Source organism: Alicyclobacillus fodiniaquatilis (assembly GCF_042678105.1).
GTDB classification, from domain to species: Bacteria; Bacillota; Bacilli; order Alicyclobacillales; family Alicyclobacillaceae; genus Alicyclobacillus; species Alicyclobacillus fodiniaquatilis.
In genome coordinates this window covers 139,108-254,450 of sequence record NZ_JBHUCX010000020.1, presented here as the reverse complement: position 1 = coordinate 254,450, position 115,343 = coordinate 139,108, and the positions used below count along the sequence as shown (strand labels likewise).

At 49.5% G+C, this 115,343-nt stretch carries 99 protein-coding genes, 2 pseudogenes and 2 riboswitches (1 of these 103 running past the window's edge); of the genes and pseudogenes, 39 read left to right on the top strand and 62 right to left on the bottom strand.

What is annotated here, in order from left to right:
• From ACFSB2_RS07555 to ACFSB2_RS07540, 4 genes are all read left to right on the top strand, one after another.
• Positions 1–293, top strand: the 3' end of a protein-coding gene (locus ACFSB2_RS07555) for an ABC transporter substrate-binding protein (protein WP_377942425.1). 1,141 nt of this gene lie to the left of the window's left edge; 293 of the gene's 1,434 nt are visible here — the last part of the coding sequence; the start codon falls outside the window, past its left edge; the stop codon is at positions 291–293.
• A gap of 122 nt (positions 294–415) precedes the next feature.
• Positions 416–1,384: a carbohydrate ABC transporter permease gene (locus tag ACFSB2_RS07550; RefSeq protein WP_377942424.1), complete on the top strand. Its 969-nt coding sequence runs from the start codon at positions 416–418 to the stop codon at positions 1,382–1,384.
• A 28-nt stretch (positions 1,385–1,412) separates the two neighbouring features.
• Positions 1,413–2,234, top strand: coding sequence for a carbohydrate ABC transporter permease (locus tag ACFSB2_RS07545; RefSeq protein ID WP_377942423.1), 822 nt, complete (start codon positions 1,413–1,415; stop codon positions 2,232–2,234).
• 393 nt (positions 2,235–2,627) lie between these two features.
• Positions 2,628–3,974, top strand: a complete 1,347-nt coding sequence (locus tag ACFSB2_RS07540) for an extracellular solute-binding protein (protein WP_377942608.1) — start codon at positions 2,628–2,630, stop codon at positions 3,972–3,974.
• Between the two features lie 64 nt (positions 3,975–4,038).
• Here the strand turns inward: ACFSB2_RS07540 and ACFSB2_RS07535 are convergent, their stop codons facing one another.
• Complete coding sequence (locus ACFSB2_RS07535) at positions 4,039–5,196, bottom strand: GntR family transcriptional regulator (RefSeq protein ID WP_377942422.1); 1,158 nt, start codon at positions 5,194–5,196, stop codon at positions 4,039–4,041.
• Positions 5,197–5,464: 268 nt separating this feature from the next.
• Between ACFSB2_RS07535 and ACFSB2_RS07530 the strand changes: the two genes are divergently transcribed.
• The 6 genes from ACFSB2_RS07530 (at position 5,465) to ACFSB2_RS07505 (ending at position 12,833) form a co-directional block, all read left to right on the top strand.
• Complete coding sequence (locus ACFSB2_RS07530) at positions 5,465–6,379, top strand: carbohydrate ABC transporter permease (RefSeq protein WP_377942421.1); 915 nt, start codon at positions 5,465–5,467, stop codon at positions 6,377–6,379.
• Positions 6,376–7,212, top strand: coding sequence for a carbohydrate ABC transporter permease (locus tag ACFSB2_RS07525; RefSeq protein WP_377942420.1), 837 nt, complete (start codon positions 6,376–6,378; stop codon positions 7,210–7,212). The genes ACFSB2_RS07530 and ACFSB2_RS07525 overlap by 4 nt, the downstream gene beginning before the upstream one ends.
• A gap of 165 nt (positions 7,213–7,377) precedes the next feature.
• Complete coding sequence (locus ACFSB2_RS07520; RefSeq protein WP_377942419.1) at positions 7,378–8,697, top strand: glycoside hydrolase family 125 protein; 1,320 nt, start codon at positions 7,378–7,380, stop codon at positions 8,695–8,697.
• Positions 8,698–9,020: 323 nt separating this feature from the next.
• The gene (locus tag ACFSB2_RS07515) at positions 9,021–9,590 is read left to right on the top strand and encodes a TlpA family protein disulfide reductase (protein WP_377942418.1); all 570 of its coding nucleotides are present in this window, start codon (positions 9,021–9,023) and stop codon (positions 9,588–9,590) included.
• Between the two features lie 365 nt (positions 9,591–9,955).
• The gene (locus ACFSB2_RS07510; RefSeq protein WP_377942417.1) at positions 9,956–11,578 is read left to right on the top strand and encodes a glutamate synthase-related protein; all 1,623 of its coding nucleotides are present in this window, start codon (positions 9,956–9,958) and stop codon (positions 11,576–11,578) included.
• A gap of 112 nt (positions 11,579–11,690) precedes the next feature.
• Positions 11,691–12,833 (top strand): glycerate kinase, encoded by a 1,143-nt coding sequence (locus ACFSB2_RS07505; RefSeq protein ID WP_377942416.1) that lies wholly within the window; start codon positions 11,691–11,693, stop codon positions 12,831–12,833.
• A 79-nt stretch (positions 12,834–12,912) separates the two neighbouring features.
• Here ACFSB2_RS07505 and ACFSB2_RS07500 read toward each other — a convergent pair whose 3' ends face one another.
• Positions 12,913–14,073, bottom strand: a complete 1,161-nt coding sequence (locus tag ACFSB2_RS07500; protein WP_377942415.1) for a hypothetical protein — start codon at positions 14,071–14,073, stop codon at positions 12,913–12,915.
• 313 nt (positions 14,074–14,386) lie between these two features.
• Here ACFSB2_RS07500 and ACFSB2_RS07495 point away from each other — a divergent pair, with 313 nt between their 5' ends.
• Together ACFSB2_RS07495 and ACFSB2_RS07490 are read left to right on the top strand one after the other, a co-directional pair.
• The gene (locus ACFSB2_RS07495) at positions 14,387–15,934 is read left to right on the top strand and encodes a cobyric acid synthase (RefSeq protein ID WP_377942414.1); all 1,548 of its coding nucleotides are present in this window, start codon (positions 14,387–14,389) and stop codon (positions 15,932–15,934) included.
• An 81-nt stretch (positions 15,935–16,015) separates the two neighbouring features.
• Complete coding sequence (locus ACFSB2_RS07490; RefSeq protein ID WP_377942413.1) at positions 16,016–16,858, top strand: uroporphyrinogen-III synthase; 843 nt, start codon at positions 16,016–16,018, stop codon at positions 16,856–16,858.
• 43 nt (positions 16,859–16,901) lie between these two features.
• Here ACFSB2_RS07490 and ACFSB2_RS07485 read toward each other — a convergent pair whose 3' ends face one another.
• Positions 16,902–18,386: a methyltransferase domain-containing protein gene (locus tag ACFSB2_RS07485; protein WP_377942412.1), complete on the bottom strand. Its 1,485-nt coding sequence runs from the start codon at positions 18,384–18,386 to the stop codon at positions 16,902–16,904.
• A gap of 189 nt (positions 18,387–18,575) precedes the next feature.
• Between ACFSB2_RS07485 and ACFSB2_RS07480 the strand changes: the two genes are divergently transcribed.
• From ACFSB2_RS07480 to ACFSB2_RS07455, 6 genes are all read left to right on the top strand, one after another.
• Positions 18,576–19,688: a phosphotransferase family protein gene (locus tag ACFSB2_RS07480; RefSeq protein ID WP_377942411.1), complete on the top strand. Its 1,113-nt coding sequence runs from the start codon at positions 18,576–18,578 to the stop codon at positions 19,686–19,688.
• Positions 19,689–19,757: 69 nt separating this feature from the next.
• Positions 19,758–20,141 (top strand): VOC family protein, encoded by a 384-nt coding sequence (locus ACFSB2_RS07475; RefSeq protein ID WP_377942410.1) that lies wholly within the window; start codon positions 19,758–19,760, stop codon positions 20,139–20,141.
• 329 nt (positions 20,142–20,470) lie between these two features.
• Positions 20,471–22,270 (top strand): S9 family peptidase, encoded by a 1,800-nt coding sequence (locus tag ACFSB2_RS07470; RefSeq protein WP_377942409.1) that lies wholly within the window; start codon positions 20,471–20,473, stop codon positions 22,268–22,270.
• Positions 22,271–22,406: 136 nt separating this feature from the next.
• Positions 22,407–24,368, top strand: coding sequence for an AMP-binding protein (locus ACFSB2_RS07465; RefSeq protein ID WP_377942408.1), 1,962 nt, complete (start codon positions 22,407–22,409; stop codon positions 24,366–24,368).
• Between the two features lie 93 nt (positions 24,369–24,461).
• On the top strand, positions 24,462–25,046 hold the full coding sequence (locus ACFSB2_RS07460) for a GNAT family N-acetyltransferase (protein WP_377942407.1): 585 nt from the start codon (positions 24,462–24,464) through the stop codon (positions 25,044–25,046).
• 228 nt (positions 25,047–25,274) lie between these two features.
• Positions 25,275–25,619: a cupin domain-containing protein gene (locus ACFSB2_RS07455; RefSeq protein WP_377942406.1), complete on the top strand. Its 345-nt coding sequence runs from the start codon at positions 25,275–25,277 to the stop codon at positions 25,617–25,619.
• A 227-nt stretch (positions 25,620–25,846) separates the two neighbouring features.
• Here the strand turns inward: ACFSB2_RS07455 and ACFSB2_RS07450 are convergent, their stop codons facing one another.
• The 5 genes from ACFSB2_RS07450 to ACFSB2_RS07430 form a co-directional block, all read right to left on the bottom strand.
• A complete protein-coding gene (locus ACFSB2_RS07450; RefSeq protein ID WP_377942405.1) occupies positions 25,847–26,197 on the bottom strand; it encodes a DUF3889 domain-containing protein in 351 nt (116 codons plus the stop codon).
• Between the two features lie 383 nt (positions 26,198–26,580).
• Positions 26,581–26,937, bottom strand: a complete 357-nt coding sequence (locus ACFSB2_RS07445; RefSeq protein WP_377942404.1) for an iron chaperone — start codon at positions 26,935–26,937, stop codon at positions 26,581–26,583.
• A gap of 71 nt (positions 26,938–27,008) precedes the next feature.
• Positions 27,009–29,276, bottom strand: coding sequence for an ATP-binding cassette domain-containing protein (locus ACFSB2_RS07440; protein WP_377942403.1), 2,268 nt, complete (start codon positions 29,274–29,276; stop codon positions 27,009–27,011).
• A 351-nt stretch (positions 29,277–29,627) separates the two neighbouring features.
• Positions 29,628–31,910, bottom strand: a complete 2,283-nt coding sequence (locus tag ACFSB2_RS07435) for a DUF4855 domain-containing protein (protein ID WP_377942402.1) — start codon at positions 31,908–31,910, stop codon at positions 29,628–29,630.
• Between the two features lie 63 nt (positions 31,911–31,973).
• Positions 31,974–32,804 carry a sugar phosphate isomerase/epimerase family protein gene (locus ACFSB2_RS07430; protein ID WP_377942401.1) on the bottom strand — a complete coding sequence of 277 codons (831 nt, stop codon included), beginning with the start codon at positions 32,802–32,804 and terminating at the stop codon, positions 31,974–31,976.
• Positions 32,805–33,006: 202 nt separating this feature from the next.
• Between ACFSB2_RS07430 and ACFSB2_RS07425 the strand changes: the two genes are divergently transcribed.
• Positions 33,007–33,822, top strand: coding sequence for a metallophosphoesterase family protein (locus ACFSB2_RS07425; protein WP_377942400.1), 816 nt, complete (start codon positions 33,007–33,009; stop codon positions 33,820–33,822).
• A 33-nt stretch (positions 33,823–33,855) separates the two neighbouring features.
• Here the strand turns inward: ACFSB2_RS07425 and ACFSB2_RS07420 are convergent, their stop codons facing one another.
• From ACFSB2_RS07420 to ACFSB2_RS07390, 7 genes are all read right to left on the bottom strand, one after another.
• Positions 33,856–34,710 (bottom strand): MurR/RpiR family transcriptional regulator, encoded by an 855-nt coding sequence (locus ACFSB2_RS07420; RefSeq protein WP_377942607.1) that lies wholly within the window; start codon positions 34,708–34,710, stop codon positions 33,856–33,858.
• A gap of 93 nt (positions 34,711–34,803) precedes the next feature.
• Positions 34,804–35,793: an ABC transporter ATP-binding protein gene (locus tag ACFSB2_RS07415; RefSeq protein ID WP_377942399.1), complete on the bottom strand. Its 990-nt coding sequence runs from the start codon at positions 35,791–35,793 to the stop codon at positions 34,804–34,806.
• Positions 35,793–36,767 (bottom strand): ABC transporter ATP-binding protein, encoded by a 975-nt coding sequence (locus ACFSB2_RS07410; RefSeq protein ID WP_377942398.1) that lies wholly within the window; start codon positions 36,765–36,767, stop codon positions 35,793–35,795. The genes ACFSB2_RS07415 and ACFSB2_RS07410 overlap by 1 nt, the downstream gene beginning before the upstream one ends.
• A gap of 24 nt (positions 36,768–36,791) precedes the next feature.
• Positions 36,792–37,691, bottom strand: coding sequence for an ABC transporter permease (locus ACFSB2_RS07405; protein WP_377942397.1), 900 nt, complete (start codon positions 37,689–37,691; stop codon positions 36,792–36,794).
• 5 nt (positions 37,692–37,696) lie between these two features.
• On the bottom strand, positions 37,697–38,671 hold the full coding sequence (locus tag ACFSB2_RS07400) for an ABC transporter permease (protein WP_377942396.1): 975 nt from the start codon (positions 38,669–38,671) through the stop codon (positions 37,697–37,699).
• Between the two features lie 94 nt (positions 38,672–38,765).
• Entirely contained in the window at positions 38,766–40,553 is a 1,788-nt protein-coding gene (locus ACFSB2_RS07395) for a peptide ABC transporter substrate-binding protein (protein ID WP_377942395.1), read from the bottom strand.
• A 255-nt stretch (positions 40,554–40,808) separates the two neighbouring features.
• Positions 40,809–42,041: an MFS transporter gene (locus ACFSB2_RS07390; protein WP_377942394.1), complete on the bottom strand. Its 1,233-nt coding sequence runs from the start codon at positions 42,039–42,041 to the stop codon at positions 40,809–40,811.
• A 527-nt stretch (positions 42,042–42,568) separates the two neighbouring features.
• Between ACFSB2_RS07390 and ACFSB2_RS07385 the strand changes: the two genes are divergently transcribed.
• The 3 genes from ACFSB2_RS07385 to ACFSB2_RS07375 are packed head-to-tail and all read left to right on the top strand — an operon-like array spanning position 42,569 to position 44,476.
• Entirely contained in the window at positions 42,569–42,763 is a 195-nt protein-coding gene (locus tag ACFSB2_RS07385) for a DUF5808 domain-containing protein (protein WP_377942393.1), read from the top strand.
• Between the two features lie 13 nt (positions 42,764–42,776).
• Positions 42,777–43,673: a heme ABC exporter ATP-binding protein CcmA gene (gene ccmA / locus ACFSB2_RS07380; RefSeq protein ID WP_377942392.1), complete on the top strand. Its 897-nt coding sequence runs from the start codon at positions 42,777–42,779 to the stop codon at positions 43,671–43,673.
• A complete protein-coding gene (locus ACFSB2_RS07375; RefSeq protein ID WP_377942391.1) occupies positions 43,670–44,476 on the top strand; it encodes an ABC transporter permease family protein in 807 nt (268 codons plus the stop codon). The genes ccmA and ACFSB2_RS07375 overlap by 4 nt, the downstream gene beginning before the upstream one ends.
• Positions 44,477–44,574: 98 nt before the next feature.
• Here the strand turns inward: ACFSB2_RS07375 and ACFSB2_RS07370 are convergent, their stop codons facing one another.
• From ACFSB2_RS07370 to ACFSB2_RS07335, 8 genes are all read right to left on the bottom strand, one after another.
• Positions 44,575–44,793 (bottom strand): hypothetical protein, encoded by a 219-nt coding sequence (locus ACFSB2_RS07370; protein WP_377942390.1) that lies wholly within the window; start codon positions 44,791–44,793, stop codon positions 44,575–44,577.
• 165 nt (positions 44,794–44,958) lie between these two features.
• Positions 44,959–46,245, bottom strand: coding sequence for a cytochrome P450 (locus ACFSB2_RS07365; RefSeq protein ID WP_377942389.1), 1,287 nt, complete (start codon positions 46,243–46,245; stop codon positions 44,959–44,961).
• A 67-nt stretch (positions 46,246–46,312) separates the two neighbouring features.
• A complete protein-coding gene (locus ACFSB2_RS07360) occupies positions 46,313–46,915 on the bottom strand; it encodes a TetR/AcrR family transcriptional regulator (protein ID WP_377942388.1) in 603 nt (200 codons plus the stop codon).
• An 84-nt stretch (positions 46,916–46,999) separates the two neighbouring features.
• Entirely contained in the window at positions 47,000–47,464 is a 465-nt protein-coding gene (locus ACFSB2_RS07355) for a GNAT family N-acetyltransferase (RefSeq protein WP_377942387.1), read from the bottom strand.
• A gap of 106 nt (positions 47,465–47,570) precedes the next feature.
• Positions 47,571–51,098, bottom strand: a complete 3,528-nt coding sequence (locus tag ACFSB2_RS07350; protein ID WP_377942386.1) for a hypothetical protein — start codon at positions 51,096–51,098, stop codon at positions 47,571–47,573.
• A 17-nt stretch (positions 51,099–51,115) separates the two neighbouring features.
• Positions 51,116–52,447 (bottom strand): hypothetical protein, encoded by a 1,332-nt coding sequence (locus ACFSB2_RS07345; RefSeq protein WP_377942385.1) that lies wholly within the window; start codon positions 52,445–52,447, stop codon positions 51,116–51,118.
• A 301-nt stretch (positions 52,448–52,748) separates the two neighbouring features.
• Positions 52,749–54,056, bottom strand: coding sequence for a sensor histidine kinase (locus tag ACFSB2_RS07340; RefSeq protein WP_377942384.1), 1,308 nt, complete (start codon positions 54,054–54,056; stop codon positions 52,749–52,751).
• On the bottom strand, positions 54,053–54,745 hold the full coding sequence (locus ACFSB2_RS07335; RefSeq protein ID WP_377942383.1) for a response regulator transcription factor: 693 nt from the start codon (positions 54,743–54,745) through the stop codon (positions 54,053–54,055). Before ACFSB2_RS07335 ends, ACFSB2_RS07340 begins: the two co-directional genes overlap by 4 nt.
• 259 nt (positions 54,746–55,004) lie before the next feature.
• On the opposite strand from ACFSB2_RS07335, the gene ACFSB2_RS07330 reads away from it, so the two are divergent.
• Together ACFSB2_RS07330 and ACFSB2_RS07325 are read left to right on the top strand one after the other, a co-directional pair.
• Positions 55,005–55,235: an SHOCT domain-containing protein gene (locus ACFSB2_RS07330; RefSeq protein ID WP_377942382.1), complete on the top strand. Its 231-nt coding sequence runs from the start codon at positions 55,005–55,007 to the stop codon at positions 55,233–55,235.
• A 21-nt stretch (positions 55,236–55,256) separates the two neighbouring features.
• Positions 55,257–55,619, top strand: coding sequence for a DUF6220 domain-containing protein (locus tag ACFSB2_RS07325; protein ID WP_377942381.1), 363 nt, complete (start codon positions 55,257–55,259; stop codon positions 55,617–55,619).
• A 114-nt stretch (positions 55,620–55,733) separates the two neighbouring features.
• On the opposite strand, the gene serS is transcribed toward ACFSB2_RS07325, so the two are convergent.
• From serS to ACFSB2_RS07300, 5 genes are read right to left on the bottom strand one after another with little or no spacing between them, the layout of a single operon-like run.
• Positions 55,734–57,029, bottom strand: a complete 1,296-nt coding sequence (gene serS / locus ACFSB2_RS07320; protein ID WP_377942380.1) for a serine--tRNA ligase — start codon at positions 57,027–57,029, stop codon at positions 55,734–55,736.
• A 14-nt stretch (positions 57,030–57,043) separates the two neighbouring features.
• Positions 57,044–57,235, bottom strand: coding sequence for a hypothetical protein (locus tag ACFSB2_RS07315; protein ID WP_377942379.1), 192 nt, complete (start codon positions 57,233–57,235; stop codon positions 57,044–57,046).
• Between the two features lie 57 nt (positions 57,236–57,292).
• Positions 57,293–59,110, bottom strand: coding sequence for an ABC transporter ATP-binding protein (locus ACFSB2_RS07310; RefSeq protein WP_377942378.1), 1,818 nt, complete (start codon positions 59,108–59,110; stop codon positions 57,293–57,295).
• A complete protein-coding gene (locus tag ACFSB2_RS07305) occupies positions 59,098–60,945 on the bottom strand; it encodes an ABC transporter ATP-binding protein (protein WP_377942377.1) in 1,848 nt (615 codons plus the stop codon). Before ACFSB2_RS07305 ends, ACFSB2_RS07310 begins: the two co-directional genes overlap by 13 nt.
• Before the next feature lie 44 nt (positions 60,946–60,989).
• Positions 60,990–62,402, bottom strand: a complete 1,413-nt coding sequence (locus ACFSB2_RS07300; RefSeq protein WP_377942376.1) for a glycoside hydrolase family 32 protein — start codon at positions 62,400–62,402, stop codon at positions 60,990–60,992.
• A 213-nt stretch (positions 62,403–62,615) separates the two neighbouring features.
• Between ACFSB2_RS07300 and ACFSB2_RS07295 the strand changes: the two genes are divergently transcribed.
• The gene (locus tag ACFSB2_RS07295; RefSeq protein WP_377942375.1) at positions 62,616–63,518 is read left to right on the top strand and encodes a GNAT family N-acetyltransferase; all 903 of its coding nucleotides are present in this window, start codon (positions 62,616–62,618) and stop codon (positions 63,516–63,518) included.
• Positions 63,519–63,667: 149 nt separating this feature from the next.
• Here ACFSB2_RS07295 and galE read toward each other — a convergent pair whose 3' ends face one another.
• Positions 63,668–64,681 (bottom strand): UDP-glucose 4-epimerase GalE, encoded by a 1,014-nt coding sequence (galE, locus tag ACFSB2_RS07290; RefSeq protein WP_377942374.1) that lies wholly within the window; start codon positions 64,679–64,681, stop codon positions 63,668–63,670.
• Between the two features lie 270 nt (positions 64,682–64,951).
• Positions 64,952–65,058, top strand: a riboswitch (SAM riboswitch).
• Between the two features lie 113 nt (positions 65,059–65,171).
• Between galE and ACFSB2_RS07285 the strand changes: the two genes are divergently transcribed.
• Complete coding sequence (locus ACFSB2_RS07285; protein ID WP_377942373.1) at positions 65,172–66,161, top strand: homoserine dehydrogenase; 990 nt, start codon at positions 65,172–65,174, stop codon at positions 66,159–66,161.
• Between the two features lie 65 nt (positions 66,162–66,226).
• Positions 66,227–66,610: a hypothetical protein gene (locus tag ACFSB2_RS07280; protein ID WP_377942372.1), complete on the top strand. Its 384-nt coding sequence runs from the start codon at positions 66,227–66,229 to the stop codon at positions 66,608–66,610.
• Positions 66,611–66,716: 106 nt separating this feature from the next.
• On the opposite strand, the gene ACFSB2_RS07275 is transcribed toward ACFSB2_RS07280, so the two are convergent.
• The gene (locus ACFSB2_RS07275; RefSeq protein ID WP_377942371.1) at positions 66,717–68,093 is read right to left on the bottom strand and encodes an MFS transporter; all 1,377 of its coding nucleotides are present in this window, start codon (positions 68,091–68,093) and stop codon (positions 66,717–66,719) included.
• Positions 68,094–68,189: 96 nt separating this feature from the next.
• Positions 68,190–68,936, bottom strand: coding sequence for an MBL fold metallo-hydrolase (locus ACFSB2_RS07270; RefSeq protein ID WP_377942370.1), 747 nt, complete (start codon positions 68,934–68,936; stop codon positions 68,190–68,192).
• A gap of 186 nt (positions 68,937–69,122) precedes the next feature.
• Between ACFSB2_RS07270 and ACFSB2_RS07265 the strand changes: the two genes are divergently transcribed.
• The 4 genes from ACFSB2_RS07265 (at position 69,123) to ACFSB2_RS07250 (ending at position 73,378) form a co-directional block, all read left to right on the top strand.
• Entirely contained in the window at positions 69,123–69,995 is an 873-nt protein-coding gene (locus ACFSB2_RS07265; protein ID WP_377942369.1) for a TetR/AcrR family transcriptional regulator, read from the top strand.
• A 195-nt stretch (positions 69,996–70,190) separates the two neighbouring features.
• Positions 70,191–71,600 (top strand): 3-isopropylmalate dehydratase large subunit, encoded by a 1,410-nt coding sequence (gene leuC / locus ACFSB2_RS07260; protein WP_377942368.1) that lies wholly within the window; start codon positions 70,191–70,193, stop codon positions 71,598–71,600.
• Between the two features lie 118 nt (positions 71,601–71,718).
• Entirely contained in the window at positions 71,719–72,324 is a 606-nt protein-coding gene (gene leuD / locus ACFSB2_RS07255) for a 3-isopropylmalate dehydratase small subunit (RefSeq protein ID WP_377942367.1), read from the top strand.
• Between the two features lie 259 nt (positions 72,325–72,583).
• A complete protein-coding gene (locus tag ACFSB2_RS07250) occupies positions 72,584–73,378 on the top strand; it encodes a TrmB family transcriptional regulator (RefSeq protein WP_377942366.1) in 795 nt (264 codons plus the stop codon).
• 112 nt (positions 73,379–73,490) lie between these two features.
• Here ACFSB2_RS07250 and ACFSB2_RS07245 read toward each other — a convergent pair whose 3' ends face one another.
• From ACFSB2_RS07245 to ACFSB2_RS07215, 7 genes are all read right to left on the bottom strand, one after another.
• Positions 73,491–74,447 carry an L-threonine 3-dehydrogenase gene (locus ACFSB2_RS07245; protein WP_377942365.1) on the bottom strand — a complete coding sequence of 319 codons (957 nt, stop codon included), beginning with the start codon at positions 74,445–74,447 and terminating at the stop codon, positions 73,491–73,493.
• An 89-nt stretch (positions 74,448–74,536) separates the two neighbouring features.
• Positions 74,537–75,727, bottom strand: a complete 1,191-nt coding sequence (locus ACFSB2_RS07240; RefSeq protein ID WP_377942364.1) for a glycine C-acetyltransferase — start codon at positions 75,725–75,727, stop codon at positions 74,537–74,539.
• A 402-nt stretch (positions 75,728–76,129) separates the two neighbouring features.
• Positions 76,130–77,632 (bottom strand): MDR family MFS transporter, encoded by a 1,503-nt coding sequence (locus ACFSB2_RS07235; protein ID WP_377942363.1) that lies wholly within the window; start codon positions 77,630–77,632, stop codon positions 76,130–76,132.
• A 153-nt stretch (positions 77,633–77,785) separates the two neighbouring features.
• Positions 77,786–79,426, bottom strand: coding sequence for an MFS transporter (locus tag ACFSB2_RS07230; protein ID WP_377942362.1), 1,641 nt, complete (start codon positions 79,424–79,426; stop codon positions 77,786–77,788).
• On the bottom strand, positions 79,423–79,995 hold the full coding sequence (locus tag ACFSB2_RS07225; protein ID WP_377942361.1) for a PadR family transcriptional regulator: 573 nt from the start codon (positions 79,993–79,995) through the stop codon (positions 79,423–79,425). The genes ACFSB2_RS07230 and ACFSB2_RS07225 overlap by 4 nt, the downstream gene beginning before the upstream one ends.
• 324 nt (positions 79,996–80,319) lie before the next feature.
• The gene (locus ACFSB2_RS07220; protein WP_377942360.1) at positions 80,320–80,928 is read right to left on the bottom strand and encodes a DUF3995 domain-containing protein; all 609 of its coding nucleotides are present in this window, start codon (positions 80,926–80,928) and stop codon (positions 80,320–80,322) included.
• A gap of 113 nt (positions 80,929–81,041) precedes the next feature.
• A complete protein-coding gene (locus tag ACFSB2_RS07215) occupies positions 81,042–81,512 on the bottom strand; it encodes a DinB family protein (protein ID WP_377942359.1) in 471 nt (156 codons plus the stop codon).
• Positions 81,513–81,567: 55 nt separating this feature from the next.
• Between ACFSB2_RS07215 and ACFSB2_RS07210 the strand changes: the two are divergent.
• Positions 81,568–81,853: pseudogene (locus ACFSB2_RS07210) on the top strand (Tn3 family transposase); the annotation flags it as partial.
• A gap of 119 nt (positions 81,854–81,972) precedes the next feature.
• Here the strand turns inward: ACFSB2_RS07210 and ACFSB2_RS07205 are convergent.
• A complete protein-coding gene (locus tag ACFSB2_RS07205; RefSeq protein WP_377942358.1) occupies positions 81,973–82,734 on the bottom strand; it encodes an SDR family oxidoreductase in 762 nt (253 codons plus the stop codon).
• 227 nt (positions 82,735–82,961) lie between these two features.
• Here ACFSB2_RS07205 and ACFSB2_RS07200 point away from each other — a divergent pair, with 227 nt between their 5' ends.
• Positions 82,962–83,525: a TetR family transcriptional regulator gene (locus ACFSB2_RS07200; RefSeq protein WP_377942357.1), complete on the top strand. Its 564-nt coding sequence runs from the start codon at positions 82,962–82,964 to the stop codon at positions 83,523–83,525.
• 117 nt (positions 83,526–83,642) lie between these two features.
• Here the strand turns inward: ACFSB2_RS07200 and ACFSB2_RS07195 are convergent, their stop codons facing one another.
• The 3 genes from ACFSB2_RS07195 to ACFSB2_RS07185 form a co-directional block, all read right to left on the bottom strand.
• On the bottom strand, positions 83,643–84,305 hold the full coding sequence (locus tag ACFSB2_RS07195; RefSeq protein WP_377942606.1) for a phosphatase PAP2 family protein: 663 nt from the start codon (positions 84,303–84,305) through the stop codon (positions 83,643–83,645).
• 408 nt (positions 84,306–84,713) lie between these two features.
• A complete protein-coding gene (locus ACFSB2_RS07190; RefSeq protein WP_377942356.1) occupies positions 84,714–85,865 on the bottom strand; it encodes an enolase C-terminal domain-like protein in 1,152 nt (383 codons plus the stop codon).
• A gap of 259 nt (positions 85,866–86,124) precedes the next feature.
• Entirely contained in the window at positions 86,125–87,759 is a 1,635-nt protein-coding gene (locus ACFSB2_RS07185; protein WP_377942355.1) for a S8 family serine peptidase, read from the bottom strand.
• Positions 87,760–88,125: 366 nt separating this feature from the next.
• Between ACFSB2_RS07185 and ACFSB2_RS07180 the strand changes: the two genes are divergently transcribed.
• Together ACFSB2_RS07180 and ACFSB2_RS07175 are read left to right on the top strand one after the other, a co-directional pair.
• Positions 88,126–89,100 carry an alpha/beta hydrolase gene (locus tag ACFSB2_RS07180; RefSeq protein ID WP_377942354.1) on the top strand — a complete coding sequence of 325 codons (975 nt, stop codon included), beginning with the start codon at positions 88,126–88,128 and terminating at the stop codon, positions 89,098–89,100.
• A gap of 91 nt (positions 89,101–89,191) precedes the next feature.
• Positions 89,192–90,079, top strand: coding sequence for a P-loop NTPase family protein (locus ACFSB2_RS07175; protein ID WP_377942353.1), 888 nt, complete (start codon positions 89,192–89,194; stop codon positions 90,077–90,079).
• Between the two features lie 61 nt (positions 90,080–90,140).
• Here ACFSB2_RS07175 and ACFSB2_RS07170 read toward each other — a convergent pair whose 3' ends face one another.
• The gene (locus tag ACFSB2_RS07170) at positions 90,141–90,971 is read right to left on the bottom strand and encodes a phytanoyl-CoA dioxygenase family protein (RefSeq protein WP_377942352.1); all 831 of its coding nucleotides are present in this window, start codon (positions 90,969–90,971) and stop codon (positions 90,141–90,143) included.
• Positions 90,972–91,199: 228 nt separating this feature from the next.
• On the opposite strand from ACFSB2_RS07170, the gene ACFSB2_RS07165 reads away from it, so the two are divergent.
• Entirely contained in the window at positions 91,200–92,123 is a 924-nt protein-coding gene (locus ACFSB2_RS07165) for a helix-turn-helix domain-containing protein (protein WP_377942351.1), read from the top strand.
• Positions 92,124–92,169: 46 nt separating this feature from the next.
• Here the strand turns inward: ACFSB2_RS07165 and ACFSB2_RS07160 are convergent, their stop codons facing one another.
• The 5 genes from ACFSB2_RS07160 to ACFSB2_RS07140 all read right to left on the bottom strand — a co-directional run bounded on the left by ACFSB2_RS07160 (position 92,170) and on the right by ACFSB2_RS07140 (position 98,630).
• A complete protein-coding gene (locus ACFSB2_RS07160; RefSeq protein ID WP_377942350.1) occupies positions 92,170–92,997 on the bottom strand; it encodes a carbohydrate ABC transporter permease in 828 nt (275 codons plus the stop codon).
• Complete coding sequence (locus ACFSB2_RS07155; RefSeq protein ID WP_377942349.1) at positions 92,987–93,940, bottom strand: carbohydrate ABC transporter permease; 954 nt, start codon at positions 93,938–93,940, stop codon at positions 92,987–92,989. Before ACFSB2_RS07155 ends, ACFSB2_RS07160 begins: the two co-directional genes overlap by 11 nt.
• Positions 93,941–94,006: 66 nt before the next feature.
• Positions 94,007–95,602 (bottom strand): ABC transporter substrate-binding protein, encoded by a 1,596-nt coding sequence (locus ACFSB2_RS07150; RefSeq protein WP_377942348.1) that lies wholly within the window; start codon positions 95,600–95,602, stop codon positions 94,007–94,009.
• A 202-nt stretch (positions 95,603–95,804) separates the two neighbouring features.
• On the bottom strand, positions 95,805–96,365 hold the full coding sequence (gene cysC / locus ACFSB2_RS07145; RefSeq protein ID WP_377942347.1) for an adenylyl-sulfate kinase: 561 nt from the start codon (positions 96,363–96,365) through the stop codon (positions 95,805–95,807).
• Positions 96,366–96,674: 309 nt separating this feature from the next.
• Positions 96,675–98,630 carry a glycoside hydrolase family 127 protein gene (locus tag ACFSB2_RS07140; RefSeq protein WP_377942346.1) on the bottom strand — a complete coding sequence of 652 codons (1,956 nt, stop codon included), beginning with the start codon at positions 98,628–98,630 and terminating at the stop codon, positions 96,675–96,677.
• Positions 98,631–98,958: 328 nt separating this feature from the next.
• Between ACFSB2_RS07140 and ACFSB2_RS07135 the strand changes: the two genes are divergently transcribed.
• Complete coding sequence (locus ACFSB2_RS07135) at positions 98,959–99,123, top strand: hypothetical protein (RefSeq protein ID WP_377942345.1); 165 nt, start codon at positions 98,959–98,961, stop codon at positions 99,121–99,123.
• 80 nt (positions 99,124–99,203) lie between these two features.
• Here the strand turns inward: ACFSB2_RS07135 and ribH are convergent, their stop codons facing one another.
• From ribH to liaF, 7 genes are all read right to left on the bottom strand, one after another.
• Positions 99,204–99,674: a 6,7-dimethyl-8-ribityllumazine synthase gene (gene ribH, locus ACFSB2_RS07130; protein ID WP_377942344.1), complete on the bottom strand. Its 471-nt coding sequence runs from the start codon at positions 99,672–99,674 to the stop codon at positions 99,204–99,206.
• Between the two features lie 78 nt (positions 99,675–99,752).
• The gene (locus tag ACFSB2_RS07125; protein WP_377942343.1) at positions 99,753–100,943 is read right to left on the bottom strand and encodes a bifunctional 3,4-dihydroxy-2-butanone-4-phosphate synthase/GTP cyclohydrolase II; all 1,191 of its coding nucleotides are present in this window, start codon (positions 100,941–100,943) and stop codon (positions 99,753–99,755) included.
• Between the two features lie 19 nt (positions 100,944–100,962).
• Positions 100,963–101,640 (bottom strand): riboflavin synthase, encoded by a 678-nt coding sequence (locus ACFSB2_RS07120; protein ID WP_377942342.1) that lies wholly within the window; start codon positions 101,638–101,640, stop codon positions 100,963–100,965.
• A gap of 29 nt (positions 101,641–101,669) precedes the next feature.
• Positions 101,670–102,776 carry a bifunctional diaminohydroxyphosphoribosylaminopyrimidine deaminase/5-amino-6-(5-phosphoribosylamino)uracil reductase RibD gene (gene ribD / locus ACFSB2_RS07115; RefSeq protein WP_377942341.1) on the bottom strand — a complete coding sequence of 369 codons (1,107 nt, stop codon included), beginning with the start codon at positions 102,774–102,776 and terminating at the stop codon, positions 101,670–101,672.
• Positions 102,777–102,948: 172 nt separating this feature from the next.
• Positions 102,949–103,084: riboswitch (FMN riboswitch) on the bottom strand.
• Between the two features lie 56 nt (positions 103,085–103,140).
• On the bottom strand, positions 103,141–103,770 hold the full coding sequence (locus ACFSB2_RS07110; protein ID WP_377942340.1) for a response regulator: 630 nt from the start codon (positions 103,768–103,770) through the stop codon (positions 103,141–103,143).
• A 105-nt stretch (positions 103,771–103,875) separates the two neighbouring features.
• The gene (locus ACFSB2_RS07105; RefSeq protein WP_377942339.1) at positions 103,876–104,910 is read right to left on the bottom strand and encodes a sensor histidine kinase; all 1,035 of its coding nucleotides are present in this window, start codon (positions 104,908–104,910) and stop codon (positions 103,876–103,878) included.
• 2 nt (positions 104,911–104,912) lie between these two features.
• Entirely contained in the window at positions 104,913–105,773 is an 861-nt protein-coding gene (liaF, locus tag ACFSB2_RS07100) for a cell wall-active antibiotics response protein LiaF (protein ID WP_377942338.1), read from the bottom strand.
• Positions 105,774–105,963: 190 nt separating this feature from the next.
• On the opposite strand from liaF, the gene ACFSB2_RS07095 reads away from it, so the two are divergent.
• Positions 105,964–107,199 carry an MFS transporter gene (locus ACFSB2_RS07095; RefSeq protein WP_377942337.1) on the top strand — a complete coding sequence of 412 codons (1,236 nt, stop codon included), beginning with the start codon at positions 105,964–105,966 and terminating at the stop codon, positions 107,197–107,199.
• 1,157 nt (positions 107,200–108,356) lie between these two features.
• A complete protein-coding gene (locus ACFSB2_RS07090; RefSeq protein ID WP_377942336.1) occupies positions 108,357–108,605 on the top strand; it encodes a hypothetical protein in 249 nt (82 codons plus the stop codon).
• 99 nt (positions 108,606–108,704) lie between these two features.
• Here ACFSB2_RS07090 and ACFSB2_RS07085 read toward each other — a convergent pair whose 3' ends face one another.
• The 7 genes and pseudogenes from ACFSB2_RS07085 to ACFSB2_RS07055 form a co-directional block, all read right to left on the bottom strand.
• Entirely contained in the window at positions 108,705–109,076 is a 372-nt protein-coding gene (locus tag ACFSB2_RS07085) for an RNA-guided endonuclease InsQ/TnpB family protein (RefSeq protein ID WP_377942335.1), read from the bottom strand.
• 566 nt (positions 109,077–109,642) lie between these two features.
• Positions 109,643–110,962 (bottom strand): helix-turn-helix domain-containing protein, encoded by a 1,320-nt coding sequence (locus ACFSB2_RS07080; protein ID WP_377942334.1) that lies wholly within the window; start codon positions 110,960–110,962, stop codon positions 109,643–109,645.
• Positions 110,963–111,233: 271 nt separating this feature from the next.
• Positions 111,234–111,467, bottom strand: a pseudogene (locus ACFSB2_RS07075) (GNAT family N-acetyltransferase); the annotation flags it as partial.
• Between the two features lie 323 nt (positions 111,468–111,790).
• On the bottom strand, positions 111,791–112,669 hold the full coding sequence (locus tag ACFSB2_RS07070) for a GNAT family N-acetyltransferase (protein ID WP_377942333.1): 879 nt from the start codon (positions 112,667–112,669) through the stop codon (positions 111,791–111,793).
• A gap of 156 nt (positions 112,670–112,825) precedes the next feature.
• Positions 112,826–113,323: a GNAT family N-acetyltransferase gene (locus tag ACFSB2_RS07065; protein ID WP_377942332.1), complete on the bottom strand. Its 498-nt coding sequence runs from the start codon at positions 113,321–113,323 to the stop codon at positions 112,826–112,828.
• A 203-nt stretch (positions 113,324–113,526) separates the two neighbouring features.
• The gene (locus tag ACFSB2_RS07060; RefSeq protein WP_377942331.1) at positions 113,527–114,351 is read right to left on the bottom strand and encodes a carbohydrate ABC transporter permease; all 825 of its coding nucleotides are present in this window, start codon (positions 114,349–114,351) and stop codon (positions 113,527–113,529) included.
• Between the two features lie 11 nt (positions 114,352–114,362).
• Positions 114,363–115,325: a carbohydrate ABC transporter permease gene (locus ACFSB2_RS07055; protein ID WP_377942330.1), complete on the bottom strand. Its 963-nt coding sequence runs from the start codon at positions 115,323–115,325 to the stop codon at positions 114,363–114,365.
• Positions 115,326–115,343 lie beyond the last annotated feature (18 nt).

Below are 115,343 nucleotides of genomic sequence, written 5' to 3'. Positions count from 1 at the left end.
CGGTTGCGCTTCCGAACGTATATCAGCGGAACAGCGCAACCATCAATGTGATGGAGCAATTTGATAGCAGCGAGCCAACGCAAAACATTGGCACGATATTGCAAGGGTATCTGACTGGACAAGTCAAGGATGTCACAAGTTCTTTGCAAAAATTGACTTCGCAGTACAACCAATTGCTCGCCAAGTCGATTCAACAGTCAAATGGAAAAGTCACGGAGAAGGATTTCCAGTTTCCAAATTGGGTTCCTTTCAAATCGTACACAAACTCGGATTACACGAAGCTGGGTAGCTGACTACCTGGTTTGATGACGATGAAGCTGGTATGGAGAGTGATTGGCTCATAGGAGGGAACCACATATCTGTACACTCCTTTGGGCCAGTTCTCTGCCTACGGTAAAGCAGAGGAGTGCATTCAATGCAACAATTAGAAACTGCTGTGGGAAAGTCGAGGACTGCTCAAGGAACCTGGCTGACGAAGATGAAATATAAGCGCTATTTTTGGGCATATGCGTTTATTTTACCGCAAGCTATTCTTTTTTTCGTATTGACACTGTACCCAATTGTAATGAGTTATGTTTATTCTCTATTCGACTGGACCGGAATTGGACCGATCAACGAATTTATAGGAGTCGCCAACTATACGAAATTATTTCAGGACCCTCTGTTTTGGAAGAGTTTTCGTCATACGATTGAATATATCGTTGGAGAAACAATCATTGTGATTCCAATTGGTTTCATCCTTGCAGTTCTGCTGAATAACCCCAAATTCAAAGGCAGAGGATTTTATCGTGTTTTGTACTTTATACCGGTGGTAACGACGACTGCAATCGTCGGTGTCGTCATGCAATTGATATTTAGTAATACGAATCAGGGATTGGTCAACACAATTTTGCTTTCCACCCATTTGTCGAGACAGGCAATACAATGGTTGAATTCACCTGTAATTGCCATGGTTCTGGCCATTGTCATTGGTTCCTGGAAATACATTGGTGTCGTGATGGTTTATTGGTTGGCTGGTTTGCAGACGATTTCAGAAGAAACTTATGAGGCGGCTGAGCTTGATGGTGCAAACAGATGGCAGCGGATGCTATTCATCACACTACCGATGTTAAAGCCGATTTCAGCTGTTGTTTTGTTGTTTACCATCGTCAATGGCATGAGCGCTTTTGATCTCATTATGACGTTCACCGGTGGAGGTCCGTCCTTTGCGACCCAAACCTTAGACGTATACGTATATAACTATGCGTTTAACTCGTCGGCTGTGGGGGGAGGACTGCCGCAGATGGGTTACGCTTCGGCGGGTGGCGTTTGCTTAGGGATATTTGTATCGATGATCTGTTTGTTCATTGGCGGGCTGGTGAAGTTGACCAATCGGGATCGATAAAATGTGATATTGGACGGTGTGTATGTTGATGAAAGGTAGAAATTTGTATATCTTACAGCATATTATCTTGGCGCTAATTGGAATCATATGGATTTATCCATTCATCTGGACCATTTCTTCGTCATTTAAAAGCGAGATCGGCTTCTTTTCTGCCAATCCGTGGCCGGGGATTTTCCATTTCGCGAACTTTGCGCGGGCTTGGAACGGCGCGCACTTCTCTGCGTATTTCATGAATACGGTCATCACGACAGTCGCCACGGTAGCTTTGGTTATCGCTGTATCGTCGTTAACCGGTTATGCCTTGGGGCGTGTCGCGTTTCCAGGGAGAAAGATCATCATTGGCATCATTGCAGCACTATTGTTTGTTCCTCAAGGCTTTACCATCATTCCATTTTATCAATTGATGAAAGGGCTTGGACTGAACAATAATCTGTTGGGTATCATTTTGGGGCAAGCGTCTGGCGTTCACATTATGTTCATCTTGATGTTTTCTGCGTATTTTCGAGCGATTCCACAGGAGCTTGAGGATGCAGCTTCAATGGACGGGTGCGGCTTTTTGCGAACATTTTTGAGCGTGATGTTGCCGACTGCCAAGCCCGTCATTGCGACAGTCGCCATCATGCAATTTATTAGCAGTTGGAATTCTTTTTTGATCCCGCTGGTGCTCACCTTAAATAGTCCTAATTTGCGCACGTTGGCTGTCGGGATGTTTTCCTTTGTCGGAACCTACAACACAGATTACACGGCCATGGCCGCTGCCGCCACGATCTCGGTCGTTCCCGTCATCATCATATTTATCTTTGCACAAAGGTACTTCATGGAGGGGATTGCTGGGGCGGTGAAGTCATAGGAGACGATGCGTTTTGGGAGCATGAACAAATCAGTATACATACCACCTCCAGCTCTATTTTACGCGCTCAGTTGATAAAGGGATGAACCAATGCGTTCATCCCTTTAGTTTGTATACTTAGGAAAGTTAATGTAATTACATATATGATGCTTGATCAACAATAATCACACTAAAACGCTTAGCATCACGCTAGATCTAACAGTAAAAAACGCAGTTTTCGTCGAAATTTAAAATATCATGTTGAAAGCGATTGCTTTATTGTATCTAAGAATATATTATTACAATATGTTTGGATGACATGACTTTTGCAAAGGCAGCACACACGGATGGAGTTGAAATCGAAGCTCATCGAAAATTCAAGGATAAAAAAGAGGGGGATTTAGCTTGAAAAAAATGAAAAAGAGGCTGGCTGCTGCCGCGTCTGTGGCATTGAGTATGGCTATGATCGTCGGCTGTGGCACATCTGGCGGAAATAGTGGGGGCAATAGTTCAAAGACCATCACGCTTACGATGTGGACTTATCAATTGGAGAAATTCAAACCCTATATCGATGGTGTGATCTCGCAGTTCGAAAAGGCGCATCCCGGTGTGAAGGTAAACTGGGTGGATGTCCCCGCGACGGGATTTGATCAGAAAATGATTGCGGCTTATCAGGGGAATAGTTCTCCGGATTTGATCAATGATGCAACAGCAGTCCAGCAGGTTTATAAATACTATGCCCCGTTGAATCAGTATCTGACGAAGGCGCAAATTGCTTCTTTCTTCCCTGCTGCAGTGCAAACGATGACGGTGAACAAGAAGTTATATGCTTTCCCGTTTTACGGAACGACGCCGCTGCCCAGCTTGCCGATGTATAACATGTCGCTGCTGAAAAAAGCTGGCATCACACAACTGCCGACGACCGTTGCGCAGAGCTTGCAGGACGCGGTTAAACTGCATAAGGCAGATCCGCATGCGTATTGGGCGTTAAGTCCAGTTCAAACGCAATCTGAGGCAACCACTTTCAGTAACACGAATGCTTGTCTGGAATTGTACGATTACGGTGTGCCGTTGTTGACGTCAAACTTCAAAAAAGCGGCATTCGATACACCAGAGGGCGTGAAGGTGTTGACGATGTACGCGAATGCCTACAAACAAGGTGCGTATGACCCGGACACCGGTTCATCCGCCGACCCGACGAATTTATTTGTGCAAGGCGCCATAGCCAGCTACGGTTCAGGTCTGATTAGTGATTTGCAGAACAGCTGGGGTCCGATTGAAAACGAAATTAAAGTAGGACCGCCGGTAACTGGTCCTTATTCTGCGACACATGAGCAGGCGGGGAGTGGTTGGTATTGGGCGGTCAGTGCACAATCGAAACATCCGCAGTTGGCAGTTGATTTGGGGATGGAGTTTTTAACAGTCAAGAATCAGTTAGCATTCTATAAAGCGACAAGTGGCGATGTGGGTGCAAACACTGTGCAAGCTTTGAACAATCCTGGTTTTAACCAAGGCATCACAAATGCTGTCGCCAAATCATACACGAAATTGCAGCATAAGTATTATGATCCGAACAAGAAGGTTGTCACTTCACCGAGTTTGCAAGGCCAAGTCTCTGATTTCCCGCATCAGACAGAAGTTGTGCAAGCCTTGACTCAGTATTGGAATCAGGCGATAGAGGGTGGGATGTCACCGTCGACAGCCTTGGCAGACGCTGCAAAAGCGGTCAATAAAATTCTAGCTGAACCAGCAAATCAATAAGCAGAATGAAGAGATGCAAAACTGCGACGTGTCAGACGCGTCGCAGTTTTTTGCGGTCAAGGTTCTAGGGGCGTTTGGCGGTCGATTCTCCCATCTGAAAAGAAGCGGTCAACTCGATGTGAACCGGTTTGTACGCCTGCTGACGGGTAGTGTCGTTCATTAAGCGGATGAGAATTTCGAAAGTCTTTCTGGCCATGCCGACTTCGTCCTGTTCCATGTGCGTGAAATTCCAGCTGTGTAAGCGCGGACGCGGTCCGTCGAAACAGGCGATGGACAGGTCTTCGGGGACTTTTTTGCCGATGGAAATGGCGATTTCCAGTACATTTTGCGCGATGGCATCATCCGTCGCAACCACTGCCGTGATTTCTGGATGTTGGTAAAAGAAAAGCTTAAGCGTCTCGAGATATCGGCCGTCCACTTCGTTGTTGTTGATGTTGACCGTGTCAACCCCGGATAAAATGAATTCCTCACGTACTGGTAAATTGGCATCTGTCAAGGCGGATCGATATCCATCCAGTCGTTCAATTAAGGTCGAGGTGGAGTTGGCGAGGGGCATAATAAAGCCGATATGCTGGTGATTGAGTTTTATCAGATGGGATGTCAAATCATATGCGGCTTTTTCGTTATTGGTCGAAACACAGGAAAAGGGTACTCCCTGCAAGTTTTTGTCGATCAACACCAATGGGAACTTCTCCACATTCAGTTTCAATAGTGCCTCATTGTAATAGTCGCCGTTGACTGGGAATACGACCAATCCTTCGACGCCTGACGCGACAAGACGATTGATGGCCTCCTTTTCTTGTTCCTGTTCGGCATAAGAGCAGGCGACGGAGAGAACGATGTTTTGTTTGGTGCATAAGCCTTCCAGTTCACTGAGGATTCTATTTCCGTAAATGCTGCTGATATAGGGCACGACAAGACCGATTTTGCGAATCTGCTTTGTCGTGTTGGATTCGATGGTCGATGGAGCGGTGGGTATAGCAGGGATTTTCGTTTCGTCGAGATTGTTGGAAACAAACGAACCAATGCCTGCTTTGCGCTCGATGATGCCTTCATTCACCAGCAGTTGCAGCGCTCGATTCGTTGTCACACGACTGACGTTAAACTGTTCCATTAACTCTTTTTCGGTCGGGATCATCTGTCCAGGCTGATAAGTGCCATTGTTGATGTCGTTATATAGATATTGATAGACTTCTTTGTATTTTGATTTTTGTCGGTCCATATACACGCTTCCTTACATTCGTTGTTATGAAGAAGATTTTAGTCTACAAAATATCTCATCTTCTTCGTTCAAAATGACATTTCATTCATTGTTATGAATTAATGTATTTTTTGTATCGTTATTTGTATTGAATATATCATAATAATAATGTAACATATAGTCCGTTGAGTAGCGATATGCCCTCAGTTAACGTGTAAGCGTCATCTTCGCAAAGTATATCATCCAAATGTACGCAAAGTGAGATGAAATCATTTGAGGGGGATTGCAGGTGGGGACTCCTTCTACAATCGTTCAGTTGAGTAAACCGAGTAAAGGCATCAAAAACCATAAGGCTTGGCTGGCTTGGTTGCTATTGGCTCCGGGGATCATTTTGTTGATGATGTGGAGCTATTATCCATCCATCTACGCATTATGGTTAGGGTTCACAAACGCGTCGCCAGGCAATCCTGGCAAGTTCATTGGCTTACAAAATTACATTCAGCTGTTGAATGGCCCTGGATTTTGGGATTCGGTTTACCGTTCCCTCGAATATCTGATTGTCGTGCCAGTTATGATGATTGTCCCGCTGCTCGCGGCCGTATTGATGAATCAGAAGTTGCCGTTGACCACGCTGTTTCGCGGTATTTTCTTTGTGCCAGTTGTCATCAGTATGGTTGTTGTAGGTATCGTCTTTAATGAATTGTTCTCGACCACGGGTTTTTTGAATGACGTCATGTTCTCGTTGAAGCTGATTAATAGTCCGGTTCCGTTTTTATCCAATAAAAACATCGCGATATTTTCCGTGATGTTCGTTACGGCCTGGAAGGGCATTGGCTATTACATGATCATCTTTCTCGCTGGTCTACAAAGCATTCCAGAGGAATTGTACGATGCCGCTTCCATGGACGGCGCAACGTTTATGCAACGCGTTCGCTATATCATCATTCCTAGTATTTGGCCGTTTATGATTTATGTGATGATTGCTGCTACGCTGAGTGCAATGTCTGTATTTACCGAAATTTACACACTCACCGGTGGAGGACCTTTGCAGAGCACCACGACGATGCTCGTCTATGTTTACCAACAGGCATTTTCGCAGTACAAGTTTGGCTATAGCGCCGCAGCTGGGAACTTCATTTGGTTGATCTTGATTCTGATGTCCCTAGCAGAATTTTGGCTTTCGTCAAGGAGGTACAGCAAATGAGGATAGGCTTGGCGGCGAACAGCAGCAGAATTTTTGTGTCGTACTTGTTTATGGCATTAGGCACCATCGTCTTTCTCTTCCCATTGGTTTGGCTGCTGGCGACATCATTTATGTCACCTAATGAAAATCCGTTTTCTGTACCGCCGCATTTGATTCCAAAGCCAGTGACGCTTTCAAATTATGTGGAAACGTTCAAGAATTATAGTTTTGGTCGATATTTATGGAACAGTTTTTACATTGCGGTGGTTTCTGTGGTGTTGAACATCGTAATCACTTTGATGACCGCTTATCCGTTGGCGCGTATGAAGTTTCGGGGGCGTCGAGTGGTCATGGGTTTAATCATCGCCACTTTGGTATTGCCTGGGGAAGGCACGCTTGTCCCGCGGTATTTACTCACACAGCATCTGCATCTGATCAATACGTATTGGGGGATTATTATCCCAGGTATGTTTAGCGCGTTCTCTGTGTTTTTGCTCTATCAATCATTTGACACCATCTCGAAGGAACTTGATGAATCAGCGCGGATTGACGGAGCGGGAGATATGCGTATTTTTATCCAAATTTTGACCCCTTTGGTTGGACCGACATTGGCGGCGTTGGCGATTATGGGTTTTCTGGGGTCTTGGGACAGTTTCTTGTGGCCGCTCATTGTGTTGAACAATTCCAATCTGTACACAGCTCCGCTTGGCCTGGATTATTTCTTCGGAACTTTTGGCGCAAGTTGGTCTGTCGCAGCAGCTGCGTCAGTGCTGGTGGCCGCTCCGGTTGTGATCGTCTTTCTCGCGATGCAAAGATGGTTTGTCAATGGCGTGGCAGGTGCATTTAAAGGTTAGGGTCATCTGCCAATATCGCGCAGAAAATACATGAAATGATGCATCGGTCGAGCCAGTGCAGACGTGTGTTGCTAGAATATCTCTAATTTTCAAGAGTGGAGATATATGCTATGATTTTCAAAATTAATTTGTGATTTAATGCATCACTCAAGGGAGGCAACATGCGTGTCCACAGTTTCAACCACGACCAATTCAGCGATGGATCGCGTAACTATGCAGGTTCAGGATTTTTTCGGCGATGACGCCGACATTACACGTTTGTTTGCCAACTGCTTTAGCAACACGATGCATACGACAATTTTACCTAAAGGGGACAAGGACACCTTTGTGATCACAGGCGACATCCCCGCGATGTGGCTGCGGGATTCAACAGCGCAGGTGCGTCCCTATTTATTGCTCGCAAAAGAAAATCAAGAAATTTCGAATCTGTTGGAGGGTGTCATCTACCGACAATTGCGCTCCATCTTGTTAGATCCTTACGCAAATGCGTTTAATGAAACGGATAATGGTCAAGGGCATCAGACGGATAGAACGGATATGCTCCCTGGCATCTGGGAGCGAAAATACGAAATCGACTCTTTGTGCTATCCAATTCAATTAGCTTATCTATATTGGAAAGCGACGGGGGTCATCAGCCACTTGCAGTCCGATGAGTTTCAGTCGGCTGTACAAGCCATTCTCGCTCTCTGGCGCACGGAGCAAAATCATGAAAAAGATTCCCCCTATGTTTTCGAACGGCTGGGTGAGCGTGAACTTGACACGTTGTCCCGTGGCGGAAAAGGCCCCCTGGCTGAGGTCACTGGAATGACTTGGTGTGGTTTTCGACCGAGTGACGATGCATGTACGTACAGCTATCTGATTCCTGCCAATATGTTTGCAGTGGTTGTCCTCCGCTATCTGGAAGAGATTTATCAAGATGTGCTGGGGGATGCCGTCACAGCCCAATCAGTGGCGGCGTTGGCTGCCGAAATCGATGCGGGGATTCGCCAATATGGTATTGTCGAACACGAGGAGTTTGGCAAAATATTCGCATATGAGGTGGATGGATTCGGTCACCATGTTCTGATGGATGATGCGAATATACCAAGTTTACTCGCGCTGCCATACCTCGGTTATTGTGATAAAGCGGATCCGATTTATTTGAATACAAGGAAGTTCATTTTGAGTGCGGGCAATCCTTTCTATTTTTCCGGAAAGGTGCGTGGAATAGGCAGTTCTCATACACCGGATGCGTATATTTGGTCGATGGCGGTTTCTATGCAGGGATTGACGTCCACAGATGCGGCTGAACGGAAGGAACTGTTGGCGATGCTCTGTAAAATGGATGCGGGAACTGGCATGATGCATGAGGGCATCGATGTGAACAACCTTACTCAATTTACACGCGAATGGTTTTCGTGGTCGAATATGCTCTTTTGTGAGTTTGTCTTATCGGAGATGGGGCAGTGGGTAGCCGCTAGTCCTTTGGCAGAGCAACATGCATGAGTGGTAAATCATCGGACATTTAGATAGTGAGCCATACGAATTGTGCCCAGCACCTGCGCGTTTTATTCGCAGGTGCTTTGGCGGTATGAATAGATGCCATATATGCTGTGATTGCGTTCGCGTAAAATGAGTATTGCCATGCAGCTGTCTGTCAACTGCAGTCATATCTGAATTTAGCATGAACTTTTTTCAATTGATTTTGTTTTTCTGTTATATGCAATTGCCCATGAATCGAGATTCGTCTAACTTTATATGTAGATGCGCGATAGCTAGGGACGTTGTCTTTAGCTATTTTCATTCTTCGTCAAAAAGGCGTGATTTGATTGAAAATAAAATCGATTTTTCCACTTGCATCTATTTTGTTGATTGCGTTGACTGGTTGTGGCATCGAAACGCATTCCACGAAAACTGCGAGTACCAAGGCGACATTTCAAAACCTCATCAGTGATGACGTGATAAAACCTGATACGAAATTGGATCCCCATAAACCGTTTGGTGTGGATTATACACATGTTGAAGTTGTTGACGCAAAAGGCCACCATGTGACTTTGAATGCAAGTAAAACCCCGATTTTGTTTACAGCGTATTGGTGCCCTCATTGCCAGCGCACGTTGCGGTTGCTATCGTCCCAGCAAAATACATTACAACGGATGCCAGTTGTCGTGAGTTTTGGATTCGCCAAGAATACCACACTCAAAACAGCAGTTGGTATTCAGCATGCAGAGATTTCACAATTGAAACTGCATGGATTTAAAGTATATTACGATTTGTCACCAAGCGCGGGAGACGAATACGCCCCGCTCGGTTACCCAACCTTAGCATATGACAGTGGCGGCAGCATCGTCACGCTATATGGTGAACATACATTGGACATATGGAAACAAGTGTTATAACGGTATGGTTAGCGTTGCAACTCGCGGATCGCACAGCGCACAGCGCTGATTTTTTCAAAATAGAGTTGGCAAAATGGTTGAGTATTCAACCCCCCCAGTCCGCGGCCGGAACATATATTGTTCCGTAAATTGAAGTGTGCAATTGATAAAAGCCTGGTAAACTTTGTTTCTTTCCGATGTGTAATATGATTTATGTTAGTATGGAACTAAGGTTTGTTGACTAGGCATGCAACGGGTTACTGAAATGTATTCGGTGGCGTGCGTTATATGTCTAGTACGCGTGATCTCTGTGTCGCGCCTTGCAGATTGAAAGCGGTTATTTTGCTCAATGGTTTTCAAGCTCACATGATTTTGGGGGGATGGAAATGCAATCGGTTATTTTAATTCTCATCGCGTTGGTGGTTTTTGTACTATTTTGTGGGCCGCTTGCATTCATCTTGTACCTGTATTTTTTGTCCAAACGTCCGCAGCATTCCGTCATACGGGCGCATCCGTATCTCGGCTGGATGCGTTATTTGCTTGAAAAGCTAGGACCAGAGTTTCGCCAATACTGGTTTGATGGCGATAGTCAAGGCAAGCCATTTTCGCGTTCGGATTTTACCGCAGTCGTATTCGCGTCGAAATATCGAACAGATCTGATTTCCTTTGGCGCAAAACGCGACTATGAAAAACCAGGGCTCTATCTTTCCAACGACCTATTTCCCAAGCTGGTCGAAGAACTGCGCGTGGACAATCGGGAGACTGCGGAGAGTAAGAAGTATAAAATCGTTCATGAAGGGTTGTTTACCCGGCGGGAGCATTTGGTCATTGAACAGGCGAAGCGCTGGCTTTATCCAGATAAAGACGCCATTGTCGTCGGTTCAAACCGCGCACATCCATGGATCCTCAAAGGGATGTTTGGTGCTTCAGCCACTTCTTACGGCGCTGTAGGCGAGCATTACATCGCTTCGACTGGCAGCGGTGCCCGCATGGCAGGTGGCGCGTGGATAAATACGGGCGAGGGCGGAATCGCGCCGGATCATGTAGAAACAGGTGCAGATGTCGTGGCGCAAATCGGGCCGGGATTGTTTGGCTACCGGGATGATCAAGGTCGGTTTTCGGATGACAGGTTTGTGGAACAGGCGAATAGACCACAGGTTAAAGCGTTTGAATTGAAATTTCATCAAGGCGCCAAAATTCGTGGTGGACATCTGGAAGGGGACAAGGTGAATCGCAAGATTGCCGAGATTCGTCGAGTGCCCATCGGTCAAACCGTGAATTCGCCAAATCGGTTTCCCTTCTTAAAGAACGCGGAGGATTCCCTGCGGTTTGTGGATCATCTACAGCGCTTGGGCGGTAAACCGGTAGGTATAAAAATCGTTGTAGGCGATGGAACAAAGTTGGATGCCTGGTTTGAGGCGATGAATCAGATGGACATCTATCCGGATTTTATTACGGTAGATGGCAGTGAAGGTGGTTCTGGCGCGACGTTCAAAGCCATGGCTGACGGAATGGGGCTGCCCTTGTTTTCGGCATTGATCCTGCTAGATGACGCGGCGCGGAAACACGGGCTGCGCGATAAAATTCGCATTTTTGCCTCAGGCAAGCTGATCACACCGGATAAAGTGGCGATTGCACTGGCGTTGGGCGCGGATTGTGTGAACTCTGCGCGCGGCTTCATGATGGCGAACGGCTGCATCATGGCGCAGCAGTGTCATACGGGGAAATGTCCAACTGGGATAACCACTACTAATCCGAAATATCAGGCAGCACTGGTTCCGTCAGAGAAACAGTGGCGTGTGATGAATTACATCCTTCAAATGCGCGAGGGCGTCTTTGCCTTGGCGGCGGCTTGTGGACTGGAGAGTCCGCGGGATTTCACGCGTGAACACGTAGCGTACAAAAACGAGCATGGTCGAGTGGTGCGGGTATCCGAGCTGTTCCCATATCCGACATCTGACGCCGTGGAGCAGAGAGAACGCCAGCGTTCCGCTGACAATCTGGCCTGATTGACGATTGGTGATCAATCGACGTGCTGGCTAGATTTAATAGATTTTATGAGAGTCAGTTCCTGCTGGCTCTCTTTCGTTACATATACATATGGACAAAGGAGGGCACAGTATGCGAATTGTGATTGCACCGGATTCATTTAAGGGGAGTTTGTCTGCCATAGAGGTCGCAGAGGTGACTGCAACTGCAGTTGGCGTGGTGTTTCCAGAAGCAGTCTGTCAGCTGGTGCCGATGGCAGATGGAGGCGAAGGGACGCTAGAGGCCATGATATCTGCGACGAATGGTGAAGTGTTCGAACAGTCTGTGTGTGGGCCGTTGTGTAGGCCACTGCGCGCAAAATACGGTGTGCTCGGAGATGGTCAGACCGCAGTCATTGAACTGGCTGAGGCTGCTGGACTCACCCTTGTGGATGAACGGGCGCGCAATCCGCTTAAAACATCGACTTTTGGGGTGGGGGAGTTGATGTTGGCGGCGCTTGACAAAGGGTATCGGTCGATGGTGATAAGTTTGGGCGGCAGCGCGACCAATGACGGTGGTCTCGGTCTTCTTGCCGCACTCGGCGCGCTCTTTTTCGATGCAGAACATCAATTGGTCGATCCGACTGGAGCAGGCATGACAAAGGTGAGACAGATGGACTTGACGCGACTGGATGCTCGCCTAGGGGAATGTACCATTCGCATCGCTTCAGATGTAGATAACCCGCTGACCGGCGAGAACGGCGCAAGCTACGTGTTTGGGCCGCAAAAAGGGGCGTCAGAGTCTGTTGTTCGGTTGCTGGATGACGGCTTGAAAAACTTCGCGTCCCATGTGGAAGAGGCTATCAAACAACCGAATCTCGCGAATTCACCAGGTGCAGGTGCGGCTGGCGGTGCAGGTTTTGCGCTGATGGCCATTGGGGCGCAGATGATGTCTGGCGCACAACTGGTGGCTGAGGCCTGTGAGCTTGAAGCGGAGATTCAACAGGCGGACTTGGTGATTACTGGCGAGGGACGAAGCGATGCGCAGACCGCGCATGGCAAAGTGCCATTCCATGTAGCGGCCATTGCACGCAAATATCAAGTGCCCGCCATTTTGCTCTCCGGTAGCTACGATGCGTCGTGCACAGTATTGGCAGACCATTTTGTCAGTTTGCATGCCGCAGTGACAGGGCCGACCACACTGGAACAGGCAATGAACAACGCCAGGCAGAATCTGTTCGCGGCCGCCTTGAATGTCGCAAAAACTGTTCGTCTATGCATAGCAAACCAATCATGACAGGCAGAATGAGGGGCAATGTCCCCTCATTCTGCCATTCGGCGCCACAAAAGCGGATTGTACGTCTTCAAGATATCAATTAATAGCGGTTGGATTGGGATTCAAAACTCGCGTCGATGGTGCGTTCCGAGCCTCTTCCTCGCCGTTTGGCGATTTGCATGGCCTGAATCATGGTGTCCATGTCCTCGTTCATTTCTTCAAACTGCTTCTCCCAAAACGCCCGCTGTTTTTCAATTTGGTGTATTTCTTGTTCCTTCAATGAAATCTGTTCAAGCAGGTGGGTTCTTTCTGTCTGCAGCCGAGTCACTTCACCGTTCTCATCAACAATTTCTACATCGCGCAGATAACGAATCAACTCATCTTTTGTAATGCGATCCCGCTTGCTGATATCAACGGCGGCCGTTTCTGCAATGTCTTCTTCAATTTCTTCAACCACGGCCGGTGTATCAACTTTAGGCGGTGTATACTGTATCGTCTGCTGTCCATCATCCTGTACAGCAGTATAGGCGCTTACCTGGTCTGTTTCGTCTATCTCTCCGTATGGCGTTTCTTCTTTTTCTTCGTCCATTTCCTTCATCAGGATGGGTTTTAGTACAGACTGCCATCTCGATTTCGTTTCCGAGACGGTCTTGGACAACAAGCCAATACCCGGCCGTATGAGTTTGGACAGTTTGTGCTGATCATGCTGAATTTGGCGAACCTCTGTGATTTCATCATACGTAAATCGCTCACTTGTCAAAAACTCAATGATGTTGGCCAAACAAGTTTCGTGAAACGGACCGCCAACGTCGAGGTGTGCGCATTCCTCGCAAACGAGACCAGCCATCGCATCGAGAAATGCATCTTGAAAGTACACAGTGGCTGGTAAGCGATACAGAACCCCTTCTTTGCTCGTCTCGACAATTTGTAACTTGTTCTGTTGCGCCAGTCGTTGTGCGGCCAATTGTGCCGCGTAAAGATGGATGGGCAAGCGCTGGTCTTGTTTAGTAAAATCTACAATACGCGCAGACGAGCGATGCTGCTCTTTCAGTAAGTTACGAAATCGATTAAGGATGATTTGCTCCGCTTCTTCTTCTGTATCAGGCCAGTTTTCAATCACGAACGACTGTGGTTCACGTTTGCTTTCAATAAATTGTTTTGCTTGTTCCACCGTCACTTCATTTTTATAGTAGAGATCATAAAGTGCGACATTAAATCGCTGGGCGATTTCGATGGCTTCATACCCTTTTAGTGTCCTCATTTTATATCCTCTCATTCTCGGTATAGATCTTCCCTAGTTCTATTATATTCGAAATCGCATCGCTGGTTTTGTCTATGATTCAGATGAACGTAACATATTTATGTGAAATTGCAAGGAGAAGCCCGTCAGACGCCATACGCGATCCACCGTTGTACACGCCCTAGACGAAAGAATCGTTACAACGTAAAATGAACTCCATTGCAACGATTTTAGTCGTACTCACGTTGGATGCTTGCTGTCAAGCGTTCATTATATCCTTTCAGCGCTACGCACTTTTTCATCATGCTGGTTCTTGCGAATTGGAGTGGGTTGTATGGCAAAAAACTTAATGGTGGTTGGCACCTCATCCAATGTCGGCAAGAGTGTGTTATGTACGGCACTGTGTCGAATTCTCCATCAGGATGGTGTTCGCGTATCGCCATTCAAAGCGCAAAACATGTCTTTGAATTCTGCCGTCACCCCGTCGGGCCGTGAAATTGGCCGCTCGCAAGCGGTACAAGCCGAGGCCTGTGGTCTGTCGGCAAATGAACATATGAACCCCGTGTTGCTCAAACCGATGCGAAGGTATCGTTCGCAAGTGATTTTACAAGGTCGCGTGTACGAGACGCAAAGCGCGTTCGGTGAAAATCTGGATGGAGCCGATGTGATCTGGGACGCCGTGGTGGAGAGCTACAATTACCTGGCGGCGCGTCACGATGTACTGGTGATTGAAGGGGCCGGAAGTCCTGTCGAGATGAACCTGAAGCCGCGTGACATCGCCAATATGCGCACAGCGCAACTGGCAGAAGCGTCAGTCCTGTTGGTAGCAGATATTGATAGAGGCGGCGTTTTTGCGTCCTTGGTGGGAACGATGCAACTGTTGACAGAAAGCGAGCGTGCGCGGGTCAAAGGCATCGTGGTGAACAAGTTCCGCGGGGACCCCAGCCTGTTCGAAGATGGTGTGCAGATGTTGGAGGCATACACGGGCGTGCCGGTGCTGGGCGTGATTCCGTACATCTCTGATCTCGGCATTGATGAAGAAGATGCCGTCGGGTTAGAAGGGGAGCGGTACGCTTCGCATTCAACCACTGCCAAAGGCGAGTCAGCTGTGCGCATTGCGATTGTGCAGTTGCCGCATATGTCCAACTTCACAGATTTCGATCCGCTCTTTCTGGAACCAGACGTCGTGGTTTCTTTCTGTCCAACACCGACCGACATAGAGCGGGTCCACGCCGTCATTCTGCCGGGATCGAAAAACACGATGGAGGACTTGTTGTGGCTTGAGCAAACTGGGTGGACTGCGACACTAGGACGTCTCCATGCGCAGGGGACCCTGATTTTTGGCGTCTGCGGCGGGTATCAGATGCTTGGGCAGACGGTGTCTGATCCAACGCATCAAGAATCTCTGTCTGCGTCGTTGGCTGGGATGGGACTGCTTCCGGTTGCGACGACGTTGGCTGCCGAAAAAACGACGGTGCTTGTCCAAGGTAAATTGGCTGGTGACATCGGTTCACTCGAGATTTCTGGATATGAGATTCACATGGGTGTCAGCACAGCTTTGGCGGGCTATCGACCGTTTGCGTATGTGCAAGGGGCGAATGATGACCAAGCGCGGTCAGATGGGGCCATTTCTGAAGATGGTCTCGTCATGGGGACATATGTGCATGGCATCTTTGAAAATGACGCGTTCCGCAGTCGCTGGCTGCAACAAGTGAGGGCGCGTTTTGGCCTGCCCGCACCTGCGAGTGGCGCGATCACGTCTGTTGCCGATGTCCGTTTGCAGGCTTATGATCGTCTTGCAGACGTTGTTCGCGCGCATCTGGACATGGATACGCTGTATCGACTGCTCGACGGCGTGGAAGCGACAACCGCACAGTGCTGACGCTGTTTGTGCGGTGTGATCGAATGTATGACCTTTGCGAACGTGAGATGTTGGGGAATTTGCATAAATTGGAGGGATAGTATGCAAACGTTGCTGGGGAAACGGGTCGTTCTCACTGGGACGAGGAAAACGGAAGAATTGGCGACCATCGTCAAAAAGCTGGGCGGCACGCCACTGCCGCGACCTGCGCAGGGGACGGTGACGGTACCGCCGCACGAAGTGGAACGCGCCGTTGGGCAACTTGTCGAACAGCCGCTTGATTGGTTGATCCTGACGACGGGTATTGGTGCAGAGCATTTATATCAAGCGGCTGCGCGCATTCATGCCGAGGATGCGTTTCTTGCGAAATTACAACAATGTAAAATTGCAGCGCGTGGCTATAAAACCGTGCGTTACTTGAAGACGCTGGGGCTGGCGCCGACCGTGCGCGATGATGATGGAACCACAAGCGGATTGATTCGTGCGCTGGAGCCAGTTGATCTAGAAGGGTGTCAGGTTGCGTTGCAATTGTATGGAGATCCTGCGCCGCGCCTGGTGGAGTGGCTCACAGCCCGAAAGGCGCAGGTCACCGAAATTTTGCCGTATCAACATATACCACCTGACAAGACGGTAACGCAGACGCTGCTTGACGAAATTTTGCAAGACAAAGTGGACGCGGTCACGTTCACAAGTACACCACAGGTGCGTTATCTAATGGCGTTTGCGCGTGAACGCCAACTGCAAGACGAAGTGATTGCACGGCTGAACCAAGACATTGTCGCTGTGGCTGTCGGCAAAGTTACTGCGGAGGCGCTGCGCGACGAAGGGGTGACACGGATCATTTTTCCCAAAGAAGAGCGTATGGGGAGCATGATGGTCACACTGGCAAAATATTATGGGCAAATGCTTGGGCAAAGTGTTGACGAACCAACCGAGGAAGCGTAAGTCAAATCGGAGGTGTTGGTGAGGTTCCCCGGTGTGTCCGCAATTAACCTTTATGAACCACTGCTTTGATCCATTGGCTGGGCTGTTGGTATATGAGCTCGTCTCTACCATATCGGTCAGCGATGACTTGGCCTCGTTCGATCAACGAGTCAATCAAATCGTGCTGGGCCTGCCACGGAAGGGTAAGCAGGACATTCTCAAATACGTTGCCGACTTGTATGAAGAATTTGACGACTTTTTTGACGTCTCCATAGTATGAGGGATGAAGTCGTGTGGTCACCTCAGCTTGCTGAAAAAGTCCTTCGAGCAAGGGGGGAACCGTGGTTTCATCCGGCAAGAGTTGCGACGATTCGTTATTTTTGAATGCTGGGTGTGTCAACAGCGGTTTGAACCACTCCACAAAGAATCCTTGTTGTGTTGAGAAGCGAAGCGGATAAAGTGTGGCAAATATGGCACCTGGTTTAGCGACACGGTGAATTTCACGCAGGGCTTCCTGTATGTGTGTGTAATGCAAGAATACGCTGCCGATCACGGCGTCAAACGTATTGTCGGCAAATGGCAGGTGTTCAGCGCTGGCCTGGATGAATTCCACATTCGTGGCTTGGAAGATTCGTCCCTTGGAGGCAGCTCTGCTCAACATGCCAGGGGAGGGGTCTGTCGCAATGACTTGTCCATGTTCGCCCACGGCTTTGTACAAACCATCCTCCAGTGTTAACGCACCTGTGCCGCAGCCCAATTCCAGCACTTTCATGTCTGGCTGAATCTGACTCAACGCAATCAAATCGCGACGTATTTCGTGTGCCGTGGGCGCCAGCGCGTTAAAAATGGTGTCATAGTCATCAAGGTAGGTAAATTGGGAGATGCGAATGAGTTGTGAGCGTTTGCGCAAGTAGTCAGTTGCATGAAGAATAGATTGTACTTGTTCAAAAACTACATACCCAGCCGAGGTCAATTCCACATAGGTATCCGTCTCGTCTGATACACAGCGAAAAAGACCGACTGCGCAGCAGTGTTCCAATTCGTATTCCAGTGAGTATTCAATCCAAGGGCGGTGCCATTTGCCTGAAATAAAGATATCCAACGGAATTCGCTGATAGTGGGCAAGTGCCTGACAATTTTCAAAAGAGATGATGATTGCGTAAACGCGGATGAGTGAATTTAGGCCGTGTGTCTGAAGAAAATCACGCACCAAGCGTTGGGCGACTAAAATCATTTCCGAGGTGACGACCAGCGCGCCCAAGCGCATATGACTCAAGTAAATCGCCGTCGAGAGCAAAATCTCTTCATACGCCCTGCGCGCAAAACCTCGCGTGATGAAAAATTGAAATGGAGGCACCTGCAGATCATCATCTGTTCCCATCCGTGACATTTCATTTGCAGCATCTTGTAGTATTTTTCTTTGCTCAGCGGTCATTCTTTGAATGTCTTCGCCGACAGACAACCAAGGTGCGATGACGATGTCCTGCGCCAACATTTGTTCTAGTAGTTCCTTAGCGTCTAATTCCTTTACATCTGCAAAACTGTCCAATTGACCATCACTCTTTTTCTACGCTAAATTTAGTTAAACTAAATGAGAATTCGGTAACAAAGATGTAACCCCTCCAAGAACTTTTGAAAAATGATATAAAAACTTTTTAGTGTAACATTTTATTTCTTTCCAGTGCACAGATGGAATAGAGGGACTGTTTATCCAGTTGGATTTGATGGGGGAATGCGCATGCTTGAAAATCGGTTGGGTGTCTACTTGCAAAAGCAATTTGGTGAACAGGCTCCGTGTGTTGTCTCCAATTTGGTGCAGCATAATTCTGGTTGGGAAAACGATGTCTATTCGTTTCAATATGCTCAAGCGGGCGTGGATCACAATGGAATTCTTCGGATGTATCAAGGCGCGCGCGCTGCTGAAAAAGCGCGGCATGAATATGCGGGGATGCAGCGTTTGCGTGCGGCAGGTTATCCTGTGCCACAAATGCGGCTGTTGGAACCGGATTCATCGGTATTGGGAAAACCATTCGTCATTATGGAAAAAATCTCCGGCGCGACACTTGCGCAGATCTTGCGGGAGGCATTTGACGCGGAGCATGGGGGCTTTGATGGTGCGCAAATGATGGCCAAACCAGCTGAGGCTGATGTTCAGTCGGGGTGGGGTCATCTTACGAGTTTTTGCGAATTGTTGGTCAAGTTGCACAGTCTGGACTGGCGCGATTTTACGGATACACCAGATGTTTTTCTCTGCAACCCGTATGCGAGTGTGGAGCGATTTTGCTCCCAAATGAACATGATCGCATCCTGGTGTGGTGTGCTGGAGGCAGAACCCGTACTGCAATGGCTGCAAGAACATCAGCAAGAAGTCCCCTGCGCTCGTCTTTCTGTCATGCATTGGGATTACCATCCGGATAATGTGCTGTTCAGTGACGAAGGCACATACGCTGTGATCGACTGGACGCAAATTGAAGTTGGCGATTGCCGCTTTGATGTCGCTTGGACATTGATGATTTGTTCTGTCTATAGCAAGCCAATGGCAGATTTCATCTTAGAGACGTATGAGCGGTTGGCTGGCCAGAAGCTTGAAAATCTAGCTTACTTTGAAGTGGCCGTGTTGACGAAACGGTTGTTAACCATGTTGATTTCTTTTCTGCACGGGCCAGCACATTTGGGGATGCGTCCTGATAGTATTGAGGTAATGGCCACTGCCATTCCGTATCTGTTTGTGATTGTACAGCGACTTTCTGAAATCACTGGACGAGATTTGTCGCAGTTGAGGTCGCGTATCGCAGGAATCGAACAAAAGCAGTATGGCGGTGAACCTGGACAACCGCTGACAACAGAGTGATGTGTCTTGTGGCACCATACATGTATCCATCGACGATGTCTATCGATGAATGAGAAAGAAGGTATATACATGATTCAAGCAGAGTTTGTTCAGCACGTCAGTATACCGGTGACCGACTTGGAGAAAGCGAAGGCATTTTACCGTGACGTGTTGGGATTGGCGGAAATCGAACGTCCAGCTTTTGATTTTCCTGGCGCTTGGTTTGCAATCGGTTCACAACAATTGCATCTGATTGTCCATACACCCGCCAAGACGTTGCGCGGCACAACGGCGTTGGATACTCGGGATGGGCATTTTGCGATACGTATTAAAGATTACGATGCAGCTGTGAAGCATTTTGAAGCGAGTCAGGTCACCTTTGTGGCCAATCCCAACAATAAGACCGACTGGGGGCAAATTTTTTTGACTGATCCGGATGGTAATGTCATCGAGTTGAATGCATTTCTTCGATAGCGGGTGTAGTGATATGGGACTGCCGGGCGGGCATCTTGTTTTTACGTGCATCTCTGTTTTTGATACACATAACTATGGGATGGGCATTGAAATTGAGCCGGACACGTTTGAAAAGCACAAAGGTAAACCACTTCATTTTTTGATGAGTGTGAAGTACAACGTATTTTATCTGCGAATTATCAAATTTTGGAGCAAAAGTTACATGCTCAAACAGAGTTGGATCCAAGTGGGGCGTCGGAAGACTTGCAACTATGGTTTGTTGTAGCTGAAAAGCGTTAATGCTGGTGTTTAATTCCGGGTATTTGGAAACGAATGGGGGACGAGTGGACATGAAAAGAGCAGAGATTGGTGTGGAGCGGTATCTGGAGATTCGTTCCGCCTATCATCCTACCTTCGGTTATGATCAGGCGTTATTCTTTCTCTACAATGTTACGGGAACACCGCAAGTTTGGCGCCAGGACGCAGACACACCTTGGCCCAAGCAAATATCGTTCTTCCCAGAAAGAGTATTGGGCCTATCGGCGAATCCCAAGAGAGACCTGTTGCGCGTTAGCTTGGACGCGGGAGGAAATGAACGGTCGCAGATTTATCTCATGGACGGTGAAGGCCTGAACGTAAAAGACATCACGGGGGATCCCGCCCATATCTATCAAGCTGGAAGCTGGTCTCATGATGGCAGTTTACTCAGCTATGCCACAAACAAGCGGAACGGCGTCTATTTTGATGTATATGTGTATGATGTTGAGACGGCGGAACATCGATTGGTACACGAGAGTGATGCAACAAATTACGCATTGGGTTTTACCCCAGACGACAGGCATGTCATCGTATCGCGACATCACGAGTCATTGCACAACGATCTATATCTAGTCGATATTGCCACAGGAGAACTAACCCATTTGACGCCACACGAGGGTGTAGCTCGATTTAGCGCGCGATTCACCCGAGACGGTAAACAGTTATTCCTCATCACTGATTTGGACAATCAGTTTATGCGATTATCCGTGGTCCATCAGGAGACTGGTGAGCGGAATTGGCTTACGGATGATGATTGGGATGTCACAGGTGTAAGTATGGACATTCACAATCGTTATGTTGCTTATACCAGAAACGTCGATGGAAATACCGAGCTGACGGTTCTTGAGCGGAACGAGTCTGGCGTTCTCCGAGAATTGGACGATTTACCCGATCTTCCTGCTGGTGTGTTCGGTGTGCACTGGGACAGGGATGGCCGCCGTCTCGCCATCTCACACAGTGGTCCACGCAGTGGTAACGAAATTTGGCTACTCGACATCGTGACGCGCGATTTGCGACGAACCACTTACGCCTCAATTTCTGGCGTGCCACAGCACACGTTTGTTGAAGCGGAACTGATTCATTATCCGACTTTTGACGGTCGACAGATTCCCGCCCTATATTATAAACCTAGCCACAAAGAAGGGCCGTACCCTACGGTCATCGACGTGCATGGTGGCCCGGAGTCTCAGAGTGTGAATTCATTCGCTGGGCTGACTCAGTATTTTGTGGAGCGGGGATTTGCTGTTTTGAAAACAAATGTGCGGGGAAGCGCCGGATACGGCCGGGATTACCTCCATTTGGACGATGTGCGTAAGCGGATGGATTCCGTTGCTGATCTTGCGCATGCTGTCGATTGGTTGGTGGAGAGTGGACAAGCACGCCGTGACGCCGTTGCAGTTATGGGCGGCAGTTACGGAGGATTTATGGTACTCGCGGCTGTGACACATTATCCAACGCTGTTTGCAGCTGGAGTAGACATTGTCGGGATTGCCAATCTAAGGACCTTTATGGAGAATACGAGCGCGTATCGCCGTCACTTGCGTGAATCGGAGTATGGCACGATAGCGGATGATGGCGAGTTTTTTGACGAAATCTCTCCGATCCATCACGTAGACAAAATTCAAGCGCCCATGTTCATCGTGCATGGCGCAAATGATCCACGCGTGCCGGTGGATGAGGCAGAACAGATGGTTAGTGCGTTGCGCACGCGCAACCATCCCGTGGAGTACTTGCGCTTTGAGGATGAGGGTCACGGTCTTGCGAAGCTGGCCAATCGAATCGAGGCATACACAAAAATCGTTCAGTTCTTAGAGGAAAAGCTACCATTATAACTCTGTAACTCGTCTGTGGAGAGATCGACCGGTCATCATTTCTGGTTGATCTCTCCAAATCCGGGACGTTATGACCAGAATTTTCGATCGTGCTGAGCAGCCTATTTTTCGTGGTATGCTTAAGCGAGATTTATGGTTGCGATTGGAGATGGCTGCGCTGTCGAAAATGACATTCCGAGTGGAACGCAAGGCGATTTACATATTAAATATCACGATTTACACGAATTTTGAGCGATTTCTTTCGAAGATACCTCAAGATGTGTTGATATGTGTCAATGAAACCATTACACGTCGCTATGACAAAATGTTCAAGCAGAGAGCATACCAACAAATCTCTGCGGAGAATCCATGGGCATGTCGCAGGTTTATGCGCGAGTTGAAGCGGGGGAATCCTGTCGTTGTCGCATTGGACACGGATCAAGCCACATTTCAAGCGATTGCCCGCTACGCATATTTGCGAAAAATTGACTTGATCCCGGTGTTTGCGCACGAACGAACAGTGTATATGATGGATCCGCTTCCAAAGGCTGACCCACAAACGAGTTTGGAACAACTGCAAAAATTCCTGTTTATGAGTTATGTTGGGCGACCGGACACGGGGCCTGTCCATCTGTTTAACGAACTGCTGGCGGCGGCGCAATATTACGGAACGGATCGCATCATTTGTAAAGATATTTCCGCTCAAGTCAGCTACAAGGATCTCCTGCTCAACACGTATGTGCTAAGTCGGCGGTTAAAACGAGTCATTCCGGATTCAAGCAATGGGGTTGGTGTGTTCTTGCCAAACTCGATTGGCAATGTGGTGACGCTGTTTGCATTGTTTTATAACAACCAGTCTCCAGTGATGCTGAACTATTCTGCAGGTGTACAAACCATACTTGATGCATGTGATACGGCCAACTTGAAGATGGTCTTGACCTCGCGGGAGTTTATCGCCAAAGGAAAATTGGAAGCTGTCGACGAGGCGCTTCGCAGACAATATGAGGTCATTTACCTTGAAGACCTACGTTCTAGTATTTCGCTGTTGCACAAGTTCAGTGGGCTGTTATCGTATGTCCGACGGAAGCGGGCGACAGGCAGACAGAACCGTATGATTCTGTTCACTTCGGGGAGTGAGTACAAACCGCGCGGCATTGTTCTTTCGCATGCCAACATTTTTGCCAATGTCCAGCAAACGCGCGCTGTGATCGACTTCGAGCCAACACATCGAATTCTCAATGCGATGCCGATGTTTCACTCGTTTGGACTGACCGCTGGCACATTCTTGCCGCTGCTTACGGGGATACAGACCTATTTGTATCCAACACCGCTGCACTATAAGCGCATCCCAGAATTGGTGGGTGAAGAAGAGTCTACTGTTCTGTTTGGGACGTCGTCGTTTCTCGAAAGATATGGACAGAATGCCACTCGGGAGAATTTTGCGTCCCTGCGCTATGCCATCGCTGGCGCCGAGGGCTTGAAACCGGAAGTGGAAAAGTTCTGGCTCGACAAGTTTCATCTGCAAATTATGCAGGGATATGGCGCAACAGAAACTGCGCCCATCATGTGTCTTGACACACCATTGAACCACCGTCTCAACAGCGTTGGTCGCCTGCTGCCAGAAATCTCTTATCGTTTGATGCCGGTGGAAGGGATTTCTGTTGGCGGCATCCTCCAAATGCAAGGCCCAAATTTAATGGAGGGCTACTTGCTTCATGGACAAGGTTATATCAAACAGGAAGGCTGGTATGACACAGGTGATGTCGTCACCATCGACGAAAATAGGTTTGTCATCATCGTCGGTCGGCTAAAGCGGTTCGCCAAAATTGCCGGAGAGATGGTGTCCTTGAATCTCGTTGAGCAACTTGCTGCGCAAGTATACGGCAGCAGCGATTTTGCCGCCATCAATGTTCCAGATGCCAAGCGCGGTGAGCGAATTATTCTCACCACAACCGCCGCAGGTTTATCTCTGGCACCATTGCGCGCGCTGGTCGAGCAACTTGGCTACTCGCGCATGCACGTGCCGAGTGAACTGAGCCACATCAGTCAATTTCCGTTGCTTGGAAGCGGGAAGACAGACTATGTTGCGCTGAAGGCGCTGTTTGAAACGAAGTTGTAGTGCTTTGGGGTACTTTTTTATATACCATACCCAAGAATAAGCGCAACTTGATGTTTATGAATAAAAATCAGAGAGTGAAGGTGGGATGACAGTATGGGGATTGAGCCTGTAGAACTGATTGGGAAACGTGCGAAGTTGATCCCGATGGACGAATCACACACAGCGGATTTGTTTGAAGCCGGGTGGGATCGAAGTATATGGACTTATATGCCTGATATCGCGGAGACGATGGACGATATGAGACATCTGGTCTCACTAGCGTTGTCTGCGAGGGATAAGGGCACCGAGCTTCCATTTGTCATTGTGGATCAACATTCGAACAAAATTGTGGGGAGTACCAGGTTTCTGGATATTTCTATTCCCAACAGGCATTTAGAAGTCGGTTGGACGTGGCTGTCGCCGAGTGTGTGGCGCACGCGTATCAATACGGAGTGCAAGTATCTACTGTTGAGGCATGGGTTCGAACAGTTGGATATGATCCGTGTTCAAATCAAGACCGACGGGCGCAATGTGCGATCCCAACAGGCCATCGAGCGGATCGGCGGGGTGAAGGAGGGGGTATTGCGGAAGCACCGTATCCTGCATGATGGGTATGTTCGGGATTCCGTGTACTATAGCGTGATTGCTGAAGAATGGCCAGGTGTGAAGAGCAGGTTGGAGAAGATGTTGTCGAGATGAGTGCGCCCGACGTTTTTTTTCGTTGGAAGGCCGTAGTAGTCCTTTAATGGTGATGAATGAAAAACTGGACCCGGAACTTGCAACAACGCTTCGGGATTTTTTGAAAAGGAATCACATAGATTGAAAAGGAATCACATAGATTTCGGAAGCGTATTGTGATCGACGTCGAGTTAGGATTGTCGGGGTATTTGCTGGATTCCAACATTGGAATTTAAGGGGGCATTTGCATTGATTATCAGCAAAAAGAACGCAGAACACTACATATGGGGTGGAATTTGTGATGGTTGGCATTTAGTAAAGCAAAACGATTTGAGTGTAATCCAAGAGAGAATGCCGTCAGGCACATCTGAAGTGCGGCATTATCATCATAAGTCACGACAATTCTTTTTTGTTTTGTCTGGCATGGCGACATTGGAAATGGATGGAGAACAGCATAGTATTGGTGCATTTCACGGCGTTGAAGTACAGCCTGGCGTTCCGCATCAAATGAGTAACCAATCACAAGAAGATGTAGAATTCATCGTCGTTTCCCAACCTATGAGTCACGGGGACCGCATTACAGCTGAAGGTTAAAAGGATTCACTTTTCTTAACCGTGTGGCGACCTTGTATCGAAGACTCGCGTCGAATGTACCGGTACAGCAGAAAGGTCTGATAACCAATGTACAAGTGGAGACCATTGGAAGACAAGGATTATAGTTTTATATGTACGTTCCTTCAAACAGAAGAGGAATTGTTGTTCTGCAATGGATTTTCTGAATTATACGAGTATATAGCTCTTGGGAATCCCATGACGGCTGCTTAGCGACTTGTTTCCTTGAAACTAATTCGGCTTAATTTCTGATTTGCTTTGTTGTATACGACATATACGTACAATCCAAATTCGTGTTTGCTATTTCTCATCCACAGCTTAAATGTCTCTTGAGATTCCGTTGAGGAGATTTCTTTTAGCCCAACATGTTTATAGTCGATAACTGTGGAATCGGGGTATCTTTTTTTTGCCTCTTGAACTGCAAGTGACCCCCACTTGGCATACGACGGCGTAGGCTTAGCAGTGTTTGAAACACCGTTTGTGAAGGCTAAGGCTGTGGTTTTGTTGAAAATACATACTGTTGAGATACAAACAACGAGTAGTGAAAGCCATATTTTCATTTCGAAGTTCTCCTTGTGGTTGACATAATGGGGTATTATCCCGTTCAGGACAGAGACTATACTGATTTCTCCATATGAAATAAATCGCAAGGTAGCCACTAAAGTCTTTCAGCTGAGTGCATACGTGACATTCAATCGAATATCGGGGAGAAAGATTTTATCAAAGAAATAAATTCATTGAGCTCTTCAATTGCATCACATTTAACGTCCGATAATATATATTATGTTAACTAAAAGTGATGATGTTTGATATTTAGACGACCGTTAAGTGATGATGTTTCTGAGTGTGTCTATGAGACTCTGCGGCCCCTTCCTTGTCGCAACATAGGACAGTTTGCAAACCTGTCCTATGTGTTATTCGAAAACGATTTTTACTGCCCTAGTTATTTTCTTATTTTCTCGGCTCTGAAAGCTGCAATTTCCGCAATCAAATCCTTTGGTATTGGTTTGCCAAACGGAAATTGGATGGTTCCTCTTCCAGTTGTTTTGTACGACAAGAATTCTTTTTCAAATGTGCCATCTGTAGGTACCGGATATAATCCAATATGTTTTTTGTGCGCAGCGAAATGTATTAGCGTTTTCCCATCAAGGATATAAGTTGGCATTCCATAGCTAATGGATTCTTCCGCTTCAGGAATGGTGTCCGTAATTATCGAGCGAATCTCTTCCAAAACGGTTTGTACATCAACTGGGAACCCTGATATATACTCGTCAATGTTGCTTGGCTTATTGACCGACATGGGGATTCCACCTTCTTTCATTCCTTTAAACGTTTGAGCCGTTCTGGCTGCATTGCTTTTGAGCTATGCTTTTACTCATGTTGATTTACTGCATTCATCAAATATCTTCCCGTGATTGACTGCTTGGCATGGATAATTTGTGCAGGTGTGCCCTCGAATACCACCTGGCCGCCATTGCTGCCTCCGTCCGGTCCCATATCGATGATCCAATCCGCAAGGCTTATGACATCGAGGTTGTGCTCGATGACGATCACCGTATTACCTGCATCCACGAGGCGATTCATCATTTCCAGAAGATGATCGACATCTGACATATGTAGGCCAGTTGTCGGCTCGTCCATCACGTAGATGCTGCCCTTCTTATGCAGTTCGCTCGCCAGTTTGATGCGCTGGCATTCCCCGCCAGAGAGCGTACTGAGCGGCTGGCCGAGTGTAATATAGTTCAGTCCCACATCACACAGCGCCTGGAGCTTGCGAACAACTTCTTTTAGCTGAAAAAACGCCAATGCCTGCTCTACAGTCATCTCCAGCACTTCTGCAATTGATTTCCCATTCAGTTTGTACGTGAGTACCTCTTCTTTGAAGCGTTTACCACCGCATACTTCGCATGGCAGCTTGACACTGTCGAGGAAAGCAAGGTCTGTATACACAACACCCAGCCCTTGGCAGTTCTCACAAGCTCCCTTGGAGTTGAAACTGAACAACCCTTGGTTGACCTTGTTTGCGGAAGCAAACGCCTTGCGCACATCATCCATCATGCCCGTGTAAGTCGCGGGATTTGATCTTGTTGACACGCCTATCGCCGATTGGTCGATGATGATGGCGTCCGGATGCTGACGAAGGAATACATCGTTAATCAGCGTGCTTTTGCCTGAGCCAGCGACACCCGTCACGACGGACAGCACACCGGTTGGAATATCTACGCTCACGTTTTGCAGGTTGTGCAGTGTGGCATTCTTGATAGACAACTTGCCGGACGGCTGCCTGCAATCGCTTTTCAATTGGAGCAGACGTTTCATATAACTGCCTGTCAGCGTGCCTGCTTCCAGCAGGCCATCGAAGCTTCCTTCATACACGATGGTCCCACCGTGGCTGCCCGCGTGAGGTCCGACGTCGACGATATGATCCGCCACCTTGATCACATCGGGATCGTGCTCGACGACAATCACGGTATTGCCCTTGTCGCGCAGTTTCTGAAGCAATTCATTTAACCGGTGTACATCACGGGGGTGCAAGCCAACGCTAGGCTCATCGAAGATGTAAGTCACATCCACCAGGCTGCCGCTCAAGTGCTTTACCATCTTGACCCGCTGCGATTCGCCGCCGGACAATGTATCAGTCTCGCGGTCGAGTGTCAGGTAGTCAAGCCCGATATCCACCAGATGCTGCAGTCGCTCTGTCAGTGACTTGACGACAGGTGCTGCCACCGGATCGTCAATCTCCCGCATGACGCGGATGAGTTGCCCGATCTCCATGGAGGACAGCTCCGCAATGTTGAGTTCGTTGATTTTGCAATTGAGTGCGGCCTGACTGAGTCTCGCGCCGTGGCAACTGGCGCAGATCCCCTCGGAGATATATGGCGCAACAGTCTGTTGTGTTCGCTCTGAATACGTCTTTAAATCCTTTTTGATGTACTTGTTGCTGAACTTCTCGATACACCCTTCCACCGTAATGTTCACTGTCTTTCCGCCGAACTGCGTCGCCACTTTCTTCGCCTTGCCGTACAGCAGTTCTTCCAGTTCCGCCTCGGAATAATCACTCAGTTTCTTGTCGGGATCGAACGGACCTGACTGCACGAGCATTGTCAAATCCATGCTGTCCTTTGTATAGCCGGGCAGCATGATTGCCCCTTCATTCAACGACTTTGACTTGTCTATCGCCTTGCTCATGTCGACGCGCAGCCTGCGACCGGTCCCATTACACTCCGGACACATGCCTTGCGGGTCGTTAAACGAAAACATAGACGCATGTCCGACATAAGGTCGGCCTACTCGGGAGAAAAGCAGGCGAAGCAGAGGTGAGATATCTGTAATCGTGCCCAGCGTTGAGTGGGAACCGCCACCCAAGCGCTTCTGGTCGACGATCACTGCCATACTGAGATTTTCGATCCCGTCTGCATCCGGTTGCGGAATACGCGGCAGAAAGTTGCGGACGAACATGCTGAAGTTTTCGTTCAGGAGACGTTGGGATTCGGCGGCGATGGTGTCGAAAACGATCGACGATTTGCCGGAGCCGGATACACCGGTAAAAATCGTGATTTTGCGCTTGGGAATGCGCAAAGATACATCTTTCAGGTTATTTTCCCGGGCGCCGCGGATTTCTATGTATTCTTGGGTCATCAGATATCCTCCCTTACCGTATTCAGATCCGAATCGGTTTCATTACATAAGAGTCATTTTAACAGATGACCGTTCAGATATGGTTTCATCAGTTGATTCGAAAGTTTGAGTGCTTCTGCACGAGATTTAGCAGGCGGGGAAATGGTCAGACCGTGCCCACTGTTCCACCCAGCGTTTGCTTGATACTCTAATATCGTAAACTCGTTGAAACGATGATTTGTGAACATGGAGCCGTATTCGTAGAACTTTTTTGGCGTGAAAAAAATCAAGTGCCGGTAACGACGTTTTAACAAGGTGGCATGGCGCTCAAAGCACATGCCACCTTGTCATTTTTTACAGACCACAACCGTATCAGTAAAATGTCGTCTCTTTCCACTCGTTGTTTACAAATGCAAGCGTGTTGTCATACTCCTGATGGTAAAATGGGTCACTGCTTTGATAGGCAGGCAGCAGCCCTTTTGAGTTGAGATACCATGTTTTCATGGTATCGCCTTCGTATCCATATAGGTATCCACCAGTAAAGTAATCATAGAATTTGTTTTGTGCTGCCTGTGCAACCGATTGATTGGTGGATGTAGTGTTATAGGGTTGCTCCATCTCTAATCCCAAATTGTAATACTGCGCCATATCGGACACGGATTTCAACCGAGTCGCCGCATCTATGTTGTCGTTAAAGGCAACGCCTGCCTGACTCGTGACATCATCGAACCCAAGTTGTTTCCAATATGAGACGCCGGGTGCGCCGTATGTTGGGATCCAGTAGAATTTCAGGTGATTTTGATGGACCATCGCTGCAGTTGCTTGAATCAATTCCGCATCCAATGGTGCTGTAGGTTGCATGGATTCCGGTTCCCAATAGAATCCCGCCAGTTGCAGATTGGACAAACCAGCGCTACGCCACTGACTTTGTACCTGATTGATGTACCAACGAATCGCTTTGGCCTTGTTCACCGTTGCCTGGACTTGGCCGACGTCGTTTGGATTCAAGTCAAGACTTTGGCCTGATCCGCCCACAGCTCCGAAACTACTGGTGTTATTGTTCAGTCCGGGTATGGTAATCACTACTTTTTCTTTGAACCCTGGGTCATTCAATTGTTGTTTAACCTCGCCGACAGCTTCGTTCAATGCCGCTAGCTCAATGTTTGGCGAAAACAAATCGCTCAGCCACGACGTCCAGCCGGCTTCGGTCTGCGGGGTTTGAGCAGAATATTCTCCAAACAACGTCCCGTCAAACAACCATCCCGTCGGTACGCCACTCGCATTTTCCTGCGCAATCATCGGTAAAAAGTCGCTTTCGCTCCATTCCCCGGCCGATCCGTTTGCACCGGTGTAGACCAACTGCATATTTTGGATGCCGTCCGTTTCTGGATCGCTCGCTTTCAGATAACCAGACAGGTTTGCGGCGCCTGTCAAGTACGGATTCAGCTGAGCTGCGCCTTGCGCAAGACCCAGAGCTGCGAGGCTAAGCAACGATTGCGCAGTGGATGGTCCCTGTGGCCCGGATGGCCCGGATGGGGAGGCGATGGTCGATACTGCCTGCAGTAAATTGGGTAACCCAGGCGCATTTTCGTCGACCAGGTAATCATCGCCCATCGTCTTGGTGATGGCTGGGCCAGGGAGTGGTTGTGTTCGGGCCGGATTATTGTTTCCATTAGTGCCACCACCATCAGTGTCGCTGCTGCCGACGGTGGATTGCCCGACCGCCCCCGTTCCTTGGCCCCCGCTTTGGTTTGACTGCGGTGTGCCAAATACAGAAAACTCATCCATGAAGGAAAAGACTTTGTCGTCAAACTGTGCACGAACGTACTGTGCATTCACATGTGTATCCAATGAATAGGGTTGGGACTGTGGCGTGTAGTCACCGCCACCTTGACCAGACCAGACGGTGCCAATTTTATGCCATGTGTCCCCATCGTTGGACACATAGTAAGTTACGCTGTCCGGAAAATCGATACCGGCGCCGAGGTTCTGCAAGAAATCGAGTGACACTCGCCGGATCGGTTGGACGCTGCCCAGATTGACGACGACGCTGCGCCCACCTTGGCGAAGCAAGCCAACCCAGCCTTTGTCAGCATAATCGAGCGACGCAAACTGCCCATCGGTCAGTTGGCCCGTATTCGCGTAGGCCACTTCACTCTGCTCAAACGTCGGATCTGGCCACTGTGTGCCGATGGTGTAAGGTTTTCCGATGGCCATGTCGGGCAGCGTTGTCGTATCTGTATTTTTCGGTGGTGTTTTCGCGATGTCACTCGGTGACATGATGGTACTGGACGCCGTCTCACCGCTCGTGGAGCCCGCTGAATTGGTGGATGTGGAAGTCGTCGTGGAAGAAGTAGCAGAACTAGCGCTTCCACCAGAACTGGTCGAAGTTGTCGATGGCGCCAGCGGATATTCCGTTCTGGGCCCTGGCACGGGAATGGACATATTGGGCGGCAAATAAGGATAATCGTTCGGATTGTTCGGGTCAGCGCCTGGTCGGGCTACTTCGGTTTGATCCCCCATCGGCGCCTGCGCCGAACCCGTGGATGAACTGGAAGTGGTCGACGATCCGGTGTCTGCATAGGCGGTTCCGGCGAAACAGGGTCCCCCGAGCAAAATCAAGGCAGTCACTGCTGCCACCGCAGATGTACGCACATCAACGCGCCCCCTATCATTTTGTAAGGTCGATCACGGCATCAAACTGCGCCTGCTAAACGCTCAAACGGGCACTGATTCGTTCAGCAAATTGCGCAAAAACGCTAAACTTTGGCGGACTCCATCCAATTCGTCTCCGTCGCCCTCATATTCGATGGACAGGGTTCCAGAATAGTCAATCACTTTGAGCATCGATAGGATATCCGGGAAAGGAACGATGCCTTCACCACACGTGACGCCGGAGAAATACTCACCAGTCGTGGCGCGCAACCCTGCTTCGCTCTTCACGAAATCTTTCACGTGAATATGGGAGAGCACCCCCGACAACTCAGCCAACGCCTCCATCGGCTGCTGTCCGACTAAATAAAAATTTCCTACGTCAAATGTCGATCTCAACCGGCTTGAACCAACCTCCCGAATGACCCGCTTGATCTGTTCGCCGCGACCAGCCAACAGGCCATGATTCTCAAGGGCGAGCGTAATTTCAGGTTCAATGCCTTCGACCGCCGCTTTCAGTCCCTCGACAATGTACAAAAATGCCGACTCAAAGTCATATCCCTCTTTTAGATTGCCGGCAAAGACGCGAACGACCGGGGCGTGGAACTGGCGTGCGAAGTCGAGTCCACGACGTACGGATGCCAACGCATCCGCTCGCTTGGCGGCATCCGCTTGAACGAAGTCGTTGGCGACCGCATAAGCGGCCACCTCCATGTCATTTTCGCGAATAAACCGCAGCACGTCCGGTACTTCCTCTGCTGCATCTCGCCAAAACAAATCAAGGAGTTCCACGCGTCGAACGTCGATGTCTCGACAGAATCTTAAAAAATCGATCGTGGTCCAATTCTCGTGGTAAAATTTTCGATGGACACTCCACATGCTCACACATAATTCCATGGATGACGCCTCCTCCACTTTTCGTCGATACAGGCCTTACACGCACAGCGACAGTGTTCATCTAAACCCATTTTCTAGCAAGGTTATCATCACTATGAAGACATATTCCACTCCTGAATGGAATATACCTTCGTTTTAGATGTAGAGAGTGGATGGTTTCTTCTGAAAATACGACATTTGAGATGAATTGGGGGATAATTGCATGCGTATCGCCGTTGCTTCTGATCTTCATTTCATGGCGTGGAAAGAAACATTGGAGCCTGTCGATTCCGTTCCCGGACTTTACCACGCTTTGCATGATATTTCTCTGCAAAAGCCGGACATCTTGATCATCAATGGGGATTTGACCAATGGTAAAGTTCGCGACTATGAGTTAGCCATGCGAGCCATCCGGCAATTTGTCGATGTTCCGGTGTATTACACGATGGGTAACCATGAGTATTACGGCTATTATGAGGACAATCCGTATTCGTGGTCACTGGCGCAAACTCGATTTTTGACGTACACCAAACAAGCGCACATCTATTTCGCCAAAGATTTTGCAGATACGCGCTTCATCTTCTTATCACCAGAAGGCTATCATCCAGATTGGCACGACTCAGCGTGGTTGTCGCCGACTCAAGTCAAATGGTTTGCCGCGCAGGTTCAAGACTGGAGCGGTCGGCTTTTCGTTTTCCTCCATCAACCGCTCAACAATACAGTCGTAAACTCGGGCAACACTTGTTTTCAGAGTGAAGAGCTTCAAGCAATTCTCTGCGGCCGGTCGAACACGTTCTTCATGAGTGGCCACACCCATCAACGAATGGATCAACCCGCTCAATTTATCCAAAAGGATAAGGTCCATTACGTTGGTGGAGGATGTGTGCTCAAACAATTTCCGCAGAGCCGATTTGTCGACCTCACAGCGACAGCCGTGACATTTCGGATTCGTGATCATAAATCAATGCGCTGGTTGGACGACGATGTCATCACGGTTCCCAATGATGCGGACCAGTTTGTCGACACCGGTTCGCAATGATGTGACTGGATGGCAATTGGGTTCACTGAATCGTCAATACATCTTGTTCAAAACTGATTTGGCACGCTTATTTAACGCTTCGAAAGACGATGACCGTTGTTTTTGTGAAACAATGGTCGAAAGAATGTCCAATACGTGTATTTGGGCAAGTTTCGATACAAATGCGCCTCCTTGCAAGGGCGTTTCTTTCGAGGCTGCCAAGAGGACGGCATTGGCGTACGCAGTGATGGGAGAGCGGGCGTGGCTGGTCAAACAGATGACGAATGCGCCGTTCTCCTTTGCAATTCGCAGCGCGTCAACCAAATCCTTCGTACTGCCGGATGTGGAAATGCCGAATACGACATCCGATGCAGTCATCATGGCGCAGTTCATTGCAATGATGTGCCCATCTGACGCACAATGGGCGTCAAAACCAAGTCGCATGAATCGGTATTGCGCACCGGCTGCCGTGATCCCAGACGAGCCGACTCCAAAGAAGAAAAGTCGCTTTCCCGTAATGAAAGCATCCATAGCCTTTGTCAACTCGGCTTCGTTCAAAAGGCTCAATGTATCATTCAGTGCCTCGGTATTGAACAACGTCATTTTTTGGCATATGACACCGATGGCATCTTTTTCATCGATCTTGCCGTACACTTGTTGACTTGGGCTCACCAAATCCTGTGCAATCGCTAGCTTAAATTCTTGAAATCCTCCGTATCCCAATTTACGGCAGAAACGAATGACGGTGGTCTCTCCCACCTCGGCTGCTTCTGCTAAATCGGTGACCGATGAATATACGGTGTCGCTCGGAGCCGTGAGCACGGCCCGAGCTACTTTTTGTTCCGCGTTCGATAAAGAAGGTAAGAGGCTGTGAATCATGGCTAGGGAATTTGCCACGGTTTGCTTCATTTCGGGATCTCGCTTCACACTATTGCCCCTCCCCTCTTCGTCTGTCACGTTGATATTTGCCATCTCGCCGCCATTGCTTGACAACATAGACGGTTATTTCAGACGATCCGCATGGTGGCACGCCACGCGGTGGCCTGGAAGCGGTTCGGTCCACTTCGGTTCCTCTACTTTGCAGACGTCCGTTGCGAATGGGCAGCGTGTATGATAAGCACACCCAGAAGGCCTATGTGTTGGCGACGGTCGTTCCACCTTCGTCAGTGAACCCGTTGGCAGCGACTTCACTTTATCTCCAACGAACGCTGGAATGGCGTCGATCAGGGATTTTGTATATGGATGAATGGGCTGCTTGAATAATACTTCAGACGGGGCTGATTCGACAATTCTGCCCAAGTACATGACCACAGTATCTTCACAAAGCAGGCGAACGGCCGCCAAGTTGTGCGAGATAAATGCATACGTAAGACCCATCCGCGCTTTCATCTCCTGTAGAAGGTTGAGAATCTGGGCTTGGATGGAAACATCCAGACTCGACACCGCTTCGTCCAGAACAAGTAATTCTGGAGACAACGCCAACGCGCGCGCAATGGCCACGCGTTGCTGTTGACCGCCACTCAGCTCATGTGGAAACTTGTAATACAGGTCTTGGGACAGACCAACGGAAGCCATCAGTTCCAATGCGCGAGCCGATTGTTCACTTTTTGTTCCAGTTTGGTGAATCCGCAGCGGTTCGGCAATATTCCCTCCCACCGTATAGTGCGGAAATAATGAACCGAACGGATCTTGCGCCACGAATTGAACGTTTCGTCGATATCGCTTTAACCGTCGCTGCGGCAAACGCGAAACGTTTACACCGTTCATCCAGACTTCTCCCGAGGTGGCTGGCAGCAGCAGTTGGAGTACCCGCATCACCGTCGATTTACCGCTGCCGCTTTCGCCGACCAGTCCCACACTTCTGCCTTTTTCAATGACCAAGTTGATGTCTTGGCAAGCGATGAGCGCTCCTTTGGGAATCGGAAACGATTTGGTGATGCCTTTCAGTTCGACCAAGACTTTTGATGACACGGACAACATGGTTTCCGGCATCAGGCAATCCCCCCTGTCTGCGCCAGCCAACAAGCAACCTCATGGTGAGCCGCGTATGAAAATAGCGGTGGTCGCTTACTGCAAATGTCCATTTTTGCGGTGCAGCGATCAGCAAAAATACAGCCGTCCGGCAAAGCGCGCGTTGTATTGATCGGGTTTCCCGGAATGAAGGGAAGCCGCCCGACAGGCTCATTCAATCGCGGAATCGAATTCAACAAACCCTGCAAGTAGGGATGGCTACATTGATTGACCAAAGAAGGGACCGGAATGTGTTCCATCACCATGCCGCCGTACATGACGTACACTTCATCACAAAGTTGTGCGGCGACAGCCAAGTCATGTGTGATAAAGACCAGCGACATGCCTCGATCACGCTGTAGTTGTTTCAAAAGCATCAAAATCTCCGCCTGAACAGTGACGTCCAGCGCGGTGGTCGGTTCATCTGCAATCAACAATTTCGGTGAAGCAATCAGCGCGATGGCAATCATCACGCGCTGGAGCATGCCCCCGCTGAATTCAAATGGATACATATTGAACCGTGCGTCAGGGTCCGCGATACCAACCTGATCTAATAAGGATATTGCCGTTTTTTTCGCCGCCGCTGCTGACGCCATGTGGTGATAGAGCAACGGCTCAATCAGTTGCTGACCGACCGTCTTCGTCGGGTTGAGATAGGCGGATGGATTTTGAAAAATCATGCCAATGTCTTTTCCCCGTCGGGCCCGCAATGCTTTCTCAGACAATTTCAACATATCGCATCCGTCGAAGAGGATTTCTCCACGAACACAGGCGTTTCCCGGAAGTAAACGAGGAACGGACATCATCACTGTGCTCTTGCCGCTGCCGCTTTCACCGACAATCGCCACTGCTTTGCCGGCGGGAACCACTAAACTCACACCGTTGATGGCGTTGACATGTCCTTCATCGGAGCGAAATTGAACAGACAAGTTGTTCACCTGTAAATCAGGAACCATATTTCCTCCCCCATCCTCCGCGATTTAGCGTCCACGTCGAGAACTCTTTGAATCGAATACATCGCGCAACCCGTCCCCCACTAGGGCAAAACTGATCAGCGTAATGGCAAATACGATGACAGGCCCAAGCAATAAAAAGGGATAGGAGAACATTGCCGACTGACCTTCAATGATCAGTGTGCCAAGGTCGGGTGTGGGTGGTTCAATGCCAAGTCCGACGACGCTCAACCCCGCCTCAGCCATCATGTTGGCGGGAATGCCAAACGTGATCGACACGAGAATGGGTCCCATGGAATTGGGGATGATGTAGCGCGTGATGATGCGCCACCATGATGCGCCCATGCCTTGACTGGCTTCCACAAAGCCGGATTGACGGACTTTCATCACTTGACTGCGCACCACGCGGGCCATTCCGACCCAACTCGTCGCCGCAACCGCAATCAGAATCGCGCCCAAATTGTGGCCTAAGAGCACAACCAAGATGATACTGAACAGGAAACTAGGGAACGCATAGACGATGTCCACCGCGCGCATGAGCAGATTGTCCATCGTACCTCCCAGGTAACCGGCCATCGCACCTACAAGTATGCCAACCGTCAATTCGACGATCTCAGCGCCAAAACCAATGGCGCAAGCATTGCGCAATCCCCCAAGAATTCTGCTCAGCATGTCTCGACCGAGGGAATCCGTTCCCAACCAATGCTGCCAAGTCGGCGGGCTGTAGACGTGCGAGAAATCGCTCGTCGTCGGATTGTAAGGAGAGATCACGTTCGACAGTGCCGCGCAGGCCACGACCAATACGAGTACACACAAACTGACGACAGCGAGATGATTTTTCGAGAACCTGCGCCAAAACCGCTTCCACGCCGTTGCCTGCGGTCGCGTCAGATGTACATTTTCCGTTTTTGCCGCTGTTGTCGACATGTCGCTCACCTCCTTGTTTGGTGCGCTTTGCGGATGCGCGGATCCAAGAGGCTGTAACAGATATCGACGAGCAAATTCATCACCATGATGAACACCGCGTACATCATGGTCGAATCCATAATGAGCGGATAATCGCGTGTCGAAGAAGCGTCTGTAAAAATCTTTCCAAGCCCGAGAATGCCGAACATCTGTTCAATGTACACGGTCCCCATCATGAGGGCTGCCAATTGCGGACCGACCACCGTGATAAATGGGAGCAGTGAGTTGCGTAGTCCATGACCAAACAACACGGCTCGCAAGCCCCCGCCTTTCGCAAACACGGTCACCATGTATTCGGAGTTGAGCGTTTCAACGAGACTGTTGCGCATATATCGAGACATGGAACCACACATTGGCAAGGCCATCGCAAGCACGGGAAGAACGAAGTATTTTGGCCCTGCCTGACCGACCACGGGCAGCAAGTGCACCCAAACGCCGAACACAAGCATGAGCAGTACCGCCACGACGTAGTGCGGAATGGACGCGGCCATGGTCGCGACGAGGACGGTGCTTCGGTCAACCCACGAATTTGCCTTTATGGCGGACACGGTGCCCAACACCACAGATAATAGGACGGCGATCACAATCGCCAAGATGGCGATCATCAGCGTGAGCGGAAACGTCTGGGCAATCAGTCGTGTCGTCGGCGTTGTTTCGTATTCAAACGAGGCGCCCATGTGCAGCGTGACAAATCCCCAAATATAGCCCCAATATTGAACGTACCAAGGCTTATCCAAATGAAACGTATGAATGAATTCCTGCACCGCTTGCGGATTGTTGACGCCAAGACTGCCAAGACCGAGATTGACACCGTTTAAACCGGAACTGCCCATTTGCAGAAAGCTGCCGGGCGCAGCGCGCATCAATAAAAAAGTGACAAAGCTGACAACGATGAGCGCAAGGATCATGTAAAGTACCCGCCGCGCAATATACGCAAACAAGTTTGCACCCCCCATATTGCAGGAATGGAGGCAGCAGGTTTTTGCTGCCTCTCTTCAATTGCACCGTTCACGTTGAAATGTGTCGCAGAGCTGATTACACGGTAATGTTGTTCAGCCAATACGGCGGATCGATGAGCAGCATTTGATCCGGTTGATATCCCTTTACCTTTGAGCTGATGAGCACGGGCTGAAGCGGTGTGTAGACGCTGATGGAGAAATTCTGCTGAATCTGTTGCCCATAGTACTGTTCAAGCAGACTTTGATCATTGGTCTGGAAGGCCTGAATACCCAGTTTCACGTTATTGAGGATGCTTGTGGGCAGTCCTTTCTGATAGATTGCGAATTCCTCGGCCAATTTCTTTGACGAAGATAATGACGCGTTGCTGTCAATTTGGTACCAATCTTTGTAGTCAGTCGGTGAGAGGAAACCGTTAATCAGGATTGTGTTGCCAGGGAAAATCCAGCTTTTCAGCGTCTGTGGCAATGCGAGATTGGCATAATTGGCGTTCGTCGATTCGTTGACGAATCCCACCTGATTGGCAGGCAGTTGTGCCTTCAGCGCAGTCACGTATTGTCCCCACTCAAGACCTTCGAAGTGGACTTTCACGCCTAGCGTCTGTTCCCACATCTGCTGAATGGCGGAAGCGACGGGGTCTGTGGTGCTGCCGACGATGATGTCGACAGTGGGGAACCCTTTGCCATCTGGATAGCCAGCTTGAGCTAACAATTTCTTCGCTTGGGTGGGGTTATAGGCTGGCGCGTATTTCTTCACCCACGGATTTAACCATGTCGGCAGATAGTAGTTGTAAGCTGGTTGACCAGCGCCTTGCAGGACGGAATTGGTGATGACCGAGCGATTGAGGGCGAGCGAGAACGCCTCACGCACTTTCGGATTTTGCAAAGCGGTGTTTTGCGACGGCAAAACGGCGAGCGTATACTGTGCTGACGCCGGATACATGTGCAGTTCTTGGCTCAACGTTGGGTTTGCTTTGACGGCGGCGAGATCTTGGGGTTGCAACATGGTTTCTTGCATTTGTCCACTTTTGAAAGAAGATAAGCTGGTGTCGTTACCCGCCGTGCTATTGTAATAGACTGTGATTTGTTTTAATGAAGTCTTTCCGTAATAGTGCGGATTTTGCACCAACTTGGCCGAAGTTTTTAACTTGTAGGATTGCAACATATAGGGTCCATCAGATACGACTTTTGCAGGATTTGACCAATCGGAAGGTTTCATCCCCTTTACGGCTTTTGGATCCAAAGGCACCACCCAACTCGATGTGGGCAGCGTCAGATCTCGCAAAAACGTCTGATCTTTGCGCGACAACGTAATTTGCAGCGTATGGCTGTTCAGCGCTTTGACACCCAAGCTGCTGGGCGTCATCCCCGATTCGCCTTGCAGAATGGATTCTGCGTTGAGGATCGGCAGATTGTTTGCGCTGACCGGACCTTGACCTGCAGCGACGGCGGTTTGCGGATTGACGGCCCGTTGCATGCTGTAGACGAAATCCTGTGCGGTAACCGGATCTCCATTTGAAAATTTCGCGTCACTCCGCAATTTGAAGGTGTATACCTTCCCATTCGAACTGACCTTCCACGAGGTGGCGATGCCTGGAATCGGTTTTGTGGCGTTCGGTCCTGGAATGACCAATCCTTCGAAAATACCTTCATCGTCGAGATACGCTTCCCACGACGACAAATCGGGATCAAATCCATGACCATCGCCAAGATTGAAGAACATCGAAAATGCGGAGCCGTTGTCGTTACCGGTGGCTCCCTTAGCAGGATTGGTCTGCGGGGTTCCCCCTGTTGCCGTACTGCATCCTGCCGTCAACGCCAGTACACTTGCCAAACCAGTCGCCATTGCCACTTTGTACTTGTTCAACACTGACGCCTCCTCGAACGCTTGTTCATTTAAATCAGGGCGTGCACGTCATCGCGCCTACAAAGGAATTGTGATTGGTATGAGTGCCCTGTTAAAACGCAAGGCCACGGTAAATAAAGTCTTTTAGCTCACGCGTGTGAAAAACGTAGAACGAGAAATGAACATCCAGTTTGAAAATTCATGGTGGTTTTCTCCTTCAAAATTGTCAGTAAGGAATATGCCGTCGGAAAGTAGAATATGCCCACAGGGTGGATTTCATTTGAACTGTCTTATCGTAGGGAAGCACAAAGTGGCCATCGCGACCAAGCACATCGTGGCTGCTTCAGCCATCATGGTATGGATGCCGCCAAATCTGCGAAATAGCGTGCCGGTCAATAAATAGCCGATGGGCTGTGCTATGGAAGCAGAAAATACTTCGAGGCTAATCACCCGCCCAAAAAACGCCTCGGGGACGAGTTCCTGCAAGATGCCCTCGTGTATGATGCCAAATAACATGTTGCCTGCCGAACTGATCGCCATCATCAACATGAGGCCAGGCAACCAGTGGATAAAAGCCATCGCCAGTAATGCGAACCCTTGGATGGCAACGGCTCCATACGAAATCACACCCCTGTGTTTCCACTTGCGGATGGACCCTACAATCATCCCGGCAAGCATTGCGCCAATGCCCGACATGGAGACGACGATGCCATAGGTGTAATCAGGGAATTTGAAGTGGACTTTGAGCAACCACGGCAGGAGGATGGGGATGAGGCCGCTATATGAAATGATGATGAATGTCCAAGCCAAGATGCCGATCCAAACCCAAGGGTGTCTCGTCGTTTCGCGGTATCCGGCCATCAAGTCCTGGATGAAAGTCTGTTCTTTATCCTTGCGCGGCGTGGTTTTTAGGTGCACGTCTGTGTTGCGGATCCACAAAAGACTGATAATGGAAAACAAAAATGTAGCCGCATCAAACACAAAACCGACGACAGAAGACGTCAAAGTCATGATCACCCCGCCGAGCGCTGGTCCGACTAAGCTGGTCATTTGTGTGCCGATTTGCGTCAAGGAAATCGCGGCATTTCTGATCTCAGGAGTGAAAATCTGTCTTCTCAGCGCCATATAAGCCGGGCGGAATAGGACTGACATTGCACCGTAGACAAATACCATCACTTCTAACATAGGGATCGTAAGATGATGACTTATTCCGAGGATGCCGAGTGTTAGAAGCAGCGCAAATCGCATCAGGTCTGATGTCAGCATCATGGAGACTCTTGGAAATCTATCCGCCATCACGCCGGTAAATGGCTGAAGTAATATTTGTGGAATCACGCGTAATGTTGCGATCACGCCCATTGTCAGCGCAGATCCTGTCAAAGTATAGACGACCATCGGCAAAATGACGCCAAACGCCTGATTGCCAAACCCAGACAAGAGTTGGCCGCCCCATAGTGCAGTGAATGAACGGGAAGTTCTCAATGGTTGTAATAGCGCAAATTTATCCATGTATTTGTATGCACTCCTTCATGTTTTCCCGCGCGCGTTCACTTATCATAAATTGATTTAAATATCAAGTATAGACTTATATTTTTGCTGGATTTAAACTCATAATATGAAAATCGAAATTAGGCGATTTTGTTTTGATTGCATCACAAAACGAACATACGTTTGCGATATAAAAGCTGCTCTCTAAGATAGAAAGCAGCTTTTTTCCTTTTTTGAGTAGTTAACTGTGCGCCTACGCCGGTCTCAGTTGTCAATCGGTCGTGCTCATGAGCAGGATTTTTTCATCAAAACCCCCTCTCTCGTCACGTTTCGCCGTTGCTGCGGATGATTTCAGGAATTCTATCTCGGACAAGCTTGTGATAGACCATCATTGCGCGCCTCCTCCCCTCTGGGATGTTACTTTCTATCTCCATGTTTTACATACCGACATGTAAACGCCTCTTCCCTTTGACACATTTCATTTTGTCATTTATTATACATCACATATAACAAATATATCTGACAAACAATGCGAGGTGATTCACACCATGTCAAATAAAGACCCAAATAAAGGATGGTTTTTTCGGTGGATATATTTCAACCCCGCCGACAAACGAATCATCGTCCCGCGCAGAAGCGGGATCGGCATCACTGTCAATTTTGGCTCCATTGTGGGGATGTTCATCGCCCTTGTCGTCCTTGTCCTCATCGTGATGATCATCATCGACAAACATTCGTCTTGAGGTGAATCCATTGTTGCAAATTCAGTCCGTTACTGCTGGTTATGGTTCTGCTGTGGTCTTAACACAAATTGATCTCGAATTCTCCGCGGGTTTTCATGTGATTCTTGGGCCAAATGGTTCAGGCAAGACCACGTTATTTCGCGTAGCGGCTGGGATACTGCCACCCAAAGCGGGCCAAATTAAAATTTTAGGTCAAGATCCCCTTCACGCGCCGCTGGTGAAACAGCAAGTCGGCTATCTATCCCATAACCTGGGGTTATCGCCAAATTTGACGGTTGAGGAGAACCTGTTGTTTTGGGGTAAAATTCAAGGGATTCGTGGCGTCCGCTTGCGCCAAAGCATAGAAAATTCTATAGATAGGCTCCATCTGTCAGACATTCTTGGCAAACGAGTGCGCACATTGAGCCGGGGGCAATTACAGAGATCAGCGTTGGCCCAAGTGCTCTTGACCGACCCGAAACTGCTTTTCCTGGACGAGCCGACGACTGGGCTTGATCCTGCAGCGGCGCGCACTTTACGCCAGCTCTTGCGGGACATCACCAAAGATAGAACCATTATCTACTCCACACACAACCTATATGAAGCGACTGAGCTCGCGCAGGATATCACCTTTTTAACCAAAGGGCGCGTTGTCGCGCAGGGTTCCATCGAAGAATTGCGACGGCAGAAACAATTAGCGCACCGTGTAGGACTGCGTGTGAAGGGTGATCCCACTCCCATTTTTGCTTCATTGCAAGTCAACGCGCAGTTTGACGGATCCCACTGGGTTTTTGAAACGAGCAACGAAGAGGAAACTGGGCGAATTGTCGAGTCTCTCGTATCGGCTAAAATCACCGTCCTAGAATTGCGCGAGATGGACAATCCGTTGGAGGAACTCCTCCTTCAACTTGAGGAGGAAGCGAAAAAATGAATGTGAAAAGTGCATGGCGCTTAGGAACCGGTTTGTTTTGGCGAAATGTGCGTGGACAACGCAAACGGTTGTTGATCACGCCGCTTCTCATCATCGGGATCTTGCTCATGATTCCTTTGAGTGTGCTTTACGCCCCTGGCCTCGTCACGCCACAGACCATTCCTCGGTTAGAACAGATGGCGAATTTGTCTTTAGGCGTGCATGGCGGGCGGGAAGCGTTGTTTGCGGCGTCACTGTTTGGGATGGGGCCATACCTGATTGCGCTCTTGATGTCCAACATGGCATCGTCCAATGCGCAAGGCAGCTTTGCGACAGAAGCGGCGCAAGGAAGTCTGGAATTGCTCTTTAGCGCACCCTATCGCGCTTCAGAGATTTTTGCTGGCATTTTGCTGTCGTCTCTCTTTTTGACCTTTTCCATGTGTCTCATCATCGCCATCTGCACCTATGGCATCGCTGTGGGGTTTATGCTCGGCGCTGGCATTGCGGTTCCTTGGTCGCCCAATGATATCGTGTTCATTTTGCTGATGCCGTTCGCTCTGTCTATGTGTTCAGCCCTAATTTCGTTATTCATATCCCTTTTGTTCCCGCGTGCAGTAAAGGTTCGCACCGGGGGCACAAACAATTTGGCGCAATTGTTGTCCATGATTCCATCGTTTGCGTTTTTCATCCTGATTCCACTTCGCCCCGGTCTCAATTTGACAGACATGTCGATGATTGCACTCCTAGTGGGATTGATTGGATCACTGGTCATTGTTTGGTTTTTTGGACGGTGGTTTCGTCCAGAATTGGTCTTGGAAAAATAAGCGGTTGTCTGCGAATCACGCCACATCACGGACACGACGCAGTTAAGCCACCCTCCCTTTCGGGGAAGGTGGCTTACGATGCAATCGACAAACGGGTTTTATTGAAGCCATCCGCCGCCAAACGGACCTCCACCCGGTGTTCGACGACTTCTTTCTCTTTCAATGGCAATTTCAGTCTCGCTTTCTTTCTCGCGATCCGTTTTTTCATGATAAACGGGGAGATTCATCTTTTTCTGCTTATGCTGTTTGTACGCTCGATAGACCGTGAACGCGATGACGGCGATAGCGACCACTGCCCATAAAATGTCTTTTAGCACGAGCAGCACCTCCTTATGAAATGGATTTAAGTAAGTGACGGTGCCAACCAATCATCGGTATGATCTATAAGTATATGCTGTTGATTCCGTAAAAGCCACGGATTGCCTCGTGGTTTTTACGGAATCGTTGGCGAACGTTGCTCAATGCGGCGATTTTATGGGAGATCAATGCGCAACCCAAGCGACTTCTATTGGAAACGATTTAACTCCGTAGACAAAACCACTCACGATTGGCGCAAGCACTGTCTCCACAGCAGAAATGTCCTCCATGCGTGAAAGCATCGCCAAAATGGCGGCCCTTGCTTCCAGTTTCGCCAGCGGTGCGCCGAGACAGAAGTGTATGCCATGTCCAAACGCCATGTGATGGTTCGGTGAGCGGGTCGGGATGAATTGGTCGGGATCTTCAAAAACGCGCGCATCGCGGTTGGCGGCGCCAAGCCACACAACAACGCGGTCCCCTTTGGCAAACTGCTGTCCCCCTACTTCGATATCCTGTGTCACGATGCGGCTCGTCGCTTGTACAGGTGAGTAGTAGCGCAGTGTTTCTTCAATGACCCCATCCACCAACGCCGGATTCTCGCGCAGCATGGCCATCGTTTCCGGATGTTCGAGCAGACATCTCCACGCGCCCACGATAAGGTTGGTTGTCGTCTCATTTCCGGCCGCGAGCAATAGCACGCAGAAACTGATCAACTCTTCCAGCGAAAGCGACTCATTTTCAATTTGCGCCGCAATCAAGGCGCCAATCAGCGTATTGTCGTCTTTTTGGCGATGGACATCGACAATGTCGCGAAAGTAATCATCGAGTTCCTTGCGGCCAGCGGCCCTGCGCGCCACCAGATCTGCGAGCGTTTCCGCGCGCAAGTCGGCTGGTCCTTCCACGAGCAAATCGGACCACCGCTTGAATTTTTCCCGATCCGCCGCAGGGACGCCAAGCATCTCGGCGATGACGATGACTGGAAGCGGGTATGCGAGGGCGTCGACGAGATCGATCTCGCCCGCTTTGCCCCCAGTCTCTTTCACGATGTCGTCCAGTAAACTGGCAGTGATGGCTTCAATGTGTGGCTGAAAAGCGGCGATGGCTTTTGGTGTAAACGCGAGATTGATGAGGCGCCGCAATTGGGTGTGGCGCGGCGGGTCCAGATTGAGAATACTTGGCGCATAGTTTCCTGGCCCGCCTTGCCCGCGCGCTGTTCGTTCGGAGGAAAAATGCGCGTGATTGCGCAGGATGAACTGTGCTTCTTCGTAGCCAAACACATCCCACGACTGACTGGTTTCGTCCCGCAGCACAGTCCCCTGTGACAGACAGGTCCTGTACCAGGGAAACGGGTTCAACCGTTGCTCGCGGGTGCGAAGCGCGGTGCGGACAAAGCCAGCCATGAAATGCTGGGCATTTGACGTATTTGCTAATGCCCCATCGACATCACCATGCTCATTGTTCTTTGAATTCATGTGAACTTTCCTCCTTGTGTGCGAAAGGTCATTGGAACGGTGGCTTTTGACTGTTGCCGACGATACATCAGGGATTTGCAGGCGGCTGCAAAATGCGCAACACGATGTCGGCATCTGGAAAATGCTGTTTGGCCTTGTCACTGCCTTGGATGCCCATGATGCAGAGCCCATCGAGAAAAGCGAGCAGTGCCATCAGGAGTTGATCCGGATCTCCCGCCACGATAACTCCAGTTTGTTGCCCTTCTGCAATCAGTGATTGAAGCAACGAACGGAACGCTTCCGTCTGTTCTTCGAGTTGGGCGCGAAGCGCCGATGGCAATGCGTCGTCGTGCAGCGTCAGCACAGATAAGCGGAAAAATTCGATATGGGTATCGTCGAGATCGAGCAAATGGTCAATGAGAAAGCGCAGCCGCTCCATCGCCGTCCCGCTCATTGTCCGCACTTGTTCAAACGCTTTGAGGCGGCTTGCGTGGGTCAGCAATTCCGCGTAAATCGCCTCTTTCGAAGGAAAATAGCGATATGCAAGCCCCTGACTGACATTTGCCGCCGCGGCGATGTCCGCCATCGTGGCGGACCACCCTTTGCGCGCAAACACGCTGCGCGCGCCAGAGAGAATGTTGAGGCGTTGCGTTTCTCGCCCGTCTCCATGCGTGATTTCAGAAGTTGCCATTGCCTTGTCACTCCGTGAATGAATGGTTTATTCATTTTCGATCACGCTGAGCATCTCATACCTTATTTTCATTGTCAATGGTTGTCAGTGTTTGTTCGTCGTTGGTATCGAGTAATTTATCCAGTCGGCCGCTTGACCACCCATTTTTGCGTAAAACCGCTGTGCTCGTCGATTGTCGTCCGCAGTCACCCAAGACATATGCGCATACCCATTTTCCGTAGCGTAGGTATGACATGCCTCAAATAGGGATGCGGCAACGCCTGTACCTCTCACTTCTTCCGCCACATACAAGTCATTCATCACGGCAATTTTGTCGGGGCGAAGTGTGCTGAATGTGAAGTACAGTGTCGCAAACCCGACAAGTTTACCATTTTGCCAGGCGACAAACTGGATACCCTGTTGTTTGAAAAGCAACATGCCAATCAAGGCGTGCAGTTTTTCTACAGGCGGTTTTGGCCGTTGATAGAAATCTACGATGTACGCGTACATCAGCTCCGTCAACTCGTCTATGTCGCCATGTTGCGCTGGTCTAACCACTAAATCATCCATGGAGATCCCCCTCGTTCGGAATACGCATTCAGGATAGCTTACTTCAAACTAGACGTACACGGTTGTACGTCTAGTTTGAAGATCTTATAGGAACAGAAAGATATGATCAGCCGTTTGCAAGCTCAGGGATCTTGGAAGCGGAACTGACTGCAATTTTGATCAGCGTAACAAAAGCATCAACTCCACAAAGCGCCAAATCTCCGTCACCCTCTGCTAACTTTAACGGTTTCGCCAAATCAGGAATAGGGTCCAAGAAATTTTCTACGTATTCCCAGGCATTCCCTTCTGACTCAATTCCTCCTGTCACAGCTAGTGTGACAGCAACCATTTCACCAAAAACGCCAAAAGCTACGTGCCCAAATATGCCTGCTCGATTATATCGGGCTAGTTTCCCTTCGGCTGCAAGCCAAATTGTTTCATAGAATTGTTCTATAATATCTGCTCCCCACCTAATATAACCCGTTATCACATAGCCTTTTGGATCATAGAAATCTTTAGTTTTCATACTAAAGAATGGACAACCTACCGAGACGCTTGTCCATTTGATCCCCATCAGTATCCACGATTTAACTTTTGTGAATCTTGCAGTTACTTTTTCTGCGTCCATAGGAATCAGATCAAGCAGGGCATCAGCAAAATATTCAATCCCCTCGACAACGATTGAGGAAATATAAGCCACTCTCCAAACAACATCTCCTAACAGACGTTGTTCGTCGTCGCCTTCTGTGCTGGACTGTACTGCTACTCTAGGCTGTTGTTGATGGTTTCCTGCTAATGCTTGGCGTGTGGTTTCGAGCAGCTTCGCTTTACTCGTTTTGTCCCCGAATGCTGTGACAGCATCAGAATCTCTGAAGGGATTTTCGTTGAAAATAACTTTGTACAAAATTGTTGTCGGAATCGCTACGACTAACGAAATCGTGTCCAATAAGGTAAGGGGACTACCGTTTGTCGCCCAATGATACAAATCTGTAATCAGCGGAATTTGTATCTCCTGGTTTAAGATGTTTTTGAATTCCTGAATGATAGATTGCACCACACCAAACATGGCGTTTGTAACCAACTGGAATCCTTCTGCGGTCAATAGCGCCAATCCTTTCGTGATATTCAGAAATCCAGCAAATGTGGATTGAAGAAATTGATCAGGACTGGCCAATGCGGCTTTAAATTGTTCAATGGCATCTTCAAAAGCGGACTTCGACTTTAGATTATTTACATAATTTTGTAAGGTGGTGATGAATGAACTGTATTGAGATGTCAAACCGGGTGAAATTGAATTTGAGCCGTTCTCCTTATCTGCAGACATAAATGACATTAACTGCGACTGAACCTGCATGGGGGGAAGGTGGTCTTTCATAAAATTCGATCCTTGGGCTTGATTCACATCACCTTGCATGACCTTGAGTGATTTCGTGCCCACCACTTGTTGAATCGCACGGTCGAATGTGTCTTCGATGTTGTCTGTCAATCGATCCAAAGCATCGTTTACTTTAGTTTGAACCAAGTGGACTGCCTCAATTTGGTAGTCCAGCCCACTGTTGACCAAGTTTTTGATTACTTCATGTGTGCGTAAAATATCGTCCCATTTAAACAGGAAGCCTAGATAATCGAACAAGTCTTTAAAAAAGATCTTGACTGTATTGAATATTCCTTCCGCAATATCGAAAACTTGATCAACAAAATTCACAGCTCCGTCCCATAGAACTTTCCCGGCAATATCCTTTATTTTCACAAGGACACTTTTTACGAATTTTGTCGCCGGATCGACAATGGTGCTGACAAATAGGTTTCCTAGCTCGATGAATCCGTTTTTCACAGATTCCCACAAATCCCCCCAGGAAAACCCGAATGATGAAGACGACATGATGTTTGCTGTGCTCGTTGTCAAGGGGGTGGACGCCATCGCCTTTGCTGATGTCACGAATGGGGAAATCGACTTTGCAGTGTGACTTTCAAATTGAGGTTTTCCGCTTGTGAAGTCAATTGACCAATGTTGTTCTTCAATGTCAGAAAAATTCAACTGATGACTCATATCGGCTTGTCGAATTAACGCATTCGAGGTATTCAATCGAACCGCACGCTCTGGATGCTCATTATTTGTGGTAGGTTGGGTTCTACCGAGTGACATTGTCTTGTTAAGTGTCTGTGCAATTGCATCAGCCACTTGTGAATCACGATAATCCCCTGTCAGAAGAGGCGTGCCATCCTGTCGTTTCGCATTCAACAGCTGATCAGCCGTGATATTCTCTAAAGCGCTTTGAATATCTTCATTTGGTTGGATTTCATATCTTTGATTTTTACCAATCACATCTCCGGTCAAATAAAAATGCACTGCAGCAAGTTGACTCGTAGAATAAGCGATATAAATTTCGCCTTGTGCATTTGTTGCACAAGTTAACGGAGATGAATTAACGCGATATAATTGCCCATTTACCTCTGCTATGACATCAACGGAACTGGTCAGTTGAACCGATGCATCAATGCACACTTCGCCAGACTCATCTTTGAGTGTGACGCTGGTTGAATACGATTTTACAGATTCCAACTGTCCTGTATCCTGCAACATCACTTCATTGGTAATCCATCCACCTGTTCTCGGATTTTCAATCAGCTCAAACAACTTGCTATTCATATCAACGCAATATAAAGTCTCCTGGCTATCCACTGAAACATAGGAGATATCTTTGAGTAACGGTTTAGGATCATATAACCCTGCCACGCCGTGGTACACTACACCAGTTTTGGTTTTGGCATAATAGTGGGGATGGCTGCTATCGCTTTCGTTCATAATCGCAAAAAATTGTTCAAGATTTGAATCAAATTCCCCAATCTTCGTCAATCCTAAATTTTCATCTAGCAAGAAGAGGTCTTTATCCGTTGTCGTAAACAATTTAGATGAACCAGATGAGGTTGTCAGCGCATAAAGATCCGAGTACGTATTCTTTCCTGACTCGATGACTCGATGAAATGCGCTTAATCCGTTAAATTCTAAGTAAGATACTCCGGATTGGTTGATATAGGATACAAAAACGCCCTCACCTAATGCTTCAATTCTCCCAAAACCAACATCTAAAATTTTACTTGGAGTCGTTGTGAAATCAAAAGTGTTCCATGGATAAGGGCGCTTATTACTGCTCATATCGACCATCTGTAAAGCGTCAATTTCTTCTCCTGCAGGACTCGTTTTGGTCGTGATCATCATTACAAAAGGCTTATTGTTCGTATCAAATCCCAGATTCACCTTAGATATCTGGGTATTTTCCGCTCGACCACAATATATCCAACGTTCCAGTTCAGGCTCGGCTTCAAAGTTATTCACATAATAAAGTTCATTGGCCACACCAGTTTCGCCAGTGACCACGGCTACCAGATGTGTCTTCCCAGAAAAATCATTCGCCACAGCGATTTCGTGAATTTGTTTATTGAATGTCAATTGCGATCCATTGTAGTTGAGATCCAACTGACTCCATCCATTTGCTTTCTCTAACATGAACAGGTGACCGTTACTCGCAATCGAAAATACCTTTGATTGGTTCTGATCATCAACAAATGCAAAGATTTTAGTATCGCGTGATACGGGCGTCGTATAACTATAGTGCTCGATTAATTTGGATCGATATGAAACATTTGTATTCATATAAGTATCCCTCACTGTCAATTTGTGATTTTTACATCAAGGCGCATGTTTTGCTCTTTTGGCATTTCCAAGTGATCGTAGACAAACAGTGTCTTAGCCGGAAGTTCAATACAATGAACTGCATTGTTGAGCGTTGTGGCTAGATTATTGTCTTTCGCCAAATCAGAAATTGCGCCAGTTACAGCATCAGTCACCACTTTATAACCAATTTCTAAAAATCCAAGGGTGAGAATATCCAAAATAATTCTTGTCGCGAGGTCACCTTGGTCTGAGGAAACTTGTACATCGGTTTGTCTGGAACTGTATTCTAGTTCCCCATTGTTCACCTTAATGCTAATAAATCCCGATAGGTTTCCGATGCCTGTAATGGTGATCGCCGGTCCAATGTCTTTTGATTTACGGTATTCGAGGTCCATCCGTACTTCGTTGTTGTCAAAATAAATGTCCCATTTCGTAAAACGACAACCTTGAAAATCGAATTGATCTTTCAACTTAACTATACAAGGGTTATGAGCGTAGTCGAAATTCTCTTCTTTGAGGTTTGTGCCGCTATCTTTTACCTTCATAGATGCAACGATAGTGGGCACAATGAACGAACTAATGATTTTATAGTCAGAAACGATAAATGCTGCCTCTCCGTTAGAAACCAACGGGTATTGGAATAATCCTGAAGCTGGATCCGCATTTGGCGAGTCGTGATGATCCGTCAACAGCAAGAAATTTAAACAATTGTTATCCGGATTTGAGGCGTCAATTGTGATGGAAAAATCAGCACCTGTGGGGGCTAGTGGACCTAGTGTGTCTGGCAAATGAGGAACTTTCACACTTCCGAATAGGAATGTTTCGTATTGCTGTTGGTGCAAGTTATCAAGGTATTGCTGAAGCAACGTACTTAATGCGACTAATGCTTGGCCCTCTAATTCGACGTCCAGATTTGTAATCATGTGTGGATCAGACAAATCCAAAAATATCTGCTGAATCGTAAAATCAGAGGAATGGAAGTCTGATTTATGTAACATTTTGAGCGAACTAACTAGTCGTACGGACTTGCCGCTCAAGTCTTGTTTTGCTGGTACGGCAACAGGCTGGCCGTTTTGAAACTGAATTTTATAATAAGTGTAGCTTCCTGAAACGATGGGAATCACAATTGCTGCCCCTCGTGTAACTGGTACATTTAAATCAATGCTTGGAACGCCAAGCTCAGCTGTGATCTTTGAACCATCATCTGCCAAATTAAGATCCCACGTTGGCAATTGATTCATAGAAAACATTAGCTGAAATTGATTATTCAAAGTTTTTTGATTGATCGCCATCACCATATCGTACCCTTTGATGTCACGAAGACTCATTGTAAAATTCCTCCTCTTAATAGTGTGGCTAAGTCCTGATTGTTAATAATAACCAGGACAGGCGCACGATCGGACTATAGTTTAAGTCATACGTATATGTCAATAGGGGAATCGGATAGGAAGATATGAAAAATATTTTATGATGTCCGGTGTATTCCAATAGCTCGCAAGGCTGTCGTTTATGGGTGCCCAGGGTCATCCCAACGCCGTAGACATCTCATGCTCAGCTGAAGGAGAAGTCATTCCGTGCCATCTCCCTTGTTTGGTGGAATCTTCAACCAAGAAGCGCCGGATCGACCGGTTACTCGTTGGCAATCCAACAGGTCAATACAGCGCCGCCGTCAGCGTGGTTGGCCGCCAGCAATTCCCCTTGGTGTGACTTGAAAATGCGCTTGGCGATTGTGAGGCCGAGTCCGGCTCCACCGGTTGCGAGATTTCTCGATGCGTCTCCGCGATACATCGGTTCAAATACATGCGCCAACTCTTCATCAGAAAAACCAGGTCCTGTATCCCGCACCGTGAGCATGGTTTTGTCTGGATCTTGGCGCAACTGGACAAAAATATCCCCGCCTTGAGGCGTGTGGCGCAAGGCGTTGTCCAACAGGTTCGTCAAGGCGCGCTCCAGCAGGTGGGCGTCTCCCGTAACCAAAAAGTCCTTGTCGGGCACGGTCAGATGCAGTTGAATGTCCTTCGCGTCCGCCAATGGCTGCAGGCTTTCTGCAACGCGTTTCACGACCTTTGCCATATGGAGTCGATCCCGATGGACTGTCTGCTCCATATATTCGAGCTTGGTAAACGCGAAGAGATCAGATACGAGCCTATCCAAGTGATTGGCTTTCTCCTTACATACAGCCACGTATTTGGCAATTTTGGCGGGCGTCGCAGCGATGCCTTGGGCCAGCCCATCCAAATAACCTCGCAATGAAAATAACGGGGTTCGCAAGTCATGCGCGATGGCGCCGATGAAAAATCGTCGCTCCTCCTCCAGTTTTGCCTGTTGATCAAAGGCTGCCCGCAGACCTTTGACCATGACTTGGAAAGCGGTGCGCACTTGCGTAATTTCCGTCACGCGCGACACTGGGAGGGCAAAGTCGAGGTCTCCTTCGGCGATTTGCCGCGCGGCGCGACTCATCGCTTCAAGCGGCCGAATCACATTGCGGCGGATTTGGAATCCGACTAACGTGATCCCCAGAACGAGGGCAACCACCGCAGCGATGGCCGCAATGGTGTCCCCATGCCCTGCTGCATACCATTGAATGGTCCCTGCGATTTGCCCATTTTGCACAACCAGCATCTGCTGACTGGGCATCCAACCATGATGATGGTTGTCGCCAAAGATCACTTGGTTGGATGGAGATAAGATCACTGCGTTGATTCCTTTGGCTGCCAATTCAGTTTGAAGCTGATGTTGCCAGGACGGGTCTGTCCACTTCTGTTCATGCTGAATCATCAGGTGCGTCATTTGGGTCATCGCCGTTTGTTGCTGGCTTTGGGTTGGAGCCATTGACCGGAACAGGTGGGTGTCGAGCATGTGGACGAAGAAGTAGACAAACCAAGGGAAAATCACGATGAACAGCACGCCGATCACCATAAATTTTCGGATTCTCATCTTGGTATCCCCTCAAAGCGGTATCCAACGCCCCACACATTGACAATGAACTCCGGATGATTTAAATCCCGTTCAATTTTTTCGCGGATGCGGGCGATATGCACACGTATGGTGTGCTTGTCGCCAATCCCGTCCCAGAAGTTTTCCAACAGATAATCGTACGTAAACACCTGGCGTGGGTGCTCAGCAAACAAACAGAGTAAATCGTACTCTTTGGGTGTCAGCGGCACAGATTGACCGTCCACCTTTACATCGTGCGCTGTGAAATCGAATGTCAGTCTGCCGTAGTCCAGCAACGTCTGTCGCGGTCGCTCCTCTCTCCCATAACGGCGCAGGACAGCCTTCACTCGTGCGATCACTTCGGCGGGAGAGGCGGTTTTGACGATATAGTCGTCTCCACCCAGTCCCAACCCGCGAATCTTGTTGACATCGTCATCGCGCGCGCTCAAGAAGAGAATCGGGATCTCCGACTCCGCACGGATTTCTCGGCACAATTCAAATCCGCTTTGTCCTGGCATCATGACGTCAAGCAGCATGCAGTCGATGGATGTACGGCGCAGCACCGCCAATGCCGTAGTCGCGTTTGTGGCGGACTCCACGCAAAATCCTTCATTTTCGAGAAAATCTCGCATCAGTTCCACGATGGATTCATCATCGTCGACCACCAGAACTGTTCTGATGATATTCACTAGGAATCCCCCGTTTTCATGGCCTTCTTGTGCAGGCCCTACTCCAAATCAACGTCAGTTTACCACGATAGCGTGACAAATTGGCCGCGATCCCAATTGTTGTACACATCTGTGATGTGTTGTTGATCATTTCGTGATGTTTTTATCCACGGGGTTGAGACATCTTGCCTCTAAGCTGGTCACATGTCATTCGACGGATGGCCTCAACAACCGGCGAATCGCTTGGTTTCAAATTTGATTGTTCATGGAGGAATGTTTTATGTGGTGTGGTCATGGATTCTGGTTTTTTCCATTCGGTCTGTTCTTTTTCGTGCCGTTTCTGGTATTCATCGTGATTCGTTTTTGCATTTTCCGCAATTTCAATCGCAGTTGCGCGGGGCCAATCTGGCGTGATGGGGCCGAAGCAGAAGCCATTTTAAAACGCCGGTTGGCCAGCGGCGACATTGGTGAAGCGGAATACAACAAATTAAAAGATCTTTTGAAGCACTGAGATTTGGAGGTATCTATTTTTATGAAGAAAGTTGTATCCACCATTCACTTTGTCCTATGTATCGCCACATTAGTCGCAGTCATCTCTGAATTTCTCTTTGCCGGCATGGGTGTATTCCACGCCACGAGCTTTGCTGCGCACAAGACCATCGGCGAATTCATTACGTACGCTTCCCTGGCCGTGTTGCTGTTGTCTCTGATTGGTGTTCTGGGGAAAAAGCGGATTGGCTTTTCTGTACTCCTGTTTGTTCTGATGATACTGCAAAACATGCTTGTGCACCTGCACCAACCATTCATTGCCGCGTTGCATCCGCTAAACGGAATCGCGATTATGGCAGTTACAGCGTACCTGGTGCGCATCAGTGGAAAAAAGGCGCAGGGATAACTGTGACAAGGGGCCTATGGGTCGCAAAAAGCCGAACATATATCGTGTTTGAGTCATTGTCAAACACGATATATGTGTCTGGTTTACCGTCTTGCATGAGCTGAGATTGGGCGATTACAGGTTGTGGACAAGCGGCATCTTCAGTTCCTCAAGTCCGTTCATGTACTTGCGCAACGCCTTGGGCATGTAGATTGACCCGTCGGGACGTTGGTGATTTTCCAACAGCGGGATCAAAATCCGCGGCGTCGCCACGGCGGTGTTGTTCAAGCTGTGGCAAAATTGGAGTGCGCCGTCTTTGTCCCGGTATCTGATGTTTGTCCGGCGTGTCTGAAAATCGAGCAAAATCGACGAAGAATGTGTTTCCCCGTAGCTGTTTCGGCTTGGCATCCAAGTCTCGATGTCGTACTGTTTGTAATTTTTTTGCGACAAATCCCCTGTGCAAACGGCGACCATCCGATACGGCAACTCCAGCATGGCCAGGATATCCTGGGCGTTTTTGGTGATCTCCTCAAACAATTGCAACGATGTATCGAGATCATTTTTACACAGGACCACTTGTTCCACTTTGGCAAACTGGTGCACGCGATATAAGCCGTGGACATCCCTGCCCGCAGATCCTGCCTCTCGGCGGAAACAGTTAGAGATGGCCGCCAAGCGAATCGGTTCTTCTATATCGACAATCTCATTTGCATGGTAAGACACAAGCGGCACTTCCGACGTGCCGACCAGCCACTTCTGGTCCATAGGCAGGTGGTATGTTTGATCCCGTCCCGTCGGGAAGCCGCCGGTGTTTTCCATGGCTGTTTCCCGTACGAGCAACGGGACGTCCATCGCGGTAAACCCACGCGCGTACAGAACGTCGAGCGCAAGTTGCTGGACAGCTCTGTGGAGATACAAGCCCGCATTTTTCAAGAAGTAGCCCCGTGTCCCAGCGACTTTGACACCGCGCGGAAAATCGAGCATGCCGAGGTTTTCCGCCAATGTGACGTGGTCCTTTGCTGGAAACGCAAAGACAGTGGGCTCCCCCACGCGCATGATTTCAACATTGTCCGCATCCGATGCGCCAAACGGCGTGTCTGGCGATATGATGTTGGGGATGAGCAGCATCAATTCCGTATAGCGTTGAACCGTTTTGGCAAACTGCGCTTCCAAGCGCGCGAGTTCCTCGTTGATTTGACGAACCTGCGCTTTGTGTCGGTTTGCCTCCGCTTGTTGTTTCGCCTGCAGCAATTGCTCAATTTGCGCCGAATGGGTCTTGCGTCGGTGGCGAAGGGTCTCTATCTGGCGAAGCAGTGTCAGACGTGTTGCGTCCACCTCCAGCAATTCAGTGACAGAGACGTTCAGGCCTTTTGCCAGCGCGACCTGTTGAATGGCGTCGGCGTTTTCGCGAATGAATTTGATATCCAGCATGGTGTAAGCCCCTTTCAAGACAAAAAGCGCTCCATCGTCTGATTGGGACGAGGAGCGCTTTGCTCGCGGTGCCACCCAACTTGACCGAACACAATGTCATTCGATCCGCTTGGTTCCGCGATATCGGGCGGGCCCGGTTGACTTAGGAGCACACCATAAGTCTGGTGTGTCTTGACGAAAACGCCTCCGAGTTGGATGCTCTTCAACGGCACGTTACATCTGAAAATGTTAAATCTTTATATATCATATCTGCAGGGATGCGGTCAATCCCCAGATGGCTGTGACGGCGTTCTATACCGCTGCGCCTGCAAGTTCCACATGCGAGCATATTCTCCGCCAAGCTGCAGTAGATCTTCGTGTGTCCCCTCCTCCACCAACCGGCCATTGGACATGACCAAGATGCGGTCACACAATCGGGCAATCCCCAACCGATGCGAGACAATGATGGCGGTCCGCTCGCCGCTGATCGACAAAAAACGCTCCAGCACTTCTGTTTCCATTTGCGGATCCAGCGCAGATGTCGGCTCGTCCAAGGCCACTATCATTGGATTGCGCATGAATGCCCGTGAAATGGCGACTTTTTGCCACTGCCCGCCCGAGAGATCCGTTCCGTCTGCAAACCGCGTGGTGAGCAATGTCTCATAGCCTGCAGAAAGCGCACTGGCAACCTCATCAGCCCCACCCGCTTTGGCGGCGGCCACAATCGCCTGTTCATCGTCCATCTTGTCATAGTTGCCCAGGCCGATGTTTTCGCGCAAGGTGAAGGCATACTTGATGAAGTCCTGAAACACCACGGACGAGATGCTCGCTCGACGGTCAGCGCGCAGGGTTTGGATGTCCTTGCCGCCAAGCTGGATGGCGCCTGTGGTCGGTTCATACAACCCCAGCAACAAGCGTACCAGGGTGCTTTTGCCCGCCCCATTCTCGCCCACTACCGCAACGCGTTGACCAAATGGCACCGTCAAAGAGATGTCTGACAGCGCTTTTTCTTTTGCGCGTGGGTAGCAAAAGGAGACGCTGCGCACTTCAAGGGGTCCAGGTTGAATGTCTGTATCCGTTTTGTCCCGAATTTCAGGTTCCAGTGTCAAATAGGTGAAGAGATCGCCAATGCGCAACAGATATTGCCGCAGGTAGCCTACGCGGCCTATCGCTTCGTTGACGCCAGTGTGAAATTGCTGCAAGCCATATAGAATGGCCGCGAACTCCGCCGCGGACAATGCGCCTGAGATGGTCTGGAAACAAACGATGGCGATGCCGAGGACGACGCCCAGCACACCGCCGATGGCCAACGCGCTGCGCACGAGTTCATGTCGCCGCTGGACTCGCCACTCTCTGGCCATATCTTCACAATGCAAACTGGCCCAACGCGTCAACAGCCGCTCTCCCGCTGCAAATGTGCGAACCTCTTTGGCTGATGCGGGTGTCGTCAATACGTCTTGGATATAGCGTCGCAATCGTTGATTGGGTGCCAGTGCGTGTTTGAGCGCATGCGCCTCGCGCGCTTGGCCAAGTTGGGCCAACACATCTAAGGCCGCAACGACGATGACAGCCGTGAGCATCCACGCATTCCAAGTGGCAATGACCCCTGCAATGGCAATGGTCGTCACGACAGATTGACCAATGAACCAGGATTCAGCCAACAGATTCATCAATTCACCTGGTTTGGTCATCTCTCTCGCGCGTTCGAGCATGTCGTGAAAGTCGCCGCGCTCAAACGTTTCGAGCGCAAGACGGGCGGTCTTTTGCTGTAGACTCCGCTCCATTTCCGCTTCAAGCGTCAGCTTTAACGCTTCCTCTACGACTTGGTAGACAGACCAGATGAGGCTCGAAACGAGGGCGATGCCCGCCCAGGCGGCAATCCAGCGCAACAAAACGCGGATGTGCACAGCATGGATGTGCAGCGCCGCTGTGAACACGTGCATGGCCACCCACACGCCAGCCGCTGGGAAGAGGCCAGAGATCACCATCAGTGCGGCATAAACGATGGAACGCGTTTTCCCCGTTACCAGTGTCCAGATGATGAATCGCAAATGAATGGGCCAGCGCGAATGCTGTAAAATGCGCTGTTTTACTTGTACCATTTTGCTTGCGCCTCCCACATGCGTTTGTACGTGCCACCCAGATTGAGGAGCTCATTGTGCGTGCCCTCTTCCACTATCTGTCCCTGTTCGAGCACAACAATGCGATCCGCCATGCGCGCAGAGCCTAAACGGTGACTGATGAGCAAAGCGGTTCGCCCAGCCAGGGCGGCTGCGAATTGGGCATATAGTTCAGCTTCCGCGCTGGGATCCAACGCGGCGGTCGGTTCGTCCAATATCCACAGCGCCGCGTCCTCACGCATATATGCGCGGCTGATGGCCACCCGTTGCCATTGGCCGCCAGAGAGTTCAACGGCGTCATCCATCGTATAGCCAAGCGGCGTTGCGTAACCTCGCGGCAGACTTTGCGCAAAGTCATCTGCTCCGCCAAGCAACGCCGCTTTGCGAACGGCGTCCACATCATCTGTCGTGTGCGCGGATCCATCGAGTGGAAAGTCTGGCCTGCCCAATCCGATGCTCTCGGCCGCTGCCAATTCGAAATTGTAGAAGTCCTGAAACACCACGGACACAGCTTGCTGAAATTGTTCCCTATCCATTGCGTCGTAGCGTATACCATCGACCGTGATGCTGCCACTTGTCGGTTCGTACAGGCCAAGCAACAGTTTGACCAAGGTGCTTTTGCCTGCGCCATTAGCTCCGACGATGGCCACGCGCTCGCCCGGCCGCAGGTGAAAATTCAAATCGCGTAAAATCGGTCGCGGTTGTGATGGATAGGTAAATGTCACATGTTCAAAGCGAATGCCTTCTTGCATCGGCTGAGGAAAGGCAACACCCGTATTCGGCGCGGGGATCAACGGTGCGGCGTGATCGAAAAAATCGCGCACGGCCATCGCGTCGGTCGCCATGGGGCTCAACTCCCGAATGCCCGCTGACAGTCGAGTTGAAACGGATTCCATTTGCGTGACGCCTTGAAACAAGGCGACAAACAGTCCAATGGTCAACTGGTTTCGAGCCAGCAAAAACGCCAAAACGACCGCGATACCAGCATTCATCACGAATTGAATGAGAACGGGAATGGCGCCGAGGCGCTCCACACGCTGCTTGATCGCGATGGACTCCTGGTGGGCTGAAGCCCGCCATCTGCGCCAACGGTCTGCGAGAAAATCATGCAACCCGTAAATGCGCAATTCTTTTTGTTCTCTTCGTCCAGTCAGCAACACTGCGATATATTCTGCGCGCCGATTTCGTTCTGTTTGGCCATAGGCATGTTCTATCCAAAGGCGACCGGTGTAGCCCATGAGCCAGCCATAGGGCAACAATGTGGCAAGTAGAGCGAACGTCAGCCAGGGAGACGCCTTCCAAAATAAGAAGGTCACCGCTAGCGATTGCACAATGCCTTGCAGAAAGATAAGGGAATAGAAGTACATGCGATAAAGCTTCTTGCCGGGTTCGGCGCTGCGCTGTAGCCGATTCAGCCAAGCGCTTTCCTCCAAGGCAAAAAGCGGCAGGCTGAATGAAGTCCGCATGCGTCTGCGCTCCAGTTCATGTCGGAGATCTTGTTGCAGGCGGATATCAAACAGCTCGCGGATATACCAAATCACTTGCGGCGAGGCAATGAGTGAAATGAGAAAAGCGATGAGCCAAGGCAGTGCGACGGAAAAGTGGCGATTTCCGCTTTGTAGAGCGTCCGTGACCGCATTGATGAGCCCGCGTATCGCCCAGATGCCGACGGCTGGCCCAAGCCCTTCTATCAAGTTGATGACGAGTAACCCCAACGCCGGACCGGGCGCGGTTCGCCAAACCACGCGCCAGGTCCAGATGGTCGTCCGGGTGACACCACTGCGTTTTGCAGGCGCAGGAATGCTAATTTGTATCACCTCGTGCTTTCTATCTTACCAATCCGTGTACTGCGCCATTGCGCTCACTCCCTTGCTGAAATGCCTGCGAAAGCCATCTTCACAATCGCGTCCGCCCCGTGTACAGCAATGGCGCGACTGTTCTCACCGGGGTAGATGCGATGTGAAAAAGTCAGTGCCCCTTGATTGACAAACACTTCGATGCTCGACACATCAACGAGGATTTGCAACTGCACTTCGTCTTCTCGCTGCCAACCTGGAATGGCTGCGACAACTCGCTTTCCTTCCACTTCGACGCTGGAGCGACGCGTGTCTGTCCAAACGACCCCTTCCGTTAGGTCGATCCCAACCGTCGTCTCCTCGCCTGCTGCCTCTGAGGCACACACGGACAATATCACCTCGGTTGCTGAAGAAACCGCTTTCTGTTTACAGGTGAGATCGAGCGTGTAAGATTTGAGGTCATGTTGTTGATTCCGTAGTGCCAACCACGTTTCAATCGGCAAAGCGTCGTGCGCTGTCCACAGTGACGGGTCATCACCATACTGCGCCAAAGCTTCGATGGGACGAGCGCAAAGCGTGTGGCCATCACTGGCCAGTTGCAGTACACGCGGCACGGTCATCGCACCCGCCCAACCTTCTTGCTGTGAGGGCATCTGCACGCCCCAAAGGTCCATCCAGCCGATGAGCACGCGCTTCCCCTCTGCATTCACAAAGGTTTGTGGCGCGTAAAAATGACTGCCCTCATCCAATCGCCGTCCTGCCGTCTCTGGCACGAACCGACCTGTGGCGTAATCCATTTGGCCGACATAGTACAGCACGACCTGTCCTGTTTTGACAATGCTGGAAACGATGAGCACGTCTTTGCCATCGAGGTGAAAGACGTCAGGACATTCCCAAATCTCGCCCTCGTTCGGTGAATCTGCTTGCAGCAAAACACCGCGATAGGACCACGTTACCCCATCTTCTGATTGATAAAAAAGGACCTTGCCACGGCCATTCTTGCCGCTGCCCACGACCATATACCAGAGACCTTGATGGCGCCACACCTTCGGATCGCGGAAATCTTCGGAGCCATCGGCTGGCGGTCCGGCAATGACGGGATTTTGCGCATATTTCTCGAAGTGAATGCCATCCTCGCTGGTGGCCAGACATTGCACCTCTTTCGGGTGGGCATCGTCCACATGGCCAGTGTAGTACAGATACAGTTTGTCGTCGCTTGCCACAGCGCTGCCGGAAAAGCAACCGCCTCGGTCATAGGTCTCGCCGGGCGTCAAGGCGATAGGCACTGCTTCCCACGCTATCAAATCTGCGCTTACCGCATGTCCCCAGTGCATCGGTCCCCATTTTGCGTCATAGGGGTAATGTTGATAAAATGCGTGATACTTCCCCTTGAAGTAAGAGAGCCCGTTGGGGTCGTTCATCCAACCTACGGGTGGCATTAAATGATACCGGAGTCGATAGCGCGACGGTTTTGTCATACACTCACCTCGTTATATTTTCAGTCTACCACTTAGTTATCTGATATTTTGTCTTCCAGATTTCTCAAATCTCTCATCTTATCATACGACATCCACTTCCAGTTCGACGATAGATGTTCGTATTTTACGAAATATATTTTCTATCAATTATCGCCATTCGTTGTGTGATTTCGTGTATAATGTCAGGAATTTATTGGAGAAAGGGTGAAGCTTATGCACTGTGAACGGTTTGAGGATGGCCGTGAATTCCTCAAAGTGGCAGAAGATTTTTTAGATTTGCACGATCCCGCTACAAATTTGATTTTGTCCAATGCCTATCGCTTGCAGGAGACGCCTCCGTCATTCGATCAGCCTTTCTATTTGGCGCTGGTGCAGCAGCAAGGTGCAATTCTGCTCGCAGCCGTCATGGGATATCGCTTGCCCTTGTGCGTCTATGCGGCGGATGATGTGCCAGAAGAAGCGTTTGCCCTTGTGAGCGCGGATATCCTGGATTGGCAAAGCGATGTGCGCAGTCCTCAATTCAGCATGGGCTTCCTGGATGAATACAGGGGGGCGATTGATAAACTGGTGGCGCCAGAACGGGTGGCGCACGCTTTTGCAGACGTCTGGCGCAATCAGACCGGGATTTTGCACAATCCGGGCATGCATATGCGACTCTACGAATTGCGAAATGTGCATCAGCCCGACTCCATCCACGGCCACATGCGGCTGGCAAATGCGGATGAGGAAGAGCTTGTCGCGCGATGGCACATGGAGATGGCGCAGGAAGCGATGGATAGCCCCATGAGTGAGACGGAGGCACGGCTGGGCGCACAAAGCAAAATTGCGGCTGGGCGCGTTTTTCTCTGGGAAGCGGACGGAGAAGCTGTGTCCATGGCGTGTAAGACGAGACCGACCAAGCGCGGTATTGTCTTGAACGGCGTGTACACCCCGCCGCAGTACCGCAAGCGCGGTTACGCAACCGCTTGTGTGGCCGCGGTGAGTGCGCGGATGCTGGACGAGGGATACGAATTTTGCTCTTTGTTTACGGACCTCACCAATCCGACTTCCAACCGCATCTACATGAATATTGGTTATCACCCGGTGCGGGATTATCGTGAATACCCATTGGCGTGATGGTCGGAACAACGGCTGCGAGGAGCTTGACGACAGCCAGTTTGTATGGCGAGTCTGTCATACAACTGGCTGCGTTTACGCATTGCCGATTGCAATGCAGCGAGCAAACTTCGCATGATCCCGCTGCGGCAATGAGGACGTCCCTATTCTTATTCTATATAGCCATTTGGGTTGTTTTGCTGCCAGCGCCACGCGTCGGCGCACATTTCGATCAGCTGTTTTTCGGCCTGCCAACCCAACAGCTTTTTTGCTTTTGACGGATCCGCATAACTGACCGCCGCATCCCCAGGTCGGCGTGCAACCACCTGATAGGGGATCGGGACCCCTGTTGCCCGCTCAAAGGCATGGATGATATCCAGCACGCTATACCCCTCACCGGTGCCGAGATTAAACGTCTCAGCCCCTGTTCTCTCCTTGACCCACTCCAACGCCTTCAGATGGCCATTGGCCAGGTCCATCACATGGATATAGTCGCGAATGCCAGTGCCGTCTGGTGTCGGGTAGTCATCTCCAAAAATGCGCAGTTCCTTCAGTTTGCCGACGGCAACCTGTGTGACATAGGGCACCAGGTTATTGGGAATGCCATTTGGATCTTCGCCGATGCGACCGCTTGGGTGTGCGCCGACGGGGTTGAAGTAGCGCAAAAGCGCCACGCTCCAACTGGGATCGGCAGTGCAAATGTCCTGTAGAATTTGCTCGATCATCACTTTTGTCTGCCCGTATGGATTGATGGGCGCCAGTGGCATGTCCTCTGTGATGGGGACGCGTTCTTGCGCGCCATACACGGCGGCTGAAGAGCTGAAGACAAAACGACGGACGTTGTATTGTTGCATCACTTGACAGAGAATCAGGGTTCCTGTCAGGTTGTTGTGGTAATAGGTCAGCGGTTTAGCCACGGATTCACCCACTGCTTTCAAGGCTGCAAAATGGATGACGGCTTCTATCTGATTTTCCACAAAGACTTGTTCAACGCCTTGTCTATCCAGTAAATCGACGGCATAGACGGGAAAGTCTTTTCCTGTTATCTCACGCACGCGCTGCAGTGATTTTGGTTTACTGTTCGGGAAACTGTCAAGCACGGCGATGTCGTAGCCAGCATTCAGCAGCACGACGCATGTATGGCTGCCGATATACCCTGCCCCGCCAGTTACGAGTATGGTCATTTGTCTGTGTTCCCCTCCATCGTAATCGGTCATGGCTCATTGTAACATAGTCCATTTGCGTAGCGATGTGTGCTTTATTTTCCGCTGGTCAAGATTCCTAGGTCGATCACGACAGGTGGCTACTTGATTTAATATAGATTGGAAAAAGCGAACGCATCTTGCGTGGATTTGGCATATACAGATATGGAACGAGACGTCGGACAAAAATCGTTGACAAAGGTACGTGATATCTGATAAGTTGAGCGACGACACGTTACATATTCATGGATTCTCTTATCAAGAGCGGCGGAGGGACTGGCCCGATGAAGCCCGGCAACCACCGAATTTTATTCGGAGTGGTGCCAATTCCTGCAGGACAGTGTTCTGCGAGATAAGAGGGAACGGATCTTGCAGTTGCAGGACACCCCCCTCGCGGGGGTGTCCTTTTTCAGGTTTACAATGGCAAAAATCGTGGCGGCAAAAGTATGTTGGCGGATGAGGAGCAAAAGACATGTTGAAAGAGATACGCATTGGCTTACTCGGTTGCGGTGTGGTGGGGACCGGTGTAATTGAAGTGATCGAAGCAAAAAAGGAGTACATTGGACAGCGATTGGGCGTCCAGTTTCAAATTCAACGGATTGCGGTGCGCGATGTTCTGCGGGAACGGCATCCGATTGTAGATAAGCAAAAATTGTGTCTGCATTGGTCTGATGTCTGTACGGCCGAAGATGTGGATATTGTCATTGAGGTCATCGGCGGCGCAACCGTGGCAAAAGATGCGGTGCTCACGGCGTTGCGGCATGGAAAATCGGTCATCACCGCGAACAAGGAACTGATGGCGCGCTTTGGCGATGAGATTCGCCAAACAGCTGCTCAGCATGGTGCTTTCGTGCGCCACGAGGCGAGCGTGCTCGGTGGCATTCCCGTTTTAAGCACATTGGAAACCTACTTTGCGATGAATCAGATTCGCGGGCTGCGAGGCATTTTCAACGGGACTTCCAATTTCATCCTCACGAGTATGCATCAGGATGGTTTGTCGTTTGAAGAAGCGCTGAATCATGCACAGGTGTTGGGGTACGCAGAAGCGGATCCGTCCATGGACGTCGATGGCATTGATGCTTGGTATAAGCTCCAAATCATTTTGGATAGTCTTGCTGTGCCACAAGCCAAGCGTGTCGGGCCGTCAGCGACAGGTATTCGCGGCATTTCGCCGCTGGACGTGTATCAGGCCACACAGGAAAACGCCAAAGTGAAGCATGTGGTGACCGCCAAATGGGACGCAGAGCGAGATGTTGTACACTGCGATGTCAGGCCGCAACGCCTCGATGCTTCCGATCCGCTTTTTCACGTGGATGGCGTGTTGAATGCCATTTGTCTCGAAGGGGATATTGTCGGCGACATCACGCTCACCGGGCCAGGTGCGGGGGCATATCCGACGGCGAGCGCTGTTTTGGAGGACTTGGTGAAAGTTGTCCAATCACAGGCGGCGAGATCGCGCTAGTTCCGGGGGACATTAAATGATGTGTAGTAGTCGTGCTGACCACGACAGTACGGGAGGTTTGCCCTATGGCGGAGTCCGAACTTTTAAAGAAGCTAAAGTACAAAGGTGGGCGTATATTGCTGGTTCATGCGCCCGAGGGGTATTCCCTGGGGGAAGAAGACGCAGGTGAAGCCGCTGGGCGCTATCCGTTCATTCAGGTGTTCGTCACGAGTGCGGAGAATGTGCGTGCAGAAATACCGCATTTGCTCACATTGCTTGATGTGGACGGCGTCTTCTGGCTGACGTACCCCAAGCAAAGTTCTGGCATCAAAACGGACATCAATCGGGATATCCTGGCGAACATGATTCAAGATGAGACGGAATTCAGGGTCGTGAGCAATGTTTCAATTGATGCCACATGGTCCGCTTTGCGTTTGCGCCAGAAGGATAAAGTGAAATCCCGTGCCTGACCTCCATCCCCCATTTGACTGCCCCGGTAGCTTCGATTTTCATGATGACACCAGTGTCGTCGCTGGAGGGATGGGGCTTTGCTGTGACGGCACATGCGCAAACGCCTCAACCCGTCTTTTGTCGTGCATCGCGCAATCCCCATGTGAGGATGATGGTCAACACCCCGCCAATGAACAACAGCATAAACAAATGATGCGCACCACTGGCTGTATTGATACTTCCCCCAATGAGTGCGGATGACACAATGGTTCCCAGGTAGCGGAACATGGTGTAGACGCCTGATGCCTGCCCTGCTTCTGTCGGTGGCACAGATTCGAGAAAAATCTGCTGAATGACCACATTGCTGATGGCGAAACTGACGCCAAGCAACACCAACCCGATGATCATGATGAAAAGCGGCATTACAAGTCCCCACCATATCAAACCTACGCCTGCGGCTAAGAGCGCGCCTGCCAGGAAGAGCGGCAGTTTCCGACTGCTTCCTTGGGCAAAATAGCCGCCTAAAGGTGAGTTTACACTCATGACGCCAGCATACACCAAGAGGAATATCCCGCTGTCAGCGGCGCTAAAGTGGCGAACGGTCTGGAGAAATACAGGAAGTCCGTAGAGAATCGAGTACATGATGAGATTGGCGATAACGGTAATGCTGCTGCTAAATGTGAATTGGCGGTGGCGGAACCAACGCACAGGGATGATTGGCATTTCTTTTTTCCACTCGACGAAAAGCAGTCCTGCGGTAAAGAGCAAGCTGAGCACAAACATCAATAAGGCCGTGGAAACAAACGGATGTTTGAGATTTGACCACAAGAGCCAAGAAGTGATGGCGACGGCGAAAAGCGAGATCCCCAGCCAGTCTGTGCGATTGACTGTGGCTTTTGTTGGCCGGGTTGTGCGCTTTTGCTGTTTGGGCAGCACGCGCCATAAAATGAGTCCACCCGCCAAGGCAAATGGAATGTTGAGCCAAAAGATGGCATGCCATGACAGCCAGTCAACCAAAAAACCGCCAATCGTTGGCCCCATGGCCACGGCGATGCCCCCTGCCATGCCAATCCAACCGAGCACTTTGCCCAGATCTTTGGCGCGATGTTCGCGCAAAAGGCCGATGGCATTGGGAAAAATCATCGAGGTGCCGATGGCCTGGACGACTCGCCAAAGGACAAACACCACCAATGAACTGGACAACGGTGCCAATAGTGCGGTGAGCACCATCAGGCACAGTCCAATGTAGACAAAAAAGCGACGCCCCCACTCATCCCCCAGTTTCCCCATCACGGGTTGGGCGATGGCGCTGCCAAGATAGTATCCCGAAACAATCCAGGTGATGCCTGCGGCGTTCGTGTGGAAATGATGGAGCAAGGTTGGCAGCGCAACCGATATGGTCGAAGAATTGAGTGGATTTAAAATGACGCAGATCAAGATGGCCGCGATAAATAGCGGCCCAAGTTGTGTGTCGTGCGCTGCGTGTTGGCGACTTAATTTCACCTAGCCCATTCCTTCTTTTGCAGTGTGCATACTTATTTTCCAAATCAAATGGGTACAGGCCGCTGTTTCGAGCCTGTACCCATCCATTTTGACGGTTTATTGTGTCAATGTTTGCGCCAATTCACGCAACTGTTGGTTGACGTTGTCGGCACACAATCCCCCGTGATAGCAAATCACTTTTTCGATATCGAAGTTCAAAAATTTCTGCATAGATGCGATGGCTTCCCCCATATCAGGTGTCGCTTGCGCATTCGGACCAAGCACTTTGCCGTTTTCACTGACCAGCGCGTCTCCGGTGATGAGCGTCTTGCTCGCTTGAAGATACAGGCTGATGTGTCCCGGTGTGTGCCCAGGCGTAAAAATGACCGTGATGCCGCCGAAAAACGGGAGAATCGTACCATCTTCGACCACTTGCGTCACTTTGGCAGTCGGGCGATTTAAGAGCATCGCTTCCGCCTGTTTGCGCATCTCTGCGGGCATGTTCGCGAGCATCTGCTCCACTTGGGCGCGGTTGAGCTTAATCGGCTCTTTGTCGCCTTCGATGTACGGCTTGTCCTCGGCGTGCGCATAGACGTCGATATTGCCGCCCTTGACATCCAAGACTTCTTCGATGCTCCCGACGTGATCGATATCCTGGTGGGTCAAAATCACGGCTTGGAGATTGGCGAACGGGACGCCTGCTTTGTCCATCGCCGCTTGGATTTCTTTCAGTTGCCCAGGAATGCCGACATCCACAAGAATGGCTGTTGTATCATCGTATAAGAGTGTAGGGTGAATCATGCTGGTTTGGCCCATGATGGACATCTCAAGTTCGAGCATTTCTACTCCGTTGGCAATTTTCATTTGGTTTGAGACCAAAGCGCACTCATGACGCTTTGGCGCACCTCCCTTGTATGCATAATAGATGGGACGACGATCACGGCTGCAATAACGACGAGTCAAAATATGACCCGAAAGTCACGACCTCCGTTTTATTATTGACTGCGCGTCCATCTGGTGTCAACATAGCGATGAAAGGAACGAGGATGCATGAACATCACCAAAAAACAAATTATGGATTCCTCCGTGCATTTGTTTGCTCATAAAGGCTACTACGCAACTTCTATGCAAGAAATCGCGGAAGACTGTGGGATTGCCAAAGGCAGCATATATAAGTATTTTCAGTCGAAGGAAGAACTGTTTCTCGAAATTTTCGACGCTTGTCACAATGAAATGATGCAACAAGCTTACAAAATCAACGGTGACGATGCGTTATCGCCCAAAGAGAAGTTGAGCACATCCATTGAATTTCAACTCGGTTTCTTTATGGAGAATTCGTTTATCATGTTGGAAATCACGGATTTGCCGATCCGCGACAATGAACGCTTCGAGCCACTCAAAGAGCGCGCCATTGCCCAAGTTCGGAATTGGCGCAGGGAATGTCTGTTGCACGCTTATGGGGAACCGTCTCTTCCCTACCTCGAAGACATTTTGACCATCTTTACCGGTATTTTTAAGCAATATCTACACTATGTCGTACAAGCCATCCATCCCCTGGCGCTTAAAGATGTCGCACGCTTCATTGTGGACCGCATGGATGTCATCGTCGCAGATTTACTCAGCGCTAAGCCTGCTCCGCTGATTCACAGTGCGCTGGGCGAAGATGGCGGCGCATATTTGCCAACATCGTTAGAGGCGTTACAAGAGATGGTCAACACCATGCGCTCCATCGCAGAGGAACTCCCCATGACCAACAGCGCACGCCAGGAATTGACGCAAATGCTGATCTTTTTGCAAAACGAGATTGCCGAACAAGCCCCGAGGATGTTTCTCATCCGCCCCATTCTCTATGCCTTAGAGGAAAAAGCGGAGCTGCAAAGCTATGTCAGACACTTTCTGACGGTGTTTAATCGGACAAGTTGATGGCCCGTAGATGCGCATCTGCGCATTGACACGCCTGTGCAATAGGATGAACCTATTGAGATGATAGATTTTATATATTGGATCAATGATCAAACAGGTTTTATTGTGTACGTATACCCACGAGTGATTGCCAATCGTGTTCGGGATTTTGGGTGTAGGCTTTTTGGCGATACCCCATCACGAGGAGGAGCGTATGTGAGGAAAAAAACACTGTTTGAAAAGATCTGGGATGCGCATGTCGTCCACGAAGCCGCGGGGGAACCCGCTGTCATCTATGTGGATTTACATCTGGTGCACGAAGTCACATCCGCGCAGGCGTTTGCAGGCTTGCAACTGGCCGGCCGCCCTGTGCGACGCCCCGACTTGACGTTTGCCACCATCGATCACGTCGTCCCCACGGACAATCCATTCCACATTGCAGATGCGGTGGCGAAAGCGCAGATTGACGCCCTACAGCAAAATTGCGCCAACTTTGGTGTCACCTTGTTTGATTTGGGGACTAATGACCAAGGTGTCGTACATGTGGTTGGCCCGGAACAGGGGTTGACCACACCCGGAAAGACCATCGTGTGCGGCGACAGTCACACGTCTACCCACGGCGCGTTTGGCGCGTTGGCCTTTGGCATTGGCACAAGTGAAGTGGAACATGTGCTGGCGACACAGTGTCTGCCACAGACCAAACCCAAGACGCTGGAAGTGGCGTTTCGCGGCGAACTTCGTCCAGGCATCACAGCCAAAGATATGATCTTAGGCTTGATTGCCAAGTATGGCACAGATTTTGGCACTGGGTATGTGATGGAATACACCGGCAAGGCGGTTTCGCAGTTGACCATGGAAGAGCGCATGACACTCTGCAACATGTCGATTGAAGCAGGCGCCAGGGCAGGGCTTGTTGCGCCGGATGACGTGACGTTTGCCTATTTGCGCAATCGGCCCTACGCGCCTCAAGGCGCGGCGTTTGAGGAAAAAGTTGCGCTTTGGCGGGAACTGAAAAGTGACGCAGGCGCGGTGTATGACCATCGAGTCGAGTTTGATGTTGACGACCTGGTGCCACAGGTGACCTGGGGAACGAGTCCATGGATGACCACGGACATCACGGACAGCGTGCCACACCCCGACCAGTTTGCCAGTGAGAACGAGCGTAAAGCGGCGCATCAGGCGCTCGCATATATGGGGCTGGAACCGGGCACGCGGATGACGGACATTCCGGTGGATAGAGTGTTCATCGGTTCCTGCACGAATGGACGGTTGGAAGATCTGCGCGCTGCTGCGGCCATCGTCAAAGGCAAACGCGTGTCCCCTTCTGTAAAAGCCATCGTTGTGCCCGGCTCCACTCAGGTCAAACAAGCGGCTGAACGAGAAGGGCTGGACAAACTTTTTGCCGAAGCGGGGTTTGAATGGCGGCATGCGGGTTGCAGCATGTGTCTGGGCATGAATCCGGATATCCTCGCGCGGGGTGAACGGTGCGCCGCAACCTCCAACCGCAACTTTGAGGGACGCCAAGGCCGAGGCGGGCGCACACATCTGGTCTCCCCTGCCATGGCAGCCGCCGCTGCCATCGCCGGACGCTTTGTCGATGTGCGCGAATTGCCAGCTTATGCGTAAGAGACCGCCATGCGTGATGCTTTCGCACCAACAGAACCGTGAAAATATCAGTTCATCAGGCATCTCGGATGGTGTACACCAAAATGCCAATTCATTTTCAAGGTAGAGGATGATGAAGATGCAACCATTTACGAAACATACAGGGGTTGTCGCACCGCTGGACAGAGTGAATGTGGATACAGACGCCATTATCCCCAAGACATTTATGAAACGAATTGAACGTACGGGCTACGGCCAGTTTCTGTTTTACGAGTGGCGGTTTCGCGAAAATGGTGAATTGAATCCCGATTTTGTGCTCAATCAACCGCGCTATGGCGAAGCATCCATCTTGCTTGGCCGCAACAATTTTGGTTGTGGTTCGTCGCGCGAACATGCGCCGTGGGCCATCGGAGATGACGGATTTCGCGTGATCATCGCACCATCATTCGCCGATATCTTTTATAACAACTGCTTTAAAAACGGAATTTTGCCCATTTGTCTGCCGGAAGATGAGGTGGAAACGCTGTTCAAGTTGACAGAGGCCCATGAAGGCTACACCCTGACGGTGGATTTGGAGAAGAACATCATCGCAGACACTCACGGCCATCAGTTGAACTTTACACTGGAGGCATATCGGCGCAAGTATCTGCTCCTGGGACTGGATGACATCGGCGTAACCTTGCAGCACGAAGCAAAAATCGCCGCATATGAACAGGCCAATTGTCCAATGCCCTCATTCGTCTGAATCATTTAGTGCATGATATAAAAGCGCAAAAGAAAGGCGCCAGACAGCGAGCAACAAGCTGAATGACGCCTTTCTTTTGCTGTGATCATTGACATGCGTCCAGATGTTGCATAGATTTGCAAAAGGATAAACCGCCATGTGTGATGCTTTTTGCACCAGCAACATCATGAAAATGTGAATCAATCAAGGCAGCGCGGATGGCGTTGCAGCAAGGTGACAATATAATTTGCAAGCTAGAATGGTTGGGAAGGAAACAAATATGGCAGAACTTTGGGAACGATTGCAAGTCTTTGGCTTGTCACAATACGAGGCGCGCACCTATGTGGCGGCCGTCCAGCTCGGCAAATCGTCCGCTTATCAGTTGAGCAAAGCGTCGGGTGTGCCGCGCGCCCGTGTGTATGACGTGTTGAACAGCTTGGTCGATCGCGGCATTGTCATGTTGGAGGAAGATGACGAAGGAAACAAGGCCTATCTCCCCTTGCCTGTCGATGTGTTTTTGGACAGGGTCCAACGGCAGTGGGAGTCCGCCTTTGACAAGGCAGGCAGCGAGTTGAAACAGCTTGAAAGTTGTGATCCAACGTCAGATGTCTACGTGGCCACTGTGCGCGGAGAGCAGAATGTCTTGTCATTTTGCAGAATGCTGTTAAAACGGGCCAAAGCGCGTGTTCTGTTATCGATGTGGCGGCCCATGTACAACCGTTTGTTGCCGGAGTTACAGGCGATTCATCAAACCGGCTGTTCCATCAAAGGCATCGTGATCGGCGTGGATGAGCCCATCGGCGATTTGTATGCCCATCGCATGAACGAGTACATGTATTCGATTGACAAGCCGTGGTTTATTCTGGCCATTGACGGCAAGGAACTGCTGTATGGCCATTCGGTCGAGGCAAATGGCAACGCTTTTTACACCGATGATCCCGTTCATCTCTATTTGCTGGAAGACTACATTTGGCACGACGTGCTGGTCAATCGCTTGGTCCAACAAGGAGGCGAAGAACAGCTCGATGGCTGGATACTGCCGGAGCGAGCTCGATTTTTTGACATAACAGATTGATAGCGCAGCTCGTGTTTCCTCTGTTTTTCTTCTAAATATGAAATAATATGACAGGAAAAGGCTCGTAGACGACGCAAAAGTTCGACACGAGCCGCATCTCTGTTTACCTGGCTTAAATCAATGCTGGATTGTTGCGTAATTTTGTCAACATGTCTTCGGTCATTGCAGCCAAGTCGTATTTTGCCGCAAAACCCCAATCATCCCTCGCGCAACTTGGGTCAATGCAGTTGGGCCAACTGTCTGCAATCTCCTGTTTCATCGGATCGACATCATAGTCCAAGGTAAATGACGGGATGTGTTGACGAATGGCTGCGGAAATCTGTTCGGGTTCGAAACTCATCGCCGTGATGTTGTAGGCATTGCGGTGTGTGAGTTTGCTTGCTTCCGCTTCCATCAATGTGACAATCGCGTCAAGCGCGTCTGGCATGTACATCATATCCATGTATGTTCCGGCGGCAATGGGCGAGGTGTATTTTCCCTGTCGAATGGCCTCGTGATAGATCTCGACCGCATAATCTGTCGTTCCCCCACCTGGCGGCGCTTGGTACGAAATCAGGCCTGGAAAGCGAACGCCGCGCGTATCGACGCCATACTTGAGAAAATAGTAATCACACAACAATTCCCCAGCGACCTTGTTGATGCCATACATGGTGATGGGCCGTTGGATGGTGTCTTGCGGCGTCTGATCGGACGGGGTGGTCGGACCAAATGCGCCAATGGAACTGGGCGTGAAAAACTGACATTTCTGTTCTCGTGCCGCTTCCAACGTGTTGAGCAATCCCTCCATGTTCAAATGCCAAGCCAGGAGCGGTTTTTTTTCAGCGGAAGCCGATAAAAGCGCAGCCAAGTGGATGATGGTATCCACTTGATGGCGTTTGACGATGTCGAACACGTCTTGTGCTACTGTGACATCCAAAGTTTCAAATGGGCCAGACTGTACGAGCATATGTGTCGTATCTTTGCGAATATCGGTGGAGATGACCTGGTCTTGGCCGTAGATGTCCCGCAGTTTGAGGACGAGTTCTGTACCAATTTGGCCAAGGGCGCCCGTGACTAATATTTTTTTCATGTGTGTTCCCTCCAGATGTCGCAACGGAGTATCAGGTCATGTGGCGGGATGAATACAAGGCGCACACTTATCCCGCCACAACATGATGTTTAGATGATCTTCAGCGCTTTACCCACTTTTTCATATACGGATAATGCCTCGTCCAGCATTTCGCGCGTATGCGCCGCCGTCGGCATATTGCGAATGCGGCCAGTTCCTTTCGGCACCGTGGGAAATACAATCGCTTTGGCATAAACGCCGTCTGCATACAGTTGCTTACTGAAGTTTTGCGTGAGCACCTCTTCCCCAATGATGCAAGGTGTGATGGGCGTCTCGCTTTGGCCGATGTTGAAGCCGAGCTGTTTCAAACCATTTTTGAGGTAATCTCCATTTTCCCACAGGCGTTTCTGCAGTTCGTTGCTCTCCAGCAAAATCTCAATGGCCTTGACACAGGCTGCCGCCGAGCCTGGTGTCAGTGAGGTCGAGAACAGAAACGGCCGACTGCGAACTTTGAGCCAGTCCACCAAATCGCGCTTGCCTGCCACGTAACCACCGACGACCCCAATCGCTTTGGACAGTGTGCCAATTTGGAAGTCAATCCGATCCGACAAGCCAAAATGTTTCACCGTGCCCGCGCCTTCCCCAAGGACACCAGAGCCATGCGCGTCATCGACATATGTGATGAGATCGAACGCTTCGGCGATTTTGACAATCTCAGGGAGCTTCGCAATATCTCCGTCCATGGAGAACACCCCATCGGTGATGACCATGATTTTCTGATACAATCCCGACGCTTTTGCTTCTTGGGCCTTGTGGCGCAAATCCGCCATGTCCGAGTGGTTGTAGCGAATGACTTTGGCTCTCGACAATCTGCAGCCATCAATGATGGAGGCGTGATTCAATTCGTCGGACAAGATGGCGTCGTGTTGGTCCATTACGGCAGAAATGGCGCCCATGTTGCAATTGAATCCAGATTGGAAGGCAATTGCAGCTTCGGTGTGCTTAAACTCCGCAAGTTTCTCCTCCAACTCGACGTGGGCCGTCTGCGTGCCATTGATGGTTCTAACCGCCCCTGCGCCGACCCCATATTTTTTGGTCGCTTCGATGCTGGCCTCAATCAAGCGTTTATCTGTCGCCAGACCCAGATAGTTGTTGGAAGACAGGTTGATGAACGGTTTCCCAGCAATCTGAATGACGGGGCCGTTTGCGCCTTCGAGCGGATCGATCACGTTGTACAATCCTTGTTTTTTGAGCGCTTCTAGATTCTCGTTTAAGAAATTCGCCAATATCCTGCTTGGCATTGATGATCCCTCCTGAAAATGAATCGCTTTGTTGTCCGAGGCCTTCTTTGGTACAAGCATGATTGTTCTCCATCGTCCGGTTGATATAGCGGCACCGGCGGTCTATTTATCGTGCGGCAATTCTATAGTCACTACACAAATAGTAACTGTCTGAATGCAAGATGACAACACAATTATGTATGTCCAGCCACCCGTTTTTTATCTAGACCACCATGCGTACATAACACGCGCCAATCGCGCCACGAAAATAGAAATCAATCAAGGCGGCGCGGTTGGCGCATGTAGGGGTATCTACTTTGTTTTCAGAATAAGCACGCATAAAAAAGCTGTCCGATGATCGCTAAAAACGACTTCGGACAGCTTTTTGTCAATGAATCGTATTCCCCATCAACATGACATGCGTTAACTTGCGACTTGCTTCTGGTGCTCCATCACCTTGCGGTGGGAAGGCAAAAATGCGGTTGCCACGAAGCTGGCGATGGCAATGGCGAAAATGACGATAAACACGGCGTGAATGCTCGATGCCAACATTTCGTGCACCATCGGCGCAAGTTTTGCTGGTATGTTGGCTGTGTTTGTCCCATTGGTGCTGAGAAAGTTGTTGATATTGCTCATTTGTCCGGAGCCTTGGAAATGCGCTTTGGCATAGCGCGTGACGCCACTGTTAAACAGCGTGCCAAAAATGGTAACCCCGACCGTTTGGCCGAGTGAGCGGACAAACGTGTTGGAGGCGGTTGCTGCGCCGCGCATTTGCCACCCAACAGCCGACTGCACCAGCACCGTCGTCGGCGTGACCACATACCCCATGCCCAAGCCAATGACGACCATCAGGCCGACAAAGTACCAGTACGGAGAGCCGAGTTCGATGGCCAGGAGCCAAACGGAACCAGCGACGACGAGAATCGCACCGAAGAATGTGGTGGTCTTTGCGCCAATGCGGTACATGTAACGCCCCGCAAAAGTAGAACCAAGCGGCCAAGCGATGGACATAGGCATCAATGTCAAACCAGAGCCGGTTGCGCTGTGATCCAGGATGGTTTGAATCCACATCGGCAGGTACACGTTGATGCCAATTAGCACAAAGCTGACGAGGAAGGCAATCACGTTGGACACTGCAATCACCGGAATTTTAAACAGACTCAACGGCAACATAGGCTCTTTGACCTTTGCTTCAATCAAGATAAACAACGCGATAAATACGGCAGCTAGAATAAACAATGTGATGATGACCACTGAGTCCCATGCGTAATTGTCACCGCCGTTTAAAAGTGCGTAGAGCAATGAAGAGATGGCGATGGTAAACGTGATCGCGCCGAAATAATCGATGTGCTTCGCTTTCTTTTCAAAGTTCTCATGTAAAAAGGCAATAACCAAAATGAGCGAAATGACACCTACAGGCAGGTTGATGTAGAAAATCCACCGCCAGGAGATGTGATCGACAAATAATCCGCCGACAAGGGGGCCTAACAGACCGGCAATCCCCCACACCGCGCTGAACACACCTTGCATTTTGGCGCGCTGCTCGCCTGGAAACAGATCTCCGATGATGGTAAACGTGAGCGGCATGACGGCGCCAGCGCCAATGCCTTGGAATGCGCGGAACCAAATCAATTGGGTCATGCTGTGTGCTGCGCCGGACAACATCGAGCCGAGCACAAACAGAATGACGCCAAGGCAGAAAATTTTCTTGCGGCCAAACAAGTCTGCCAGTTTGCCATAGATGGGCGTCGTGACGCATGTGGTGAGTGTATAGATGGCGAACACCCAACTGTATAAACTCAGGCCGCTCAATTGGCTGACGATTTTTGGCATGGCGGTACTGACGACTGTCACGTCAATGGCGACCAGCAAAACAGCAACAAGCATGGCCACGGTGACCATTTTGCGGTTGGTTGTTTTTTGCATGTGATGAAGCGTTCCTTTCGACTGATGAATTTTGCATTGTTCGGTCGCCGAATGGCGGTTTCAATGGATATGCTCCACCCGCCGCCGCCATGTGCGCGGCGGTCACTGCGCAAGTCCATGGCGCCAGACGGTTGACTTGCCCTGAAAAGCGACTTAATGTCCGTGGATGTCCCGCGGGCGAACGAGCAGCACTGCGGCCAGCACGCCAAGCACAAGCATGCTGCCAGCCAATACCACGACATCCTGTGTCGCGCTCAAAAACGCGGCGCGCGCTGCATGTTGCAGTGTGGGAAAGAGTGGCGAATGTGCGTACGAATTCGCTTTGCCGCCCAAGTCGGTCAAGCCGAGACTGCCGGGAATCGGGCCAGCCTGTTGCAGCCCAGACACGATTTCACGCCGCATTGCTCCGGTGAGCTGCGCGTTGTGCAACGCGGCGACTTTCGCGCTGATGAGGCTGCTGTATCGATTTGACAGGAATGCGCCGAGCAAAGCGATACCGAACGCCATGCCTGTTTGGCGGCAGGTGTTTGCGGTACCGGATGCCATGCCTGATTTTCTCGGTTCGACCACGCCCATGGCGATGACAGACATCGGTGGATTGACCATACCGCTGCCAATGCCTGCGACGATAAATCCAGGCAGCAACACGGTCCACGCTTGTGGTTGGCTCGCGCCTCCAAGCCGCGCCATGAGATATGTGCCCACGCACACACAAACCATGCCTACAGCAAGAATCCATTTTGGGCCGATCTTGTCTGATAGACGACCTGCGATGGGCGCACCGATGAAGGACAGCAAGGAAAGTGGCAAAAAGCGCAGACCAGCCTGCAGGGCATCAAATCCAAGCAAATTTTGCACGTAAAGACTGAGTGTGAAAAGGAGCGCATAGAGGCCGCCGTGCAAAGTGAAGGCTGTGATTGCGGTGCCAGTAAAGCTCGGGATGCGAAACAGGCGCGGATCGACCATTGGATGTTTCAGGCGCAGTTCGCCGATGATGAAGGCCAACAGGCTCACACCTGCGACGATGAACAGCGTCAGGATGAATGCAGACGACCAGCCTTTGCTGCTGCCTTGCATCAAAGCGAGAATGAGACAGAACATCGCGATGGTGATGGTCACGAGCCCAAAGACATCAATGCGCCGTGGCGCATGCTCATCGCGCGATGGCGCGATGGCCCAAGCCGCTACCAACAATCCTATCACGCCAACCGGCAAGTTGATATAGAAGATAGACTGCCAATTGAATTTTGAGACAAGCACCCCACCAAGCAGCGGTCCGATGGCCACGGCCAACCCATTCACGCCGCCCCAGATGCCGAATGCCGTTCCGCGTTCACGCCCGTGAAAAGTGTTTGATATCAGCGAAAGTGACAATGGAATCATCGCAGAACCGCCCAATCCTTGAAAAGCGCGCGAAAGGTTCAAGATGTCTGCGTGTGACAGCGAGCCGATACGGATGTCGCCTGACAGCGCGCACAACAAGGAGCCGAGCGTGAACACGCCCATACCGAGCATAAAAATGCCCTTGCGGCCAAAAATATCGCCGAGCCGACTGGATGTCACCAACAAAACGGCGAGCACAAGCGTATAGGCGTTTAAGACCCATTCCAGCGTCGAATACGACTCGTTCAAATCATTCTGAATCGTCGGCAGCGCCACGTTGACGATTGTCACGTCGAGCAAAGCCATGAACAATCCAAAACATATGGCGGCGAGCGCCCACCATCGTCGGCTCTGCCCGTGATCAGTGGCCCTCTCCGCCATCACTTGTTGGGCATTAAGTTCTGAATTCATGTGTTTTCCTCCGACATTTGGGTGATCTTCGCTTCTACCCAGGTAAGTTTGGTTTCGTGCACACTTCGTTCATAATCGATAACACTCTGAATATCTGGCAATTCGTTTGCGGGAATGCCCGAGTTGTTGCGTACGGATTGCTCATTGACTTCAATGGCGCCAAGCAGCACTTCCAGGACCGTTCTGTACTGGCGCAGGATTTCAAGCTGCATGTCTTTTTCAATGTGGTGAAAGTTGCTCAATTTGACTTTGAAAATATCCTCCACATCGCAGTTGTGTTCAAAAGGCTGCCGCATCAAGCGTTCAAAATGGGCGTCCCCTTCGACGGTCAATTCGTAGAGTTTTTTCACGCGACCTTGGGTATCACTGTCTTTGATCACCTGGCGAATGTAACCATCTGTCTCCATTTTGCGCAAAACGGAATACAAAGTGCCCCAGCTCACTTGGCGCAGCGGCCCAATCATGGAGGACCAAATGCGATGCAGCAAATAGCCATGCATCGGCTCTTCTTTCAGCTCTCCAAGAATGAACAGTTCGTACAAGGCGTTCTCCCCTCTCGTTTTCATCATTGTTTACATCGCACCGATATATCAGCATGATATATAAATTGGATATAACAATCAACTAGATATAGTCTTTCATAACAGTTGCGAAAGTGATAAAAGGCGGCATAAATAGGATGATTGTGCCACAGGATACTCGGGTAGAGACATTTTGTTCGCCTATGCTCTGATTGGAACTTTTGTCGCGACGCTTCTACGCTTGAGTTTCTTGGCATTTGCCGCGTTCGGGGTACCGCCGACAAAATGACACAAAACCCACGCAAACATTAAGAAACGCGGTTAATGAATATACCGCGTTCCGTGCCAACTTGAGTACCCAATTTTAATTCACTATGCAAATCGAACCCCCATAATCCCTGTGGTTAAACCGACGATAATACCGAGTATGCAAGTCGTTAGCCAAATTTTTCTGGTCCGAGCTTCACCCAAAAAAAACCATCCCACTGTGGCGAGCAAAATACCCTCGAGCAAAAACCATGGTTCAAAGATGACCATGTCCCACAACACGTAGGCATCTTCATGAATATGAAACGTACCATTCCCCAAACCAATCACATTGGTAATTTGCAAGCCACGATAGACAATTCCATAGATGCCATGAGAAGTGGCTATCGAACACCCCAACACAGATACGAAAAGGAGCAATGAGCGAATGATTTTACTTTTGTGAAAATAAATAAAACCCAGACCAGCGAGTGTCGGAACAATGAAGAACGGTAGTGCCACCCAATTAATCAATTTAAAAGAGGTAGATACAGACACGCTGGGTTTTAACAAGGAGAGCCCCGCTGTCCCGCCTAAAGCCCAATACACGTGTGGAATCATATAGGCAATGGACCAAAGACAAACAGCGTACCCCGAACGCAGCAACCACTTTGAGTTCCACTGCCGATTGTTCAAAATTGGTGAATGTTCATCTTTAAACTTCAGATCCAGCACAGCATCATCTCCAGTTTTTCCTCACCATCTGTAACCTTGCCTAAACTGTATTTAGAAATAATAAACGCAGCCTCAGAAATGAGATCATATCCAATTTTGGATTTTTTACAAAATTAAGGAAAAATGAGATCCGTATCGGGTGGGATGTAACCCAACTGTCGACCCATTTTCACGATTTGCCCTTTATGGTGGAATTCATGGGTGACTGTGTGTGTAAAGAGCCACAAAGGAGTAGGGGTGAGACTATGGTTGTTCCACTGCACCTGAATTGGATTCTCCCAATCATGTTCGAATGCACCAATAAATTCGTCCACCAAGTCGTTTACATCCTGGAAGACATGGCGCATTTCTTTAGCATCTGTGATTTGCTCGGGATTTATTTTGCGAATTTGTTTTTTAAGTGCACGCCTGCCCAACCAAGTCTCATAACAGTCAGCGACATGAAAATGTAAGTTTCGAATGGAATCTCCCGTAGCGATGTCGACTTGTTGAATGTAGTCGGCAGATGAAAACTCTTCGCAATAGGCAAGTAGGGCTTCTCTAGTCCGCCGCACCCACTCGTATTGGCTTCTGAATTGATTCACGAAACATTCCCTCCCTCTAATTTGTTTCATTATAATTTAGAGTGTCTTTTGAACGAAACTGTTGCGCCGTCAAATCAACACGAAAGTTATTCGAGAAAATTACGACGATGTGCTGCGGTTGGCACACTCAATTTGAGAAGGCACCGTCTCGGTATCACTCGTGATGGGGAAACTTGGTTCATGCTCTCGGGGCAAAATCGTTTGGCTACTGTACTTCGTGAGAGAGACTTACAGGTTCAGCTCCAACGCTAATCATCGCATTACATATCTTGATTAATGAGATTAGCGTCTGGAATGCGCTCTATTTGACTGAGGCTACAGAATTCCAAACGAAGAAAGGGTTCTTAGGTGGGTGCTGGCGGTACCTCAGTTCGGACTTTCATATGGAATGAACACCATTGGGCACGCTATATAAAAGATAGTGGCATCTATTCCGATGCCACCTTCTGCTGATCAAGAATTATTCAATGGCGCTTTTCATCGCTTGATACATATTTTCTGCGTATATGTCAATTTCGTCACGTGACATGCGCAGGCGACTCACGGATGAGCCATAGCCAATCTCCTGTTTTCCTTCTTCAAATCCTTGAAAGATACCATCCGCAAACGCGTCTAAGGGCTCTCCAAACGTATGCAGGTCTGCTCCACCCAAATCGGTGTTCACTGCCGGGGGCGCTACTTCAATCACTTCTACAGAAGTATTTCCCAGTTGGTGTCTGAGACTCATCGTAAATGAGTGTAGCGCCGCTTTGGTCGCCGAATAAACGGGGGCAATTGCCATAGGCGTGAAAGCCAACCCAGATGTCACATTCACAATCGCTGCATGTTCTTTTTTTGCAAAAAATGGAGCGAACAACATGGATAGATGAATAGGCGCTTCAATGTTGACCGTGATTTCGTTATTGTAATAACTCCAGTTGTCTTTCGCGTTTGCTTTCAACACATGAAAGCGTTGTTGAATCCCTGCATTGTTCACTAATACGTTGACCTTTGGATAATTCGTTGTCACCCAGTCAAACAGCGCTGTACGGTCGGATTCACGTCCAACGTCACACACGCGAGTAATCAGATTTGGGAACTTATCCTTTGCATTCTGAAGGACACTTTCACGTCTTCCACAGACAATGACCGTATTGCCAGCGTTGATAAAGCGTTCTGCAAAAGCAAGTCCAATGCCCGTACTGCCACCCGTAATGAGTATTGTATTTCCTGAAAGTTTCATCGAGATTCTCCTTCTGTATAAGTCTGTGTTTTGAACATCACGTGGGCGTGTGTCACTGTGTATTCTTCATAAGCGTCGCCAGATAGTTTAACCAACTGACCATGTAACCTAAATTATAACTAACTGGTTGTTTAGATATTATTAAAAACTAACCATTTAGTCAACTGCATTTTGGGTGTGATATATTAAAAATAATCAATAACGCTTGGAATAAGGTGGGACACCCTTTGAGAAACGCGGAAGCAACAAAAGAACGAATTTTGGAAGCAGCTACAGAGGAGTTCTCCTCTTACGGCATTGCGGGTGCGCGTGTCGATCGCATCGCGAAGAATGCTGGATGCAACAAGAATATGATCTACATTTACTTTGAGAATAAAGAAACGCTTTTTACAACTGTTCTCGAGAAACACTTAATGCGTGTTTATGAGGAAATTTCCTTTACACCTGAGGATCTTCCCGGTTATGCAGTAAAAGTATTCGATTGGGCGATGACACATCCACATATCGTACGGTTAATGACTTGGTACAGTTTGGAGCAGAAGGTAGACAATATAACCGAGCGTACCTCTGTCCGCGACAAGAAATTAAAAGCGATAATGGATGCACAAAACAATGGTCTGATAGGAACGACGTTCACCCCAGGCTTTCTGATGACTGCAATTATGGCCTTGGCCACCGCTTGGACACCGACACATCCGTTCGGGCCGTCACACGACCCAGAGGCAGTGAAGATTCCAGAAGAGACAAGGGAGGCCATCACCAAGGCTGTTCGTCTGATCGCCAGTTGTTGAGATACATTGGATATCTTGTTTACGAGTGGGAAGTGTCCAATCGAGTGAGCGACCCGAATAAGCTTCCCACTTCCCAGAGCGCCACACCTGCTTGATAAGAAATGACGGCCAGAGCCGTCATTTAGTTCGTTTGAAAAGAGCTCCATTCGTTCTCCTCGGTAATAAAGTGTTTAAGGCTTTAATGGAACTATTTAACCACGTGCCACCTGCCGCATATCCAGCAAATACATCGCTCGGATAATGAACACCTAGATAAATTCTGCTTAGCCCCGTCATACCTACCATAAACGTGCTGAAGGCACCGACAAGGAATTTGCCAATCAGTGATGTCGAGTGACGACAAATGAAATAACTTAGTGTGCCGTAGAACATTACTGATCCCATCGAATGTCCACTTGGGAAACTGTATCCATGTGCGGGCACAATCCGGTGGATATCGGGACGACGTCGACGAAAAAGATATTTTAAGCCTTCGTTAAATCCGCTACCCGTAGCATTCGCTGCCAACATGCCAAGCGCTTCTTGCTTCAGCCCTCGCCGATAAAACATAACTGACGCTATTGCTACAAACGCAGATATACAAGTGGGAGAACCTAGGAAGGTAAAAACTTTCATCCAACGCGTATGTACGTTGTCGATTTTCTTCTGTACAAGCTCAATGATACAAAGGTCGAAACCAACCAGTTTATGGAGCTCCAATCTTTCAACGAACATGATGAAAGCAGCCAGAAACCAGAATATACAAAAAGTGGAGGATATCAAGTTCCTTTGATGTCTCATGTTCACTGCCACCCCTCCAAGCCGAAATTAAACTAACACTTAGCTTGTTTCAGAACTTGGAGGTTATTCATGTCCATTACGTATCCACGGAACTTATTCTCTCTGCGGTCAGGTGGCCGGGTTCGTATATTCCGCCTTACACAGCGCGATCGAGGTGTTCGATGAAAGCGATCGTCAATGGTCGCGTTTGAAGGTCGGATCGATGGTCATGGAGGCAGTGCTTTTTGGCATTGGTGGATCCTCCTTTAGATTTTCAGAGTTTCACACTACTGTGTGTGATATCGGCCGCAATGTAGCTACTCGAGAAATTCACTTTCACTTCGTATCCGTTCTGTATCACAAGCGTTAGCTTCATCTGGATGCTACACATATCTAATGTTCAGTTTTCCACTCCTTAACATGTGGAATTTAAACTTTTACTGACCAGCCATTTTCCATTACATGTGATTTGTAGTACCCTTCTTCTAATTGTAATCCAAAACCTGGAGTTTCAGGGACAACCAAGGCGCCTTGCTGAATACGGTAACCGTCACACTCGAGGCCGGCTACCTTCACGTCATCCCATTCGACAAACAGAAACCCTTCAATAGCAGTCAATAAGTGCGCCATAGCGTAGTTTCCATAGGGCCCGCCATAGTTATGGGGGGCAGACTTCACGTTATGACGATCCAATAACTGTCCTAGTTCCAGCCAAGAGCAAAATCCATAATCTCTTAAATCGTATTGAAGAACATCAACTAGGCCTTTCTTCGCCCAGTCCATCAAATGTGGCGCCGCCAATCCCTCACCGTCTCCAATCAGACATTTCAAGTTTTCGGCAGCCATCCACTCCTTTAAGTCACCCAAAAGTACTGGATCCTCGTGGAAGGGTTCTTCTATCCAGAAGATTTCTGCTGCTTTAGTGGCACTGAGCACCTCTTTCGTTAGGTTCAGGTTGTAACCATTGTTTGCATCGATCATTAATTTTCCAGGAGGACCGGCCACCTCTCGAACTGCCATTATTACTTCAATATCTCTTTTTAACCCTTCTAGGAGTCCCATGTGCTTCGCGCCACGGCCTACTTTAACTTTGAAGTTTAGGTGTCCATTGTGTAAGCCCTCCAACACCTCTGTCTTCATAAGCTCAATGGCTTTTGTTGAATCAGGTATATTTAACTCGTCGAAGTATAAAGATGTGTCGTAACACGGAACCCTTAACTGCTTGTTTTCACTCTTTCGATTGGGGTTCTGAACAAGTGAATACACTGGTTTATTTAGTAAACGCCCAACACAGTCCAACAAAGGAAATTCAATACATCGATATTCTGGCTTAATTAAACCACTATCTAAAAACAGAGAACTGATGCTTTTTCCCACAATGCGGTCGGCTTGCTCCCGCGTAACACGGCTCCAACCGAATCCGATTTGATCCGCCACCGCAATGCGCGCAAATGGTTGTGGTACATTCCTTCCGTGTACGCCAAGCCTAGCGTTGCATCCTGCTGACCTAGCCCTCTCACCAGGCAAAACGGCCCATTCAATATATTCGATTCGATACTGACCAATTACAGATAGATCCAATGTCTTTTGCCTCCTTATATTTATCGATTTACAAAGTGGCACAGATTATATCAGAACCAAAACACGCGACAGTTGATGCTTCCAGATAGCTTTGACAAAAAATTCGGGATCATCTGCCTTGTCACCTGCGTCATGAGGGAACGAAGCACCAATTTTCTCCCATTATCAACTTCACAGACCAACTGTTCATTCCATGAATTATCCTCATCTTGCATAAAAAAGCTTGGCACGAATATCATGCCAAGACGTAAATTGAACTTTACTGATTTTTACGCTCTTGGTTCCACCAAGTCTGCCACCTCCGCGCTACTTGTATCCGCTCGTTCCTACAATGCTCCGAGTAATGGCATTCTCCTAACTGATAAGGAGTCTCCCAAGACATCTCTTTTCCCGTTATCGATTTGAGTGCAATGACACGTTGACCAAAGTTTGAGACCCTCCCTTGTTGTGCATCCTCTTCTAATCCCTCAATGATATAAGGAATTAGGCTTGGCTGTTTAATTAAGGAAGCTAAGTGAAGAGACGCGTAGCGAACATTGAAATTGGCGTCCATGAATAAGTCCTTTAAAACTGGACTCGAGTCTTCCCATAAGTAGTGGGAAACCTGTATCGCCTCAATAGCTGCCATGCGTACCAATGGAGAAATATCTCGCAACATCGGAAATACCTCAGTGCTTGACAGCGTGGAGACGCGAGAGGCCAAAGCACATAGTGCCGCCGCCCGTACATGATCCCAAGGGTGAGATAGCTGGCCACGTACAGTTTCGATGGCATTTGCAGGTAGCGGATCTGGCAGAAAGGATAAGAGTATCTGCTCTATTACATCCGCTTCCGCCATTTCCAGACCGGAAAGTCGATCTTGAACCGATGTGTTGCGCCATGCATTCCAAGTCGCAAAAGCGCTTTCTGATGATCCACTGTCGTCGGGAGAAGATACAATTGCATCTTTGATCCAAACCAGTCCAGCACCCAATGATTCAGAGCCTGGTACGGTGAGAGATGTATGAGTAAGCGCCGAACGGACCTGTTGCGCCCCCCAATTACGATGAGCCTGCCAGACACATGCCGCGGCACCAAGAAGCATTGGTCCCGCATATGAGGTGCCTTCTATACGCGCGTAGCCTGTTGGAAGTACGTCAACTCCGGCATACAGATGGTTTAGCAGTTCAGCGTCGGTTCCCAATGGAAGTACAAGGTTCTCTGCAGGAGCTAGTATTTCAGGTACATGTTTCCCTTCAAACGTCACACCACGATATCCGTGGTATGCCAAAGCTTTTCTCGGATCGCCGTCAGGTGGAACAATCACACCACCAACCGACAACACGGACGGAGAAGCTGCTTGTGTCATGGCCGTCAAATCATGATTGTTCCCGGTGCCTGACACCACGAATAGCCCTGCGTGAGTCAATTCTTCGCATAATATCTGTATGGAATCCGTCTGCCAAGGAAGCAAACCTGCATCGTACCCAGTTCTGACGGCGACAAGTACACCCCGAATTTCGTAATGTTGCCAATTCATTTTAATCCAGCGTAATGCACATTCGGTGTTCTTTTTTGAGTCCGTTCCTCCCCCAGGCGACCAGCCTGCCACCAGGAAGAGATCTGCTTGTGGGGCGACGCCTTGGTATAGACCATTACAAAGCTCACCAGATCCCGCAGCTGCTGCAGCCGCACAAAGTCCATGTGCTCCATTACGCCATTGACCTTCAGTCGATTGAAACAATACAGGACTGGGATCTGGGTCAGACGCTCTCACGAGGAAAACTTCGCGTTCGCTGTTCGTAGTAATATCGGGATGTGTAGGAAAATCACCATCGACAATTGCAATACGGACACCTTTTCCTGTCAAGATCTCAGGTACATGTAAGAAATCGCGCAGTGAAGAAAAAGACATCTCTCATGGCTCCTCGCAATTTTTCTACATACTGATAGGGACCGCGAATCGTTACCTTATAAAGCGAGTGATCGGGTTATACCACACTCCATATTCCTTCCTACATGGCGTGTACGACTCTAATCATAACGCTATAATGATTTTGGAATAGTCTGTAATTTAATTGGGTTTTGTGGTATACTATAGTTAGTGATAAATACGCTGTTTTTGATTATGGAACATATTACATTTTCGCTGCGGACCCCGATTTCGACGCCTACATCATATGGGTATATACATCTCCCTGCGTTATGGGTTTGTCGAGCAGGAAAGCCATATAACAACTGTGGAAATATGTTGAAATGGTAATGAGGGGAGAAATAAGCCATGGGGTTTCTAGATAGGGAGAGCCCAATGCCGCTAGGTCGGTTAATAGATATAGGCGGCTATGCGCTACATCTCCACGAAACCGGTCGTGGCTCGCCTACGGTCGTCCTCGTGGCGGGCGGTGGCGATTTTTCTTTTGATTGGTCGCTCGTGCAGCCAGAGGCCGCCAAATTTACGCGCGTTTGCAGTTATGACCGTGCTGGCCAAGCGTGGAGTGATCCTGGGCCGTATCCACGCACCATGAAGCAAGACGCTTACGAACTACACCTTTTGCTTCAAGCGGCCTGTGTACCTCCACCGTATGTACTTGTCGGCCATTCCATCGGTGGTCTGATAGTCCGCTTATATGCAACTGCTCACCCGGAATCAGTCGCTGGTATGGTGCTCGTTGATCCAACACACGAAAACACGAAGCTCGGTTATCAGGGTAGGATCGTCCGAGTGCGCGAACTTTCACATGCTGGTCAAGTGCCGTCGGTGCAAACGATACAGTCCAGCCCTCCAAGGTTAGAAGATGCATCGGAGTGGCAGCGCAAGTTCGACGCACTGCCAGACAATATCCGGCAGGCAAAACTGTATCCATCTATTCGCCCTCCATATACGCAATTACCAGAGCACGTTCATGCCCTTCGACTTTGGGCACTCCGCCCAAAACCAGAGTATGTATCATTAGATGATTACTTGCCAAATGAACTACAGGCTATTTATGAGGAGCGCCAAGTGAACACACAAACACTCGGAGACCTTCCGCTCGTTGTTATTGCCAGTGCGCGTCAACATGAGGCATCGCATGGCGTGGATACCGAAGAATGGAAGGGCCTCCTCGCTGAGAAAAGGATCGAGAAACAGGATCTTGCGGCGCTCTCAGGAAGAGGCAAACTCATATTGGATCCGCTTAGCGGTCACCATATCCACTTGGATAATCCGGAAATCGTGGTTGGAGCCATTCGGGAAATCATCGAGGAAGTACGCTGATCCTCAAAGACACAGGGATTCTGTAACGTTAGAACGAAATGTCGGTATTGTCACTGAATAAAAATGCAGCAATGGCGTTTCTGGAGGCGAAATGAATACAAAATTAATCATCGTTGAAGGTATACCGGGTTCTGGTAAAAGCGCGACGGCGGGTTTCATTGCAGAACATCTTCAGAGCCAAGGGGTCCAATGCGAATTGTTTTGCGAAGGGAATTTCGATCACCCCGCTGACTGCGAATCAATGGCATGCTTTACACGTGAGCAATTCGATGAACTCATTGCGACATACATCAGGTACGAAGCCATTCTTCGTTCCACCGTTTTAGCGCATGGGGAAAATCGCTTTTTATCCTACGGGAAGTTAGCAGTAGAATCTGATCTGCCAGAAGAGCTCATCACAGCAATCCGTAAGTTTGATGTTTACGAACTTCCATCAGACAAATATTGTGATGTCATTCTGCAGCGGTGGGGCGCATTTTCTGCATACCAAGCCGAAAGAAACACGGTCGTCATTTTTGAATGTTGTTATCTACAAAATGCTTTAACACACCTATTCATTAGAAATGGTGAAGACAAGGAATACATCTCGCACCACATCCTCAATTTGAGTCGAACGATTGAAAGACTCCACCCCATTCTGGTTTATCTCAATCCGTTAGACGTAAACGAAACGATAAACAAGGTAAGCAAGGAGCGGTCAAGTGAGTGGTTAGCGTTTGTCGTTTGGTATCATACGCATCAAGGATATGGGCGGACACGCGGATTGAATGGTATGGATGGATATGTCGAGGTTTTGGCGACAAGGCGATCCCTTGAACTCGATATATTGGCAAATCTCCCGACGAATGTCCTTCAAATCGACAATCCTCAGAGCGATTGGGCGGCGTCTCATCGAAAAATAAAGGAACACATACAAGCAGTGCTCCCTACCGCCCATCGCGCTAAACCAGCTGGGTGTGCAAGTCGAGCTTCACGCTGATTCACAGAAGGCCGAGCAACCGGCCTTCTGTGTCAATGTGATGTAACACTATCGCTCTCGATCACAATTGCGCTCTTGCTTTTTCATAAACCAACGGGAATCCATCGCCTGTCAGGAGTTCGCCTTCGCGCACTTGGATATAGTCCTCCATCGGGTGATGGCCGGTCGGCTCGAAGCGAATGTGTTTGGGCATGTAGTGCACAGCAATGGCCCGGCGTTTTCGCTGACTGAGATTCGGTCCACTGCCATGCCATGTCAGACAATGGTGGTAGCCCACCTGCCCTTTCTTGATTTCAAACGGGACACATTCAATTTTTGCCCCTTCAGGCAGTTGGGAAGGGTCTTTGTGATAGGCTTTGAAATCTTCCGTGTCTCCGATATATTGGCTCTGGTCTCCCCATTTGTGGCTTCCGGGCACCATCCACATGCAACCGTTTTCTACCGTCGCATCATCAAGCGCGACCCATGCGCTCACCAAGTCTGCTGGTTGAATGATGGGCCATGCTGGGTGATCCTGATGCCAGCCGCCAGGTCCGCCAGTCACAGGTGGCTTGTATTGCACTTGATCGTGCCAGATGCGCAGTTCATCTGTATCACAGAGCTGGGCCACTTCTTCGCAAAGAGTCGGATTTCCAGCATGGCGCAGGAATGCATCACTGGTCATCCACATATTCACGATTTGAATGACAGTTGGCTTTTGTGTCATCGACATGCCGTGCGGTCCGCCATCGTCCAACATGTTGCGGTTTAAAACCGGCTTTTTCACCGATTTTCCCGCCATGACGAGATCCAAATCTGTGCGAAGCAGTTCGACTTCCTCGTCACTTAGGATCACATCGCCTTTGAGGAATCCATTTTTTTCAAATTCGTCAAGTTGCGCCTTGGTTAGCATACTTTTTCCTCCTCTAAATCAGTTGATGTCTTCTGGTCTGTGTCATCGTGATTCGTGTGTCGATGTCTCTCTTGGTGCGCAAATGTGCCTTGAATGGCATATTGTCCGAATGGCAAGGTCACTTGCGCATCGAATAAATTTGATATACCCAATATAAATCGGGATTCATTTGAAGTCGTTAGCATTTTCACCGGAACTATTGCACTTTTCACAGGGTTTTACGCCAGCGTGTCGAACCTAATATACATGGATAAGAATTGGGAAACTGACGCGTTCATTCACGTAGGCCGACTTTCTGAATTGAGTCCCACCGTCAACTTTGCCAACCGGATGAAAAGTAGTCCTGGCCAAATCTGGGGACCAAGAATCATTCCGGATTGTCAACTGCTATATGTCTTGGAAGGGAGCGCTATGCTGTATATTGGCAACGAGAAACGGATGTTGAGCTCTGGGGATTGTATTTTTTACGGTTCCTCGAACCCGCACCAGATTGTGTCATCCCATCAGGATCCATTTTCATTCACCAGCATTCATTACAACTGGAAAAGTGCGTCTTTGGAAGCGGTGCACCCCATCACTGGGATACGGGATTGTACGGCAGAAGATTTAAACATGCCGCCGTCCACATACACCATCGACGTCGATGGCTACGGCCAAGTGGATTTCCCGCATTATTGCAGCATAGCCAATCTGGAAGACATGTTCATGCGCATTGTGGAGGAATACCGCACCAATCCATATGGCCATGCTGTCATGTTGCGGGCGTTGCTTTTGCAATTGCTGGTGGTCATCGTCCGCCATCACGTCAAGTACACCACGGCAGTTGGCGAAGCCGACAGAATTGCGCCAGCGCTCGCGGCCATCCATCAATCGCCGCAGGAAAATTGGTCAGTTCAGCAACTGGCTGCACTCTGTGGCTATCACCCCACGTACTTCACATCGTTGTTTAAGGAAGTGACCGGGCGATCACCAAAACACTATCAAATTCTTGAACGCATCCAGAAAGCCAAAGATGTGCTCCTGCAAACGGAAACCACACAAGAGGCGGCTGAACAACTGGGCTATACCAGCGTTCACTATTTCTGTCGCAATTTTAAGGCAGTCACCGGACTGACACCGACCCAATTCAAACAGCAGAGCAGTGAAGTATGATGGTCTGTGGAATTGGAGCGGGATCGACGTCGTACAGCTGCGCCGATTATAACTTCAGTGAACCGCCCAGAATGCCAGCGAGATAGTAACGCATCGTGACGCCAATCAACACCATCACAGGTACGGCGGCAATCACATAGGAAGCAAATATGTTCCCTTGTGGCACCAGTGTGCTAAAACTGCCAGCATATTGCATGATGCCTGCAGAGATGGTGTACTTGTTGGCGGTGCTGAGCGCCAGCGTAGGCCACAGATAATCCCCCCAAACGTTGAGGATGCCGAGAATTGAAACGGTTCCCAGGCTGGGAATGGCCAGTGGTACGGCAATTCGCAGAAACAGATAGCCGTTGGTCGCCCCATCGACCCGCGCCGCCTCAAAGAGTTCTTCGGGAATGGTTGCGAAGAACGTGCGCAGGATAAACACACCCAATGCCTGCGATCCGGCGGCGTACGGCAGAATCAGCGACCACCATGTGTTGAGCAGGCCCAAGTCTTTGATTTCTAAAAACTGTCCAATGAGCGTCATGATGCCTGGAATCATCAAGAGGCCGAGATAGAGCGCAAAGAAGATTTCCTTACCAGGGAACTTATAACGGGCAAATACGTACGCGCTCATCGCCGCGGCGGCAATGCCAATGAGCACGGCGATGACGCCAACAAAGAGCGTATTCCAAAAGTACTGGTGAATGCCGCTCCAGGCCGCCGCATAGTTGTGCCACATGAGCTTGCTCGGCCAGCCCAGTGGATCTTTTACATAATCAGTCGTGCTCTTGAGTGAATTTTCGAGCATGATAAACATTGGATAATAGGTCGGAATCATGATGACAAGGATGAACAAGTACCGCCCTCTTGTCTTCCATCTGCTATGCCGCATCTTCCCGCCTCCTGTCAATCATCATGTAAACCAATGTAATCACGGCGATGACAATGAACAGAATGGTGCCAATGGCGGCGCCGAGGCCGTACTCGTCGTTGTTGAACGCTTCGGTGTACATCGATAGCCCAGGCACTGATGTGGCATAGCCGGGTCCGCCATTGGTGAGCAGCAGAATCATGATGAAATTCTGCATGGAACCGATGACCGAGAGAATGATGACCAGCTTGATTTGACCGCGAATGGCAGGGAGATCGACATGAAAAAACCGTCGCCAGGAGCTGTTGCTGTCCGTGGCAAACGCGTCGTAGAGTTCTTGGCTCACACCTTGCAGCCCAGCCAGGTAAATCAGAAATGGCAGGCCGGCCACCCAGGGAAATCCGACGCCAATCAGCGCGTAGATGGCGACATGGGGAGAACTAAGCCAGCCGTTGGCCAATGCGCTCAGCCCCACGGCGTTGAGAATTTTATTGAGCGGTCCGAGATATGGATTGAAAATGAACGCCCATATCGAAATGTTCACAATAAAAGGAATGGCCATGGGCAGCACCAGTAAGACCTTGATGATGTAGGAAAGTCTGCGATGTTGGATGCCGTTGACCGCCACGGCTGCCGCCAGTGGCACCACGAGCGCCACCAGCACCATACCGACTGTCATGATGCCCTGATGCAGCCATTCGAGCGGTGTGGTGTTCGCTTTGAGATAGGTCGCGTAATTGGACAGGCCGGCAAAACTGGGTTTGCTAAAGCCGTTCCAATGGAAGAAAGAATAAAACAAGGTGCTTACGGTCGGGTAGTAATAGAGAATGATGATCAGAATGAAAGATGGAATCATCATCCACCATGGCACCTGATGCCAACCACGCTTTGTTTTTTGCTTCTTTGGTTTTTCGGTGAGCGCTTCGAAAGCGGTATGCTCAGGGATCACAGCGTTTTTTTCCACCGGGAAAGTCCTCCTTTGCGCGGGAATGTACGCCATCTTGCGTAAATCTGGCAGAGAAGTGATCTGTTATTTCAGGTATTTGGACAGATCTACGTTGTTTTGCGCTGCCCAGGCATTTGTTTGTTGTTCGATGAGCGCGTCCCACTGCTTGGCAAACTGGGAAAAAGAAAGCTGATTGGTCAAGTAGGCAGTCAGAATTTTATATCCTTGATTGGCTGCTGTCGGGGTGAGCGTGTTGTCGAGAATGCCATCGACAATGACAGGTGGTTTGAGCGTGTCGGGCGCCTCGATGGCTGTCTTCAGACTTTGGGTCACCGCTTTGGTGCCCTTCATCGTCGGAACAGTCGTCCCCCGTTGATTGATGATGGCCTGACTGTGCTTGGGTGTCGTGATGTACTTCAACCAATCGATGGTCCACTTCAGTTTGGTCGGTGTCATACTGTGATCCGCTTTTGGCGTCGAAACATAGTACTGCCAATCTGAGGTTGGGGCATTGACGACATAGCTGATGACCGTGTTTCCCGCATAGGGTGTCGACGCCTTGGTGATGTTGGGGAACGGAATGACGCCATACTGTTTCGACGTCCATCCCAATTGTTTCAACTGGGCAAACGCTCCACTGGTCAAAAAGACCATCGCCAGTTTGTTGTTCATGAACGGTGTCAAAAGCCAAGTGGAAGCCAAATTCTGGCCATTTGGGCCACTCGTGTAGTCGACGGCGTTCGGTTCCCAAACCTGGGAGAATTGCTTGAGGAGTTTAAACACTTCGGCATAGCGCGGATCTTTCATGGTGAACAAGCCTTTTTTGACCGCGACAGCATAGTCGAGACTGCCTGTTTCAAACTTGTTGTGATCGACATCGAACTCGCTTAAATCTGATTGGAAGAAAGAACTCATGGCATAGCGTTCAAACCAGCTTGGTGCGCCATCCTGTTCGCCAGGGCCAAGCGCCAAGCCAAACGGCCAAAAACCATGCGCGCGCAAGGTCTTGGCGTCATCCATCAATTCCGTCAGGTTTTTTGGCGGCGTTTTGATGCCTGCTTCTTGAAACACCTGTTTGTTATAGAAGACAGCCGCCCCAACCAGTTCGGCTGAATCAACGTAGATATCCCCGTTTGGGGCTGTCACGTCGCGGATGATGGCGGGATCGAACGCGTCTATCCAGTGCTTGTTGCCGGGGATATAGGGGTTTGGCTGTTCTAGATACGGCTTTAAGTTGACAAACAAACCTGCGGGATAAGCGCCGCTGTTCACTTGGTTTTCCTGCGCCCACACGATGTCCGGCGCTTCTCCAGCGTTTGCTTTGGCGACGAGGCCACCGGGAGAACCGAGCGTGCCGGTCATGGCGACAGGCAGAAAGTTGATGGTGACGTTCGGATGCAGTTTCTCGTACTGCTTTGCCATTGTGCCGAGCAGTGTGCTCGGGTGTGGATTGTCCGCCGTCGGTTTGACTGGCGTATAACCTTGGGCGTCCATGTCTATGACAACTTTCTGGGCGCTCACCGCTTTGCCGCTTCCCTGCTTGCTCGTCTGGTTGCCTGTGGTTGAACTTGTGCTGTCATCGTGATGAGTTTGCTTGTTTGCGGGGGTTGCGCAACCACCTGCCATCAGCAGTGCGCTGCACAGGCTGATGGTTATCCATTGGTGTCTTGTTTTTCTCAACGTGTTTCACCCGCCTTCAGAATAAAATAAGTTTGTCATCCACCGAGGATGGATGGTCTTACCAAGCTGAATGGGTTTTGCATGCGTTGATGTTGGAAGCGCTTTCCTTAGAGCGCGCAAAAGGATTGCATTTATGGATAGAACTACGTAAATGAACCTTTGTTTTAGATCCGTCCTGTACGCTTGAATGCCTAAGCAGGCATCATTCGGCAAGCTGAAAAATGCCCTCGATATAACCACATTGTGTTAAAGTGGTCAAAACCTTGGCCACGCTCTCGTCGACGCTTTCGCTTTCCGTCAGGCACTCTACTTCCGGATGTTGCGGGGGTTCGTATGGGTCATCGATCCCGGTGTAATGTTGAATTTCTCCATTGCGGACACGTTGATACAAACCCTTGACATCTCTCTGTTCACAAAGATCAAGCGGCGCATTGACGTAGACTTCAATAAAATCGCCGATTTGTTGTCTCACTTCTTCACGGGATGATTTGTAAGGAGAAATGGCCGATACCAGCACGATGACGCCATGTCTGCTCAGCAGTTGGGCAACAAAACCGATGCGCCGCACATTTTCACAGCGATCCTCCCTGCTGAATCCGAGGTCTTTCGATAAATTCTCACGGATGATATCGCCGTCCAGCACCTCTACTTGATAACCGCTTTGGCGCAGTTGTTGTGCAAGCGCTTGGCTGATGGTGGTCTTGCCCGCACCGCTGAGCCCTGTAAACCAAACGGTCACACCACGCTGTTTGATGTTGTCCACCTCCTTTTTGTCAGTCTGTTTGCCAACCAGCGTTTTGCCATGCGTTCAAACCAAAAATGGCATACAAATAGTTTCGTTGAAGTCATGGCGCAATTCATGGTCGATGTCGCCAAACGCATGTTGGATTGAGACGTTTTTCGCGGTTTTGCAATGACGAATTTGCCCCATCACGACCGGAGTAAAATCAAGGTTGTACATGCTGGGACGCAGACGCCCTTATCGTGCAGGCCAGATTCTGCAGGCAAAAGGGCGTCAGCGTTGTATGGAGCAGTTGCTGTGGACGGATTTCATCTTTTAGTCGACAGGATGTCACTGAACAGGAAGCCAAACGGCCATCTCGCCGGAACCTCGATTGCCCCAAAGATGATAAGGAATCGCTCGGATATGGACCGGCTTTGGTTGCTGCGTGATCGGTCGATACAGTTCGTCATGCCAAGCAGACACATCCTCCCGCCATCCTTCCCCTTCGATCACGACCGTTCCGCCGAGTACACTCGCGTCAAATCGGGCCTGCAGCTCTGCTTTGCGGGATAAAGCGAGCGCAGCGATCAAGTCTCCGTTATCCGCTTCTTCAAAGCAGTAGACGAGCGGCCCGCGCTGGATGGCGACCTTGCCAGCATCCGCGCGAATTTGCGGATTCGCTTGAATGAGCTGGGCAGTCATCGGGAAATTCAGTTCTATGCGGTCGCCATTCTGCCACACTCTGTCGATGATGACATATCCGTTTTGCAGTTGCCCATCAAGCGGATACGCTTCCCCGTTGACCTGCAGTTGGGCGTTCGCGCACCATCCTGGGATGCGCCACGCTAGCGCAAAACACTTCGGCGCGGCCAGGGAAAGCGTGAACTGAACTTGTCCGTCCCATGGGAGGAGAGATGTCTGTTTGAGATGCACTTCGACATCGTCCAATGTCGCGCGAATCTCACTGCCGATGAAGAGGTGCGTGTACAATGTGCGCTTGTCCACGGTGTAGATGTACTGGCCAAGTGACGCAATCAGCCGCGCCAAATTGGGCGGGCAACACGAGCAGCCAAACCATTTCTGCCGCACAGGCCGGACATGGCGCCTGCCTGGGTTTTTCTCACTTGCTTCCGGCCAAACCTCCAGTGGATTCACATAGAAATAGCGTTGGCCATCCAACGTCATGCTGCCGATGATCAAATTGTATAGCGCCCTTTCAATGACATCGGCATATTCGCGTTTGGCTTCCATTTGCAACATGCGAAAAGCGAAAAAAATCAGGCCGACGGACGCGCAGGTTTCGGCGTAAACGGTGTCATTCGGGAGATCGTAAGCAAAGGAAAACGCTTCGCCATGATGGGTCGATCCAATGCCGCCGGTGATGTACATTTGCCTTTTGCTGATGTCGTCCCAGAGCCGCCGACAGGCATCTAGCAGTGATTGGTCACCTGTCAAACGGGCTAGATCCGCCATTGCCGTGTACATATAGACTGCCCGCACAGCATGCCCAACCGCTTCGCTTTGTTCGCGCACTGGCAGGTGACTTTGGTTGTATTTCAGATCTGGCTTGGGTGTAGGGCCTTTTGACCAATGGGAAACGCCGCCTCGTTGTGTCCACTCTTCGATGAAAAACGACGGGGATTGTCCGCGCTGATTGATAAAGTATGCGCTCAATTGCAAATAGCGCGTTTCGCCGGTGACATGATAAAGTTTGACCAGCGCAAGTTCTATCTCTTGATGTCCTGGGTATCCCTGGATTTTACCTGCTTCTGGTCCAAAGACCGTGTCAATGTAGTCGGCAAATTTGCACATGGCGTCGAGCAATGCGCGCTTGCCTGTCGCTTGATAGTAGGCGACCGCCGCCTCCATCATGTGGCCGGCGCAGTACAATTCGTGGCAGTCCTGAATGTTTGTCCACCGCTTGTCTGGTTCTTTGATGGTGAAATAAGTATTGAGGTAACCGTCTGGCTGCTGTGCTCGGACAATCAAGTCTATCGCTTCATCCGCAAGCTGCTCCAGGGCGGCGTCTGGATGCGTGGCAAGTGAATACGCGACAGCTTCCAGCCACTTGGCCAAGTCGCTATCCTGAAAAACCATGCCGCCAAACTCGCCCTCTTTGAGGCCTGCCGCGACTTGGAAATTGTGGATGGCGTAGCTTGGTTCTGTGTCGGGCAATTCGTCATTCAGCGCTTTCCATTGATATGGCAGAACCGTATCTCGAATCAACGTTTCGTACTTGGACCAGAACGCGTCTTGAATGCGAACCTGTTGTAGGGAAACTGTGTTTGCGGCCATCGTCTGCATAGAAATCCCATCACATCCTTAAAAATTGAGATTTGAGCACTTCTCTTTTTTATTTTATTCGGTAACAAGTAGGTGGAGTATGTGTAATCTGAACTTGTTTTTTCATATTTCACACAAGTCTATCCTTATTTTGTTCCGCTATTTGGATGGCAAGGAATATGAAGCCACAACGTCGAATAAGAAAAATATGTTAGCTTTTTTCAGCTCGGTTTGAAGGAGATGAATGGCATGTCTTTGTTGACCTGTTTGGGTGTTGGAAGCATTTTATAAAATGATATTTTGAGAATATTTCGCGAAGGTGAGGACGGATAATGGAATTTAGAAAAATATGAGCTTACCAGCCGTTAACTTCCACCATACGCTATCAGATATTATCAATGCGAGTGCAAAAGCAGGATTTTGTATACAACAAATGGTTGAAGAACAGGTAGATGATCATTCAACATCTTTATCGCAGCTTCCAAGAGAAGTGGCCATCGTAGCTAAGAAATAAGGTGGTACTTAACTTTATAGGGAGCCTTGAGGATACCCACAGTCAACTGCAGGCATCCCCACGCCCTACCCCTTGCACTGTTATTTCATGTGCTTCGCCAAATTGGCCATTTCAATGGCTGTGACCGCCGCTTCCCATCCCTTGTTCCCCGCTTTTGTACCGGCGCGTTCAATCGCTTGTTCAATGGTATCGGTCGTCAGGACGCCGAAGATGGCCGGCGTGTCGGATGTCAAAGAGATGTTCGCAACGCCTTTTGCCACTTCGCCAGACACATAGTCAAAGTGCGGTGTAGATCCACGAATCACCGCGCCAAGCGTAATCACAGCATCATAACGCCCAGAGTGGCTCAGCTGTTTGGCGGCAAAGGGAATCTCAAACGCGCCAGGCACCCAGGCAACGTCCACATTCGCTTCCTCAACACCATGCCGCTTGAGTGCATCAAGCGCGCCTGACAACAGCTTCGAGGTGATAAATTCATTAAAGCGGGCGATCACGATGCCAAATTTGAGCCCTTGCCCAAGTAAATGTCCTTCCAATACGCGTACTGCCATTTCGTATTCCTCCTAAAAGATAAACAAAAATGATGATTTCTGGTGGCAAAGCCACCTACATGTCACGCATGGCTACATTCAAAGCGTGAGCATGTGGCCAAGTTTGCTTTTTTTCGTCTGCAAATACTGCTCGTTGTACGGATTCCTATCCACTTCCAGCGGCACCCGTTCGACGACAGAGATACCGTGTCCTTCAATCCCCTTGACCTTCCGCGGATTGTTCGTCAAGAGGCGCATTTTGCGCACACCGAGATCGGAAAGCATCTGGGCGCCAATGCCGTAATCGCGCAAGTCGTCGGCAAAGCCCAGTTTGCGATTGGCTTCCACCGTGTCTGCACCTTCGTCTTGCAAGGCATAGGCGCGAATTTTGTTCAGTAAGCCAATGCCACGGCCTTCCTGGCGCAAGTAGAGCAAGACACCGCGCCCGTTTTCGGCGATTTGCCTCAACGCCGCATGCAGTTGGGGACCGCAGTCGCAACGCAGTGAGCCAAAGGCGTCGCCAGTCAGGCACTCGGAATGGACGCGAACGAGCGTCGGGTTTTCGTCAATCTCCCCCATCACCAAAGCGACATGCTCTTTGTTGTCCACCTCGTTGGAGTAGACATGCATCTGAAATGTGCCGTACACGGTTGGGAGCGTTGCCGTCGCCTCGCGTTTGACCAACTTCTCCGCCTGTTTTCTGTAGGCAATCAGATCTGCGATGGAAATCAGTTTCAGTTGAAAGCGTTCGGCGAGCGCTTCAAGTTGCGGCAAACGAGCCATTGAGCCATCCTCATTCAGAATTTCACAGATGACGCCAACCGGTTCCTCGCCGCATAGTTTGGCGAGATCGACAGCCGCCTCGGTGTGACCCGCCCGGCGCAAGACACCGCCCTTCTTGGCGACTAATGGAAAAATGTGGCCGGGTTGACGGAAATCCGCGCCTGTGGACGTCGGGTTGACCAATTCGGCAATCGTGCGGGCGCGTTCAAAAGCGGAAATGCCCGTCGTTGTGGAAGCGTGATCGACCGAGACGGTAAAGGCGGTGCCGTGGGCATCTGTGTTGCGGTCCACCATCGCCGGCAAATTCAACTGTGTCGATCTCGCTTCACTGAGCGGTACACACAAGAGACCGCGCCCGTGGGTGATCATAAAGTTGACGACGGCGGCATTGGCACGCGTGCCAAGCGCGATAAAGTCGCCTTCGTTCTCCCGGTCTTCGTCATCTACGACAATGACAACTTGTCCTTGTTTGAGGGATTGCAGCGCATCCGGTATGCTGTCAAACATGGTGGCTTCCTTCTTTCCGTTAACTTAAAAAACCGTGTTGCGCCAGAAAATCGAGACTGACGGCCGACTTTGGCGCCTCATCTGCTGATGCGTCTCTTTCCGAGCGGAGATTTGGCGTCAACAGTTTTTCTACGTATTTGGCGATGACATCGCATTCCAAGTTCAAAATGTCGCCGGGACGGGCGTGCATTAAGGTGGTATGGGCGCTTGTATGTGGAATGATGGAGACCGAGAAGGTGTCTTCGGTCACGCCCATCACGGTCAGACTGACGCCGTTCAGACAGATGGAGCCTTTATCTGTGATGTAGCGCATCAGCGGCAAAGGCGTTTGAACAATCAAGATGCGCGCAAGTCCTTCTTGCTCAATGGCTTGCAGCCGCCCAACGCCATCGACGTGACCGGAGACGATATGACCGCCCAACCGACTGGAGGCCTGGAGCGCGCGCTCCACATTCACTTGGCTGCCCGGGGTGAGGCTGCCGAGATTTGTCCGGCGCATCGTTTCAGGAACGGCATCGGCTGTAAACCCAGAACTGCTTTTTTGCACCACGGTCAGACAGACGCCGTTGACGGCGATGCTGTCGCCAAGTCGCATATCATCCATGATGGTTTGCGCCCGGATTTCCAAATGGGCGCTATGTTGAACTTGATGTATGCGCTGGACTGTGGCCACTTCTTCAACCAAACCGGTGAACATCCGTTGTTCCCCCCCTTTTTTACAAAGCGTTATGATCCGTATTGCGGATAACCTTCGCAACGCAAATCATCGCCGATTTGCGACCAAGTGACATTTCTTAGCTGTATCGCTTCGGTCATACGCATATGGTTGGCGCCAAACAGGGCGTTCATGCCGCCCGCCAGTAACTTCGGCGCGACAAAATAGACCACTTTGTCAATCAACTGTTGCTGCAACAGCGCACTGGCGAGTGTAGCGCCGCCTTCCACGAGCAGGCTGTCGATGCCGCGACCGGCCAGATCTTGCAAGGCTGCGGTGAGTGAAACGCGACCGTTTGCCTCCGTCGGCATTGGCGCAACTTCAAGTTGCGTGCCGCTCGCCTGCTGTAAAGCTGTTGCGTTGGCTGTTGTGGCCGCGGCCACTGTCGTATAGATCAGTGTGCGTCCCGGTTCAGACAGCATTTGTGCGTCTGCTGTAAAGCGCAACTGCGAATCAAAAATCACGCGCAGCGGTTGACGTTTTGCTGTGGCGGATCGCACAGTCAAACGCGGGTTGTCCTTGAGCACCGTCTCAACGCCTACCGCAATTGCAGGGATGCGTTCGCGCAAGTGCTGCACCTCTGCACGCGCCGCTTCCCCTGTCACGTAAAAGCTGTGCCCTGTCTCTGTCGCGATGTATCCGTCCAGTGTCGCCGCACATTTCCAGACGATAAACGGACGTTTTTGCGTGACCCAGGTCAAAAACGATTCGTTTTGTAACGCTGCTTGCTGGCTTAAGACACCTGTTCGCACTTCAATGCCCGCTTCGCGCAACAGTTGAATGCCGCGTCCATGCACCTGTGGATTCGGATCTTCCATCGCCACAACCACGCGCGCAACGCCAGCTTCAATCAGCGCTTTCGCGCAAGGCGGCGTGCGGCCATAGTGGCTGCAGGGTTCCAACGTCACGTAGACGGTCGATCCGCTTGCTTGCTCGCCCGCCATGCGCAGGGCGTGCACTTCCGCATGTGGGCCACCCGCCTTCAGATGAGCGCCTTGCCCCACCAATTCGCCGTTTCGCACGACGACGGCGCCAACAAGTGGATTGGGCGAGGTCTGATTGCGTCCAAGTTCTGCGAGTTCCAGTGCTTTTTGCATCCAGCGCTCGTCTTCAGACATCGGCGCATGCCTCCAATCAAAAAGCCCCCTGCAGATTACAGGGGGCATCACAATCATCATAGACAAAAACCAGAGTCGTTCCACAGACAGCGCTTCAGCTTCGGTCATCGACAAGCGTTTTGCAAAACGTTGCGACAAATCAAGCTGAACACTGCAAATAGAGCGCTCAAGCTGTCTCCTTCTTTCATCCGGACTATACCGTCGGTACTGGATTCTCACCAGTTCATGCCAAATGGCTCGTGGACTTCGCATATGCGTCACCACCGATCGGGAATTGGCCAAAGCCTCACCCTGCCCCGAAGGAATATGCAATTTTTACTTATCATAGTCCAACGTCAACCCGAGTGCAAGCCCGCTTTTCTACCTATGCCAACTGATGGCGGATGGCGTAGATGGCCGCTTGGGTCCGGTCCTGTACCTCCAACTTGATAAAGATGTTGCTGACATGCGTTTTCACGGTTTTGATGCCGATGCCGAGACTGTCTGCGATTTCTTGATTGTTCTGCCCCGTGGCAATGGCGCGCAGCACTTGCAGTTCCCGCTCGGTGAGTTCTTCCCACAAGGCGCTTTGCGTCTGTCCTTGCATTTGTCCAATCAGTGCTTTTTGCACTTGAGCATCCAAATTGGGCTGCCCCGAGGCGGCCTGGCGAATCACGGTGCCAACTTGCTCTGCCGTGCTCGTTTTCAGGATGTAAGACAAGGCGCCAGCACGCACCGCGTCGAGCACAAGGCGTTCCTCCACCGAACTGGTCAGCACGACAATCTGACTTGAGCAGCCACGTCGCTTCAACTCGATAATCGCTTCGACGCCGGACATGATGGGCATGAATAAATCCATCAAGATGACGTCCGCTTGTAGCTGCATCGCCATCTGTACGGCCATCTCTCCATTTGCGGCTTCGCCGACCACTTCGATATCCGCTATCGTTTCGAGATAGCTGGTCAAGCCGAGGCGGACAATATCGTGATCGTCCACAATCAGTACGCGAATCATCATTCATCCTCCACTACCCTGAAAATAATGCGGTACCCTAGTACTGCGCCATTCGCGATGCCTTGATTGACTGGGAATTGCGTGTTTCTGCTGGTGTGGGACGCATTACGCATCATGGTGGTCCACCGCGCTGGCGCGCGGAATGATGACCCTGACAGTCATGCCGGGATTGCGCGGCAAAAATTCCAAACGTCCACCGAGCAGAAGCGCGCGCTCTCGCATGGCGGTCATGCCATATGTGTCGCCAGCCATTTGCGCTTGACTGTCAAAGCCACAGCCATCGTCGGCGATGATCAGTTCGTAGCGGCTCGTTTGCACCAGCAGTTGCACCATGACGCTGGTTGCATCGGCATGTTTTAAAACGTTGGCGACAGATTCTTGCAGGATACGGAACAACGGCTCCTCGATGGATTGAGGCACCGTTTCGTCACCATGATGGGCGAATGTCCAAGCAAGACCATGACGCTCGGCGACCGCTTGCAGAAAATCGGGCGCCGCTTCGAGGAGTGAGCGGCCCTCCAATTCAATCGGCCGGAGGTGCAGCAACAAAGCCCGCATTTCTCGCTGGGCCTGATTGGCCAACTTTTCAATCTGTGTCACCGTGTCCGCCAATCGGGGTGAACCTTGTTGGCTCTGATTGCGTGCCGCTGCGGCAAGCAAAGTCAGCGAAAAGAGCTGTTGACTGACCGAATCGTGCAGTTCACGGGCAACGCGCTGGCGTTCTTCCATCGTCGCGGCCCGCTCTGCGCTTTGCGCTAAACTGGCGTTTTCGGCGGCCATTTTTTGCAACAAAGCCACCTGTTGTTCAAGGCGCTCGCCCATGCGATTAAACTGAATGGCCAGATGGTCGATCTCGTCTTGTCCGCCAAACGAAACCACACGATGGTGCAAACGGCCGTCGGCAATGAGCACGGCGGCCTCTTCGAGGTCGTACAGGCGGCGGCGGATGGTCTGAACGAGCAGGTAACCGACAAAGGCAGTCAACAGAAGCAATCCAATACCGATGCCAAACAACCAAGTATACATCTGATGTTTGCTGATTGACTCGCGCATGAGCGGAGTGAACAGCACCCCGCAGAGATAGGCCAACGCAACAAGTGTGACAAAGGTGGCGACAACACGCATGCGAATGGTGTTCATGGCTATACTCGGACCACTTCGACGTCCCCTATCCGCAAGTCGATGAAGATGCGGCAGCGACGGGACGCAGTGGCAAAATTCGCGTCTTGCACTTGAATGAAGCGGCCGGTCCCAGAATTCCTGTCGCCAAATACCACAACGTCTCCCAATGATACGCCTGCTTCCACGGAAACAGGGAGATCTTCTGGCACGAGCACGCGGACATCGCCTATCCATCCACTGATCTCAATTTGGTACGAACCGTCCTCAATGTGCGCTGTGGCCAAATTGATGCGGACATCGCCAATGCCGTTCCACAAATTCATATCGTGTAGCACCCAAGTTGATTTGCCAAGCGATAAATCGCCGATGACCCGCCATTCCATTTTTCGTTGATTTCTATCTTTTTTTCGAGCCACCACTTCAACGGTTTTCACATTGGTGCTGTCTGTATCTTTTTTTTTGCTGTCGTTCTCCTCCGATTCCTCCCACAGTTCCATCTCGTCGTCTTGGTTTGCATTATGCACGGATGGTTCATCCCGACGCTTTCGCCGCCGCGGTACGATGAATGACAAACCAATAAAGATGACGGCTAGTGTGAACAACAAGCTCCAATAGCCTATCTGGTTTAATCCCGGAAATTGCCCCGTGCCTTTCAGTGCGTACACCAGCCCCAGCACGATCATAAACAAGGAACCCCAGGGAATTTTGCGGCGTCTGCCCAATTCGTTTAAACCGAAACAGCCGAAGATCACCAGCAACAGCGGCCACAATACAGCGCCGGAAGTCCACGAGATGCTGACGGGCATCAGATTCATTTGGATGAGCAAGTACACAATTCCGATGATGACAACTAGGCTGCCAATCGCAGCATTACGGCCCATTTTCTATCGCCTCTTTAAAATGTTTGTGGATTCATGCTACCTGCTCTCTTGATGAATGACAACCACATAGAGTTGCAGCCGGGATCAGACTTTAGTCGGAGATGAGCGGGTACTTGACGGCCGATTCTGTATGCGTTTCATTCCGGTATGATATGGGAGAATGATTTGATCATCAGGCGGAGGCGTTTTTGTGTTTAGGAATCGACACTTTGTGACACTGTTGACAGGACAACTGGTTTCAACGTTCGGCAACAATCTGTTTGGCATTGCTCTACCTTGGTTTGTGTACAGCGTCACTGCATCAAAAGCAGATCTGTCCTTGATTGGTGTCGCGCAATCATTGCCCAATTTGGCTAGTCTGTTTACCGGCGTTTTTGTGGACCGTTGGTCAAAGCGAAAGACGATGTTGTCAGCTGACTTCATACGCGTTGTACTCTGTGTGGTCTTGATGGCCATCAGCGTTGTCCATGCTTCTTTGTGGCCCATTGTCCTGATTGTGTTTCTCTTGCAATGCGTAGGCAGTTTCTTTGGCCCGGCTGCAGCTGCGTTTGTACCGCTGGTTGTGGCGGAAAAAGACATCCCGACGGCCATGGGTATCGAACAATCCGGTTCTGCGACGGCGCAATTGGTGGGCACCTTGTCTGGCGGTGTGTTGCTGACGCTACTTGGCGCGCCACTGCTCTTTCTCTTTGACGGGTTCTCGTTTCTCGTTTCTACGGTCAGTTTGTTGCTGATTCGCGTCAAAGAATATCCCGCAAAAAGTGTGGAGATTCATGAAAAACGGTCATTTTTCCGCGAGTTCATCGGTGGGATTGTCATGTTTCAGAAGTCTCGTTTTCTGTTGTTGACACTTGTGGCAGCGCTGGTCGTCAATTTTGCGACCGCGCCGTTTGATCTTGTGCTCACCGCCTGGGTGAAGGGGCCAATGCACGGTTCACCGATACAGCTTGGCATCGTCAATGCAGCATTTTTCATCGGCGTCATTTTAGGCGGATTGGTCCTCGGACGCATCATCAAGTCGATCTCGCTGCGTCATTTATTCCTGTTCAGCCTTGTGATTGCGGGGATATGCGTCATGGGCATGGGCTTGTTTGCGAGTGTGATTTGGGACGCTTGTCTCACAGTGTGCATTGGTTTTGTAATTGGTTCCCTCAATGGCGGCTTTTCCTCGGTCGTCATCCAATCTATACCTGCGTCTCTACGCGGGCGGGCTTTCGGCGCCATCGGTGCATTGTTTTCCATGATGATGCCTGTGGGCATGGCCATAGCAGGCTTTGTCATGACACATACGACGTTGACGACGGTGTTTTGCGGCATGGGGGCGATGAGCATTCTCTCCGGACTGACGTTTTGTCTGCCAATTCGCGAAGATCTTCAAGCTGCATTCGCACCTGTCGAACACATGCCGTCACAAGTGGAAGGTTGATTGCTGTACGGATCAGCTAAAACAGTCGGACTAGATATATCAGTTCAACTCAAAGTGTCGTTAGCAATTGAACTTGCCAATTAAACACTGTGTTTGTTCCCTCTTTGATATTCTAGTTACTGGTATCATTTAAAATACAGTAAGACAAAAGCCGCTTAAGGCGGCTTATCTGTATTCGTTGGCCTCTTTCGTGATCGCGCTTAATGAATAGCAAGTTGGGTGAATCAATTACATCATTTATAGCACTATGTTGCCCGTCACTGAACATATCAGCAGTTGCTTGAGGGCATCACTAGAGATTTTTGGTTTCAATTCTTACTCAAATCGTTACTACCTTTTGAGTTTTGCTTGCCATTCCATTCCTAGCAGGAAGAAAATTGACGGAATGATTGAAGATATGAATAGAAGTGGAGCGCCAAGCCAAAAGTTTGGATCAATCAATTCTATGGACGCTAAGAATGGTGCGTTATACGCAAAATACATACCCAGCAGGTTAATATCATTTGTCGACGTATTCACTATTTCAACTGCGCAGAGGATACCAATAACAAAGGGTAATAGCACAGAACACGTGTTTTTGACTGGAGACGCCTTTGCTTTCAAAATGTATCTTCCAGTAAAGATGAAAGATATCATAACAATAAATGACAATGGAATCATGATTAAAAGTTGCCATTTGGAATGTTGATTGTATCTGAAAAAATAGTTAGGGATTAGATAGATGATATACGTAGCAATCACAATCAACACATATGCGAAAAGTGAGGTTACATTGTTTCGCCTCAAATATCCTGCCCCCCTATGGAAAAACGTACAGTGATAAATTCTGTATCTTCTTGAATTAACCTGCTCCTGATGAATGTAACCGTTAATGTAGTAAGTTACTCCCCGGTTTACCATTGAGACTTGGGGACAACATGCATTTCACACCAATTTATGTTGATAACCCCAATGCAAGGTCTCTACGGGGCATAATATAACTCTATTTCCCAGTTCATTTTCCGTGATCAACGATTGCTTTACATAAAATTAAGTATATGTTCACAAGCTATTAAATTTATTGAAATAAAATTCAGATAGATTCGTGTATAATGAATTTTATATCGAAATATGTCGAACAATGTCTAAAAACATAGTGCATTTGGGAGTGGAACAGAATGAAAACGCAATTCAGTAAATGGTTAGAAGAAAAAGAAATACAACCAATGGAGTTTGCAAAACGATACGGAATCGAATTGGAAATTTTAAACCAACTCATTTCCGACACAAATGCAGAAATCACACATGATGCACGTAATAAATTACGCAAAGCCATACGAGAAATCGAACCGACAGCGAACACATATGATTTTTGGAGTGTATCCTCAACCAATACCGTTCAGAACCCTTTTTATGATGTTTCGTGACCAACTCCCCATGCCTAAAGGCAGGGGCTTCTCAGAACACGCATGGCGCAACCCGCCTACGTTATGTCCTGAAGGCTCAGTCCAAGCCAACCAGTAACGCTATATTGCACGCTTCAAAATGTTTTTTGCGGCGTTGATATCTCTGTCCTGAACGTATCCGCAGTGTTCGCAATGATGGGTACGTTCGGAGAGCTTCTTCGGTACCATTTCACCGCAGTTTGAGCAAAGTTGACTTGTGTTCTTGGGATCAACCAGCACAACACCACGACCAGCTTCTTCCGCTTTGTACGCGGTGAATTTGACGAGTTGATTCCAAGACGCATCAACGATGCTCTTTGCCAGATGGTGATTCTTGACCATGCCCTGCGTGTTCAAGTTCTCGAATGCGATCAGACCATACTTGTTCACCAATTTCCTAGACACTTTGTGCGCGTAATCCTTGCGTTGATTCGCAATGTATTCATGTAGCATACCACTATGTCATCTAACGTTTAGTTGATCGTTAAAAGACATTTCGCCTAACGGCGAGCGCCTTATGTCCCCATAGCTAAAGCAATGGGGTTTACGGAGCTTCTGATAAAAAGCGGAATACACTTCAATCAAATCCCATCGAAACATAGAATTAGCGCTAAACTGTGTCTTCTAAGCGTATGTAGTTTTTATGACGATGAATGTTGAACTCCGATATACCACGTTCGTCATACGGCACATGCTCCTTGAACATTCGCACGCGAATGTTCAAGAAGATCTACGCAAGACGCAAGAGTAATATCGTCGTGTTTGTTTCACGTTCTTAAACGAAGGTCAGCAAATCGAATCATACCACCTGAATAATTCAGGAATTACAGTGCGATTGTTCGAGCGTTCGTGACCGTTTTAGAGGTCGTCTCTTGCTCTGACCGAAACAAATGGGTTTCACATGCTACTCGCATTTCTTGAAGCGGTGGTATTGTCATTCATCCACCTCCCTTTGCTTAATTTTCAGATATATTATAAAAGATCCGTCAGTCCCACAATGAAACCGCAAGTGAATCAACCTACCGTGTCACTACACAGCCGGGGCAATCCACGTCGTCCTTATCGTAGTTGGTGTGACATTCCATGCAGTGGTTCTCGTCTTCATCATAGCTGGTATGACACTCCATGCAATGATTCTCGTCCTTGTCGTAATTGGTGTGACATTCCGTACAATGATTTTCGCTCTCATCGTAGTTAGTATGACATTCCATGCAATGATTCTCGTCCTTGTCGTAATTGGTGTGACATTCCGTACAATGATTTTCGCTCTCATCGTAGTTAGTATGACACTCCATGCAATGATTCTCGTCCTTGTCGTAATTGGTGTGACATTCCGTACAATGATTTTCGCTCTCATCGTAGTTGGTATGGCACGCCATGCAGTGATGCTCATCAATATCGTAGTTGGTGTGACACTCCGCACAATGGTTCTCGCTCTCATCGTAGTTGGCATGACACTCCATGCAATGATTCTCGTCCTTATCGTAGTTGGCATGACACTCCGCACAATGGTTCTCGCTCTCATCGTAGTTGGCATGACACTCCATGCAATGATTCTCGTCCTTATCGTAGTTGGCATGACACTCCGCACAATGGTTCTCGCTCTCATCGTAGTTGGCATGACATTCCATGCAGTGATGCTCATCAATATCGTAGTTGGTGTGACACTCCGCACAATGGTTCTCGCCCTTATCATAGTTGGCCTGATGCTTCGTACGCTTCCTCTCATCTTTGTTGTAGCTGGAGTCACGTTCTAGGTGATGGCGGTCGCATTCGTCATCCATCGTCTTTGGTTCGAGGTCAGAATTGGTTAAGTCCGCATCATTCCTCGGCGGCGTCGCCGCAGTACGCGTCTTCCCGTACCACAGAGCTCGGAATCCCTTGGAGCGGATTCGCGTTGGAATTTCTTTGACACGGTTGCGGACCTGGTCAACCAATGCGTCACGCATCCCCTCCATAATTTCCGTACGAAGATCCGCAACCAGTTGGGTACGGAAAGTCTCCATGCGTTGGCCTGCTTGGAGGTCCGGGCTGATATTTGCGGGGGATGCTTCTGCGTGCGTGACTTCCCCGGTTTGCATCTCATTCACTTCCCCGGTGTGCGACGATTCTTCAGCGGCCTTCAATGGTGGATTCGCACCGAGTAGCGTGTCGATGGATATGCCAAAACACGCCGACATCGCAGGCAGTAGCGTAATGTCCGGCGCCGCCAATCCATTCTCCCACTTCGATACTGCCTGCGCGGAAACCCCAAGCTGATCCCCAAGTTCTTGCTGTGTCATTCCCAGGTGTAAGCGAAACTGTTTTACGCGTTCACCCAACGCGTTTAGATCCAGCATGTCTTTCTCCCCTTCATTCGAGTTTGAGGTTATTTGCTAGGAGCATGACACAGACAAATTCCATCGAGCAATCGACCAGTGGTTGAATGCCTGATCGTGCGACACATCTCGTCTTCTCAACCACAGGTTTATAAACACTCTACCATTGGTTGAGTTGATGCGGCATAATATTCCCTGTTCTTCTGTTGCTTTTAAATTTATTGGACATTATGGTAATTGTTATCCCTTTATCCCTACACTGCAGGGACTTCTTTGGAACCTGCATTCAGAGTCATAAGACCAATTTCGCGACAACTTCACCATTCTTTATTGCACCTGTTTCCACAAAGCCGAAGCTTTTGTATCGTTTTCTCGCTCTATTGTTCTCCGGATTATAGGAAAGGTAAACTGTTGATGCTTCCCCTTGTGGGGATCTCCTAAACATCTCAATTGCTCTTATCAACGCCGCCTTACCATATCCCTTTCCTTGAAAGCGCTTATCAATCATAAATCGACATATCCCATAGCAGAATTCGTCACCATCATCGTGTTATCATTATAGATAGCATATGTCATTGGCGGTAGTTCATCATTTAGCAAAGCGACATATGACTCTGCATTACTGTAGATGTTGTCTGCAATAAAATCATCTTATTCTTCCGTAACTCGCAGTCCGATGCATTCTTCCCAGTTGTCCCATGTAATTTCGCAAAAATCTATCATAAATATAGCCTCCTAGGGTGCATTTTCGCTTATTTCTTTAAGTCTCAGATTTCGCTTCATTATAGAAATGCTGCCCCATTTCATCCCATATCGCTCAAGTATTTGTTTACACAGGCGATTTGCGAATCAGTTTGCGAGATCGAGCGTCAACCAATTCAAAACTGGCCCTCTTGTGAACCCGGACTTCTCAGCGAGGTTCTTCATCGCCTCATTGTCTTCTTCTGTCCATAAAATGAGTGTTCGGAAATTCCTCTTACAAGCTTCTTGCATTGCAGCAGTCAACATCGCGCCACCGAGTCCTTTACGTCGATGCGCCCCGTCGACTTTGATATATTCCAGGTCGGCAACACCAGCCTCCATAAGTGAGCCACACGCAGGAGCGGGAAACCAAATATCTGCTTCTGCTACCTGTTGACTGTCCCGGCTCATGAGAAGCTCAAAGTCACGTTGGTTCTGCGATTTTGTGGTGAGTGTGTAGTCATATGGACGCTCAGATGCTGTCATTTTGTCCTCGTTGCACCAATACATAACCCACTGTTCGCTTGTTAGCTTGCAATCCGCTTGGTTGAATGGAGTCAGCAAGTGGGTCCAACAATCTGCAATACCCTGCCATCCGGGAGCGAACGGGTTGCGCGTTGATTGGAGCAACGATCGATTTTCTTCGCGTAGAAGTGAAATGACCTCATTGATAAATTCTAGGACGTGTGCCTGATATTCCTCTAGCCCTACCATCCAAAACATGGCGGCTGGAGATGATGTATCATCCGGTAAAAGAAGTTGTACCGCTGCGACAACCGTTTCATTCGTCTTTGCAACAAAACAAGGAGTGCGATATGAATCTGGAACAGTTTCCGGATACCACAGTCTGTGATAATGCATGGGATCTCGGATGATGGATATGATTTCGTCATGACTTGGAATAATGAACGGAGGAATCATTGCCAGGTGTTGTCGGATTAACACTGCAACTTGCGGGGTATCTTCATTTGTCAATTCGCTGAGCACAATTGCCACATCCCCTTTCAATTCTTCCAGATGAGTTCCAATGGTTGAGCATATCGTAGTGCTTCCTCTGTTTGTTACCTTGAACAAAAAAATCCTGTACAAAATGCTCTGTACAGGATTCTACCATGCGCTGGTTCGACATCTCTCCCAGCCTATTCAACAATTTGGCAAGAATATCTGGTAATAATCAACATCTTGCCACTTGTCGAACTTATACCCTACTTCCTTGAGGCGTCCGACAAATTCAAAGCCCAGTTTGGTGTGTAACCGCACACTTGTCTCATTTCCGCTCGTGATGCTGGCAATGACCACGTGATGATGCAAGGCAACTGCCCGCTGCAACAGTTCCTGCATCAGTGCTTTGCCAATCCCCCTGCCGTGTGCCTGTTCATCTATGTAAACAGAAGATTCCACTGTTCGCGCATACGCTTCTTTTTCACGGAAGCGAGACAAGGAAGCATATCCTCTGATTTCGCCATTTTCTTCCGCCACAATCAGCGGGTATTGTCCGCCGTAATGATGGAACCATTCTGTTCGTGCTGCCAGCGTCTGTACTTCAATGTCGAAAGTGGCCGTGGTCGTTAGAATCGCTTGGTTGTATATCCGCAAAAGATCCGGCAAATCTGTGATTTGCGCATCACGAATGTTTATCAAGGCCCAAATCCCCTCCGTAGCGTATCCATGCGTGATACGCATCACTCTGATTCGGAGCGTATATGCTGACAAGCAAAAAAGCAACTACATTTCCTAGGCGATTTTTTACATGTCTCCAACAGGAGGATATTCACTATAAAATAACCCGCCCCAATTGTCGGGGCGGGTTTTAGATGGAAAAGTCTGGTGCGTTTATCCGCGCTTTAGCCCTTGATGCCAGAAAACGTGATTCCTTCGATGAAACGTTTTTGTACGAAAAAGTAAATGGCGATGATGGGAATCGTCGTGAGCAGCGCGACAACCATCAATTCCTGCATCATCACTGTGTGCTGTGTCTGAAACTGCTGCATGCCAATGGAGATGGTGTACTGGCTGTTTTTGTTCAGATAAATCAGCGGTCCCATAAAGTCCCCCCACGAGGCCATGAACTGAAATAATCCGACGGTCAAGACGCCAGGCATCGAAAGTGGCAACATGATTCGGAAAAAGATGCCGTACTCACTCAAGCCGTCAATTCGGCCGGCATCTTCGAGATCTGTCGGCAGACCTAAATAGAATTGGCGCAAGAGAAAGATCATAAATGGACTCCCCAGGAAGTTGCCGAGAATCAGTGGCCATGGTGTGCCGACCAACCCGACTTTTGTCCACTCCACATAGAGGGGAATCATGGTCACGGTGGCCGGTAGCATCATGACGGCAATCGTCAAACCAAACAGCCATTTTTGCCCAAACCACTGAATGCGCGCCAAACTGTATGCGACCATCGGATTGACCAACATGGCGCCAAGCGTGGACAACCCAGTGATATAAAACGTGTTCCACAGATAGTGTGGAAACGGAATATCTCTAACGGCGTTGAGCCAATTTTTCCATACGAACGGATGCGGAATCCATACCGGTGGCGACGCCGACAATTGGGCATCCGGTTTGAGTGAAGTCGAGATCATCCAGACAAACGGAAAGATACTGAATATCGCAATGATGATGACCGCGATATATCCAACAATTTTAGCGGGTCTGATCGTCATGGAAGTTCCCCCTATCGTTCCTTTTTGCCTTGGTAGAACACCCAGCGCGCTTGGCTGCGGAAAATGATCAGGGTGATGAGCATGATGACAATAAACATGATCCAAGCTTGAGCAGATGCGTACCCCATCTTGAGATAGGAAAAGGCGGTGTTGTACTGGTACATGCCGAAAAACATCAAAGAATCGTTCGGATTGCCGTTGCCGCCGCTGACCAAGAAAGGCAAGTTGAACTGCTGGAACGCGCCGATGATCCCCATGATGAGTTGAAAGAAAATCACGGGTGTCAGGAGTGGCAAGGTCACATATTTCGCTTTATACCATAGACCAGCGCCGTCCACGTCTGCCGCATCGTACAATTCCTTGGGCACGTCTTTTAAACCAGCGAGATAAATCACGGTCGATCCGCCAACGCCAGTCCACAAACTGACGAGCACCAGGGCTGGCATCGCCCAGGTTTCGCTCGAAAACCAACCGGGACCGTGGATGCCAAACAATTCTAAAAACCAGTTGACGACGCCGATTTCCGGATTTAGTAGCCAGTTCCAGATGATCATGATGGCAATGACTGGAACCAGACTTGGCACAAATACAGCGGTGCGAAACAACGCCTGTCCTTTAAATTTGACGTTCAACAGCATGGACACTAAAACGCCGAGAATGATGGAAAGTGGCACATAGACCACAGTGTAATAGAAAGTCACCCGCATGCTTTTTAAGAATGTGGGATCCAGAAACAGCGCCTTGTAGTTTTGGAGGCCGATGAAATTGCCGGGTTTCAGGATACTGTAATCTGTCAAACTGAAATATAGTGAAGCGATGATCGGGACGATAAACAAGAAAAGCAAACCGACCATCCAGGGAAGTGAAAATAAAAAACCAGCTGTCTGTTGTTGGCGGCGCAATGGATTGCTGCTTTTGCGACGTTTGCTTTTCTTAGTGACATTACTTTGTGTAGTTGCATTTGATAGCGACATGTGCCCTGCCTCCCTCAT

Coding starts and splice junctions, on each gene's coding strand:
- ACFSB2_RS07365 (WP_377942389.1), bottom strand. CDS start 46,245: ATGAATTCAAAGAACAATGAGCATGGTGATGTCGATGGGGCATTAGCA.
- galE (WP_377942374.1), bottom strand. CDS start 64,681: ATGACCATACTCGTAACTGGCGGGGCAGGGTATATCGGCAGCCATACA.
- ACFSB2_RS07390 (WP_377942394.1), bottom strand. CDS start 42,041: ATGGATAAATTTGCGCTATTACAACCATTGAGAACTTCCCGTTCATTC.
- ACFSB2_RS07325 (WP_377942381.1), top strand. CDS start 55,257: ATGAAGAAAGTTGTATCCACCATTCACTTTGTCCTATGTATCGCCACA.
- ACFSB2_RS07475 (WP_377942410.1), top strand. CDS start 19,758: ATGATTCAAGCAGAGTTTGTTCAGCACGTCAGTATACCGGTGACCGAC.
- leuD (WP_377942367.1), top strand. CDS start 71,719: ATGCAACCATTTACGAAACATACAGGGGTTGTCGCACCGCTGGACAGA.
- ACFSB2_RS07280 (WP_377942372.1), top strand. CDS start 66,227: ATGGCGGAGTCCGAACTTTTAAAGAAGCTAAAGTACAAAGGTGGGCGT.
- ACFSB2_RS07140 (WP_377942346.1), bottom strand. CDS start 98,630: ATGCAGACGATGGCCGCAAACACAGTTTCCCTACAACAGGTTCGCATT.
- ACFSB2_RS07295 (WP_377942375.1), top strand. CDS start 62,616: ATGCACTGTGAACGGTTTGAGGATGGCCGTGAATTCCTCAAAGTGGCA.
- ACFSB2_RS07310 (WP_377942378.1), bottom strand. CDS start 59,110: ATGGTACAAGTAAAACAGCGCATTTTACAGCATTCGCGCTGGCCCATT.
- ACFSB2_RS07495 (WP_377942414.1), top strand. CDS start 14,387: ATGGCAAAAAACTTAATGGTGGTTGGCACCTCATCCAATGTCGGCAAG.
- ACFSB2_RS07440 (WP_377942403.1), bottom strand. CDS start 29,276: ATGACCCAAGAATACATAGAAATCCGCGGCGCCCGGGAAAATAACCTG.
- ACFSB2_RS07285 (WP_377942373.1), top strand. CDS start 65,172: ATGTTGAAAGAGATACGCATTGGCTTACTCGGTTGCGGTGTGGTGGGG.
- ACFSB2_RS07535 (WP_377942422.1), bottom strand. CDS start 5,196: ATGGACCGACAAAAATCAAAATACAAAGAAGTCTATCAATATCTATAT.
- ACFSB2_RS07175 (WP_377942353.1), top strand. CDS start 89,192: ATGAATACAAAATTAATCATCGTTGAAGGTATACCGGGTTCTGGTAAA.
- ACFSB2_RS07180 (WP_377942354.1), top strand. CDS start 88,126: ATGGGGTTTCTAGATAGGGAGAGCCCAATGCCGCTAGGTCGGTTAATA.
- ribH (WP_377942344.1), bottom strand. CDS start 99,674: ATGGCAGTACGCGTATTGGAAGGACATTTACTTGGGCAAGGGCTCAAA.
- ACFSB2_RS07500 (WP_377942415.1), bottom strand. CDS start 14,073: ATGAGGACACTAAAAGGGTATGAAGCCATCGAAATCGCCCAGCGATTT.
- ACFSB2_RS07425 (WP_377942400.1), top strand. CDS start 33,007: ATGCGTATCGCCGTTGCTTCTGATCTTCATTTCATGGCGTGGAAAGAA.
- ACFSB2_RS07410 (WP_377942398.1), bottom strand. CDS start 36,767: ATGGTTCCTGATTTACAGGTGAACAACTTGTCTGTTCAATTTCGCTCC.
- ACFSB2_RS07205 (WP_377942358.1), bottom strand. CDS start 82,734: ATGAAACTTTCAGGAAATACAATACTCATTACGGGTGGCAGTACGGGC.
- ACFSB2_RS07185 (WP_377942355.1), bottom strand. CDS start 87,759: ATGTCTTTTTCTTCACTGCGCGATTTCTTACATGTACCTGAGATCTTG.
- ACFSB2_RS07540 (WP_377942608.1), top strand. CDS start 2,628: ATGAAAAAGAGGCTGGCTGCTGCCGCGTCTGTGGCATTGAGTATGGCT.
- serS (WP_377942380.1), bottom strand. CDS start 57,029: ATGCTGGATATCAAATTCATTCGCGAAAACGCCGACGCCATTCAACAG.
- ACFSB2_RS07445 (WP_377942404.1), bottom strand. CDS start 26,937: ATGTCGGTCAATAAGCCAAGCAACATTGACGAGTATATATCAGGGTTC.
- ACFSB2_RS07420 (WP_377942607.1), bottom strand. CDS start 34,710: ATGAAGCAAACCGTGGCAAATTCCCTAGCCATGATTCACAGCCTCTTA.
- ACFSB2_RS07550 (WP_377942424.1), top strand. CDS start 416: ATGCAACAATTAGAAACTGCTGTGGGAAAGTCGAGGACTGCTCAAGGA.
- ACFSB2_RS07350 (WP_377942386.1), bottom strand. CDS start 51,098: ATGAATACAAATGTTTCATATCGATCCAAATTAATCGAGCACTATAGT.
- ACFSB2_RS07505 (WP_377942416.1), top strand. CDS start 11,691: ATGCGAATTGTGATTGCACCGGATTCATTTAAGGGGAGTTTGTCTGCC.
- ACFSB2_RS07430 (WP_377942401.1), bottom strand. CDS start 32,804: ATGGAATTATGTGTGAGCATGTGGAGTGTCCATCGAAAATTTTACCAC.
- ACFSB2_RS07055 (WP_377942330.1), bottom strand. CDS start 115,325: ATGTCGCTATCAAATGCAACTACACAAAGTAATGTCACTAAGAAAAGC.
- ACFSB2_RS07085 (WP_377942335.1), bottom strand. CDS start 109,076: ATGCTACATGAATACATTGCGAATCAACGCAAGGATTACGCGCACAAA.
- ACFSB2_RS07340 (WP_377942384.1), bottom strand. CDS start 54,056: ATGAGAATCCGAAAATTTATGGTGATCGGCGTGCTGTTCATCGTGATT.
- ACFSB2_RS07360 (WP_377942388.1), bottom strand. CDS start 46,915: ATGGCAACTTCTGAAATCACGCATGGAGACGGGCGAGAAACGCAACGC.
- ACFSB2_RS07405 (WP_377942397.1), bottom strand. CDS start 37,691: ATGTCGACAACAGCGGCAAAAACGGAAAATGTACATCTGACGCGACCG.
- ACFSB2_RS07170 (WP_377942352.1), bottom strand. CDS start 90,971: ATGCTAACCAAGGCGCAACTTGACGAATTTGAAAAAAATGGATTCCTC.
- ACFSB2_RS07480 (WP_377942411.1), top strand. CDS start 18,576: ATGCTTGAAAATCGGTTGGGTGTCTACTTGCAAAAGCAATTTGGTGAA.
- ACFSB2_RS07470 (WP_377942409.1), top strand. CDS start 20,471: ATGAAAAGAGCAGAGATTGGTGTGGAGCGGTATCTGGAGATTCGTTCC.
- ACFSB2_RS07135 (WP_377942345.1), top strand. CDS start 98,959: ATGAGCTTACCAGCCGTTAACTTCCACCATACGCTATCAGATATTATC.
- ACFSB2_RS07345 (WP_377942385.1), bottom strand. CDS start 52,447: ATGAGTCTTCGTGACATCAAAGGGTACGATATGGTGATGGCGATCAAT.
- ACFSB2_RS07265 (WP_377942369.1), top strand. CDS start 69,123: ATGAACATCACCAAAAAACAAATTATGGATTCCTCCGTGCATTTGTTT.
- ACFSB2_RS07545 (WP_377942423.1), top strand. CDS start 1,413: ATGAAAGGTAGAAATTTGTATATCTTACAGCATATTATCTTGGCGCTA.
- ACFSB2_RS07090 (WP_377942336.1), top strand. CDS start 108,357: ATGAAAACGCAATTCAGTAAATGGTTAGAAGAAAAAGAAATACAACCA.
- ACFSB2_RS07270 (WP_377942370.1), bottom strand. CDS start 68,936: ATGAAAATTGCCAACGGAGTAGAAATGCTCGAACTTGAGATGTCCATC.
- ACFSB2_RS07105 (WP_377942339.1), bottom strand. CDS start 104,910: ATGAACACCATTCGCATGCGTGTTGTCGCCACCTTTGTCACACTTGTT.
- ribD (WP_377942341.1), bottom strand. CDS start 102,776: ATGTCTGAAGACGAGCGCTGGATGCAAAAAGCACTGGAACTCGCAGAA.
- ACFSB2_RS07235 (WP_377942363.1), bottom strand. CDS start 77,632: ATGCAAAAAACAACCAACCGCAAAATGGTCACCGTGGCCATGCTTGTT.
- ACFSB2_RS07125 (WP_377942343.1), bottom strand. CDS start 100,943: ATGTTTGACAGCATACCGGATGCGCTGCAATCCCTCAAACAAGGACAA.
- ACFSB2_RS07385 (WP_377942393.1), top strand. CDS start 42,569: ATGTCAAATAAAGACCCAAATAAAGGATGGTTTTTTCGGTGGATATAT.
- ACFSB2_RS07250 (WP_377942366.1), top strand. CDS start 72,584: ATGGCAGAACTTTGGGAACGATTGCAAGTCTTTGGCTTGTCACAATAC.
- ACFSB2_RS07195 (WP_377942606.1), bottom strand. CDS start 84,305: ATGAGACATCAAAGGAACTTGATATCCTCCACTTTTTGTATATTCTGG.
- ACFSB2_RS07510 (WP_377942417.1), top strand. CDS start 9,956: ATGCAATCGGTTATTTTAATTCTCATCGCGTTGGTGGTTTTTGTACTA.
- ACFSB2_RS07110 (WP_377942340.1), bottom strand. CDS start 103,770: ATGATTCGCGTACTGATTGTGGACGATCACGATATTGTCCGCCTCGGC.
- ACFSB2_RS07080 (WP_377942334.1), bottom strand. CDS start 110,962: ATGCTGGATCTAAACGCGTTGGGTGAACGCGTAAAACAGTTTCGCTTA.
- ACFSB2_RS07460 (WP_377942407.1), top strand. CDS start 24,462: ATGGGGATTGAGCCTGTAGAACTGATTGGGAAACGTGCGAAGTTGATC.
- ACFSB2_RS07225 (WP_377942361.1), bottom strand. CDS start 79,995: ATGATGAAAACGAGAGGGGAGAACGCCTTGTACGAACTGTTCATTCTT.
- ACFSB2_RS07160 (WP_377942350.1), bottom strand. CDS start 92,997: ATGCGGCATAGCAGATGGAAGACAAGAGGGCGGTACTTGTTCATCCTT.
- ACFSB2_RS07230 (WP_377942362.1), bottom strand. CDS start 79,426: ATGAATTCAGAACTTAATGCCCAACAAGTGATGGCGGAGAGGGCCACT.
- ACFSB2_RS07060 (WP_377942331.1), bottom strand. CDS start 114,351: ATGACGATCAGACCCGCTAAAATTGTTGGATATATCGCGGTCATCATC.
- ACFSB2_RS07300 (WP_377942376.1), bottom strand. CDS start 62,402: ATGACAAAACCGTCGCGCTATCGACTCCGGTATCATTTAATGCCACCC.
- ACFSB2_RS07330 (WP_377942382.1), top strand. CDS start 55,005: ATGTGGTGTGGTCATGGATTCTGGTTTTTTCCATTCGGTCTGTTCTTT.
- ACFSB2_RS07415 (WP_377942399.1), bottom strand. CDS start 35,793: ATGCCGGAAACCATGTTGTCCGTGTCATCAAAAGTCTTGGTCGAACTG.
- ACFSB2_RS07120 (WP_377942342.1), bottom strand. CDS start 101,640: ATGTTCACCGGTTTGGTTGAAGAAGTGGCCACAGTCCAGCGCATACAT.
- ACFSB2_RS07375 (WP_377942391.1), top strand. CDS start 43,670: ATGAATGTGAAAAGTGCATGGCGCTTAGGAACCGGTTTGTTTTGGCGA.
- ACFSB2_RS07355 (WP_377942387.1), bottom strand. CDS start 47,464: ATGGATGATTTAGTGGTTAGACCAGCGCAACATGGCGACATAGACGAG.
- ACFSB2_RS07450 (WP_377942405.1), bottom strand. CDS start 26,197: ATGAAAATATGGCTTTCACTACTCGTTGTTTGTATCTCAACAGTATGT.
- ACFSB2_RS07240 (WP_377942364.1), bottom strand. CDS start 75,727: ATGCCAAGCAGGATATTGGCGAATTTCTTAAACGAGAATCTAGAAGCG.
- ACFSB2_RS07490 (WP_377942413.1), top strand. CDS start 16,016: ATGCAAACGTTGCTGGGGAAACGGGTCGTTCTCACTGGGACGAGGAAA.
- ACFSB2_RS07525 (WP_377942420.1), top strand. CDS start 6,376: ATGAGGATAGGCTTGGCGGCGAACAGCAGCAGAATTTTTGTGTCGTAC.
- ACFSB2_RS07245 (WP_377942365.1), bottom strand. CDS start 74,447: ATGAAAAAAATATTAGTCACGGGCGCCCTTGGCCAAATTGGTACAGAA.
- liaF (WP_377942338.1), bottom strand. CDS start 105,773: ATGGGCCGTAATGCTGCGATTGGCAGCCTAGTTGTCATCATCGGAATT.